Annotated in this window: 95 protein-coding genes (2 of these 95 running past the window's edge); 42 read left to right on the top strand and 53 right to left on the bottom strand. The window is 60.6% G+C overall.

Annotation, left to right across the window (positions count from 1 at the left end; translation table 11 throughout):
• The 4 genes from NKH37_RS18290 to NKH37_RS18305 all read right to left on the bottom strand — a co-directional run.
• A protein-coding gene (locus NKH37_RS18290; RefSeq protein ID WP_023720669.1) for an ABC transporter ATP-binding protein crosses the window boundary here: on the bottom strand, nucleotides 1–689 show its 5' portion. The gene continues 451 nt to the left of window position 1, outside the view; the window shows 689 of its 1140 coding nt (coding positions 1–689); its start codon is at nucleotides 687–689; its stop codon lies beyond the left edge, outside the window.
• A 61-nt stretch (nucleotides 690–750) separates the two neighbouring features.
• Entirely contained in the window at nucleotides 751–1602 is an 852-nt protein-coding gene (locus tag NKH37_RS18295) for a carbohydrate ABC transporter permease (protein ID WP_352484037.1), read from the bottom strand.
• Nucleotides 1602–2486 (bottom strand): carbohydrate ABC transporter permease, encoded by an 885-nt coding sequence (locus NKH37_RS18300; RefSeq protein ID WP_023720671.1) that lies wholly within the window; start codon nucleotides 2484–2486, stop codon nucleotides 1602–1604. The genes NKH37_RS18295 and NKH37_RS18300 overlap by 1 nt, the downstream gene beginning before the upstream one ends.
• A 70-nt stretch (nucleotides 2487–2556) precedes the next feature.
• Entirely contained in the window at nucleotides 2557–3828 is a 1272-nt protein-coding gene (locus NKH37_RS18305; RefSeq protein WP_352639427.1) for an ABC transporter substrate-binding protein, read from the bottom strand.
• Between the two features lie 258 nt (nucleotides 3829–4086).
• On the opposite strand from NKH37_RS18305, the gene NKH37_RS18310 reads away from it, so the two are divergent.
• Entirely contained in the window at nucleotides 4087–5289 is a 1203-nt protein-coding gene (locus NKH37_RS18310; RefSeq protein WP_352639425.1) for an ROK family transcriptional regulator, read from the top strand.
• A gap of 26 nt (nucleotides 5290–5315) precedes the next feature.
• On the opposite strand, the gene NKH37_RS18315 is transcribed toward NKH37_RS18310, so the two are convergent.
• The 6 genes from NKH37_RS18315 to NKH37_RS18340 all read right to left on the bottom strand — a co-directional run bounded on the left by NKH37_RS18315 (nucleotide 5316) and on the right by NKH37_RS18340 (nucleotide 14306).
• Nucleotides 5316–6686 carry an alpha-glucosidase/alpha-galactosidase gene (locus NKH37_RS18315; RefSeq protein ID WP_031211901.1) on the bottom strand — a complete coding sequence of 457 codons (1371 nt, stop codon included), beginning with the start codon at nucleotides 6684–6686 and terminating at the stop codon, nucleotides 5316–5318.
• Nucleotides 6687–6707: 21 nt separating this feature from the next.
• The gene (locus NKH37_RS18320; protein ID WP_352823290.1) at nucleotides 6708–8375 is read right to left on the bottom strand and encodes an ABC transporter ATP-binding protein; all 1668 of its coding nucleotides are present in this window, start codon (nucleotides 8373–8375) and stop codon (nucleotides 6708–6710) included.
• A 10-nt stretch (nucleotides 8376–8385) separates the two neighbouring features.
• The gene (locus NKH37_RS18325) at nucleotides 8386–9519 is read right to left on the bottom strand and encodes an ABC transporter permease (RefSeq protein ID WP_353003615.1); all 1134 of its coding nucleotides are present in this window, start codon (nucleotides 9517–9519) and stop codon (nucleotides 8386–8388) included.
• 1 nt (nucleotide 9520) lies between these two features.
• Complete coding sequence (locus tag NKH37_RS18330) at nucleotides 9521–10528, bottom strand: ABC transporter permease (RefSeq protein WP_353003616.1); 1008 nt, start codon at nucleotides 10526–10528, stop codon at nucleotides 9521–9523.
• A gap of 104 nt (nucleotides 10529–10632) precedes the next feature.
• Nucleotides 10633–12717 (bottom strand): ABC transporter substrate-binding protein, encoded by a 2085-nt coding sequence (locus tag NKH37_RS18335; RefSeq protein WP_023720678.1) that lies wholly within the window; start codon nucleotides 12715–12717, stop codon nucleotides 10633–10635.
• Nucleotides 12718–12839: 122 nt separating this feature from the next.
• The gene (locus NKH37_RS18340) at nucleotides 12840–14306 is read right to left on the bottom strand and encodes an alpha-glucosidase/alpha-galactosidase (RefSeq protein WP_352494473.1); all 1467 of its coding nucleotides are present in this window, start codon (nucleotides 14304–14306) and stop codon (nucleotides 12840–12842) included.
• Nucleotides 14307–14583: 277 nt separating this feature from the next.
• Here NKH37_RS18340 and NKH37_RS18345 point away from each other — a divergent pair, with 277 nt between their 5' ends.
• The 5 genes from NKH37_RS18345 to NKH37_RS18365 all read left to right on the top strand — a co-directional run bounded on the left by NKH37_RS18345 (nucleotide 14584) and on the right by NKH37_RS18365 (nucleotide 19672).
• Nucleotides 14584–15381 (top strand): AraC family transcriptional regulator, encoded by a 798-nt coding sequence (locus tag NKH37_RS18345; protein WP_352788221.1) that lies wholly within the window; start codon nucleotides 14584–14586, stop codon nucleotides 15379–15381.
• A gap of 498 nt (nucleotides 15382–15879) precedes the next feature.
• Nucleotides 15880–16317 (top strand): CBS domain-containing protein, encoded by a 438-nt coding sequence (locus NKH37_RS18350; RefSeq protein WP_352788220.1) that lies wholly within the window; start codon nucleotides 15880–15882, stop codon nucleotides 16315–16317.
• A gap of 113 nt (nucleotides 16318–16430) precedes the next feature.
• Nucleotides 16431–17357 (top strand): NADP-dependent oxidoreductase, encoded by a 927-nt coding sequence (locus NKH37_RS18355; protein WP_353003619.1) that lies wholly within the window; start codon nucleotides 16431–16433, stop codon nucleotides 17355–17357.
• A gap of 318 nt (nucleotides 17358–17675) precedes the next feature.
• Nucleotides 17676–19364, top strand: a complete 1689-nt coding sequence (locus NKH37_RS18360; protein WP_352788084.1) for an FAD-dependent oxidoreductase — start codon at nucleotides 17676–17678, stop codon at nucleotides 19362–19364.
• On the top strand, nucleotides 19361–19672 hold the full coding sequence (locus NKH37_RS18365) for a UBP-type zinc finger domain-containing protein (protein ID WP_036238601.1): 312 nt from the start codon (nucleotides 19361–19363) through the stop codon (nucleotides 19670–19672). Before NKH37_RS18360 ends, NKH37_RS18365 begins: the two co-directional genes overlap by 4 nt.
• Nucleotides 19673–19692: 20 nt before the next feature.
• Here the strand turns inward: NKH37_RS18365 and NKH37_RS18370 are convergent, their stop codons facing one another.
• The 3 genes from NKH37_RS18370 to NKH37_RS18380 all read right to left on the bottom strand — a co-directional run bounded on the left by NKH37_RS18370 (nucleotide 19693) and on the right by NKH37_RS18380 (nucleotide 23982).
• Entirely contained in the window at nucleotides 19693–20862 is a 1170-nt protein-coding gene (locus NKH37_RS18370; protein ID WP_353003620.1) for a GNAT family N-acetyltransferase, read from the bottom strand.
• Complete coding sequence (locus NKH37_RS18375; RefSeq protein ID WP_352494479.1) at nucleotides 20859–21854, bottom strand: sterol desaturase family protein; 996 nt, start codon at nucleotides 21852–21854, stop codon at nucleotides 20859–20861. The genes NKH37_RS18370 and NKH37_RS18375 overlap by 4 nt, the downstream gene beginning before the upstream one ends.
• 199 nt (nucleotides 21855–22053) lie before the next feature.
• Complete coding sequence (locus NKH37_RS18380) at nucleotides 22054–23982, bottom strand: heparinase II/III family protein (protein WP_353003622.1); 1929 nt, start codon at nucleotides 23980–23982, stop codon at nucleotides 22054–22056.
• A gap of 116 nt (nucleotides 23983–24098) precedes the next feature.
• On the opposite strand from NKH37_RS18380, the gene NKH37_RS18385 reads away from it, so the two are divergent.
• On the top strand, nucleotides 24099–25340 hold the full coding sequence (locus NKH37_RS18385) for a glycoside hydrolase family 5 protein (protein WP_353003625.1): 1242 nt from the start codon (nucleotides 24099–24101) through the stop codon (nucleotides 25338–25340).
• A 170-nt stretch (nucleotides 25341–25510) separates the two neighbouring features.
• A complete protein-coding gene (gene asnB / locus NKH37_RS18390) occupies nucleotides 25511–27436 on the top strand; it encodes an asparagine synthase (glutamine-hydrolyzing) (RefSeq protein ID WP_353003628.1) in 1926 nt (641 codons plus the stop codon).
• Here asnB (NKH37_RS18390) and NKH37_RS18395 read toward each other — a convergent pair.
• Nucleotides 27410–28528, bottom strand: a complete 1119-nt coding sequence (locus tag NKH37_RS18395; RefSeq protein WP_353003630.1) for a glycosyltransferase family 4 protein — start codon at nucleotides 28526–28528, stop codon at nucleotides 27410–27412. The two genes, asnB (NKH37_RS18390) and NKH37_RS18395, sit on opposite strands and share 27 nt — an antisense overlap.
• A 169-nt stretch (nucleotides 28529–28697) precedes the next feature.
• Here NKH37_RS18395 and NKH37_RS18400 point away from each other — a divergent pair, with 169 nt between their 5' ends.
• Both NKH37_RS18400 and NKH37_RS18405 read left to right on the top strand, forming a co-directional pair.
• Nucleotides 28698–30137, top strand: a complete 1440-nt coding sequence (locus NKH37_RS18400) for a lipopolysaccharide biosynthesis protein (RefSeq protein ID WP_353003631.1) — start codon at nucleotides 28698–28700, stop codon at nucleotides 30135–30137.
• 228 nt (nucleotides 30138–30365) lie between these two features.
• Nucleotides 30366–31184, top strand: a complete 819-nt coding sequence (locus NKH37_RS18405) for an isocitrate lyase/PEP mutase family protein (RefSeq protein WP_353003632.1) — start codon at nucleotides 30366–30368, stop codon at nucleotides 31182–31184.
• Between the two features lie 211 nt (nucleotides 31185–31395).
• Here the strand turns inward: NKH37_RS18405 and NKH37_RS18410 are convergent, their stop codons facing one another.
• From NKH37_RS18410 to wecB, 3 genes are read right to left on the bottom strand one after another with little or no spacing between them, the layout of a single operon-like run.
• A complete protein-coding gene (locus NKH37_RS18410) occupies nucleotides 31396–32199 on the bottom strand; it encodes a WecB/TagA/CpsF family glycosyltransferase (RefSeq protein WP_353003634.1) in 804 nt (267 codons plus the stop codon).
• A complete protein-coding gene (gene wecC / locus NKH37_RS18415) occupies nucleotides 32196–33527 on the bottom strand; it encodes a UDP-N-acetyl-D-mannosamine dehydrogenase (protein ID WP_353003637.1) in 1332 nt (443 codons plus the stop codon). The genes NKH37_RS18410 and wecC overlap by 4 nt, the downstream gene beginning before the upstream one ends.
• Complete coding sequence (wecB, locus tag NKH37_RS18420; protein ID WP_352484050.1) at nucleotides 33520–34674, bottom strand: non-hydrolyzing UDP-N-acetylglucosamine 2-epimerase; 1155 nt, start codon at nucleotides 34672–34674, stop codon at nucleotides 33520–33522. The genes wecC and wecB overlap by 8 nt, the downstream gene beginning before the upstream one ends.
• 336 nt (nucleotides 34675–35010) lie before the next feature.
• Between wecB and NKH37_RS18425 the strand changes: the two genes are divergently transcribed.
• Entirely contained in the window at nucleotides 35011–36318 is a 1308-nt protein-coding gene (locus NKH37_RS18425) for a glucosamine inositolphosphorylceramide transferase family protein (RefSeq protein ID WP_353041264.1), read from the top strand.
• A gap of 19 nt (nucleotides 36319–36337) precedes the next feature.
• Here NKH37_RS18425 and NKH37_RS18430 read toward each other — a convergent pair whose 3' ends face one another.
• Nucleotides 36338–37648, bottom strand: coding sequence for a VpsF family polysaccharide biosynthesis protein (locus NKH37_RS18430; protein ID WP_023720699.1), 1311 nt, complete (start codon nucleotides 37646–37648; stop codon nucleotides 36338–36340).
• A 155-nt stretch (nucleotides 37649–37803) separates the two neighbouring features.
• Nucleotides 37804–38871, bottom strand: coding sequence for an acyltransferase family protein (locus NKH37_RS18435; RefSeq protein ID WP_023720700.1), 1068 nt, complete (start codon nucleotides 38869–38871; stop codon nucleotides 37804–37806).
• Between the two features lie 324 nt (nucleotides 38872–39195).
• Here NKH37_RS18435 and NKH37_RS18440 point away from each other — a divergent pair, with 324 nt between their 5' ends.
• From NKH37_RS18440 to minE, 9 genes are all read left to right on the top strand, one after another.
• Complete coding sequence (locus tag NKH37_RS18440) at nucleotides 39196–40755, top strand: GumC family protein (protein WP_353003639.1); 1560 nt, start codon at nucleotides 39196–39198, stop codon at nucleotides 40753–40755.
• Nucleotides 40756–40763: 8 nt separating this feature from the next.
• Nucleotides 40764–41870, top strand: coding sequence for a glycosyltransferase (locus NKH37_RS18445; RefSeq protein WP_352494488.1), 1107 nt, complete (start codon nucleotides 40764–40766; stop codon nucleotides 41868–41870).
• A 258-nt stretch (nucleotides 41871–42128) separates the two neighbouring features.
• Complete coding sequence (locus NKH37_RS18450; RefSeq protein WP_352494544.1) at nucleotides 42129–43127, top strand: LacI family DNA-binding transcriptional regulator; 999 nt, start codon at nucleotides 42129–42131, stop codon at nucleotides 43125–43127.
• Complete coding sequence (locus NKH37_RS18455; RefSeq protein ID WP_352494489.1) at nucleotides 43124–44641, top strand: sugar ABC transporter ATP-binding protein; 1518 nt, start codon at nucleotides 43124–43126, stop codon at nucleotides 44639–44641. Before NKH37_RS18450 ends, NKH37_RS18455 begins: the two co-directional genes overlap by 4 nt.
• On the top strand, nucleotides 44641–45693 hold the full coding sequence (locus NKH37_RS18460; protein WP_352484056.1) for an ABC transporter permease: 1053 nt from the start codon (nucleotides 44641–44643) through the stop codon (nucleotides 45691–45693). Before NKH37_RS18455 ends, NKH37_RS18460 begins: the two co-directional genes overlap by 1 nt.
• Nucleotides 45694–45800: 107 nt before the next feature.
• A complete protein-coding gene (locus NKH37_RS18465) occupies nucleotides 45801–46802 on the top strand; it encodes a substrate-binding domain-containing protein (protein ID WP_031194494.1) in 1002 nt (333 codons plus the stop codon).
• A 233-nt stretch (nucleotides 46803–47035) separates the two neighbouring features.
• A complete protein-coding gene (gene minC, locus NKH37_RS18470; RefSeq protein WP_031194495.1) occupies nucleotides 47036–47755 on the top strand; it encodes a septum site-determining protein MinC in 720 nt (239 codons plus the stop codon).
• 19 nt (nucleotides 47756–47774) lie between these two features.
• Nucleotides 47775–48590, top strand: coding sequence for a septum site-determining protein MinD (gene minD, locus NKH37_RS18475; RefSeq protein ID WP_023720708.1), 816 nt, complete (start codon nucleotides 47775–47777; stop codon nucleotides 48588–48590).
• Nucleotides 48587–48859 carry a cell division topological specificity factor MinE gene (minE, locus tag NKH37_RS18480; RefSeq protein WP_023720709.1) on the top strand — a complete coding sequence of 91 codons (273 nt, stop codon included), beginning with the start codon at nucleotides 48587–48589 and terminating at the stop codon, nucleotides 48857–48859. Before minD ends, minE begins: the two co-directional genes overlap by 4 nt.
• Before the next feature lie 181 nt (nucleotides 48860–49040).
• On the opposite strand, the gene NKH37_RS18485 is transcribed toward minE, so the two are convergent.
• The 7 genes from NKH37_RS18485 to NKH37_RS18515 all read right to left on the bottom strand — a co-directional run bounded on the left by NKH37_RS18485 (nucleotide 49041) and on the right by NKH37_RS18515 (nucleotide 56002).
• Nucleotides 49041–50360 carry an ABC transporter substrate-binding protein gene (locus NKH37_RS18485; RefSeq protein ID WP_352589462.1) on the bottom strand — a complete coding sequence of 440 codons (1320 nt, stop codon included), beginning with the start codon at nucleotides 50358–50360 and terminating at the stop codon, nucleotides 49041–49043.
• 95 nt (nucleotides 50361–50455) lie between these two features.
• Nucleotides 50456–51304, bottom strand: a complete 849-nt coding sequence (locus NKH37_RS18490; RefSeq protein ID WP_352484059.1) for a carbohydrate ABC transporter permease — start codon at nucleotides 51302–51304, stop codon at nucleotides 50456–50458.
• The gene (locus NKH37_RS18495) at nucleotides 51301–52218 is read right to left on the bottom strand and encodes a carbohydrate ABC transporter permease (protein ID WP_051409714.1); all 918 of its coding nucleotides are present in this window, start codon (nucleotides 52216–52218) and stop codon (nucleotides 51301–51303) included. The genes NKH37_RS18490 and NKH37_RS18495 overlap by 4 nt, the downstream gene beginning before the upstream one ends.
• Before the next feature lie 19 nt (nucleotides 52219–52237).
• The gene (locus NKH37_RS18500) at nucleotides 52238–53329 is read right to left on the bottom strand and encodes an ABC transporter ATP-binding protein (RefSeq protein ID WP_352589459.1); all 1092 of its coding nucleotides are present in this window, start codon (nucleotides 53327–53329) and stop codon (nucleotides 52238–52240) included.
• A gap of 50 nt (nucleotides 53330–53379) precedes the next feature.
• Nucleotides 53380–54891, bottom strand: coding sequence for an arabinosylfuranosidase ArfA (arfA, locus tag NKH37_RS18505; RefSeq protein ID WP_352815154.1), 1512 nt, complete (start codon nucleotides 54889–54891; stop codon nucleotides 53380–53382).
• Between the two features lie 18 nt (nucleotides 54892–54909).
• Nucleotides 54910–55071: a hypothetical protein gene (locus NKH37_RS18510; RefSeq protein ID WP_156948152.1), complete on the bottom strand. Its 162-nt coding sequence runs from the start codon at nucleotides 55069–55071 to the stop codon at nucleotides 54910–54912.
• A 4-nt stretch (nucleotides 55072–55075) separates the two neighbouring features.
• Entirely contained in the window at nucleotides 55076–56002 is a 927-nt protein-coding gene (locus NKH37_RS18515) for an ArsR/SmtB family transcription factor (RefSeq protein WP_352494491.1), read from the bottom strand.
• Between the two features lie 247 nt (nucleotides 56003–56249).
• Here NKH37_RS18515 and NKH37_RS18520 point away from each other — a divergent pair, with 247 nt between their 5' ends.
• The 4 genes from NKH37_RS18520 to NKH37_RS18535 are packed head-to-tail and all read left to right on the top strand — an operon-like array spanning nucleotide 56250 to nucleotide 60276.
• On the top strand, nucleotides 56250–57128 hold the full coding sequence (locus NKH37_RS18520) for an ABC transporter permease (RefSeq protein WP_023718528.1): 879 nt from the start codon (nucleotides 56250–56252) through the stop codon (nucleotides 57126–57128).
• A complete protein-coding gene (locus tag NKH37_RS18525; protein ID WP_023718529.1) occupies nucleotides 57125–57946 on the top strand; it encodes an ABC transporter permease in 822 nt (273 codons plus the stop codon). Before NKH37_RS18520 ends, NKH37_RS18525 begins: the two co-directional genes overlap by 4 nt.
• Before the next feature lie 22 nt (nucleotides 57947–57968).
• Entirely contained in the window at nucleotides 57969–59111 is a 1143-nt protein-coding gene (locus NKH37_RS18530; protein WP_352484610.1) for an extracellular solute-binding protein, read from the top strand.
• Nucleotides 59104–60276: an ABC transporter ATP-binding protein gene (locus tag NKH37_RS18535; RefSeq protein WP_353003641.1), complete on the top strand. Its 1173-nt coding sequence runs from the start codon at nucleotides 59104–59106 to the stop codon at nucleotides 60274–60276. Before NKH37_RS18530 ends, NKH37_RS18535 begins: the two co-directional genes overlap by 8 nt.
• A gap of 19 nt (nucleotides 60277–60295) precedes the next feature.
• On the opposite strand, the gene NKH37_RS18540 is transcribed toward NKH37_RS18535, so the two are convergent.
• From NKH37_RS18540 to NKH37_RS18585, 10 genes are all read right to left on the bottom strand, one after another.
• Nucleotides 60296–61273 carry a branched-chain amino acid ABC transporter permease gene (locus tag NKH37_RS18540; RefSeq protein WP_352484608.1) on the bottom strand — a complete coding sequence of 326 codons (978 nt, stop codon included), beginning with the start codon at nucleotides 61271–61273 and terminating at the stop codon, nucleotides 60296–60298.
• Nucleotide 61274: 1 nt separating this feature from the next.
• On the bottom strand, nucleotides 61275–62162 hold the full coding sequence (locus NKH37_RS18545; RefSeq protein WP_031193840.1) for a branched-chain amino acid ABC transporter permease: 888 nt from the start codon (nucleotides 62160–62162) through the stop codon (nucleotides 61275–61277).
• Nucleotides 62163–62169: 7 nt separating this feature from the next.
• Complete coding sequence (locus NKH37_RS18550; RefSeq protein WP_353003642.1) at nucleotides 62170–62880, bottom strand: ABC transporter ATP-binding protein; 711 nt, start codon at nucleotides 62878–62880, stop codon at nucleotides 62170–62172.
• On the bottom strand, nucleotides 62873–63646 hold the full coding sequence (locus NKH37_RS18555; RefSeq protein WP_352494494.1) for an ABC transporter ATP-binding protein: 774 nt from the start codon (nucleotides 63644–63646) through the stop codon (nucleotides 62873–62875). Before NKH37_RS18555 ends, NKH37_RS18550 begins: the two co-directional genes overlap by 8 nt.
• Before the next feature lie 11 nt (nucleotides 63647–63657).
• Nucleotides 63658–64866 (bottom strand): ABC transporter substrate-binding protein, encoded by a 1209-nt coding sequence (locus NKH37_RS18560; protein WP_353003644.1) that lies wholly within the window; start codon nucleotides 64864–64866, stop codon nucleotides 63658–63660.
• 345 nt (nucleotides 64867–65211) lie between these two features.
• A complete protein-coding gene (locus tag NKH37_RS18565) occupies nucleotides 65212–66198 on the bottom strand; it encodes an ABC transporter ATP-binding protein (protein WP_352484602.1) in 987 nt (328 codons plus the stop codon).
• Nucleotides 66195–67217 carry an ABC transporter ATP-binding protein gene (locus NKH37_RS18570; RefSeq protein WP_352484600.1) on the bottom strand — a complete coding sequence of 341 codons (1023 nt, stop codon included), beginning with the start codon at nucleotides 67215–67217 and terminating at the stop codon, nucleotides 66195–66197. The genes NKH37_RS18565 and NKH37_RS18570 overlap by 4 nt, the downstream gene beginning before the upstream one ends.
• Nucleotides 67207–68181, bottom strand: coding sequence for an ABC transporter permease (locus tag NKH37_RS18575; RefSeq protein ID WP_352484599.1), 975 nt, complete (start codon nucleotides 68179–68181; stop codon nucleotides 67207–67209). The genes NKH37_RS18570 and NKH37_RS18575 overlap by 11 nt, the downstream gene beginning before the upstream one ends.
• Nucleotides 68181–69209 (bottom strand): ABC transporter permease, encoded by a 1029-nt coding sequence (locus NKH37_RS18580; RefSeq protein ID WP_352484598.1) that lies wholly within the window; start codon nucleotides 69207–69209, stop codon nucleotides 68181–68183. Before NKH37_RS18580 ends, NKH37_RS18575 begins: the two co-directional genes overlap by 1 nt.
• A 107-nt stretch (nucleotides 69210–69316) precedes the next feature.
• Entirely contained in the window at nucleotides 69317–70990 is a 1674-nt protein-coding gene (locus NKH37_RS18585; RefSeq protein ID WP_352484597.1) for an ABC transporter substrate-binding protein, read from the bottom strand.
• Nucleotides 70991–71291: 301 nt separating this feature from the next.
• Here NKH37_RS18585 and NKH37_RS18590 point away from each other — a divergent pair, with 301 nt between their 5' ends.
• The 9 genes from NKH37_RS18590 to NKH37_RS18630 all read left to right on the top strand — a co-directional run bounded on the left by NKH37_RS18590 (nucleotide 71292) and on the right by NKH37_RS18630 (nucleotide 81772).
• Nucleotides 71292–72017, top strand: coding sequence for a LuxR family transcriptional regulator (locus NKH37_RS18590; protein ID WP_023718543.1), 726 nt, complete (start codon nucleotides 71292–71294; stop codon nucleotides 72015–72017).
• A gap of 172 nt (nucleotides 72018–72189) precedes the next feature.
• Nucleotides 72190–73089, top strand: a complete 900-nt coding sequence (locus NKH37_RS18595; RefSeq protein WP_353003649.1) for a proline iminopeptidase-family hydrolase — start codon at nucleotides 72190–72192, stop codon at nucleotides 73087–73089.
• Nucleotides 73090–73190: 101 nt separating this feature from the next.
• Nucleotides 73191–73595 carry a hypothetical protein gene (locus NKH37_RS18600; RefSeq protein ID WP_353003650.1) on the top strand — a complete coding sequence of 135 codons (405 nt, stop codon included), beginning with the start codon at nucleotides 73191–73193 and terminating at the stop codon, nucleotides 73593–73595.
• 38 nt (nucleotides 73596–73633) lie between these two features.
• Nucleotides 73634–73882 (top strand): hypothetical protein, encoded by a 249-nt coding sequence (locus tag NKH37_RS18605; RefSeq protein ID WP_353003652.1) that lies wholly within the window; start codon nucleotides 73634–73636, stop codon nucleotides 73880–73882.
• A gap of 267 nt (nucleotides 73883–74149) precedes the next feature.
• Nucleotides 74150–76888 carry an AMP-binding protein gene (locus NKH37_RS18610; RefSeq protein WP_352494499.1) on the top strand — a complete coding sequence of 913 codons (2739 nt, stop codon included), beginning with the start codon at nucleotides 74150–74152 and terminating at the stop codon, nucleotides 76886–76888.
• Nucleotides 76885–77868, top strand: coding sequence for an NAD(+) synthase (gene nadE, locus NKH37_RS18615; RefSeq protein ID WP_353003752.1), 984 nt, complete (start codon nucleotides 76885–76887; stop codon nucleotides 77866–77868). Before NKH37_RS18610 ends, nadE begins: the two co-directional genes overlap by 4 nt.
• A 3-nt stretch (nucleotides 77869–77871) precedes the next feature.
• Nucleotides 77872–79896, top strand: a complete 2025-nt coding sequence (gene asnB, locus NKH37_RS18620; protein WP_353003656.1) for an asparagine synthase (glutamine-hydrolyzing) — start codon at nucleotides 77872–77874, stop codon at nucleotides 79894–79896.
• Nucleotides 79893–81449 carry a class I adenylate-forming enzyme family protein gene (locus tag NKH37_RS18625; protein ID WP_353041267.1) on the top strand — a complete coding sequence of 519 codons (1557 nt, stop codon included), beginning with the start codon at nucleotides 79893–79895 and terminating at the stop codon, nucleotides 81447–81449. Before asnB (NKH37_RS18620) ends, NKH37_RS18625 begins: the two co-directional genes overlap by 4 nt.
• A 56-nt stretch (nucleotides 81450–81505) precedes the next feature.
• Nucleotides 81506–81772, top strand: coding sequence for an acyl carrier protein (locus tag NKH37_RS18630; protein WP_023718550.1), 267 nt, complete (start codon nucleotides 81506–81508; stop codon nucleotides 81770–81772).
• A gap of 87 nt (nucleotides 81773–81859) precedes the next feature.
• Here NKH37_RS18630 and NKH37_RS18635 read toward each other — a convergent pair whose 3' ends face one another.
• The gene (locus tag NKH37_RS18635; RefSeq protein ID WP_023718551.1) at nucleotides 81860–82552 is read right to left on the bottom strand and encodes a N5-glutamine methyltransferase family protein; all 693 of its coding nucleotides are present in this window, start codon (nucleotides 82550–82552) and stop codon (nucleotides 81860–81862) included.
• A gap of 408 nt (nucleotides 82553–82960) precedes the next feature.
• Here NKH37_RS18635 and NKH37_RS18640 point away from each other — a divergent pair, with 408 nt between their 5' ends.
• On the top strand, nucleotides 82961–84712 hold the full coding sequence (locus NKH37_RS18640; protein ID WP_023718552.1) for a type I secretion system permease/ATPase: 1752 nt from the start codon (nucleotides 82961–82963) through the stop codon (nucleotides 84710–84712).
• Nucleotides 84713–84954: 242 nt separating this feature from the next.
• Nucleotides 84955–86253, top strand: coding sequence for an HlyD family type I secretion periplasmic adaptor subunit (locus tag NKH37_RS18645; protein WP_353003660.1), 1299 nt, complete (start codon nucleotides 84955–84957; stop codon nucleotides 86251–86253).
• A gap of 47 nt (nucleotides 86254–86300) precedes the next feature.
• Here the strand turns inward: NKH37_RS18645 and NKH37_RS18650 are convergent, their stop codons facing one another.
• The 5 genes from NKH37_RS18650 to NKH37_RS18670 form a co-directional block, all read right to left on the bottom strand.
• Nucleotides 86301–87563 carry a polysaccharide biosynthesis/export family protein gene (locus NKH37_RS18650; RefSeq protein WP_353041269.1) on the bottom strand — a complete coding sequence of 421 codons (1263 nt, stop codon included), beginning with the start codon at nucleotides 87561–87563 and terminating at the stop codon, nucleotides 86301–86303.
• Nucleotides 87564–87629: 66 nt separating this feature from the next.
• Complete coding sequence (locus NKH37_RS18655; protein ID WP_023718555.1) at nucleotides 87630–88634, bottom strand: SDR family NAD(P)-dependent oxidoreductase; 1005 nt, start codon at nucleotides 88632–88634, stop codon at nucleotides 87630–87632.
• 74 nt (nucleotides 88635–88708) lie between these two features.
• On the bottom strand, nucleotides 88709–89383 hold the full coding sequence (locus NKH37_RS18660) for a sugar transferase (RefSeq protein ID WP_031193846.1): 675 nt from the start codon (nucleotides 89381–89383) through the stop codon (nucleotides 88709–88711).
• Nucleotides 89380–90516: a DegT/DnrJ/EryC1/StrS family aminotransferase gene (locus tag NKH37_RS18665; RefSeq protein ID WP_353003661.1), complete on the bottom strand. Its 1137-nt coding sequence runs from the start codon at nucleotides 90514–90516 to the stop codon at nucleotides 89380–89382. Before NKH37_RS18665 ends, NKH37_RS18660 begins: the two co-directional genes overlap by 4 nt.
• A gap of 47 nt (nucleotides 90517–90563) precedes the next feature.
• Nucleotides 90564–91286 (bottom strand): nucleotidyltransferase family protein, encoded by a 723-nt coding sequence (locus NKH37_RS18670; RefSeq protein ID WP_031193847.1) that lies wholly within the window; start codon nucleotides 91284–91286, stop codon nucleotides 90564–90566.
• Nucleotides 91287–91797: 511 nt separating this feature from the next.
• Between NKH37_RS18670 and NKH37_RS18675 the strand changes: the two genes are divergently transcribed.
• Nucleotides 91798–92472, top strand: coding sequence for a LuxR C-terminal-related transcriptional regulator (locus NKH37_RS18675; RefSeq protein WP_352484593.1), 675 nt, complete (start codon nucleotides 91798–91800; stop codon nucleotides 92470–92472).
• A 182-nt stretch (nucleotides 92473–92654) separates the two neighbouring features.
• Here the strand turns inward: NKH37_RS18675 and NKH37_RS18680 are convergent, their stop codons facing one another.
• Nucleotides 92655–94394 (bottom strand): sensor histidine kinase, encoded by a 1740-nt coding sequence (locus NKH37_RS18680; protein WP_352484592.1) that lies wholly within the window; start codon nucleotides 94392–94394, stop codon nucleotides 92655–92657.
• 289 nt (nucleotides 94395–94683) lie between these two features.
• Between NKH37_RS18680 and NKH37_RS18685 the strand changes: the two genes are divergently transcribed.
• Both NKH37_RS18685 and NKH37_RS18690 read left to right on the top strand, forming a co-directional pair.
• Nucleotides 94684–95394 (top strand): helix-turn-helix transcriptional regulator, encoded by a 711-nt coding sequence (locus NKH37_RS18685; RefSeq protein ID WP_031193850.1) that lies wholly within the window; start codon nucleotides 94684–94686, stop codon nucleotides 95392–95394.
• Between the two features lie 305 nt (nucleotides 95395–95699).
• Entirely contained in the window at nucleotides 95700–96782 is a 1083-nt protein-coding gene (locus NKH37_RS18690; RefSeq protein ID WP_352484612.1) for an NAD-dependent epimerase, read from the top strand.
• 182 nt (nucleotides 96783–96964) lie between these two features.
• On the opposite strand, the gene NKH37_RS18695 is transcribed toward NKH37_RS18690, so the two are convergent.
• The 8 genes from NKH37_RS18695 to NKH37_RS18730 all read right to left on the bottom strand — a co-directional run bounded on the left by NKH37_RS18695 (nucleotide 96965) and on the right by NKH37_RS18730 (nucleotide 108135).
• The gene (locus tag NKH37_RS18695) at nucleotides 96965–98506 is read right to left on the bottom strand and encodes a lipopolysaccharide biosynthesis protein (protein ID WP_352639368.1); all 1542 of its coding nucleotides are present in this window, start codon (nucleotides 98504–98506) and stop codon (nucleotides 96965–96967) included.
• Entirely contained in the window at nucleotides 98503–100725 is a 2223-nt protein-coding gene (locus NKH37_RS18700; protein ID WP_352815148.1) for a GumC family protein, read from the bottom strand. The genes NKH37_RS18695 and NKH37_RS18700 overlap by 4 nt, the downstream gene beginning before the upstream one ends.
• Before the next feature lies 1 nt (nucleotide 100726).
• Complete coding sequence (gene asnB / locus NKH37_RS18705; protein WP_352639484.1) at nucleotides 100727–102724, bottom strand: asparagine synthase (glutamine-hydrolyzing); 1998 nt, start codon at nucleotides 102722–102724, stop codon at nucleotides 100727–100729.
• 4 nt (nucleotides 102725–102728) lie between these two features.
• A complete protein-coding gene (locus NKH37_RS18710) occupies nucleotides 102729–103985 on the bottom strand; it encodes an O-antigen ligase family protein (protein ID WP_023718567.1) in 1257 nt (418 codons plus the stop codon).
• Nucleotides 103982–105205, bottom strand: coding sequence for a glycosyltransferase family 4 protein (locus tag NKH37_RS18715; RefSeq protein ID WP_352484586.1), 1224 nt, complete (start codon nucleotides 105203–105205; stop codon nucleotides 103982–103984). The genes NKH37_RS18710 and NKH37_RS18715 overlap by 4 nt, the downstream gene beginning before the upstream one ends.
• A 337-nt stretch (nucleotides 105206–105542) precedes the next feature.
• Nucleotides 105543–105776: a Trm112 family protein gene (locus NKH37_RS18720; RefSeq protein WP_084642590.1), complete on the bottom strand. Its 234-nt coding sequence runs from the start codon at nucleotides 105774–105776 to the stop codon at nucleotides 105543–105545.
• Nucleotides 105777–106054: 278 nt separating this feature from the next.
• Nucleotides 106055–107335, bottom strand: coding sequence for a hypothetical protein (locus tag NKH37_RS18725; protein ID WP_502895817.1), 1281 nt, complete (start codon nucleotides 107333–107335; stop codon nucleotides 106055–106057).
• An 89-nt stretch (nucleotides 107336–107424) separates the two neighbouring features.
• On the bottom strand, nucleotides 107425–108135 hold the full coding sequence (locus NKH37_RS18730; RefSeq protein ID WP_023718570.1) for an AAA family ATPase: 711 nt from the start codon (nucleotides 108133–108135) through the stop codon (nucleotides 107425–107427).
• A gap of 493 nt (nucleotides 108136–108628) precedes the next feature.
• Here NKH37_RS18730 and NKH37_RS18735 point away from each other — a divergent pair, with 493 nt between their 5' ends.
• The 3 genes from NKH37_RS18735 (at nucleotide 108629) to NKH37_RS18745 (ending at nucleotide 113129) form a co-directional block, all read left to right on the top strand.
• The gene (locus tag NKH37_RS18735; RefSeq protein ID WP_353003666.1) at nucleotides 108629–109414 is read left to right on the top strand and encodes a class I SAM-dependent methyltransferase; all 786 of its coding nucleotides are present in this window, start codon (nucleotides 108629–108631) and stop codon (nucleotides 109412–109414) included.
• 64 nt (nucleotides 109415–109478) lie between these two features.
• Nucleotides 109479–110588: an acyltransferase family protein gene (locus NKH37_RS18740; RefSeq protein WP_352844753.1), complete on the top strand. Its 1110-nt coding sequence runs from the start codon at nucleotides 109479–109481 to the stop codon at nucleotides 110586–110588.
• A 381-nt stretch (nucleotides 110589–110969) separates the two neighbouring features.
• Nucleotides 110970–113129 (top strand): hypothetical protein, encoded by a 2160-nt coding sequence (locus NKH37_RS18745; RefSeq protein WP_353003668.1) that lies wholly within the window; start codon nucleotides 110970–110972, stop codon nucleotides 113127–113129.
• A 167-nt stretch (nucleotides 113130–113296) separates the two neighbouring features.
• On the opposite strand, the gene NKH37_RS18750 is transcribed toward NKH37_RS18745, so the two are convergent.
• Nucleotides 113297–114280, bottom strand: coding sequence for an aldo/keto reductase (locus NKH37_RS18750; protein WP_353003670.1), 984 nt, complete (start codon nucleotides 114278–114280; stop codon nucleotides 113297–113299).
• 10 nt (nucleotides 114281–114290) lie between these two features.
• Nucleotides 114291–114446, bottom strand: coding sequence for a YjiS-like domain-containing protein (locus NKH37_RS18755; protein WP_352494508.1), 156 nt, complete (start codon nucleotides 114444–114446; stop codon nucleotides 114291–114293).
• Nucleotides 114447–114681: 235 nt separating this feature from the next.
• Here NKH37_RS18755 and NKH37_RS18760 point away from each other — a divergent pair, with 235 nt between their 5' ends.
• Nucleotides 114682–115343, top strand: the 5' portion of a protein-coding gene (locus tag NKH37_RS18760; protein ID WP_353003671.1) for a LysR family transcriptional regulator. Its footprint extends 208 nt past the window's final position; the window shows 662 of its 870 coding nt (coding positions 1–662); the start codon lies at nucleotides 114682–114684; the stop codon falls past the right edge of the window.

Consider the following 115343-nt stretch of genomic DNA (forward strand, 5'->3'; position numbering starts at 1 on the left):
ACGAAGAGATTGGCCGGATTGCGGTAGAGTTCGAGCGGAGCGCCCACCTGCTCGACCGAGCCGCGATTGAGCACGACGATACGGCTCGCCATTGTCATCGCCTCGGTCTGGTCGTGCGTGACATAGACCATGGTGGCGCCGAGCCTGGCGTGCAGATCGGAAAGCTCGACGCGCATCTGCGTGCGCAGCGCTGCGTCAAGGTTGGATAGCGGTTCGTCGAACAGGAACACGTCGGGCGAGCGGGTTATGGCACGGCCAATCGCCACACGCTGACGCTGGCCGCCGGAAAGCTGTTTCGGCCGCTTGTCGAGCTGGTCGGTAATGCGAAGGATCTTGGCGGCTCGCAGCACGGCGGCATCGATCTCGGCCTTGGGGCGATGCGCCATGCGCAGGCCGAAACCCATGTTCTCGGCGACGGTCATATGCGGGTAAAGCGCATAAGACTGAAAAACCATGGCAATGCCGCGCTCACCCGGCTCGGTGGTGGTGACATCACGGTTGTTGATGAGAATTTCACCGGTCGAAACGGTTTCAAGCCCGGCAATGATCTTCAACAGCGTTGACTTGCCACAACCGGACGGCCCGACGGTGACAATGAACTCGCCCTGTTCGACGCTGAGATCAATGCCGCGCAGTGCATGATAGGTGCCATAATTCTTTTGTATCTGCCGGAGTTCAAGACTGGTCATGGAGCCCTGCTTGCAAAATCAGTTTCGAATCGGATGGGCGACGCCTTGAAGCCATGGTCGTTCATCCCTTGACCGCTCCCATGGTGAGGCCGGTGATGAAGTGCTTCTGCATAAGGAAGAACATGGCGACTGGTGGCAAAGCCACGACGATGGTTCCAGCCGAGATCAAGTTCCAGGCCGAGACCCATTCGCCGCGCAGATTGGCAAGGCCGGCGGTGACCGGTTTTACGGTATCGCTGATGGTGAGCACGACCGCCCAGAAATAATCGTTCCAGATGAAGGTGAAGAGCAGGATGGCAAGCGCCGCGAGAGCCGGCCGTACCAGTGGGACGACGACGTGTACCAATGTCTGAAACGGTGTCGCGCCCTCGGCCCTGGCTGCCTGAAACAGTTCTCCCGGCAAGGCGGCGATGAAGTTGCGCATGAACAGTGTTGCAAACCCGGTCTGGAAGGCGATGTGGAAGATGATCAGGGCCGACATCGTGTCGTAGAGGTTGAGCCGCACCATGAGATCGCGGACCGGGATCATCATGATCTGGTGCGGCAGGAAGTTTCCGCCGACGAACAGGGCGAAGACGAGCATGTTGCCGCGAAATCGGTAACGGGCGAGCACGAACCCGGCGAGCGTGCTCAAGATGAGAACGCCGATCACCGAGGGGATGGTGATCGTCAGGCTGTTGAGGAAGTAGCGGGCCATCGGCGTCTGGGTGAAGACTGCCGTGTAGTTGTCGACCAGGCCGAATTGGGTCGGCCAGCCCCACAGATTGCCGCCCATGACATCCTGCGTAGAGCGGAACGAGGTAAGAATGATGGCAAAGAGCGGCGCCAGCCAGACAATCAGGATGCCGACCACCAGCACGACATAGAGGCGACGCTGCCAAATAGCAGTTTCGGGAATCGGGCGGGGAAACATCAGCCGCCCCTTTCATCGGCGCGGATCATCCGCGTCAGGTACCAGGCGATGAAGACCGCCATGATCACGAACAGCACCGAGGCAATGGCCGCGCCATAGCCGAAGCGGTAGGAAAAGATGGACTGCTCGAACATCTGATAGGCAAGCACCTCGGACGAACCGAAGGGGCCGCCGCTGGTCATCACCGAGACCATGTCGAAGGAACGCAGTGCGCCGACGACGGTGACAGCGATGGCGATAAAGGTGACCTGTGTCAGTTGCGGCAACACGATGTGGCGCAGCATGTTCCAGCCCCTGGCGCCGTCGACCCGCCCGGCGCCGATCAGGTCCTCGCTGAGATTGTTGAGGCCGGCGAGATAGAGCACCATGCAGAAGGCGATCTGCGGCCACAACGCTGCGATCACGACGGCGAAGGTGACGAAGTTTTCATCCGACAGCACTGCCGGGGCGGTCGCGCCGAAGGTGCGGAAGATCAGGGCGAGAAGTCCGAATTCCGGCGTATAGACCCAGGTGAAGACAACGCCGACGGCAACCGAAGCCAGCACCAGCGGAATGAAGAACAGCGACTTGAGCAGGCGCATGCCGCGGATTTTCTGGCTGACGAGCAGCGCGATGGCGAGGCCGAGCGGCGGCGCCAGCATGAACATCACCAGCCAGATCAGATTGTTCTTCAGCGAAACATAGAACTGCGGGTCGGCGAACAATTCGCGGTAGTTGCCAAGGCCGATCCAGACCATCGGGCTGAAGCCGTCCCATTCGTGCAGGCTGATCCATAGGCTCTCGACCGCAGAGGCCAGAATGACGACGGAAAACAGCACAGCAGCGGGCAGGATCAGAAGTGTCGGTGTCAGCCACCAGCGATGGCGGCGCCAAAGCTTCGTCATTTTGGGAGACCTCATTCACCGGAACGCATCGGGGAGCGGGCAAGACCCCGCTCCCCTCGGCTGGGAGGCGCTAGATCTTGAAGATCCGGCGACGGGTTCCCTCGAGTCGCTGAAGAATGGCATCCCGGCGCTCCGGCTTGGCCATGAATTCCTGGAAACCGACCAGACCCGCCTGGGCCATGTCGGGATCGGTGTCGCGGTCGTAATATTGCGACGTGCCGGCCACCGTCTTGAGGCTTTCCACAGCCGCGTTGACCAGCGGGTCCTTGCTGGCTGGAAGGTCGTTGCGCGGCGGAACGTTGCCGCCAGGTTCCAGATAGGGGCCGAAATTTTCCGGCTGGTAAAAGAAGGCGAGGAACTCGCGGGCACCCGCCTTGTTCTTGGCGTTGGCCGGGATGTGGACCGAATTGACCGAGAATTCTTCGTAACGGTCGAGGGCGGCGTCAATCTTCGGGAAAGGCGCGAATGTCAGCTGCTCGAGATCCTGCTCAGGGAAAGTAGCCTTCACGAAGGCACCGAGATTCATCATGCCGGCCTTCTTCTGGGCGAGGAAGGCGCCGGCCTCCTGCCAGCCGAACGAGGTTTGATCCGGCGTGAAGAAACCCTGCCTGATCAGCTCCTCCCAGTGGTCGAAAACAGGCTTCAGCGCCGGGTCGGTATAGGCCATCTTGCCGTTCATCAAGGCGAAGTGCTTGTCGAGACCATTGATGCGCAGGTTCATCTGATCGAACCATCCGGCCGCCGGCCAGAGTTCCTTGGTGCCGATGCTGACGGGGATTAGGCCGGCGGCCTTGGATTTCTGGCCGTAAGCGAGGAATTCGTCCCAGGTCGCCGGTACCGTAAGTCCGTGCTCGGCAAAGACGTCCTTGCGATAGAACATGCCCCACATCGTGCCGCCGGTCGGCAGTCCATACTGCTTGCCGTCGACCGTGACGGCACCGGTCGTAGCACCCAGCGCGTCCTTGTATTTTTCCTTCTCGAACAGATCCGAAATGTCGTCGAACAGGCCGCGGTTGACGAAGGCACGCATGCGGTTTCCGGAGAACCAGAAGCAGACATCCGGCGCGCCGGCCACAAGGTAGTTGCGGATCGCGGTCTTGTGGGCCTCGTGATCCATGTTGTTGATCACAACTTTGGTGCCTGACTGCTTCTCGAAATCGGCCGCGATGCGCCGCAAAATCTGCAGGGCATCGGCATTGTTTTCATCTGAAATGATGGTGACTTCGCTCGACTGGCTGAGTGCCGGCATTGGAAAGCCCGTGAGCACCGCGGCGGAAACGCCACCGGCTCCCTTAAGGAAATTGCGCCGCGTCGACGGCTTTTCGATCCACTTGAACGTCATTGTCACTCCTCCCTTGTTGTTAATTCTGCCCGGCATCGCGGCCGACGCGGTCGTCCCCCTCACCGGCGCTGTGCGAACCCGACAACGCATCTCCCGGGCAAGACAACATGCTTGCCCGCTCCTTCAGAGCGCGGTGGCTGCCGGTATGAACCGGATTATTTTCGTTAACCCCGGTTCGGGTGTTGAACAGTTGGGCAAACTTACGCATATGTTTGATCGAGAGGCAATAATTAATTTACAAAATTAAGGAATAAGTCCGTGAAGCTCAAGGGTGACCCGAGCACGACCCGGGCGATGAACCGGAGACTGATCCTCAATCTCTTGCGGCAGGAGGGTCCGCGCAGCCGGGCCGACATAGCGTCCGTTACCGGCCTCAGTCCGGCGGCCGTCACCTTCGTCGTGGCGGACCTCATCGAGGATGGCCTGCTGATCGAGGGCAAGACAGTCGTGGGCTCGGCCGGGCGCCGCCCTATCCCGGTGGATATCAACTACGCAAACGGCCTCGCCATAGGTTTCAAGCTGATGGTCGGGTCGGTCGAATGCGTGGTCACCGATCTTGCGACCAATCCGCTGGGTTCCATGCGCGTCAAGCTCTCGGACAGCGATCCCGACCGTATTACAAAGGCGTTGGCCAAGGCGGTGCCGGAGCTGATTGCGATTGTCGATCGGCCCGGCGCCAAGCTTGCCGGGATCGGCGTTTCAATGCCTGGCGTCATAGACAACCAGAAGGCCGTGTGTATCCGCAGCAATCGCTATAACTGGGACAACGTTCCCCTTGGCCCGATGCTGGCCGAACGGGTGGACGTCCCCGTGTGGCTTGAGGACGACACCAATGCCTACGCCATTGCCCAGCAACTCTTCGGCCTCGGACGCCAGCACCGCAATATGGCGGTGCTGGCGATCGGCGTCGGGATCGGCTGTGCGCTCGTCTTCGAAGGCAAACTCTATCGCGGTGCGAACGGTGCTGCCGGCAAATTCGGTCACACCTCCTATGAGGAGAACGGCCGCCTTTGCGAGTGCGGAAAACGCGGCTGCCTGATGGCCTATTACGCCGAGCCGGCGATCCTGCGCACATGGCGCGAAGCCACCGGGCACGACGAAGCGGATTGCAAAGCGACCCTTATGGAAGCCTTGGCAGACCGCGAACCGCGAGCCGTCGCCATTCTCGAAGAAGCCGGACGTGGCGTCGGCCGGCATCTCGCCAATCTTGTCAACATCACCGACCCGGAGGTCATTGTTGTCGGCGGTGAAGCGGTATCGTTTGGCGACGCGCTGTTTGGCCCGATGCGGGTGATGCTCGGGCAAAACACCTTTCGACAAGCACCGCCAATGCTGCTGGACTGGGAGGACAATTCCTGGGCAAGAGGGGCGGCTGCACTGGTGACGCAGAAGCTCTTCGATTTCGAGACATCGGCCGGCAACGCCGCGCCGCTTTCAAAGCGGGCTTTATGGTCGGCATAGGCGAGTGAAATAGACAGCCCTGCGCCTCAGGCCGCCCGAACGCTGCGCGCTCCGCGCGCCCAGGCCGGCAGCCAATCGCCATGCGCAACCAGCAAATCATCGACCAGCGACCATATCTGGTCGAGGTCGAGCTCAGCCGCCGTGTGCGGGTCCATCATCGCCGCGTGATAGATGTGCTCGCGGTTCTCGGTCATCAGCGCCTGGACCGTCAGCTCCTGGACGTTGATATTGGTGCGGATTAGCGCAGTAAGCTGCACCGGCAGGTCGCCGATGAAGGTGGGTTGAATGCCGGAGGCGTCGACGAGGCACGGCACCTCGGCCGCGCAATTATATGGCAATGACGTGATGCAGCCATTGTTGCGGACATTGCCGTAGATCACCGACGGCTCGCCGGTCCAGACCGAATTCATGATCGAGGACGCATATTCCTTCGACTGCTCCACTTCGATCTTGTCAGCCGAGCGATAGGCTTCCGCTTGCCCCTTCCAGCGTTCGATCTGCTCGATGCAGCGCTTCGGATACTCGTCGAGCGGGATACCGAATTTCTCGATCAGATCTTCGCGCCCGTCCTTGATGAAATAGGGCGTGTATTCCGCGAAATGTTCGGAGCTTTCAGTGACGAAGTAACCGAGGCGCTTCAGCATCTCGTAGCGCACCTTGTTCGGGCAGCGCGGGTTCCACCCCGGCTTCGGCGCCCGCCCTTCGCTATAGGCGCGCAGCAGATCCGGATAGAGGTTGCGATAGGAGCCGTCCGGCTGGCGATGCTCGAACTTCAGGTAGAAGGCCATGTGATTGATGCCGGCCGAGCGATAGCGAATCTCCTCGTAGGGAATGTCGAGATCATGCGCCAGCTCCATTGCCGTGCCTTGCACCGAATGGCAGAGGCCGACCTGCTTGATGTCGGGGTATTTCTCCGCGATCGCCCAGGTGTTGATCGCCATCGGGTTGACATATTGCAGCATGATAGCCTGCGGGCAGACCGCGAGCATGTCTTCGCAGATCTTCCAGAGATGCGGCACGGTTCTCAAGCCTCGCATGATGCCGCCGACACCGAGCGTATCGGCGATGGTCTGGCGCAGCCCGTATTTCTTCGGAACTTCGAAATCAGTTACCGTGCAGGGCTCGTAGCCGCCGATCTGGAAGGCGACGACGACGAAATCGGCGCCCGCCAGCGCCTTGCGCTGGTCCGAATAGGTTTCGGCTTTGGCCTTTACGCCAAGCGTCGAGATCAGCTTGCCGACGACGATTGCGCTTTCCTCGAGCCGTTGCGGATTGATGTCCATCAGCGCGATCGTCGAGCCGGATAAAGCCGGACGCTGCAATATGTCGCCGACGATGTTCCTCATGAACACCGTCGAGCCAGCTCCGATGAAAGCGACCTTGGGATTTCTTGCCACAACAACCTCCGGCATAAGCAATTAGGCTACCTCGAAAGCGGCTTTGACCAGCCGTTCGGTGTAAGCGGTCTTGGGATGGGACAGGACTTCGTCGACCGGCCCCTCTTCGACGATCTTGCCGTGCTGCATGACGATGACGCGATGGCACAGCGCCCGCACGACCTTGAGGTCGTGCGAGATGAAGATGTAGCTCAGGCCCCGTTCGCGCTGCAGCTTGCGCAGCAATTCGATGATCTGCGCCTGGACCGAGAGATCCAGCGCCGATGTCGGCTCGTCGAGTACGATGAATTCCGGTTCGAGCGCGACGGCGCGGGCAATCGCAATACGCTGGCGCTGGCCGCCGGAAAACTCGTGCGGGAAGCGCGACAGGATATCGCCGGGCATGCCGGCGCTGATCAGCGCCTCGCGCACCCGCTCGATCCGATCGTTCCTGGTGGCGCCCATGCGGTTGACGACCAGCCCTTCCTCGATGATCTGGCCGATCGTCATGCGCGGGTTGAGCGACGAGAACGGGTCCTGGAAGACGACCTGCATGCGCGACCGCAACGGCCGCATCTGGGCGCGCGAACAGCCATGGATCGGCCTGCCATCGAAATAGATCTCACCGCTGTCCGTGGTGTTGAGCCTGAGCAACGCCTCGCCGAAGGTGGTCTTGCCCGATCCGGATTCGCCAACGAGACCCAGCGTCTCGTGCCGCCGAAGGGTCAGGCTGAGGCTGTCGACGGCAACGAGTTCGCGCAGGTCCGGCCTCATGAACGTGCCATGCCGCAGCATGAAGGAGACGCGCACATTCCTAGCTTCAAGAATAACGTCGGCGCCTTCCGGCAACGGATTTGCCTGGCCGCGCGGCTCGGAGGCAAGCAGGTGACAGGTGTAGGGATGCTGCGGATTGGCGAACAGCTTCTCCGTCACATTGTGCTCGCGCATCTCCCCATGCTGCATGACGTAGACATAGTCGGAGAACTGCCGCACCACGGTCAGGTCGTGCGTGATCAGGATCACCGCCATGCGCAGTTTCTTCTGCAGGTTTCGGATGAGATTGAGGATCTGCGCCTGAACCGTGACGTCGAGCGCCGTCGTCGGCTCATCGGCGATCAGCACATCGGGATCGTTGGCCAGCGCCATGGCGATCATCACACGCTGCCGCTGACCGCCGGAAAGCTGGTGCGGATACTGCTTCAGCCGCGCCTGCGGCTCAGGAATTTGCACCTGCTGCAGGAGCTCGAGCGCTCTTGCCTCGGCCTGCCTGCGGCTCATCTTGCGATGCACCCGTATCGCCTCGACGATCTGGCTGCCGATCGTGTAGATCGGGTTGAGCGAACTCATCGGCTCCTGAAAGATCATCGAAATGCGGTCGCCGCGCAGTTTGCGCCGGGCACGCTCGGAAAATTTCAGGATGTTGGCCCCGTTGTATTCGACAGTCGATTTCGGCGACACGACTGCGCGCTTCGACAACAGTCCCATGACGGTGCGCGCCGTCACCGACTTGCCCGATCCCGACTCGCCGACAATGGCGATCGTCTCGCCGCGATAGAGCTGGAACGAGATGTCCTTGACGGCTTCGATCATGCCGTGTTCGACCTTGAAATCGACGGCGATGTTGCGGGCATCAATGACCGGGTTTTCCGAACGGGCGTCATGGTCGAGCCGGACAGGCGGTGCGAAGGATTTGACGAGCGCGTGTTGCATCATGTCATGCTCAATAAGGATCGACCGCATCGCGCAGTCCATCCCCAAGCGCGTTGAACGCGAAGACGGTGACAAGCACGAAGCCGACCGGCGAAAGGATCCAGGGATAAGTGCCGATGACCGAATAGGTCGCGGTGTCTTGCAGCATCAGGCCCCAGGAGATCAGCGGCGGCTTCACCGCGAAGCCGAGAAAACCGAGGAAGGATTCGAGCAGGACCACGCTGGGGATTGCCAACGTGACCGCAACGATCACGTGGCTCATCACGTTTGGAAAAATGTGTTGCATGATGATGCGGCCATCTGTGGCGCCGACCGCCATCGCCGCACGAACGTAGTCGATCCGCGCCAGTGCCAGGGTCTTGCCGCGCACTTCGCGCGACATCTGCGCCCAGCCGAGTGCCGACATGACGACGATCACGAAGGCCAGGAAGACATTCGTCGGCGCCGTCACCGGAACCAGCGAGGTCAGCGCCAGATAAAGCGGCAATTGCGGAAACGCGAGCACCAGTTCGACGAAGCGCTGGACCCAGACGTCGAATGTGCCGCCGAAATAGCCCGACACCATGCCGACCGTCGTGCCGATCACGGTGACGATGAAGACCACGGTCAATGCGATCATCAACGAGATGCGCGAACCATAGATCGCACGAGCCAGCACATCGCGACCGAATTTGTCGGTGCCAAGGAAGTGCACCGGCTGGCCGTCGGTCGAGCCGAAGAAGTGCCGGTTCGCGGGAAGCAGGCCGAGCAGTCTGTACTCCGCTCCCTTGACGAAGAAGCCGAGCAGCCGCGGATGGTCGTAGTCCGGCCCGACGACGGGTTGGAAGGTAACCGGGTCGAGGTCTTCCGAATCCGCCAGGGCATAGACGCGTGGCTGGAAGACGAAGTTGCCGTCCTTGTCATGGAAGCTCATCACCTGCGGCGGGGCGAAGCCGACATCGGTCACCTTGGGATCCATCGGTGCGAAGAAGTCGGCAAACACCGCCAGCAGCACCAGAGACGCGACCAGGATGAGCCCGGCCATGCCGGTCCAGGACCGTTTCAGGCGGCGCCAGACGAGTGCGATGTAACTCTCATTGCCGCGCGGCTTGATCTTGGCCGGTTCCTCGGCAAGTGGCGGCAGCGAGGGCTCGAAAGCAAGCATCTCAGGACCCTGCATATTGGCGCACACGCGGATCGAGCATGACGAGCAGCATGTCGGCGATGATGTTGCCGACGATCAGCGTCGCCGACAGCACCATCATGAATGTCGCCGTGACATAGACGTCGCCGACCGCCATCGAGCCAACGATCGCCGGGCCGACGGTCGGCAGGGCAAAGATGATCGCGGTCTCGATCTCGCCGGTCAGCATATAGGGCAGCACCACGCCCTGATACATGACCAGCGGATGCAGCGCATTGGGCACCGCATGGCGCATCACGACCGCACCGCCGCTGAGGCCCTTGGCGCGAGCGGTCTCGACATATTGCGCGTTCAGCGTGTCGAGCAGATTGCCGCGCATCACCCGCATGTTGTAGGCGAGCCCGCCGAAGGTGGCGATGGCGACAACCGGCCAGACATGCCGGACGAGATCGACGAACTTCGCCCAAGACCACGGCGCCCCGCCAAATTGCGGCGAAAAGAAGCTGCCGATCTCGGAGACGTTGAACTGGAAGACCAGCAGATAGACGATGATCAGCGCCATCAGGAAGCGCGGCACCGTCATGCCGAGGAAGGAAATCGCTGACAGCGTACTGTCGATCCAGCTGTACTGCCTGGTCGCCGCCCATATGCCGAAGGTGATACCGAGGACCGAGGCCAACAGATGGCACACCAGCGCCAGGAGCAGCGTGCGCGGCAGCCGCTCGCCCACCACGTCGGCGACGGGCTTGTTGTAATACAGGCTGTAGCCGAAGTCGCCGCGGGTGACGATGCCGGCGATCCAGTTCAGGTATTGGAGCGGAACCGGCTTATCGAGGCCATGCTCCACGCTATAAGCCTTCGCCTGCGCATCGGCCTCGGCAAAGGAGGCTCCACCCTGGTTGATGAGCTGCAAGCGGATGTAGTCGGCATAGTTGCCCGGCGGGGCCTGGATGATCGCGAAGGTAACCACGCTCAAAATGGCGAGAACCGGTAATGCGGATGCTATGCGCATAAGCAGAAATCGCAGCATCGGCCGTTTCTCTCCTCGCTCGGTTTCAGTTATCCCCTTGCCGCTGGCTTTGTCCCGGCCGCGCCAGCAGCGCGGCCGGGAATTTTCAAGTCAGGGGAGGAAACTCAGTTCGTCGGACCCTTGTCGCCGGGCTTTCCGGGAAGCTGTTCGGGGAACAGTTCATATTTCTGCTGCTTGTCGACAGCGACCCAGACCCTTTCACGAATGATCGAATCTTCGGCCCAGTTGAACATGAAGATCGGCGTTCCCTGCGGGATATTGGAGAAGCGGTTGTTGATGATCAGCGCGCCAGGATATTCGGTCAGCCCGACGGTATAGACGTGTTGCGTCGAGATCTTCTGGAACTGCTTCATCAGGCTGGCGCGCTCGTCGTTGTCCTGCGCCGAGACGAACTTGTTGACGATGTCGACGAGGTCCTTCTCGAACGGCATCAGATCGACCTGGCCGTTTTCCGGAGCGCGATGGTTCCAGCTTGTGCGTGGGCCGATCGGCGCCAGTTGCTCGGTGTTCTGTACGACCGAGGTGAGCTCCTCATCATTGCGCCTGACCATCCAATCGAAACGGCCAGAATACATGGACGCGTCGCGCTGGACGCCGTTCAACCCGTTCAGGACAACGCGAAGACCTAGCCTCTCCATCTGGCCGACGACGCCCTCCGCGAGGCTCTTGTCGGTGGTGTAGTCATTGTTGACGAGCATCACGATCTCGACATTCTTTCCGCCGGCGGTGCCGGCAGGAAAATTGACGAAGCCGTCGCCGTCGCTGTCCTTCAGGCCTGCCTTGGCGAGTTCCGCCTTGGCGCCTTCGAGATCGAAGGGGTAGTAGACCGTCGACTTCCGGTCGTAGAAGCTCGTACCCGAGGAGAAGCCGCCCGGATAGATGGCGGTGAACGGACCCTTGACCAGCGAGTCGCCGAGCGCCTTGCGGTCGAGCGCCATGGTAACGCCCTTGCGGAAATCCTCGTTGCGGTTCAGCTCGCGAACCGCCTGCCCACGCTCGTCGGGATTGCCCCAGCCGTTGGCGGAGAAGTTCATCCGCAGATTATAGCCGATCAGCCGCGGACCGAAGGCAAGCCGGGCCGGCGCGTCCTTTTGCGCCGCCCGCTTCAGCGAGGCGACGAAATTCTCCGGCTGCTCCAGATTGGAGATGTCGGCCGCCCCCGACACCGCCTGAACGTCGCGGTCGGCCCAGGTCGATAATTTGTAGTGCAGTTCATTGAGATACGGCAGTTGGTTGCCCTTCTCGTCGACCTTCCAATAGTACGGATTACGGCGCATGACGATGATGTCGTCGGGGCGGTATGCCACCGGCACCCAGGCACCCATCACGGGCATGTTCATATATTCCGGCGGGAACGCGTTCTTGAACTGCTCGTAAGTGTTCTTCGAGTATTTCGGATGCTGCGGCTTGAGGATGTGCGACGGTCCGGGGCAGAACTTGCCGTAAGCCATGGCGTAGAGGTGTTGCTTCGGAAAGGCGTCCTTGAAGGTCCACTCGACGGTGTAGTCGTCGATTTTCTTCAGCGTCGTGCCGACGCCGAAGGTCTCCTGCGTGGCGCCGTTCAGCGGCGAGACATTGGGGTCGATCACCTCGTCGTCCCAGTAGAACATCACATCGTCGGCGTTGAACGGAACGCCGTCCGACCATTTCGCGCCCTCGACCAGATGCATCGTCAGCGTGTGGCCGTCCTTCGACCAGTCCCAGCCCCTGGCGAGGTTCGGCAGCGGCTCGGTGTCCTTGGCTTCGACCTGGAAAAGCGGGGCCGTTCGCGTAAGGCATTCGGAGAGGCCGATGTCGATGCCGCCCCAGCCTTGCGTCTGCCCCGCGCCGTAGTTCCAGCCCTCCGGCCGGCCGCCGATGACATGGCGCATCGTGTCACCGTAGACGCCGACGCCGTCCGGCATGTTGCCGGTCTTGAAGACCAGCGGCTCCTTCGGGAGCCGGTCCTTGACCGGCGGCAGCTTGCCTGGCTTGACGTATTTGTCGGTGACCCAATCGGGTTCGTGGTATTCTGGAAGTGCCTTGAACTCCAGGATGGAGTCGCGCGCGACATATTTGATCTTTCCCTCGGCGGGAAATTGCGCGGGCACCGGCGGCACGGTCGGCTCGGATGCATATGCGCTCAGCGCCGAGGCCGAGACGCCAAGCGCCAGCCCTGCGAGAATGCCAATGTTTCGAAAATTCCTCATCGTCTCTCCTCCCTGTTGTTCAGGAGCGCGTTGACGCCGCTCCATTTCTCCTCGAACGCTATGCAGACGGTGCGGCGCCGAAAATCCCTCCGAAACTTTACCGCAATCCGTCCCGATGAAATTCAGACGGCCTGCTTGAGAGCCGTTTTTTCCGCACGCAATTCCTCGATCGAACGGACGTCGCGCCGTGCCGCACCGGCCCATTCTCGGGTCTTGACCCTGGATTTCGAAAGCCGTTCCTTCGCGGCCGGCACCGCATCGGCATATTGCGGCAGCCAGCGGGCCTGGGCGACGACCATCTCGTCCACCATTTGCCAAACCTCTTCCGGGGTCGAAACCGCGCCGACCAGTGGGTCGTGCAGGACCGCGAGCTTCAGCAGGTCGATATCGCCGGAGATTGCCGCATGAACCGACATGCGCTGGACGTTGATCGAGGAAATGCAAGTGGCGGCGCAGCCCTCCGGCAGCGTGATGCCGGCCACCATGTTGATACCGAAGCGATCGACGAAGCCGGGCGACTCGACGATCGCATCCTGCGGCAGGTTGGCGATGATGCCATTGTTCTTGACGTTGAAATGACCGCGATAAACGCGGTTCGTCTCCAGCGCCTCGAGAATATGGCTGGCATGCTCGTTGGAGCGTTTGGCAGGATCGATCGGCCTCGCGGCGGATTCCAGAAATTGCGGGAATTCGGTTTCGAACCAGTTGCGCGTTTCGGTCGAATAACGAAGGTAGCCGCCGGTCTCGCCGTGGATCCAGTCGGACATGTCGATCCAGCGGGTGATTTCGTCCGGCCGCTTGCGGTACCAGGGCAGGTATTCGGAAAGATGGCCGTTGCTTTCAGTCGAATAGACGCCGAACCGCTTCAGGACGTCGATGCGCAGCTTTTCCTGTTGCGAATAGACCGGATGCGCCTCGAAGGCGGCAACCAGCTCGTCCTTACCGATCTTGCGGCCGTTGAGACGCAGGTCGATGAACCAGGTCTGGTGATTGATGCCGGAGCAGATGTAATCGAGTTCGGTGCGCGACTTGGCGCCGAGCACTTCGGCGATCTGGTCGGCGCCGTGCTGGACGCCGTGGCAGAGGCCGACGGTATCGACCTTGCCATATTCGATCGCCGCCCAGGTGTTCATGGCCATCGGGTTGGCGTAGTTCAGGAATTTCGCCCCAGGCTCGGCGACTTCGAGGATATCCTTGCAGAAATCGAGGATCACCGGAATGTTGCGCTGGCCGTAGAGGATGCCGCCGGCGCAAATCGTGTCGCCGACGCATTGGTCGATGCCATACTTCAGCGGAATGCGGATGTCGTCGGCATAGGCTTCGAGACCGCCGACGCGAACGCAGCTGATGACGTAGCGGGCACCCTCAAGGGCAGCACGGCGGTCGGTCGTTGCTGTAACCTTGGTCGGCAGCCTGTTGAATTCGACGACCCTGTCGAGGATCGACTTGATCATCTGGAGATTGCGCTCGCTGAGATCGGTCAGCGCGAATTCGACATCCCTGAATTCAGGAACGCACAAAATGTCGGTGAAGAGCTTCTTGGTGAAGCCGACGCTTCCCGCACCGATGATAGCGATCTTGAAACTCATCAGTCTCACCTCGACCTGATCGAATGTTAGGGCAAAGGCGGCGAAAACAGGCCTGGCCCGCCTGCCATGGCGTGCAGGCTGGACTCCGGCGCTTCCTCCCGTCCGCTCTTTGACCGCGGTTTCTTTTGCTTTTCTCGAGGGATTATGCGCCTAATTCAGCACGCGACCAGAGAAGGATTATGCTTTTAGGGGTAATTTTGTGCTGCGGAACTTGATCGACGCCGGGCCGGCGGGCAGGACGGTATCGCTGCCGCGCGGCCGCCAGCGCCTGCACACCATGCCGACAAGCACGGGCTATGAAGTGCGCGAGAACGAGGTCTACGACTGGGATGGGCGCAGGCGCGGCCAGACGCCGTTTACCGTGCTCCAGCACACGATCAGCGGCATCGGCCGATTGCGCTACGAGAACCGGAACTACCGTCTGCAAAGGGGCGATACGTTGCTGGTTCTCGTGCCGCACAACCACCGTTACTGGCTGGCCAGGGGCGAACGCTGGGAATTCTTCTGGATATCGATGAACGGCGAGGAGGCACTGCGCATTCACAAGTCGATCCTTGCCGCCGTCGGTCCGGTGCTTCGGCTGAAGCCCTCGACGATCGATCATCTCGCGGATTGCAGCGTACGCCTGATCACAGGCGCGGTCTCGCCCGGAGCCGCCTCGGCTGTCGCCTATGAAGCCGCCATGGCGCTCTACGACGATGTCTTCGGCTCGCATGCCGTCACCGACGACAAGAGCGCCATGCAACCGGTCATCGATCACATCAAGGCCAATCTCGACAGGCCGCTCCGCGTTGCCGATCTCACCGAGATCAGCGGCCTGAGCCGCGCGCATTTCTCGCGCTGCTTCGCCGAGAGTGAAGGTCTTCCGCCCGCCGAATTCGTGCTGCAGCAGCGACTGCAGCGCGCGGCGAAGTTGCTGACGAAGGCCGATTTCCTGCCGGTCAAGGAAGTCGCCATCATGTGCGGCTTCGAGGATGCCAATTATTTTTCGAAGGTCTTCCGCCGCCTCTACGGCATCAACCCGACGCAATTCCGCACCAACGGAATGTATGCCAGCCTGGGAACCGCCCGATAGATTCGCACCGCGCTTGGCGTCGGAATCGGGAACGCTTTTGCTTCCCCTTGGTTTAGGACAAGAGAGCCTGATCGCCGCTGCGACAACCCACTCTGAGCGGAGATCAGGCCACAGATGTCAGGGAGTGATCGATGGACAATCCCGATCCGAACAACCCGAGTCCACTGCCGGACAATCCCAATCCCGAGCCGGCCCGGCCGCCTGCCCCGCCGGAGTCTCCGCCGGGAGAACCTCCAGGCGTACCCCCACCCTCGCCGGATCCAATTCCAATGCCGGACCAGGAGCCAATCGGGATTCCTCCTGGCACCCCTTCCGAAATTCCTTCGGAACCGACTTTTCCCGGGCCGACCGCCTGAAGGGCGGTCGGAGTGGAGGATGGCAAGGGTGATTTGGCGGAGCGCTCGAAACGGGTCTTGCCATGGAACGTTTTGCGCTGGCGCTCATTCACCCTTCCATCACGGAATTCGGCGGCAGGGCCTGCAACCAACGGAGGTTAAAATGAAAGTTGGCAACTGCATGACAAAGGACGTCGAGATCGCCAGTCCGCAGCAAACCCTACGTGGTGCGGCAGAAATGATGGGTCGCCTCGACGCCGGCGCGATGCCGGTGGGCGAGAACGACCGGCTCGTCGGCATGATAACCGATCGCGACATCGCAATCCGCGGCGTCGCCCAAGGCAAGACACCTGACGCCAAGGTACGGGAAGTGATGAGCACCGAGGTCAGGTATTGCTTCGACGACGAAGACGCGGAGGATGTTCTGCGCAACATGGCTGATCTGAAAGTGCGCCGGTTGCCGGTGCTTAATCGGGACAAGCGCCTGGTCGGCATCGTTTCGCTGGGCGACCTCGCCACCAACAGCGAGACGGCGACAGCCGGTGAAGCGCTAAGCGGCATCTCGCAACCCGGCGGCGAGCATTCGCAAACGATACACTGACGGCGCACCGTCGACCGGCCTTGCCACGACCGAACCGCCGGCCGGATAGACGCCGGCCTGCCGGTGAAACTGTTCAGAGGCGAACTGGACCGCAAACCGACGAGGAGCAAGCCATGATTACCATGAAGGCCGTCCGTATCCACGACTTTGGTGGACCGGAGGCTCTTTCGCTGGACACGGTTCCGTTGCCTCAGCCGCATGACGACGAGGTCACGCTCAAGGTCTACGCGGCAAGCGTCAATCCCGTCGACTACAAGGTTCGCGAGGGCTCTTCGGGCGCGGATCTGCCCGTTACGCTCGGCAGTGACGTATCCGGCGTGGTGGAACTGTGCGGCACGCGGGCCCATACGCTGAAGAAGGGCGATCCGCTATATGCCATGCTCGGCAACGACCGCGGCGGCAACGCCGAATATGTTGTTGTCAAGGCAACGGAGGCGGCGGCGAAGCCGCAACGTTTAAGCCACGCCGAAGCCGCCGCCGTGCCGCTTGCGGGCCTTACCGCGTGGCAAGGTCTTTTCGATCACGGCGGCCTCAAATCCGGGCAGCGGGTTCTCATCCATGGTGGCGCCGGCGGCGTCGGTCATCTGGCGGTGCAGTTTGCACAGGTTGCGGGCGCCTTCGTCGCGACGACCGTTTCCGCGCAGGATTTCAATTTCGTCCGCGCGCTTGGCGCCGACCAGGCGGTCGACTACAAGAACCAGCGCTTCGAGGAGGTTGTCGAGGACGTCGACCTCGTCTTCGACCTGGTAGCAGGCGAAACACAGGACCGCTCGTGGGACGTGCTCAAGCCCGGCGGGACGCTCGTCTCAACGCTTTCCGAACCGTCGGCGGAGAAGGCCCGCCAGCATCGGGCTCGCGGCGTCTCCTATTTGACCAAGCCGAACGCAGCACAGCTTGCCGAAATCAGCCGCCTCATCGACGCCGGGAAGGTCAGGCCGTTCATGCAGGCAATCTATCCTCTCGAGGACGTCGCCAAAGCCGAGGAACGGCTCGAGAAGCAGCATACGCGCGGCAAGATCGTGCTTCAGGTAGCCGCCTAGCGGACGCAGGCCGTTTCTCCTGTTCAGAAGCCCGGCGGCCGAGAGTTTGACACAGGACGGCGCGCCGGGCCTGGCCGGCTTAGACAGGCGCCGGCCGAAGCAGCATGCGTCGGGTTTGCCGGAATACGCAAATCAAACAAATCAAGGAGATGCAACGGAATGTGAGGCACGTCGCGCCGGCACCGCCGCCCGGGCCGCCGTCCGTGAACTGCGAAGCGAAAGGCACAGCGTTTACCGACAGGCAGGCTGCGTTCCTGCCGGCCTGCTAGCCGCAAAAAACCGCTTCAATCTGTCGGACACCGGCGATAGGCTCGAACCATGTCTCAATCCGCCAATCCGATCTCCATTGCCCGTCGCGATCAGATGTTTCCAGCGCTGGCTGAGGCGGACCTGGACCGCATGGGCCGTTTCGGCGAAGCCGTGTCTTATGCTGCAGGCGAACAGATCGTCAAAGCCGGCGAGCTGGCGCCCGGTCTGATCGTGGTCCTGTCCGGCAAAGTGGATATAATCCAGGGCGGCAGCTTCGGCCGGCGCGAAACGATCGTCACGCACGGTGCGGGCAATTTCGTCGGCGAGCTGGCGCAGCTTTCAGCCCGGCCCTCGCTGGTGGATGTGGAGGCGGTCGAGCCGGTCGAGGCGCTCGTCATCGCCTCGCAAAGGCTGCGGGACCTGATGGTACAGGAAGCAAACCTCGGCGAGCGCATCATGCGGGCGCTGATCCTGCGCCGTGTCGGCCTGCTCGAGAGCGGCACAGCCGGACCGATCATTGTCGGACCGGTCGACAGCGGTGACGTATTGCGGCTGCAAGGTTTCCTAGCCCGCAGCGGACAGCCGCATCGGGTTCTCGATTCCGCTACCGATCCCTGCGCCAAGACGCTGATAGAACGCTTCCATGTCGATATCCACCATTTGCCGATCGTGCTCTGCCCGAACGGCAAGCTGCTGCTCAATCCCGGAGAGAACGAGCTCGCCCGCTGCATCGGCCTGGTGAGGCCGATCGACGCCGACAAGCTGTACGACGTGGCCATTGTCGGCGCCGGACCGGCCGGCCTCGCGGCGGCCGTCTATGCGGCTTCCGAAGGGCTGTCGACGATCGTGCTCGATTGCCGTGCCTTTGGTGGGCAGGCGGGCGCCTCCTCGCGCATCGAGAACTATCTCGGCTTCCCGACCGGCATTTCGGGAATGGCGCTGATGGCGCGCGCTTACAATCAGGCGCAGAAATTCGGCGTCGAAATGGTGATACCGGACGAGGCGAAGCGGCTGGGCAGTGCAAGCGACACGTCGGGCGCCCATTACACGCTCGCCGTCGGCGGCGGGGAGACCGTGCAGGCGCGGTCGGTGGTGATCGCCAGTGGAGCGCGTTATCGCCGCCTTGATATGGCAAACCTGGCGCAATTCGAGGGAACCTCCGTGCACTATTGGGCTTCGCCGATCGAAGCCCGGCTTTGCGCCGGGCAAGAGGTGGCCCTGGTCGGCGCCGGCAATTCGGCTGGCCAGGCTGCTGTTTATCTGGCGGCGCATGTGAAGAAGGTATGGCTGCTGGCGCGCGGCAGCAGCCTGGATGCGAGCATGTCGCGCTATCTGGTGGAGCGCGTCAGGGCACAGCCGAACATCGAGGTGCTGGCTGAGACCCAGATCACGGCGCTGGAAGGCGACGACGGCAATCTTGGCAATGTACGCTGGCGCAACCGCGACACGGAGACAGCACGTCCGATCCACCATCTCTTCCTGTTCATCGGCGCCGATCCGAACACCGATTGGCTGGCGCAATGCGGCTTGGCGTTGGACGCGAAGGGCTTCGTGCGCACTGGGCCGGACATTGGCCAAGCGGGTGCGCTGGAGACGAACCGCAGCGGCGTGTTCGCCATCGGCGACGTGCGCGCTGGCTCGATCAAGCGCGTCGCCGCTGCCGTCGGTGAAGGTGCCCAGGTGGTTGCGGCGCTGCATGCATATCTCGCGCAAGGCGGCAGTCTCGCCGTGGCGCCTCAACTGGCCAGGAGCGCATGATGGCGGACGAATGCAGGCATGCCGGGGACATTCGCGACGTGACGCCGAGCGCGCTCGGCTGCGAGGAATGCCTGAAGAGCGGTTCGCAGTGGGTGCATCTGCGGCTCTGCCGCACATGCGGCCATGTCGGCTGCTGCGACGACTCGCCCAACCGTCATGCCACCAAGCATTTTCGGGCAACCGGCCATCCCGTCATCGAAGGCTACGATCCGCCGGAAGGCTGGGGATGGTGCTACATCGACGAAATCTTCCTCGACCTCGGCGACCGCACTACGCCGCAAAACGGTCCAATACCGCGCTTCATTTGAGCTTTTTTGCCAGCGTCCCGCTAGTCCAAGGCTGCTTCGGCTTGGGCGGGGATATCGCGCCCCTCTGGTGGTGCCAATGAACGCTCGCGCATGTGCCTGACGGTCTGAAGGACACGATCGGCAAGGGATGCAAGCGCGCCCTGTGCCGTGCGCGTTCCGATGACGGATTCCAGCGTAACCGCCTGCGTTGAGAATTTGTGTTTGAACGACTCTGCACCACAGAGGAAATCGACCACGCTCAAGCCGTGATCGATCGACCACTGTACGTAATCCATCAACAGGATCACACCCGGCGACGCCCGGCCGAAATCCGGATCGAAGGTCGTTACGAAGGCCATCATCACGTCGTGCTGGACGAAGTTGATCGACACCGCGACCATTATGCCATTGCATTCCAGGACGAAGATATGCAGCACGCCGGCGTGCGCCAGCGCGTCGACGAGCGCGGCGAGTACCGGCACGCCCTCTTCGAACAGGTCGGACTCACGCATGCGCTCGGTCAGCCATTTCCGCTTCAAGGCCGCGAGGCGCTCCAGTACCGGTTGCAGCGGCTCGTCGGGGGCAAGCAGGCGAAATCTCACCTCTCCGGTTTCTTCCAGCGCTTTGAGGCCGCGCCGATAGTTCTGGCGCGTCTTTTTCGACTGATCCGCGAACCATGCCGCTCCGCTTTCCCATTGTCCGGCAACGCGATAGCTGACTTCCGTTCGGTGAAACGGACGAAGCCTGATGCCGCTGGAAGCTCCCGGCGTGAAAATTTTGCGGGCCGCCGCATCCGGTGAGAGACGATTGATCAGGGCAAGATCGAAGCCACCGGCATCGCAGAGTTGGCTCCATAGCTCCTGCAGCGCCGACAACGAGCAGTCCGGGGCAACGAGAATATCTCCATAGTCGGTATAGCTGCCGGCCGCCCATTCGAGAAACCGCAGCCCCCTGCGCCTGCCGATCGCCAGCGGAACGACGGCAACGAGTTTCTCGCCCTTCCACACCAGGCCGATCCGCAACGCGCGCTGGTCACGGCGTTGTACGGTACTCCACCATGCCGAAATCCAGGCATGGCTTTGAAAGATCAGCCCGTCGGTACGATGCCAAAGGTCCATCCAAGCGGCTTCGACCGCCGCCAGGCGATCCGCCGAACGGACGATTTCCAGACGCTCCGCGCCTAGGACGTCGATGGAAACAACGGTGTTCATGAAGGAGAACTGTCCTGTGGCTGCGCGACCACATTGGGCCGCCTGTGAAACAGTCGCATGACATGCCTTGTCATCTTCTTGAGCGGCAGGACGTAGAGCCCAAAGAGCGACTGATAATCGCGCACATCGCGATCGATCAGGCCAAATTTCAGGTCTTCATCAGGCTCCGGGACAAATTGCGTTCCGAACAGCCGATCCCAGAACGAAAAAAGCAGGCCGAAATTCTTGTCATAATGACGTGGGTCGATGCTGTGATGCACCTGGTGCCAGTGCGGACACAGGATGATGTTGTTCAACGGGCCGAACGAGATCTTGAGATGCGTATGGCGAACAAAATCCATCATAAGGATGTTGCGGATGACGTAGACGTTGATGCCGAAGATAGCGACCTCTACCGGATCGAGTGCAATGAGGCTCCAGATGCCGAAGCAGATGCCCGGGATGACGCCATCCCACATACGGTTCATCAGATCGTCCAGCGGATGAACCCGGTCCTTGGTGATCCCCACCATCACCTCGGCCGAATGATGCACCTTGTGCAATTCCCACAGGAACGGGAAGCGGTGCTGGGCGACGTGGTAGAGGTAGTAGGAAATATCATAGGCGACCAGCATGGTTGCGGTGAAGATGACGATCGTCATCGGTCCCGCCGGGCCGCCGAGAAGCGGCGCGTGGATGTTAAGGAGCCAGCCGATTGCCTCGCGTGTGCCGTAGCCCACCGCGACGACGAAGGTGACGCCGGCAGGAATGAGCAGGAAAGGCATCATCGCCCGTTTCGTGATCCAGAACAGGGCGTCGGCTCGCGCCGACGGGTGCAGGATGACTTCCGCCGGGAAGGCGAAGTCGAAAAAGTCCCTGAGGGACTTATGTTCGGCAGTTCGCCAGTAGGCGATCACCGCGCTGCCCAGTGCGGTGAGGAGAAGCAGGCCGAGCGTGGTCAGATTGACGTTCGAAAGCTTTTCCACAATCGCTCTGGCAAATTCGGAAAACATCGTTGCAGCGGCTCCTGGGGCGAATTGCAAAGCACGAAATCCCCGCCACACCTGCTACGCCGCCTGCAACCAGTGGCTGTTGCGGGCGCAGCGGGCAAAGCAGGCTGGATGATGCGAGACTAGCAGATCAACGGTAACGAAACCGCTAAATGTCCAAACGTAATTAATGTCGAATACGGCTGGAACTCGCCCGGCAACTCTACGTTGGCGCCGGTTTTTGCCGTTGCGGCGGGTGAATTGGGGCAAGATGGATATGGATTCCGGCTTCGCCCACTTCACCGTGCCAGGCGAGGCGTTCGGCTTGCTGCCTGGTGCCAAAACGCAGTGAAACCCAACCGCCTTGCCCCGGCATGTCACCGCCGGCGCGGATATCGAGCGCGGCATCAGGAAAGCGGATGGCCAATAGCGCCTCGTCGCCGCGCAACACCGTGACCGTGTTTTCATGCCGGTCGGTATGGAGGCCGGCGGCCAGTTGGAAGACGATCTCGGACTGATGCTTGCCGCTGAGCAGTTGGTCGGTGATGAGGATGCCATCGGCCTGGCGCGCCAAAGTGCGCTGATGCATGACGCCGAAGCGGCTTCTATACCCGTCGTGCCGGCCACACAGCCTCCAGTGCGTTCCAGGCTCGCTGTCCACCAGCGTCGCAACTGCCTTGTGCGACCAGTTGAAATTCCCAGCGATGGTGCTTTGGTTTTTACCCTCGATGTTCAGCGTGTTGTGCGCCGGCGTGGAGCGGAACCAGTCGCGCCATGCGCCTCCCGAACCGTAGAGCCAGGTGCCCGGATCGACCAGCACCGGCTCACCGTCGATGCACAGGCTGAGCGACAGCGCGTCGGCATGGCCGTGCGCCGCTATCGAGAGATAACCGAGCGGTCCATGATCGAACGTCAGTTCGACATCGCGGCCATTCATTGCTCCGCGCCAGACGGAGAGCCCACCTCGCGCGAATGTCTGCAAGCCATGCACCGCCGGTGCCGGGCCCGACGGTGCACCAAAGAAAAGCGAACGAAAGTCGTCGGGCCCCGGCGCGTTGCCCGGCGTCCCCAGTAAGCTTTGGATGGCGGCCGCGACGGATCGGATATAGTTCGGCTCGTCCCCCAGCTTCAGCACGCGGCCCTCATCGTCGTCGCCGAAGCGGGCGGCTTTCAGTGGCAGCCAGCCGACGAAATTGGCGAAGGCACCCAGACGCGCTTCGACAGCGGGCGGAAACGGCGTTCCCGCCTGGCGTGCCGCGGCGGCGCACAGCAAGATGAGTTCGGCGCTGAAGGCTGCGTAGGTCGGCGTTTGCTCGGCACCGGCGCCGTCGGCGAGTATCTGCTTGTGCGTCTCATTCAGGAGGGCGCCGTGGGCGATTTCGGATTCGGCCCCGAGCGCCAGGCCGACCAGATATTCGCCAGCCAATTCTGCGACGAGATGGTTGTTGGCGGAGGAATATCGCGATGGAAACCGCGGCAGCCAATAGGCGCTTGCCGCGAGTATCTCACCGGCTTTCCGCAGGGTCGCCGGGTCAAGCCGGTCGCCAACGAGGTCCAGGGTGACGATCAGGCTGATGGCTCGCAGCGCTACCTCGATGCCGGACGCCCAGCCAATGCCTCGGAACGGCGGATTGGCGGAATGCCAACTGCCGATTGCCACCTCGATGGCCCTCCGGGACCGATTGTCCTCGCTGAGGAGCAGGTGTGCAGCCAGTGGCGGCAATTGCTGCAGCCGGTTGATTTCCCAGACATATTTTATATCGCCAAGGTCGCCGCCATGGCGAAAATCGATGTCGAAAGTATGAGCCTCGGAGCCAGGCCAAAGCGTGCCGGTCACCGGATCAAGACGCCAAAGCTCAGCAGGAAACAAAACATCGGGCTCGCGCTTTGGCCATGTCCGCCCGAGTGCCGAAAACCGGCCCTGAAGCGTCTCTTGCGCGGCCGCCGCTATGGCTTGCCGTTGAGCGTCGGTCGCTGCCAGCACAGCGTGGCGAAATCCCGGCAGCACCGGGTGCAACTGCGGCGATGGATAGCGCTCCCACCCATCATCGCGGCGGCGCGACGCGATCCTTCGACGTTGCTCGCTCAGCCGGTGCAACACCTCGGCCGGTCCCATGCTGCGCAATCGGTTGATGTACCAGCCGATTCTCATGCACGCCCCGTCAACGTTTCGGTCCTTGTATACCATGCCGTCGAAAAGCTGCGCGCCGGCAATCTTCTTTCCCGTTCGTTGCGGGTAATATCTCCGGCGACCATGCGGAGAGAGCGATGAGAAAAGCGGTGTGTGTTGTTGCCTGGGTGCTCGCCTTGGTTATGGCGGCCGAGGCAGCGCCCATCCCTCTCAAGCGCGGCGTTGGCGTGCATGAGTGGCTCAACTGGTCGCCGGTGGAGAAAGACGGAACCTACGTTTGGCCGCCCTATCGCAGCGAAAAGGAGTGGCTTGCGGGAAGCAGGCCGTTCACCGATTGGCCGGCCGGGGAGGTGTTTGCCCACATCCGATCGATGGGCTTCGACTTCGTCCGGCTGAGCGTCGATCCCGGCCCTCTGCTTGCCAGCGAGGGCGCCAGGCGGCAGCAGGCGCTGGACATACTTGCCGCCGCCGTCGAGCGGATCACGTCGACCGGCCTCAAGGTGGTTTTCGACCTGCATGGCGTCACTCAGGTTCCGGACTACAGCATGGAGATGATCTACGGCGGCGCCGACAGCGAGGGCGTCGCCGGCTACCGCCAGATGGTTGTGGCGGTCGCCGCCATGCTGGTCAAGATAGGCACCGACAAAGTCGCCCTCGAGCCTTACAACGAGCCAGCATATTACCCTTGCGATCCAAGCGGCAGCGATGACTGGCAGCGGATCATGGCGGGGACCGTCCACGACATTCGAGCGGTCAGCAGCGAACTCACCATCGTTGCGACCGGCGCCTGCGGCGGCAGCATTGCCGGACTGGTCAACCTCAGCCCCGGCTTTGATGACCCAAACCTCTATTACAGCTTCCATATGTATGAGCCGCACAGCTTCACCCACCAGCGGCCCGACGACACAAACAGCTTTGTTTCGGGACTTCCCTGGCCTGCCGACAGCAGTACACCCGAAGTGGTGACCGAAACCCTTAGGGCGCGGATGGAAGCTGCCGGCTTGAGCACGGTCGAGCAGATGATGAACATGGCCACCGCGCGCGAAGCAGTAGCGAAATATTTCGAGCAGAACTGGGGGCAGAGCCAACTCGAGACGAGCTTTCGTCAGGCCGTCGACTGGGCTGAAGGCCATGGCATTCCAAGCCGGCGGCTCTTCATGGGCGAATTCGGCGCTATCCTCATGTCAGCGGACGGCCGCATGGGCGCCTTCGAGGCCGACCGTTCGCGCTATCTCAAGGCGGTGCGCCGAGAGGCCGAACGCTTCGCGATCCCATGGTCTGTCTGGGAGTTCTCCAATCGCTATGGGATGAGCCTCATCCGGCCCGATGGCCCGCCGGTGCCCGACCCGGAGATGCTGCAGGCACTGGGCCTGCCCTAATTGCCGTCAGTTCTCGTCGCGGATGAGCAGCCGTCAACTTCGATCCTCTCAACGCCAGGTTGGATCGAGAACGGCCTGTGGCAGTTCCCTCGCGGCTCGATCTGTTAGCCACGAAGTGTTTAATACATTTGTTGTACTGGAGTGAGGAATACGCGCGCCTAGGGGGAACAATGTGTGGAATTGCCGGGTGGATCGGCCGAAGGGCCGAGAATCCACAAGAGCGGGCCGCCAGAATGTCAAATGCATTGCGGCATCGCGGTCCCGATGCCGAAGGCATCGAGTTCTTGGACTTGAATACTGGCGAGGAACAATTGGCATTGGTCCATCGCCGCCTGGCGATTATTGACTTAGCGCCAGAGTCAAATCAGCCGATGCATATCGAGGACGGCCATCTCAGAATAATTTTCAACGGCGAAATATACAACTATATCGAGCTGCGCCAGGAACTGATCGGCCTCGGCCATCATTTTCGAACGCGCTCCGATACCGAGGTGCTGCTCAGAGCTTATGATCAGTGGCACTTGTCCATGTTCGACCGGTTGAGCGGCATGTTCGCTTTTGCGCTCTGGGATGCTCAGAGGCACGAATTGATCCTCGCCCGTGATCCGTTTGGCAAAAAGCCCCTTTACCTCATGCAAAGCGAAAAACTGCTGTCCTTTGCCTCAGAGATCAACGCGTTGTTGTCATCGCAGCCAAATGCGCAGCAACTCGATTTGGACGCTGTGCACGAGTACCTGCGCTGGCGTTACGTGCCTGGACCGCGCACGCTTTTTAAACAAATCCGCAAGCTCAACCCCGGAAGCTATGCCGTTTGGTCGCAAGGGACTGTGACGGAAACGCGCTATTATACGCCTCCAGATCAAACGGACCTGACCGAGGACATCGACCACGAAACCGCCAAGCGACGATTTCTGGAACTGCTCGACCATTCCGTCGAGATCAGAATGCGCAGCGATGCACCTTTCGGCGCCTTTCTCTCCGGAGGCCTCGACTCGTCAGCAATCGTGGCCCTGATGACCAAGCACAGCGACAAGCCCATTCGCACATTTTCGGTCGGTTTCAGCGAACCGGCCTATAGTGAACTTCCATTCGCCCGACGTGTCGCCGATCATTTCAAGACCGATCATTGCGAACTGGTCATAGAAGCGGACGACCTGATTGACCACCTGCCGAAGTTGATTCGCCATCTGGGGGCGCCCGTTTCACAAAGTTCGGACATTCCGATTTACCTGATGTCGGAGCGAGCCTCACAGGACGTCAAGATGGTGCTCACAGGTGAAGGGGCAGACGAGGTTCTCGGCGGGTATCCCAAACATCGCGCAGAGTCACTGGCTGGAATCTACCGGTCGCTCGTTCCAGCCTTGCTCCACAACAACCTCCTCGCCCCTTTGATACGTGCCATGCCTGGCGCATCGGCCAAGTTCGATACATTTGCCCGAAGCGCGGGTGAAAGGGACTTTGCCACCCGGATGATCTCCTGGTTTGGAGCCATGACAGAGCAGGAACACAGTCGCCTCATCGGTGCGCCGGCCAATTGCCGCAATGGACGCAACAACTTACCGTTTTCCTCAAGCGCGACAGCATCCCATCTTCGCCGCGCGCTATTTTTCGATCAGACATCGTGGTTGCCCGACAATCTCCTGGAACGAGGCGACCGGATGATGATGGCCGGTTCAATCGAAGGAAGAATGCCGTTCCTCGATCGCGATCTGGTTGCGTTCGTCAGCAAATTGCCCGATCGCTACAAGGTGGGTTGGCGGAAGGGCAAGCTGATCTTGCGCAGCAGCATGGCCAACATACTTCCGGAGGAAATTCTCAACCGCCGCAAGATCGGATTCAAGGTGCCCGTCGCCGAATGGTTTCGGGGGTCGATGAGGAACTACGTGCACGATCACCTTTGCTCGCCTAACTCCGTCATTCGCAGCTATTTGAGCCCGAAACAGCTTGATCAAATCGTCTCGGAACACACCACGGGTGCCGCAGACCACGAAAAGCTGATATGGGCGCTGTTGAATTTGGAGATATTCCACCGCGAATTCAGGCTTGAGGCGCCGCCGCGATCATCAGCCTCACCGCTTGACCGGTTGACGGCTTGACGCCGCCGACCGCCAGACATCGCAGATTGCGCCGACAAAGGGGGCGAGTTCAAGCCGTTCCCGATGCACGGCCATGGCACCGGCACCAAGCCTCGCCCTCAGTGCTGGGCTCTCCACGAGGCGGCCCAGCGCGTCGGTCAACGCAGTAACATCGCCTGGCGGCACCAGCAGCCCGGATTGCCCGTCGGTAATTATGTCTTCGACCGCGCCAACCGGGGTTGCCACCACCGCCAAACCGGCTGCCATGCCTTCGATCACCGACATAGGCAGGTTTTCGGCGAAGGAGGGAAGAACCAGAATATCCGCGAAAGAGAGCAGCGACGCGACATCGTCGGGTCCCACCCAACCCGGAAAGGCGATCCGGTCTGCGATCCCTAGCCCGGCCGATTTTGCCCGTGCCGCATCGATTTCGCCATCGCCGGCAATCGTGGCGCGCCAGTTCTTGACGGGGTTCATGCGGTGCAGCGCGTCCAACAATTGCGGTACGCCCTTGCGGTCGCCGATACGACCCAGGAACAGGATATGCACGTGGCCGCCGCCACCGACGTGCGCCAGCGACGGGACTTCGGTCGCATTGGGCACGATCACGATATTGCCGGCAGCGCCTGGCGCCCGGCTGGCGACGAAATCGCGCCAAAGCCTGCCCAAAACGATCACCCGATCGGCATGCTCGAACAGAGCTTTGATACGGCGGCTTATGAACCCGTGATCGTCTTTCCAGAATGTCTGATACTGCGCCCCGTGCAAATGCAGGACATAGGGTATCGACAGCAGCCGTGCGCAGGCGGCGATCACCATCTTGCGATAGGTGCTGCCGGAGACTGAGATGTTGATATGAACGACATCGGCGCGTCCAGCCAGACGCGCTTTAAGCATCCGCAAGCAAAAGCCGAGCATATAGAAGATCGAAAGTCCGACATGCCCCGAGCCACGACTGGCAAGGAAGCGCACATCGATGTCGGTGACTTCTTGCCGTTCGAACTCCTGCTTCAGCGCCCCCATGATGCGGTCGATGCCGCCCTGGCCCGAAACGCCCGACGGCGTCGCGACCAGGACATGTATTTTTCGATCGGATATGAGGCGCTGCAACATGATGGTACTCTAAATAACACAGATCGGGTAACTGCAAAGCAAACGTTCCCGATAAGGTTTACGGCAAATCTTTTAGTTCAAACTGAATCTGTTCACCCTTCGCCGTCATCGCGCTGGATTTTCCGCCAATCGGCGGCTAGTCGAAGGTGAATTTTCCAGGGACACGCCTTTGCTGCTCCGTTCCACGCTCATTTATGCTCCGGCGATCCTGCTGACACGAATTTCGGCGCTGCTCCTGCTGGTCGTCGTGACGCGTTTGATCGACCAGACCGAGTATGGCCTGCTCACTCTGGTGGTGACCGTCGGCGAAATGACCGACATTGCCGTCACCAACTGGCTACGCATTGCCTTGCTCAGGCTTGGCGGCAAGGGCGAAGTCAGCCGCGGCAGCCTGATGCTGGCCGGGCAGGTGTTGCTTGCCACCACGGCACTGGCGCTGGTCATATCGGTAGGCGCGTCGGCGGTGGTCGTGCCGGAACGCTGGGTCGAGTTCGCGATCGCGGTCTGCGGCTATCTGGTCGCCGGATCTATCAGCCGCTTCGCGTTGACGGTGCTGCAGATGCAGCAGCGCCATTCGGTCTATTCGATGCTCGAAGCACTGCGTGCCCTGCTGCAACTCGCGCTTCCGATCGGCGCCATCCTTATCTTCCAGGATAGCTTTCTGACGGTATCGCTCGGCTCGAGCCTCGGCGCCTTGATTGCCGGCATCGTGGCAGGCATCATGGCATCCCGACGCGTCGTTACCGGTCCGCCGCGTTTCACCCACAGAGACTTCTTTGCGCTCGGTGTGCCGCTGATCATCATGGCGCTGGTTGGCTTCGGGCTCAACAGCGCGGAGCGTCTGTTCCTCAAGGTCTATTACGATGCCAGCGCTGTGGCGATCTTCGCCGCAGCCTATGCGCTGGCACGCCAACCGATCGATATGGTCGCCAACGCCATCAACATGGGCGCCTTTCCCGAGGTGGTCAGCCGGTTCGACGAGGACGGGCCCGCGGCATCGGGTCGGTTGCTGTCGCAGCTGATGGCCTTGATGATGCGCCTTTGCTTGCCGATTGCAGCGATGCTGGTCGCGCTCAGCAGCGATATCACTGAGCTCATGCTGCCCTCGCAATATCACGGCCGCTTCGGCCTGCTGTTTCCGATCATTGCCTTCAGCGTGCTGTGTGCCAACCTCACGAGCTTCGTCTATGGCGTCGTGGTGCACGCGCACAAGCGGCCGTGGCTGCTGATCATCGCAAATCTCTTCGGCTCGGCGGCAACAATCGCATTGTCTCTGCTATTGATCCCTTCGATGGCGGAGATCGGCGCCGCTTTGGCGCTGGCGGGCGGCTCGGTGGTGGGCTCCATAACCTGCATCATCATCAGCGAACGGCTCACGCCGGTGCCGGTGCCGTGGCGCGACATTGGCGTTTCGGCAATCATCTCGCTCAGCACAGGGGTGGCCGCCAAGCTTGCCAGCATGGTGGCCGGCGATGTGCCGGCAATCTTCTCGCTTATCGCCGGCGGCACCGCCGGAGCTGCGGTTTTCTTCGGGCTGACCTCGCTATTCCACCCTGTGGCAGCGACGCAATTCCTCGCCCAGCTGCGGGCGCGGCTACGGATCGCGTAATTTCGCAAGCGATCTGTAAGCGGGTATTTCCGAGGCTTACAACACATGGTGTACCTTGCCGGAGACGGGCGCTTGCATACCGGACATTCAATCTCCGGGTGTTCGGGTCATGAGAGGAGGCGCCATAGTGGTCCGCACGTCGCGCTCGGCGGAAAAACGGACGATTGAAAAGCTGCAATCATCGGCATTAGTCGAACCCGGCTTTTTTTCCAAGCCTGAGGGGGCAGCGTGATTTCCCGATCCAAGAAGGTTGAACAATTTCGCGTTCTTCATAAATCCGGCTGCTTCCTGATCCCAAACCCATGGGACGTAGCCGGCGCGCGAATGATGGCTGGTCTGGGTTTTAGGGCGCTTGCGACAACATCTTCGGGTTACGCCTTCTTGAAGGGAAAGAAGGACGGAGCAAAGGAAGTCGGCCGCGACGAAAGCTTGGCATATGCCGCCGAGATCGCCGCCTCGACGACCGTGCCGGTCACTGCCGATTTGGAAGATTGTTATGAAGACACACCAGAAGGCGTGGCTGAAACCGTCCGGCTTGCCGCCGAAGCGGGATTGGCTGGACTTTCGATCGAAGATCGACAACCAAAGCCTGGCCAGCCAATACGCGATTTTGATGCTGCGGTGGCACGTGTAGCGGCGGCGGTTGCAGCTGCTCGAAAATACGACATCGTGCTCACCGCCCGCGCCGATGGGGTGGGTAAAGGCGTGTATGGTCTCGACGAGGCGATTCGCCGCCTAAAGGCCTTCGAAGCTCTTGGCGCTGAGGTGCTGTATGCGCCGGGTGTCCCGGATCTGGCGTCTCTCGAGCAGATTTGCAGCTCTGTCAGCGTGCCGGTCAATCATGTCCTCGGCCAAGGTGTTTCCGGTCTCACGTTTGAGCAGATTGCCGGGGCGGGCGTACGGCGGATAAGCGTGGGCGGGTCACTTGCGCGCGCGGCTGGCGGAGCACTAATGAAAATAATCCAGGAGATCGCAATGGGGAACTATGCGGCGTTGGCAAGCGCTCCGGCCTGGAACAGCCTTCGCGATCCTAAACCCGTAATCTAAGTCCGAAAGGGTGACGCGCCCCCGGCTGCAACATGCCGGAAGGCGGGCGCTTACCTTGATATTTGAGAGGCCATGATTCGAAGACCGGCATCTACGATCGTGACACTCAGATAACCCAATGTTAAGCGCCGTTTTCCAAGTCACGGCCTTAGTCTCGGGAGTTCGAACGTCGCTCCCACGGCCAACGCCTGTTTTATGGGTGAACGCGAACCTATAAACCGGCGTTTCGGCGCCAGCGACGCTCCCAGAACTCCCGGCACAGCAGCCCGGCATAGGCAGTGTTGGTGTGGTAGTAGCGGCGCCACAAGCGTCGCGGCTCCTGGACCACGCGGAACAGCCACTCCAGGCCGGCTGCTTGTATCAGCCTCGGCGCACGGGCAACCTTGCCGCCATAGACATCGAAACTGCCGCCCACGCCCATCACGAAGCTTGCGGCGAGTTCGTCGCGGTAGCGCTTGAGAAATCGCTCCTTACGCGGTGTCGGCATGGCCACCAGCAGGCAGTCGGCGCCCGACGCGTTGATCGCCGCGACGATCCCGGCCTCATCCTCCGGCTTGAAATAGCCGTTGCGCATCCCCGCTATGACCAGGCTCGGATGGTCCTTGGCAAGTCTCGCTACAACCGCGTCGAGAACGTTCTGTTCGGCCCCCAGCAGATAGGGCCTGAACCCACGCTTCGCGCAGAGGCTCAGCAGATTGATCATGATGTCGACGCCCGCCACCCGCTCGGGCAGCGCGACGCCACACAGACGTGCGCCCCAAAGCACGCCGATCCCGTCGACATTGACCACGTCCGCCCCTGCAACATCCTCGCGCAGTTCGGCATTCTGGCGCATGGTCACCAGCTTGGCGACATTCACGACCACATGATGCAGCGGCCGCCGCACGGTCATCGCCTCGTCGGCGATGGCCAGCGTCTCAGCCATCGTCAGCGCATGGATCGGTGCGCCAAGGAACTCCCGGCGCCGTGATGCCAACAGGGAATGCTGCGCCCAAGCCGGGTCGTGCGCGTTCATGCAGCCTGCTCCCTTGCGAGCGTCACTTGTGCGACTTCTGGTTTCTTGCCTTCGATACGGGCGTCGGGCTTGCGTGCCTTGCGCCAGGTCCATAGGCCCCTTGTATCGACGAGCTTCTTGTCCTTGAGCGCTTCGGGGTCTACCAGATTGAACTGCCGATGGTCGACCAGGAGGACGACGATATCGGACTTGTCGATGGCCGAAAGTGCGTCGGTGAACACGATGCCCCTGCCCTCGAGTTCATGCGGCAGCGCATTTGTGTTGGGTTCAGCCGCAATGATCTTCACATTGGGGTTATCGGACAGAAGCTTCACCACCTCGACGGCCGGGCTCTCGCGCAAATCGTCGATATTGGCTTTGAAGCTGAGGCCAAGACAGGCGATCGTTTGCTTGCGGGAGGGGTCGAGCAAGGCCTCGATATCCCTGACCACCGACATGGGCCGCTCGGAATTGATCCGGCGTGCGGAAGCCATCAGCCGCGTGCTGTTGGGTGCGGCGTCGATGATAAAATATGGATCGACCGCAATGCAGTGACCGCCAACGCCCGGGCTCGGCTGGAGGATGTTCACGCGAGGGTGCCGATTGGCGAGATCGATCACTTCCCAGACATTGAGCGACAGGTCCTGACACACTGCGGCAAGCTCATTGGCGAAGGCGATGTTGACGTCGCGGAACGCGTTCTCGGTAAGTTTCACCAGCTCAGCGCTTTCGGCCGTCGTCATGAACAGGTCGCCGGTGACGAAGGTTGAATAGAGTGCCGCGGTCCGTTCCGACGATTTGCGGGACAATCCGCCGATCGAGCGATCGTTATTGATCAGCTCGGTCAGCACCTTTCCCGGCAGCACGCGCTCGGGCGAATAGGCGACCAGCACATCGGCGTCTTCGCCATGCAGGACAGGAAATTTGAGGTCAGGCCGCAACTCGGCAAGCAGCCCGTTCATGATGCGTGTCGTGCCGACCGGCGATGTCGATTCCAACACAACAAGGTCTCCCCGATTCAGCACCGGGGCGATGCTTCGTGCCGCCGCCAGCACGTAGGTCACGTCCGGCCTATGGTCGTGGGTCATCGGGGTCGGCACGGCGATGATATACGCATCCGCCGGCTGCGGCGTGCTGTAGGCCTTGAGCTTGCCGTTCGCCACGACCTTCTGGATCAGGCCGTCAAGGTCCGGCTCGACGATGTGGATTTCGCCGCGATTGACTTTCTCGACGACCGCTCCGTTCACATCGACGCCAATGACGTCGAGCCCTCGGCTGGCGAAAATGGCGCAGGTCGGCAGGCCGATATAGCCCATGCCGATTACGGAAACGGTTTTGATTTCAGCCATGATGCAGCAGTTCCTCAACAATCCGGTTACTGGCCCGGCCATCGCCATATGGGTTGTGTCGTTCCGCCATGCCGCGATAGGCAGCCTGATCGTCGAGCAGGCGATTGGCGTTGAACAGGATTTTCTCGACATCGGTGCCGACGAGGCGGGCGGTGCCGGCCACGATCCCCTCGGGTCGCTCGGTATTCTCGCGCATCACCAGCACCGGCTTGCCGAGCGAAGGCGCTTCTTCCTGCACGCCGCCGCTATCGGTAAGCACCAGATAGCTCTGCTTCTGCAGATACAGGAACGGCAGATAGTCCTGCGGCTCGACCAGATGGATGTTCGGCACGCCTTCCAGCTCTGCGTTGACCACCGAGCGCACATTGGGGTTTGGATGGACAGGGTAGACGATCTGCACGTCTCCGCGCGCCGCCAATCCTTTCAACGCCGTACAGATGCGCTGGATGCCGCCGTCGAAATTCTCGCGGCGATGGCCGGTGACGAGGATCATTTTCTTCGTAGGGTCGAGGAAGGGGAAACGGGCGGCGAGCTTCGCGTTCATCAACCTGTCGGCATCGATCGCGCTTGAAAAATGCAACAGCGTGTCGATCACGGTGTTACCGGTCACGAAGATAGTGCTTTCGGCTTTTCCTTCGGCGATGAGGTTGTCGCGCGCCTGAACGGTCGGCGCAAAATGCCAGGTGGCGATGTCGCCGGCAATCTTGCGATTCAGTTCTTCAGGAAACGGCGAGTTGATGTTGTGGCTGCGCAATCCTGCTTCGACATGAGCGACCGGGATGCGCTTGTAGAAGGCAGCCAGAGCCGCGGCCATCGCCGTGGTGGTGTCGCCCTGTACCATGACGATATCGGGCTTCGCCTTGTCCAGCACCTCCGCCATGCCCAAGAGCACGCGCGAGGTCACGTCGAACAGCGACTGGCCGGGTTGCATGATGTTGAGATCGTGATGCACCGGCAGGCCGGTCAGTTCGACAACCTGGTCGACCATCTCGCGATGCTGGGCGGTGATGCATATTTCGGTGATGAAGCCTGGATGAGCAAGGGCGGCGCGCGCCACCGGAAAGCATTTGAGCGCCTCCGGCCTCGTGCCGAACACGATCAGCAGTTTCCGCCTGGACGGCAGTTTTGGACGTGAAAGGACGTTCATTGCTGATCCTGGCCGCCTGCAGCTCTCGAAACATGCCGACTATTGTCCGCAACAGCCATAATAGCGCCGGAAAACGCCTTCGTGATCTCAATTCTTAATATATGATTAACAACCAAGGCCGCGTTCTCCCGGGTTAACTCTTGTGAAAGGTCGGGCTGACAAATAGTCTATGGTAGTAGTCTTGAAAAAGAATATATTGGATTGACTAATATTTTAATCATCGGCCACGCCGACGCATCCCGGCGCTGGGAAAATGAGCTTCTGGTGCGGTTGAGCGCGGCTGGACACGTTGTCTCGAGTTGCCGCGCGCCGACGCCTGAAGCCAACGCGCGCGGGATGGATAATGTGCTGGCGCTCGAGGGCCGGCGCTTCGGCCCCTCACTGGCAAGCCGTTCCGAGCCGTTGCCGTCCGGCGATACCGGCCCCGCCGACCTTATAGTCGATCTCACCGCTACCGCCGCACGACGGGGCACGCCTGTCCTGACGCTCGAATTTTGTGGCCGCAGCAGCTTTGCCGCGGGCATGACCGAGATACTGGCGAGCGGGCGGCTACCCGAACTCACCGCCCGCTTCGACGGCGTTGCCATCGCCAGGGCGCGGCCGATGATCAGCGATCGGCTCTGGCTGTCCCGCAGCAGCAACGACCTGCTCGCCGGCGCCATCTCCCTGATTGCCCAATGTGTCGCCCGCTTTTCCACGGGCAAACTTGCGCCGATTGCCGAGAGCCCGGCGCCACCCCTGCAGAAAGGCGGATTTATCCGGCACTATCTGCCCTTTTTCGGCAGGGGATTGGTCGACCGTGCCGTGCAAAAACTGCGACGTGGCCGGCGCCCCTTCTATTGGCAGGTTGCTTACCGGCTGATCGACGGTCCAGGCGTCGCCGAAACCGGACAGCTGGATGGCAAGCCGTTCACCGTGCTTGCCGATGACGGGCAGCGATTCTACGCCGATCCGTTCGTTCTCGAACGCGACGGCCGCCACTATCTTTTTGTCGAGGAGTTCCCCTACGCCACCGGCCGCGGCGTGATTTCCGTCGCTGAACTTGGCGACGACGGCGTTTTCGGCGTGCCGAGGTTGGTGCTGGAGGAAGCGCATCACCTGTCATATCCGCAGGTGTTCGCCCACTCCGGCGAAATGTTCATGATTCCTGAAAGCGCTACGGCACGCGAACTGGTGCTCTACCGTGCCGTGCAGTTTCCGGATCGCTGGGTACGCGATACGGTGCTGATCGCGGACAGGGATTTCAACGACGCCACGCTGCTAGAATCCGACGGCCGCTTCTGGTTGCTGGGGACGGAGCGGTTCAGTCACGGCAGCGCGTCGGACACGATGACCGTCTATTCCGCCACGGCGCTGCGTGGGCCTTGGGTAGCGCATGCGCTCAATCCCGTCGCCGTCGATCACTCGGCCACTCGGCCGGGCGGCGCTTTCATCCGTCAGGGCGACGCCTTGCTGCTGCCGGTGCAAAACGGCTCGAGAGCCTATGGCGGTGGCCTGGGGTTGATGCGGCTGGATCGGCTTAATGATTTCGACGTCCGTTTTGAACTGCCCCGCCCAATCGATCCGGGGCCGGCATGGGCGCGGGCGGGTATCCACACGCTCAATCGCGCCGGCGATGTCGAGGTCGTGGATAGCGCCGGCTGACCGGATCCGAGGTCCGTGCTTAACGAGACCCGGCCGGGTTTGGGTGGGATGCAGCGGCCGAAGGCATGCTCTCGAGCTGGCCTCTATCGGGCTGCTTCCTATAGGCAAGCAGCAACACCACGATAATCGCGATTTCAGGCGATTTTGATGAGAGCGCGTTGTTCGACAGCGCAGCAAGCAGGAAGGTGATGATGCCTATCCATGCGGGCAGCGGCGCCCCGCGCAGCAGCCGAAAAACGAACCAGAATATCAGCACCGTAAAGAGCACGGCTATGGGCAGGCCGAAGAGCATGACGATGACCACCGGCGCGCTCTCGATGAACGGCAGATGCAGCTTCTCGTTGACGATCGCCAGGAGTTCGTCGCCGTTCATGCCAAACAGGATGTCTTTCCAGCTGACAAGTCCGAACACCTGGTAGATCGTCACCCGCGCCATAAAATTTTGGTCGAAAATGGTGTTGCTGAACCGGTTCAGCAGACCGCCAGCAAACAGCATCGCAACAAGCACCGCGCCGCCTGTCATAGTGAACATCAGCACGACAAATTTGGCCTGCCGCTCATACTTGAGCGACAGGCCCGGCCAAGGCACGAACAGCAGCAGAATGAGGATTTCTCCGGCAGCGAGCAGAAGCGCGGCGCGAGCGCCCGATGCAGCACAACCGACGACCAATACGAAAATCGCCACCACCCGCACCCATATGCGCCAGCGCGTCAGCGGTACGAATCCGATGACTGTGGCGCAGAGCGCGCCTAGTGACAGCGGATGGGCCGCTAGGCCGATCGGCCTGAACTGCAGTTCGTTGATGCCGTAAGGCAGGAATCGATGTTGAGTCACCGCTTCGATAGTGCCGATCACGGCGCTCAGGATGGCCATTCCAAGCACTACGTCGCCCAGCGCCCGCCGCGACTCCGCGTTTAATGCCAGCATCAACAGGCCTGTGGCGCCGGCCACCAGATAGGTATCGATGATGAACCCGGAGGAGCCCGCACGGCCGGTAATGAACAGATAAGGCACCAGCGCGAACATCAGCACCGAATAGCGCATCAACGCCTTGAATATTCCAATTTCGTCGCCCTGCAGCAGAAACGGTCGGCTGAAAAGAACGACAGCAAGCAGCAGGAAGATCGCGTAAGTGCCGAAATGCAGCTTCTCGTAGAACGAGCCTCCCTGGGCCGTATAGTCGACGACCATGTTCATCACCTGCGGCGACACCGTAAAGCGCAGCAGGAACGCGAATGCGGCGCATAGGAAAAACAGCAGCGACAACGCGTTTTGACGGCGCGCCTGGCTGGACAACAATCGTTCCGATGCGGCAGCAGGATAGCTCATGGCCCATCCAAGTGAAGGTATTCAAACGGCATTCCGGCCACGAGATCCATTCAAGAGACTGCCGAACGGATGCGGCGTGTGTGTTGTCAAAATATGCCGGGCCATGCGTTTGCCACAACCGTTAAGTTCGATGCCCGGACGTTTGCACGGTCTCCTTATTTGTTCCCCGTGGCAGCGTAAGGAAGCGATGTGGCTCTAACCTTCCTTCTGCCGTTCAGAATGAGAAGAATCGGCTTCTCGATCATCTGGTGGATCACCAGGCTGGCTATGCAGGCAGTCACGATGCTGACCACCGAGACCAGCAACACTGTTGCCGGATGGTCGTAGCCGATGGTGCGCCTGGCCAGGTAGGCTACGGCGCCGATCACGAAGATATGCGACAGGTAAAGCGCATAGGAGGCGTTGCCGAGCTCTTCGAGCAGGCTCCAGTGCTTCAGTTTCGGTTCCAGAATGAGGCCAAGGTGAAGCAGGCTGGCGGCCCACATTACCTGCCCCGCGAAGCTGATCTGGCTCATCAGCGGCGTGCCGTCATCGACGAATGCAAGCAACACGCCTGCAGCGGCCATAGGGCCGAGTAGCCAGACATGGCGTGTGTCGGAAGCAAAGCCGCCGTCCAGATAGCGCCGGCCTATCCACATGCCGACGACGAAGGCCACCGGCGAAGCGTTCAGATAGAACTGGAGAACAGGGTTGGTGGGAGCTATCAACAGCCCGGCCAGCCACATCGCAATGAAAAAGACCGTCAACACAAATGCGCGCGCGGTCACCGATAGGAATGCGAGCACCGCGAATGCGATATAGAAATAGGCCTCATAATTGAGCGTCCAGCCGAGTGACAAAATTGGGCTGACGCCATCTCGTTCGGGCGCTTGGTGGACAACGAAGAACAGCGACTGGAGATAATGGGGCCACGTAAAGACGGTCTTCTGGAAGAGACTTGGTGCAAGAGCTGCCAGAAGTGCGGCGACGCTTGTGAAAAGCCAGTAGAGGGGGATGATCCGGATCGCTCGGCGTTTCAGGAAGGTTGGAGCAGAGAAGGGACCGCTCCCCGTAATATAGACCATTATGAATCCGCTAATGACGAAGAACAGAATGACACCAAGGCGGCCCGCAGTCACGATAATCGGATTATCTATGCCGATCTGGTAGGAAAAAGCGTGCGCGAACAGAACCAACAAAGCGGCGCAGGCGCGAAGATACTGGACCGAATAGAATTTCGTCACGTTCCTCTCCTGCAATTGCAGGCGACTGACGCCATCCTGCAGGTCGCGGTCAGTGCTTCAGATGTCATTCAAAAGGCATTGCCATCTTTTCAATACAACCGCGCCGTTAAGTGCGCGTTACCGATTTCATGAAAATCACTCACCGGTTGCGGACGCAAATCGGGCGACGGCAAGAATGCGCGCCAAATTCTGGGCAACGAATCCCTTCAACGTCCGCCGGACGGAAGGGGGGATGAACGGCAAATGGGCCAGCTTGGAAAATAAGATATTAACGATGTTTCTGTAGAGCAGGCCAAGCGTAACGATTTAACAAGGGTTGTCACCATGTCTGCCGGTTCCGGCACACCCCCCATCTCCGCGACGGCTTCCAATAACAGTGCGTTCGAGCGTATCGCCAATGCGCGGCGCAGGGCGATGCTGCAACAGCACGACCCAGTCGCGGCGCGCAGCTCCGCACCGGTGACGCCGCAACCATCCGAGCCTGTCGCGACGGTGACCCTGGACAAGATCGGCGATTTCCTCGAACTCGATTTTCGACGCCTGTTCGTCTGGCTGCGGGCCGGTCTCGCCCTGGCGTTCATGCTGGCGGTAATCGGCGGCATTGTCGGCGGCGCCTATGCATTGCTGAGCAAGCAGCGTTACACCGTCACGACAGAGGTACTCATCAACCCCTCCAATTTGCAGGTTGTGGAAAACGACCTCTATTCGCAACCGGGCCAGGTCGATAGCCAGTTGCTCAGCACGCGCAGCAAGCAGCGCATCTTGACCTCGGGCAACGTGCTTTCCCGTGTGGTGGACGAACTGAATCTGACTCACGATCCAGAGTTTTTCGATCCAGACCGGAGCACACCCCCGTCTGGCGCCGTGGCAAGTGGCAGCAAGCCCGACCCGAAGCTTATCGCCTTGAAGAATCTGGCGGACCGGGTAAACGCCACCGCGGACCCAACCTCGTTTGTCACAACCCTCTCGGTATCCGCGGAAACCACCGCCAAGGCGATCCTGATCTCGCAGGCCATAGTCAAAAACTTCCAGGAAGAACTGGCCAAGGCCGAGGCTGCCGGTGCCGGCCGTGCCGCGGCTGCCCTCGACAGCCGGCTTGGCCAACTCAAGAGCGACGTGCAGGCTGCCGAAGAGAAGGTCGAGAGCTACAGGCGCAGCCACAACCTGTCCTCCAGCAACGGCCAGCTCGTCAGTTCGCAGACGATGACGCAGCTCAACGGCGAAATCGTCGATGCGCAATCGCGCGTCATCGCCGCGCAGGCAAGTTACGACGCCCTGGTTGCCTCCGGGATAAATGGGGCCAATCCCGACCCCACGGTTTCGGAAGCGCTCGCGGCGCTGCGCGACAGGTCAAACAGCCTGCGACAGCAGATCGACTCACAGTCGATGACCTTCGGTCCGCGCCACCCGACGATTGTCAGGCTGAGGACGGAGCTCGAGACCGTCAACTCGCAACTCCGAGCCGAGTTCTCCCGCACCGTCGGAACGGCAAAGTCCAGCCTGGACAAGGCCAGGGCCTCGTTGGCCTCTCTCAACGCCAGGATGAACGATCTGAAGAGCAACGTTTTCACCGACAGCGAGTCCGAAGTCGCCCTGCGTGAGCTTGAACGCGATGCGGCCTCGAAGAGAGCGGTCTATGAGAGCTTTCTGTCACGTGCGCGCCAAATCAGCGAGCGCGAGCAGATCGACACCACAAACGTACAGGTGATTTCGACCGCGGTGCCCCCGCCAGGGCGCTCATGGCCCCCGCGCACTGCCCTGGTGGCAGGCGCAGGAGCGTTCGCAGGCTTTGCCCTGGGCATGCTGCTGGCCATTGGCATGGGCATTATCCGCGACATGCGCCGGCCGCCGAACAGATCAGACCTTGCTGCCAGCCGAGCCTGAAGCAAGGCATGGCGAAGCGCATCGTTTTCCACATCGCCAGCCTGCGAGGCGGCGGCGCCGAGCGTGTCTTCGTCCTGATGGCAAATGAAATGGCGTCGCGTGGCCACGAGGTCACGCTTTTTACCTGGAACGCGCAAGGGCCTAACGCGGCGCTGCGCTCCGCCGCCGTGCATCTGGTCGACTTCGGCCTTCTCTTGCGCGGCGAGGGTTACGCCAAGTCGGCGACGCTAAAAGGCATCGTGCGAAGCGCAAATTTGTTCCGCCGCCTTGATCCTGATGCGGTCTATAGTGCCCCGGAATTCGCCAATCTGGTCATGGCGCTGTCACTCATGTTGGCCAGAAGCCGCGCAAAATTCTTTCCAAGCTTCCACGCCGCCGCCTCGCTGCCTGCGAGCGGCCTCGGCGCGAGGCTGGCGATCTGGCTTTCCGCGCTGGTTGCAGCGCGCGCGACCAAAGCCATCGCCGTTTCGGCGGGTGTCGGCCGTGACATCATCGCCCGCGGCTTCCCCGAATCCAAGGTCGTGGTCATCAGCAACCCGCTGCCGCCGGCTGAAGCACCGCAGGGGACTTCCTATGCCTGGCAGGCAAAATTGGCAGCGATGGGATATGGCCCGGTCATCGCCACCGCCGGGCGCCTGGTGCCGGTCAAGGACCACCGGACTTTGCTGCGGGCCTTCGCTGCCCTGCGCGCCGGCCGCCCTGCCCGGCTTGTCATCTTCGGCGAAGGTCCGCTGGCTGCCGAATTGCACGCCTATGCCGAAGAGACCGGCATAGGCGGGGAAGTGCTCTTTGCCGGCTACGTCAACGATCCGGCAGCCTGTTATGCCGCAGCCGATCTGTTCGTCCTTACATCCACCAGCGAAGGCTTTGGCAACGTGTTGGTCGAGGCCATGGCTGCCGGTGTCCCGGTAATCTCCACCGATGCTCCGCATGGCCCGCGCGAGATACTCGGTGACGGCCGTTTCGGCACCTTGGTGCCGGTCGGTGACGCCGCAGCCCTGGCGAAGGCGATGGCCGAGATGCTGGACCACCCCACCCCTGCTGCCGTCCTGAAAAGCCGGGCGGCGGATTTCGCAGTCGACAAGATTGGCGATCGGTACGAAGCCTTGCTCTAGTTGTCGCGCCCGGCCAACAGATCGCGGTGGCATCCAGCCGCAGCTGATGGCCGGCACGGAAGTCCTGGCTGATTTCGGCGCAAGCAAGTCACATCAAGCCAGAAAACCGGTTGCGCAAACGTTTCGATGGCGCTAGCTTTCGGAAAGTCACAACGGCCGCCCAGGCGGATTCAAAGATTGTGAGACTGGGAAACGCAAGATTCGAGGAGGAGCGTGCGTGCGCTTGCCCGTCACCACGTCGAGCGCGACAGCTCCGCGATGACGACGATCGTCGAGGTCGCTCGCAGGGCAGGCGTGTCGGTGTCGACCGTTTCACACGTCGTCAATCAAACCCGCTATGTCTCCCCGGCCACTGCCAGATCGGTGAGCGAGGCGATCGCTGCTCTCGGCTATATGCCCAACAGTGTCGCACGCTCGCTAAAGCTGGCCTCGACGAGCAGTGTCGGCCTGGCGATTTCGGCGATCTCAAACCCCTATTTCAGCGACATCATCTGCGCCGTCGAGACCGAGTGCGCGCGCCTTGGCCTCATGGTGTTCCTGTCGGATACGCAGGACGATTCCGACAAGGAACTGGCTGTCGTCCAGGCACTGCACCAGCGACGCGTCGACGGGATCATCCTGGCGCCCTCTGCCGCGCCGCAAGCTGCATTGCGATATCTCTCGGAACGGTCCCTGCCCTGCGTCTTGATCGACCGACTACCTGACGATCGCTTTGATCAGGTCGGTGTCGAGAATTTCGAGGCCATCCGCGCGCTGATCGACCACGTCGTGTCCTTCGGACATCGCCGCATCGGTTTTGTTGCCGGACAGCGGGGATTTGCCACCACGCTGGAGCGCATGAACGGATTTCGCGCGGCACTGGAGGCCAACGGCCTGGAGTTTGTGCCGGACTACGTCGTGACGGGAAACGCGACCACCGCCAGTGCGAGCACCGCCGCCCATGCGCTGTTGTCGCTGCTGGTGCCTCCGACTGCCCTGGTGACCGGCAACAATCTGTCGACGATAGGCGTGATGCGCGCGGTCCGTGAGCGAGGGCTCGCTGTCCCCAGGGACATATCGGTGGTCGGCTTCGACGATTTCGAATGGGCCGATTACTTCGAGCCGCGACTGACGCTGGTCGAACAGCCCTGCGAGGATTTGGGCCGGCAGGCAGCCGCGTTGCTGATTGAGCGGATTGGACTTCCAGATGGCCAACGACGCACGGTTCGCCTTGAGCCAACGCTGCGCCTGCGCGCATCCTGCGGAAGACCGGCATGACTTCGCCGCTTCTGACCATGAATGGCGTCGTTAAACGTTTCGGTGGCGTTCACGCTTTGCGCGGCGTCGATTTCGAACTGCGCGTGGGCGAGATCCATGCCCTGCTGGGCGAGAACGGCGCTGGCAAGTCGACATTGATGAACATCCTGTCCGGTGTGCACGCCCCTGACGAAGGAACGATCACGATCGATGGCGCACCGGTGCATTTTGCCAATCCGCGCGAAGCGCAGGCCGCCGGCATCGCCACGATCTTCCAGGAACTCGATCTCGTGCCTGGCCTCGATGTCGCGGCCAATCTTTTCCTCGGTCGCGAGTTGGTGAAGCCCGGCGGTTTTCTCGATGTCGCAAGGATGCGCGAAGAAGCCCGCACCCGGCTGACCGCCATCGAGTTGGACATCGATGTCGAACGGCCCGTCGGCGAACTGTCGATCGGGCATCGTCAGGTCGTGGCGATCGTCAAGGCACTGTCCTATGCATCGCGTGTCCTGATCATGGACGAGCCGACGGCGGCCCTGACGGTCAGCGAGGTGGACAGGCTCTTCACCATCATGCGCAAGCTCAGTGCCACCGGCGTGGGCATCATCTACATCTCGCATCGGCTTGAGGAGGTTCCCCAAGTTGCGGACCGGGTAACGGTGATGCGCGATGGCCGCGTGGCCGGGACGACAGCCCCGGACGCACCACAGGCCGAACTGGTCAGCCTTCTCGTCGGCCGGCCTCTGGAGGACCTTTACCCGAAACGCACACGCACCGCAGGTCGCCGGCTCCTTCATCTCAAGGACGCCCGTTTCCATCCCGCTCGAGCCAGCGCCGGCTGGCAGGTTCCCCAAAACGTTTCGCTCGACGTGCATGAGGGCGAAATTGTCGGCCTGGCGGGCGTCATGGGTGCCGGCCGTACCGAGTTGCTCAGCGCGCTCTATGGCACCGGCCTGGCCGGCCGTTGGGCCGGCACCGTCGAGGTCGACGATCGCCCGGTGCGCCTCGAGTCCATCAGAGCTGCGCGCAGGGCCGGCGTCGCCCTCGTCACCGACGACAGGCGAGGAAGCGGGCTGATGCTGCGTACAGCGGTCGGCCGCAACCTGGTCATGTCGGTGCTGCGACGAATCTCGCCGCGCGGCTTCATGTCGATTGCACGCGAAGCAGCCGCTGTGGCGCGCTCGTTCGGCCAATTCGACATACGACCGCGCAATGCGGCCATCCCGGTCGGCGCGCTGTCGGGCGGCAACCAGCAGAAGGTGGTGCTCGCCAAGGAGATCCTCGGCAATCCGCGGCTGCTGTTGCTGGATGAACCGACGCGTGGCGTCGACGTCGGCGCGAAGGCGGAAATCTATGCCAGGCTTCGCGATCTGGCATCGCAAGGCCTCGGCATACTCGTCGCCTCGAGCGAAATGCCTGAGCTGATTGGCCTATGCGATCGCATCGTGGTTCTTCGGGAGGGCCGCAACGTGGCGGAATTCGAGCGCGGCGTCGATGAACACACGGTGCTTGCCGCCGCAACCGGAAAGGCCTCCTGATGTCCGACACCAGCACGGCGGATACCGAACTGCCGAGCGGCAAGACAGCTCAGAAGCGGCGCGATCCGCTTGCACTCATCGTCCGCTTCCAGAGCCTGATCGGCTTGGTGGTCGTCGTGATCGGCGGCATCATCTTCTCGCCGCGCCGGCACGGACAGATACTGTTCATCGCCCCGGACAACATCGCCAACATCGTACGCGCCGTGTCCGAGACCGGCATCATCGCGATCGGCATGACCTTCGTCATCATCACTGCGGGGATCGACCTCTCGGTTGGCGCTTTGCTTGGCCTGGCCAGTGTCGTCACGGCCACGATGATGATCAATGGTGGCGTTGGCCTCGTGCCGACGATCCTTGCCGTGCTTCTTGCCGGCGTGGTCTTCGGTGCCGTTCAGGGCTCGATCTCGACGCGCTTCCGCCTTGAGCCCTTCATCGTCACCCTCGCGGGCCTTCAGGCCGCGCGCGGTCTGGCCCTGGTCGTCTCGGGCAACGAGTACATCAACATCTCCTATGGCGACGGACCCGGGCTTGCCCCTCCGGTATTTGCCATTCTGGGCGAGCGCTTGTTCAACAATGTGGTGCCGGTGGCAACCATCGTCTTCATCGCTTTTGCGGCGATCGCCACAGTGGTTCTCAACACGACCCGCTTTGGCCGCTATGTCTTTGCCGTCGGCGGCAATGAGCGGGCGGCGCGCCTCTCGGGCGTTCCGGTGTCCGCCGTCAAGATCACCGTCTATGCGATCACCGGCTTCGCGGCCGCTCTCGCCGGCATCGTCCATGCAGGGCAGTTCAACTTCGGCAGTGCCAATGACGGCGCCGGTTACGAACTTACCGCCATCGCCGCGGTCGTCATCGGCGGTACCAGCCTGTTCGGTGGAGCCGGATCGATGGTCGGCACGGTCGCCGGCACGATCATGCTCGGCGCGCTCGCCAACGTCCTGCAACTCAACAACATCACACCCGCCCTGCAATTGCTCGCGACAGCCGCGATCATCATCCTGGCGGCGGTTCTTCAGTCCCTCGTCCGTCGCCGCGAAGGTCTGGTCCGTTAAGTGGGCGACATTGGAAGACCCCTGAACGCCAGCTTACCCGGCGTCGGGAGAGTGAAGCTCAGCAAACCAACAGTCGAGCCAAGGGCATCGACAGGAAGGAAACAACCATGGTTATCAGGAGCACACGCAATAGCAGACAAAGGGCCTGGCAAACGTGTCTGCTTGCCGGGACCTTTCTCGCAGCCGCCGGAGGGGCTCAAGCTGCGGAACCATTGGTCAAGGCTTGCTCCAAGACCGGCGAATTCGTAATCGGCTTTTCTCAGGCCAACAATGCCGAGCCGTATCGCCAGCACGTCAATGACGAACTCACCGCCGCCGCCAAGGCAGTGTCCCAGTTCACCTTGCAGATCGCCGATGGCGCCGGCAGCGTGAACACCCAGACCTCACAGGTCGACAATTTCATCACCCAGAAGGTCGACCTGCTGCTGATATCGCCCTTCGAAGCATCGCCGCTGACGCCGGCGGTGAAGCGGGCCATGGAGGCCGGCATCCCCGTCATCGAGCTCGACCGCAAGACGGTTGGCGATCCGGGCAAGGACTACACGGCTTTTATTGGCGGCGACAATTACAAGATCGCCTTCGAAGCCGGCAAATATACCGCCACGAAACTGCTTCCTGACGGCGGTGAAGTTGCCGTTCTGGAAGGGCTGCCCAGTTCGACCCCTGCCGTGGAACGGCTCAACGGCTTCAAGGACGGCGTCAAGGAGAACGACAAGATCAAGGTCGTCGCCGAGCAGGCGGCGGACTGGCTGCCGGACAAGGCACAGACGGCGTTCGCAGCCATGCTTCAGGCCAATCCCGATATCAAGATGGTCTACGCCAGCAACGACATGATGGCCGCCGGAGCGCGCCTTGCCGCCAAGGGCGCCGGCAAGGAAGGGCAGATCAAGATCATCGGCACCGACGGATTGCCAGGTCCTGCCGGCGGCATCCGGGCCGTTGCCGAAGGCGAATGGGCTGCAACCTTCACTTATCCGACGGGCGCCAAGGAGGCGATCGATATGGCAAAGTCGGTTCTTCTCGATTGCGCCACATCCGTCGAGCCGACGGTCACAGTTGCAACGACGGCGATCACGCCGGAAAACGCCAAGCAGATGATGGGTAACTGACAAAAGTGCCATGGCGATTGCGGTGCGGAGGTCGAATGGCACCTCCGCACCGTCGCAACGCCTCATTTCCGCCCATCGGCCGGTCTTCGGCAACGGCGAGGGTCTCCAGGGTCCAATCAGATCGACCGTCGGTGCGCTCCGAAACAGCAAGAATGGAAGCCTCGGAAGGCCGCCATTAACTGTTCGTTAACCATGCCGGGCTAGCCTTAACCAATCAGTAAGGAGTCGCCTCTGTGACCTGCGTCGCTCCCATCCAAAACAAGTCCATACGCTTTCGAGCGCGCTCGTTTGTAGCCTTCACCCTCACCCCTGAGGCCCCGTTGGGGGAATGGCTGCAAAGCCTGGATCACTGGACCGAAAACTCTCCCGGCTTCTTTGCCGGTCGCCCGGTCGTGCTCGACCTGAATATGCTCAAGCCCGAGGCGGGCGAGATCGAAGATCTGGTCTCACAACTCGCGGAGCGCGGGATTCGCATCTACGCGATCGAGGCGGACGGCAATGTTGGTCTCGATGCTGATCTGCCGCCGCTCCTCGTTGGCGCCAAGGAGGCCACCGCTGACGCGCTTTACGTGCAGCCGGACCCAAAAGCCGCCGCTGAGGCCAAGACGGAAGAGCCGGAGGCGCCGAACTCATTGATGATCAAGGCACCGATCCGCTCCGGCCAGTCGATCTTTCACCCCGATGGCGATGTGGTCATTGTCGGCTCCGTCAGTTCCGGTTCCGAAATCATCGCCGGGGGGTCGATCCACGTCTACGGCACGCTGCGTGGGCGTGCGTTCGCCGGCGCCACGGGAAATTCTGCGGCTCGTATCTTTTGCCGGAAAAATGAAGCCGAACTTCTGGCGGTAGACGGCTGGTACCGCACCGCCGAGGAGATGGACGCCTCCTCGCGAGGAAGGCCGGTACAGGCCTTTCTCGAGGACGGCGCACTTTGCGTCGCACCGCTCAACTAACAACATTGGAGGCACAAATATGGGCAAGGTAGTGGTTGTCACATCCGGCAAAGGGGGTGTCGGCAAGACGACCTCGACGGCCGCTCTCGGCGCGGCGGTCGCGAAAACCGGCAAGCGGGTGGCCCTCGTCGACTTCGATGTCGGCCTGCGCAATCTCGATCTGATCATGGGCGCCGAGCGGCGCGTGGTTTTCGATATCGTCAACGTCATTCAGGGAACTGCCAAGCTTTCGCAGGCGCTGATCCGTGACAAGCGGCTCGACACGCTGTTCCTGCTGCCGGCCTCGCAAACGCGCGACAAGGATGCCCTCACCGAGGAAGGCGTCGCCGATGTCATCGACAAGCTGCGATCGGTTTTCGACTACGTCTTCTGCGACAGCCCCGCCGGCATAGAGCGCGGCGCGCAACTTGCCATGCGCTTTGCCGACGAGGCGGTAATCGTGACCAACCCGGAAGTGAGCTCGGTCCGCGATTCCGATCGCATTATCGGCCTGCTCGACTCCAGGACGATGAAAGCCGAGCAAGGTGAATCGATTGCCAAACACGTCCTCGTCACGCGCTATGACGCTGCCCGCGCTGCCCGCGGCGAGATGCTCAGCATTGATGACGTTCTCGAGATCCTGTCCACGCCTCTGCTGGGAATAATTCCCGAGAGCCAGGACGTGCTGCGCGCATCCAATGTGGGCGCGCCGGTTACGCTCAGCGAAAACACCAACCCCGCCGCACGCGCCTATATCGACGCGGCAAGAAGACTCGAGGGCGAGGACCTGCCGGTCGTTCTGCCTTTCGAGCGGAGGGGCCTCCTCGACCGGCTGTTGGGAAGGAGGGCAGCATGAACCTGCTCGATATCTTCAAGCGCCGCGGCAGCGCGCCCGTGGCGCGCGAGCGCTTGCAACTGCTGTTGGCTTACGAGCGTCGAAGCCGCAACCAGCCCGATCTCGTCTCCGTGTTGCGCGAGGAGATCATGGCGGTGATCGCCCGGCATGTTCAGGTCGACCAGGATTTCCTGCAGGTGAGCATGGATCACGGCGAAACGACGTCGAGATTGGAGATCGACATCCAGATCCCCAACAAGATCGCAATGCCCATGGCCGCGGCGTTCTAGCGGAATCCTCCAGTCAGGGCTCGCGTCGGCTGCTGCCGAGGTTGCGGCGCCGTGATTGGCGTGTTCGACCCGGTCGCCACGGGCAAGTCACGCAATAACCACTGCAACCACCGCCTCACCAAAACCCCGCGGCCGTTTCCAGCCGCGGGGGCGCCTTGGGAGGGCCTTTCGAAACCCGTGGTCAAATGTTGGCGAGCAATTCGTTGACGCGGCTTTCCATGTCGGCAAGGGCGGTGTCGACGTCCTTCTGGCCACTGATTGCTGCACTCATCTCTTCGCCGATAATGTCCTGGATCGCAAACTGGCGCTGTACGGCCGACGGCAGCGGCTTGCCGAGGTCGGCGACCGCAGAGATCGTGTTGCGATGCGGCAGGACCTTGAAGGCGTCCGAGGTGATGACGGCCTTGTAGGCGGGCAGGTGACCGGTGCGCGACCACTCAAAGTCGTTGTCGGCGAAGAACTTCAGGAATTTGCCGATGGCCGCGATCTGTTCGGGCGTGCGGTCTTTCTGCGACACGGCCCAGGTGTGGCCGTCGGCATATTGCGCGTGGGTGCCGCCAAACAGCTGCGGATACGGATAAACCGCATAGCCGCCCTTGTTGAGCGCCGTACCCTTGGTTTCGGACTGGGCGTTGTAATCGCCGACCACCCAGGTGCCGTTGAGGTGGACGCCACCCTCGCCGGCAAGGAAGGCATTGATCGAGCCGCCATAATCGAGGTCCTTGGTGGTGTAGCCCTTCTCGAAGATCGCCTTGTACATCTCGACGACCTTCTTGGCTTCCGGCGTATTCAACTTCACATGCTTCGGATCGGCAAAGAAATCGGAATCCTGCTGGAAAAGATAAGTGTAGAGATTGCGTGTGTAGAGCGCAGTCTCATTGGTCAGGTTCTGGACGAAATAAGGCTTGCCCGTCTTCTGCTTGAACTGTTCGGCCTGGGCGAGCAGTTCCTCGGGCGACTTTGGAAAAATCGGCGTGCCGTCGGCACTGACGAGGCCGGCTTGTTTGAAAAGATCCATGTTGACATGATAGAGCATCGTCCAGCTGTCGATCGGCAGGCCATAGATCTTGCTGTCTTTGGTGGCGCCATTGCGCGCCGCGTCGGTGAAGGCGTCGGGTGTCACGCCGACTGACTTCAAGAGATCGTCGAGCGGCATCAACAGGCCCTTCGACTGATAATCCGACAGTACGGATTCATGGATCGTGACGATGTCCGGAGCGTCGCCTGAAGCGAACTGCGCGGTCAGCTGATCGTAGCCGGGCCATTCCACGGTGGTGACGTTGACGTGGACATCGGGATTGTCGGCGTTGAACTTGTTGATCAGCGAGGTGATGATTCCGCATTCGCCAACGGCTTTGGTGGGATCGGTGTTGGTGCCGAAATCGGCATCGCAGGCGCCGAAAAAGCGCTGCACGCTCAGTTCCGTGGCCGCGAAGCTTGGATTTGCGAGCATCATTGCGCCCGCAGAGACTGCGGCAAACAGCATTTTCTTCAGTTTCATATCAGTTCCTCCTACTGAGTTTCCGCCGCTCCACCCTGGATTGGCCTTCGTGCTTCAATCGCTGCGCATTCCCCCCGGCCGTCAGGCAATCTTCGTTATCTCACCGCAGCGCCGGAGACCGCCGTGACGATGTATTTCTGGAAAAACAGGTAGACGATCAGGATCGGTGCACCGGCAAACACCGCCTGCGCCATCAGGAAGCCGATGCCTTCGGACTGAGCGAAGTTGGTCTGCGTCGAGGCCATGCCGACCGTCAGCGTGAACATGTCCTTCCTCGTTGCCGAAATCAGCGGCCAGAAATAATCGTTCCACGCGCCGAGAAAGGTAAAGATGCCGAGCGTTGCCTGCGCAGGCAGCGTGAGCGGCAGAAGCACCTTCCAGAAAATCCTGAGCCGGCTGGCGTTATCGAGCATGGCGGCTTCGTCCAACTCCTTCGGGATGGCTTTGAAATACTGGGTCATCAGGAAGACGCCGAACGGAGCCGAAAGGCCCGGCAGAATGAGCCCTTGATAGGTGTTGTGGAACTTCAGCATGCTGAAGATCTGGTGACGGGCGACGAGCACGGCCTGCTCCGGGACCGCCAGGCCGAACAGCACGATCACGAACAGCACGTCTCGGCCGGGGAAATTCAGCCGTGCAAAGCCGTAGCCGGCGAGCGACGACAGGATCAAGGTGCCGAGCGTCAATCCGCCCGAGACGATGATGCTGTTGCGCACCCAGATGAACACCGACGAGGTGCCGACCGTGTTGATGTAGTTCTTCAGCGTATAGGGCGCGTGAAACACCGAATTCGGATCTGCCATCAGCTCCGCATTGTCCTTGAGTGACAGGCCGATGACCCACAGAACCGGCGCGATCATGACGATCGAAAGCAGGAGGACCAGGGCCAATAACAAATGGTCGCCAAATGCCCGTCCCTTGATGGAAGCGGCTGGAGCGCTCATGCCTGGTCTCCCCTGCTGCGTGTCACCAGGTACTGGGCCATGGCCGCGATCAGGATGAGGATGAACAGGATTTCCGATGCAGCGGCGCCCAGGCCGAGATCCCAGCGGCGGAATGCGGTGTCGTAGATGTAGAGCACGATCGGCTTGGTCAGGTTGTTCGGACCGCCCCGCGTCATCAGCCAAGCCTGGCCGAACAGCTGGAATTGCAGCACGATCTGGATAATGATCACCAGGATGAAGGTCCGCTTGATCGACGGCAGCGTGATCGAGCGTAGCGTCTGCCAGCGATTGGCATTGTCCAGCGCCGCCGCCTCGTAGATATCCTGCGGAATCTGCTGGAGCGCCGAGAGAAAGAGCATCATCGGCAGGCCGATGCACCACCAGATGGTGGCAATGGCGATGCCGACCATCGCCAGGTTGGGATCGGAAATGAAAGCCGGCGCGGTCGCGCCGAACCATCCGTAGATCGTCGACAACAGGCCGACATTCGGAATGAAGACGATGCGCCAGATCAGCGTGACGATGGTGACCGACAGCACCGACGAGGAAAAGAACAGCGTCCGCAAAACCGCAGCAGTGCGCGTCCGGCGATTGAGGCAAAGCGCCAGGAAAAGACCGATCAGCGCCAGCGTCGGCACCGTCAGCAGCACGAAGTAGAAGGTGTTCCAGATCGATTGCAGGAAGACCTTGTCGTGATACAGCCTGACGTAATTGCCGAAACCGACAAAATTTCCGGACGAGAACGTGTCGGCCTTGTGGAAACTCAGCCACATCCCCCAGAGCAGCGGGAAGAGCAGCAGCGTCGTGAAGAAGAACAAGAATGGCGCAACGAAAATGAAGTTTCGCCATTGCGGCGCATAGATGTCGGCGGTCGGCGTTCTGGCGCCGACAGCAAGCGTCGCGGTCGGGGACATCGCCAGCCGGTCAACCATCTCAGGCCTCCCTCGCATGCCAGGCGCGGCCGGTCTCATTGAACAGATGCGATTTCTGGCCGTCGAAGGCGAGCCCGATCCTGTCGCCGACGGCGACGCGACTGTTGCCGGCATCGGAACCGACTATCTGCTGGCCATCGCCCAGCCGCGCGTAGATCAGGGTGCGTTCGCCGAGCCGCTCGAGCACATCGACCACGCCATCGGCATTGCCCTGTCCGGCGGCAACGATACGGACGTCTTCCGAACGGATGCCGAAAGTGTACTTGCCATCGGTCAATTGGCTGGAGGCGATCTCGGTCTGCACCGAGATGCCGTCCGCAAACCTGGCCGTGGCGTTCTCGCCGGATTTGTTGAGCGTCGCATCAACGAAGTTCATCGCCGGCGCACCGACGAACCCTGCGACGAATTTGGTCGCCGGACGCTCGTAGATCTCCATCGGAGTGCCGATCTGATCGATCTTGCGATTGTTCATGACGACGATGCGGTCGGCGAGCGTCATTGCCTCGACCTGGTCGTGGGTGACGAAGATCATCGTCGACTGCAGGCGCTGATGAAGCTGGGCAAGTTCGATGCGGGTGCGGGTGCGCAACGCCGCATCGAGATTGGAGAGCGGCTCGTCGAACAGGAATGCCTTCGGCTCCTTGACGATCGCACGGCCGATGGCGACGCGCTGGCGCTGACCGCCGGAGAGCTGGCCCGGCTTGCGATCGAGCAAATGCGGCATTTCGAGGATGCGGGCGGCTTCGTTGATGCGCGCCTCGATGACCTTGCCTGGAACGCCGATATTCGCAAGCCCGAAGGCCATGTTGGCGCGCACCGTCATATGCGGATAAAGCGCATAGGACTGGAACACCATGGCAATGCCGCGCTTGCCCGGCGGCAGATGATCGATGCGCTCATTGTTGATGGCAATCTCGCCGCTATCGACAGCTTCGAGACCGGCAATCATTCGAAGAAGCGTCGATTTTCCGCAACCGGACGGCCCCAGGAACACGATGAATTCGCGTGCCCTTATGGAGAGCGACAGATGATCCAGCACCGTCATGGCACCGAACTGCTTGCTCACGTTTCTGATCTCGATATCGGCCGTCACGTCGACGCTCCTCCTCAGCGCTTGCGCTTGTCTCGATGATCCGCCTGAACTCAGAGCCTCAGGCGAATGACCTGGTAGGAATAGGCCGGCAGCGACAGGCTCAGCTTGCCGCCGGCGAGTGAGGCGCCCTCACCCTTCCTTGGGCCGACATTGCCTGGGTTCTCGGCCGAATTGACGGCTTTCAGATCGGCGTGCGCCACGACCCGGTGATCGACGATTTCCGCTTCGCCGAAGCCGGTGAGGTCGACCACTGTTTCGATTGCCTCGCTCGAATGGCGGTTGACGGCGAAGAAGGTGACGTGGCCGGTCTTCGTGTCGTGCACGCCGGCAATGTCGACGTAGGCGACGTCGCCCGCAACGGTGGATTTATAGGTCGGGCTTTCCACCTTGAGATCCAGCGCATTGCCGCGGCCGTAGTTAGAAGCAAACAGATAGGGATAAAAAATCGTCTGCCGCCATGCCGGGCCATTCGGAACGGTCATGATCGGCGCGATGACGTTGACCAGTTGTGCCAGGCAGGCGATCTTGACGACATCGGAACGGCGGATGAAGGTGTTGAGGATCAGGCCGACCTGCAGCACATCCTCGAAATTATAGATGTCTTCGAGCAACGGCGGGGCGAATGGCCAGCCGTCGCTGCCGCCGAGGATTTTCTTGTCCTGCTCCTTGGAATGGTACCAGACGTTCCATTCGTCGAACGAGATGTAGACCTGCTTGTTGGAGCGCTTCTTGGCCTTGATATAGTCGATGACGCCGGCGACCGAGACAATGTAGTCGTCGAGCTTTTCGCTCATGGCGAGATAGTTCGAAGCGTCGTTGGCTTCGTTGTCGAAATACATGTGCAGCGAGATGTAGTCGACCTCGTTGTAGGTATGGTCGAGAACCGTCGCTTCCCATTCAGGGTAGGTCGGCATCTTGGCATTCGAAGAGCCGCAGACCACCAACTCGAGCGACTTGGAGAAGGCGCGCATTGCCTTGGCCGTCTCATGCGCTAAGCGGCCATACTCGTCCGCGGTCTTGTGGCCGATCTGCCAGGGGCCGTCCATTTCATTGCCGAGGCACCAGAGCTTGACGTCGAAGGGCTCCTTGCGGCCATTGGCGATGCGCTTGTCGCTCCATTTACTGCCGCCGGGATGGTTGGCGTACTCCAGAAGGTTGCGGGCTTCGTCAAGGCCGCGCGAGCCGAGATTGACGGCAAGCATCATCTCGGTGTTGGCGGAGGTGCACCAATCGGCAAATTCGTGCAGGCCGACTTCGTTGCTTTCCGACGTATGCCAGGCGAGGTCGAGCCGCACCGGGCGCTCTTCCTTGGGGCCGATGCCGTCTTCCCAATTGTAGGCGGAGACGAAATTGCCGCCGGGATAGCGGACGATCGGAACATTAAGTTCTCTGACGAGATCGATGACGTCCTGACGCATGCCATTGGCATCCGCCGTCGGATGGCCTGGCTCGTAGATGCCGGTATAAACTGCCCGCCCGAGATGCTCGATGAAGGATCCGTAGAGCCTCGGATCGATTTCCGAGACAACATAATGCGGATGTGCCGTAACGGCTGCCTTCATGCATTCCTCCCATCGATATCACAAACGATGATTTAAATCATCTTGCCCGATATCAAAGAGGAATTGGCAGCTCTTCGTCAAGCCAAAATAGCCAAAAGTAGGACAATTAGACGAAGGTTTTGGCTCAGCAGAAAGCCAGTTCATTGAAATTGCTGCATTATCTTCAGAACCCGGTTTCATGATATCAACCAGTTTTGATCCGGAGCAGGATGTCCTGATCGTAATTTCCAAAGCCCTTGCCGAAAATGTTGATCCCGCCGGGGCGCTTGGCGTCGTCCTTGACGCCGATACGGACGCGGATTGAATGATGGCTCTTCAGATCGAGTGCGGCGAGGCCGGTTTCGGAAATCCTGAGGCCGTCGACATAGGTGCCGTCATTGGCAATTCGCCAGTTCTTGAGCTTGCCGTATTGCGAACCCTTGAGTTTCCACCAGGACGGCGTGAAGACGCCGCGCTTGTCGCCGAAATCCCCCGGCGACGTCCAGGTGCCGACATCGACGCCATTGATCGTCAGCGTGATGTCCGAGGGCCAATCGGCGCTGGTGCCCGGCACTTCCGAAGACAGCTCTATCGCCACTTCGAGCTCGGTGATCTCGGCATTGGCGAGCTTGGCATTATTGGGAAACTGGTATTCGACAAAACCGCGGGTGAACCACAACAGCCCGGCTTTCATACGATCCGGATCGAGGAAAGTGTTCGGTACATCGAGCAAGCCGATGATGCCGTCCGGCGAACAAAGGCCGCAGGGCGCGGTAACCTCGAAGCCGGTGTAAAGCCCGATCGGCATCGACACTTCGATCGCGTCGTTCTTGACCGCACGATATTCGCTCTTGAACACGACGAGCACTTCTTCGGCCGTCGGATAACAGATTTTCTGGCTGCCTTTCTTCGCTTTCAGGTTCTCGGTGCGGATCAGCCCCGCATCCTCCAGCACCTGGATGTTGGTCGAGACGGTCGACTGCGGCAGCGACAGCACGGCGGCGATTTCGTTGACATTCATCGGCCCCTTCTCATGCAGCAGTTTCAGCATCGAGATACGCGCCGAGGAGGCAAGCCCCTTGAGCACGGCAATGCCTTCCTCAGGTTCAATCACCAGAAAATTGCGACTCATGAAATGCCCGGGCCCATGCCAAATCTATATCCGAAATTATCCTGTATATCGGGATATCTGATTTAATCAATGCGCAGGCGAACCCGAGCAATTTGTTAAATCCAGCAGGGCGACGGTCGCGCGGTGGCCCTGCACAGAATTTGTGCAGGAGCCATATGCAGAGTGGACACCTGAACGCCGATCGCCCAATCTAGTCCGGAGCCGAGCCCGGTGATGGCGGCTTGGACATGAAGTGGTTGGACGGGTCGTGACCAAAGGGTGGAAATTATATGATCAGCGACTGGCCTGGGTCCTCGTCGCGCCCGTGCTTTTGCTGCTTACCCTGCTTCTGCTGCTGCCGATCGCGATGATGACTGTCTACACGTTTTTCACCTTCGTTACCGCTGGGGTGGAGTCGGCGGTGCTGACCTTCGACAACTGGAAGGAATTCCTCACCGACAGCTACTATCACGGCTTTCTTTGGAAGACCGTTCGCGTCGGCGCCATCACCGCTGTGATCTGCGCGATCCTTGGCTATTTCCCCGCCTATTTCATCTGGGCCACGACTTTCAAGCACAAATGGCTGCTGCTGTTGCTGCTCATCGTGCCGTTCTGGATCAGCTTCACCATCCGGACATTCTCGTGGATCCACATTCTCGGCGAACAGGGGCTGATTAACGTCGTGCTCATCCGGCTGGGGGTCATCAACGAGCCGTTGCCGATGCTCTACACCGAGGGCGCCGTCATCATGGGGCTGCTGCATTTTCTGCTGCCCTACATGATCCTGAACGTCTATGTCAGCCTGGAGGGCATCGACCGCACCTTGATCGCCGCCGCCCGCTCGATGGGCTGCACCAGCGCACAGGCGTTCCGCGAAGTGACCCTGCCGCTGTCGATTCCGGGGCTGGGCGCCGGACTGTTGCTCTGCTTCGTGCTGGCGGCCGGCTCCTATGTGACGCCGCAATTGCTCGGGGGAAGCCGCGACGCGCTGTTCGGCAACCTGATCTACGACACCATCATGGGGCAGCTCAACTGGCCGATGGGCGCCACGCTTTCCATCGTCCTGTTCGTTCTGCTCGGTGCGGCCGCGGCCGCCTACAGCCGCTATATGGGCCTGTCGCAGATCATGAAGGGTCTCAGTGCATGAGAGCGGAGCATCCCGATCGCGAAGGCAGATGGGCGTGGCGGCTAACCGGCGCGATCACGGTGTGCGTCTATGTCTTCATGTTCGCGCCGATCCTCGCCACGGTCGTGCTTTCCTTCAACGCCTCGATGTTTGGCGGCTTTCCCCTCACCGGCTTCAGCCTGCGCTGGTACGAGAAGCTGCTCACCAACGGGCCGGTCCTCGATGCCTTCCGGACATCGATGTGGATTGCCCTGGTGACGGCAACGGTGACGACGCTGCTCGGCATCATGGCGGCATTGGCGCTGGTGCGCTTCGAGTTCCGTGGCAAGCAGGCGATCAACACGCTTGTCATTCTTCCCGCGCTGGTCCCCGAGACGATACTGGGCGTCGGCCTGCTGGTCATGATCAAAGCCGTCGACCAACCGCGCAGCATGACGCTTCTGGTGCTCGGCCACATTCTGCTCACGCTCCCCTACGTGGTGCTGATCGTTCAGGCGCGCATGGTCGGCATTAAACGTTCCTATGAGGAGGCGGCACTGTCGCTCGGGGCGCCGCGTGTGTCGACATTCCGCGAGATCACGCTGCCGCTGCTCATTCCCGCAGTGCTTGCCAGCGTGCTGCTCGCCTTCACCATCTCGTTCGACAACACCTCGGCCAGCCTGTTCTGGCGACCGGCGGGCGTCGAGACCATGCCGACGCAAATCCTCTCGATGCTGAAGATCTCGATCAGCCCCGAGGTGAACGCGCTGGGCACTGTCATGATCCTTTTGACGGTCGGCATTCCCTTGGCTGGTGGGCTCATCCTGCAAAGCCTCACCTGGTTCAAGGCAGGCAAGTGAAAATGAAAATGGGAGAATGAAAATGAAACTGACAACCACCAAACGACTGGAACGGCTCAACGAACGCTATGCCAATGGCGACATCAGCCGGCGATCATTCCTGACGCTGACGGCCGCCGCTGCCGCCGCCACCGGGCTTTCCATGCCCTGGATGGGACGCGCGCTGGCCGCGGTTTCGGAAGTGCGCTTCGACGGATGGGGCGGCGTGGTGCAGGAGGCGATCGATAAGTACGCGTTCCAGCCCTACACCGCCAAGTCCAAGGTCAAGGTCGTCCAGGGCACCTTTGGCGACGAGAACGAGATCATCACCAAGATCAAGACGTCGAAGCCGGGCGACTTCCAGATCGTCCATTCTTCCGGCGTCAACTACTACATCAAATACGTCAATGGCGGCTTCAACTCGGAGATCAACGAGGCGAACATTCCGAACATGGCGAATGTGCTGACCGCCATGATCGAGCCGTTCCGCAAGATCACGCCGAAGCTGTCGGCAGTGCCATATGATTACGGCACCACCGGCATCGCCTACAACAACAAGGTCATCTCGCCGGAGGAAGCCAAGGAAAAGGGCGCCAACCTGCTTACCGACAAGAAATATGCCGGCAAGGTCGGCGGCTACGCCGATATGACGACGCGCGTCTGGTATGCGGCGCTGCAGACGAAACAGGACCCCAACAACATCCAGGACATGGATGCGGTCTGGGCCAAGGTTCGCGAGACCCGCGACCTGGCCAAGAAGTTCTGGAGTTCCGGCGCGGAACTGATGGACCTCCTGTCGCGCAACGAAATCGTCGTTACCGATGCCTGGTCCGGACGCGTCGCCGCCCTGCAGCAGCAGGGCCAGCCGATCGGCTATCTCGACCCCGCCGGCTCATACGCATGGATGGAGGACATGCTGGTGCTCAAGGGATCGCCGATGGCCGAATGCGAGGAACTGATCAACTTCATGCTGGATCCGGCCACGTCGATCGCTGTCGCCGAAGGCCAGAATTATCCACCCTCGCTTGATCCGACCAAGGTGAAGCTGACCGACAAGATCGCAGCGCTTCCGGCCTTCGACCCGACCGGATCGATGAAGTCGCTGACCTTCGCCGATCCGCTCTACTGGGCGAAGAACGAAGACGCCTGGACCAAGCAATGGGACAGGGTGTCGAAAGGTGCATGACGATAACAGCCACGATCAGCCCCGGCCGGCATCGGCCGGGGCTGATCGCGACCCGCTCGCTCGGGGCGAAAGCCAGCCGACAGGAAAGCCTGCGGTCGAGTTTCGCGACATCGATATTTTCTACGGCAAGTTCGCCGCCGTGCGCGATTTTTCACTGGCGATCCGCAAGGGCAGTTTCGTCACCTTGCTGGGGCCGTCCGGATGCGGCAAGACCACGATCCTGCGATCGATCGCCGGCCTGGTGGATATCACCAGCGGGCAGATCTCGATCGGCGGAAAGCGCGTCGACGACATCCCGATCTACAAGCGCAACATCGGCCTGGTGTTCCAGAACTACGCGCTCTTTCCACACAAGAACGTCTTCGACAACGTCGCATTCGGGCTGAAATACCGGAACGTGCCGAAACCGGAAATCGTGCGCCGGGTCAAGAAGGCGCTGGATATGGTGCGGCTGCCCGGCAGTGAGACAAAGCTGCCGTCACAGCTCTCGGGCGGCCAGCAGCAACGCATCGCACTGGCCCGCGCCATCGTCTTCGAACCGGAAGTGCTGCTGCTAGACGAGCCCTTGTCGGCGCTCGACGCCAATATGCGCGAGGACATGCGCGTCGAGATCAAGAAAATCCAGCGGGAGACGGGCATCACCGCCATCTTTGTGACGCACGACCAGGAAGAAGCCTTGTCGATGTCCGACCGCATCGTCGTGATGAACGCCGGCCTGATCGAGCAGATCGGTTCCCCGGCGCAGGTCTACGACCAGCCGGCCACCGCATTCGTCGCCAATTTCCTGGGTAAGGCCAACATGCTGCCCGGCAGCGTGACGGCGATGGACGGCAACATGGCAACGATCGCGCTGGCCAGCGGCCATGTCGTAAAGGCGGCCGCACCGAAGGCGCTCACGGCCGGCAGCGCGATCACCGTCGTCGTTCGCCCGCAGAAGCTTACCGCCGGCACCGCCGGTGCTGCCAACAGGCTGTCGGGACGAATAGTCTCGACCTCCTATCTCGGCGGCAATGCGGTCTACGAGATCGACATCGGCGCTGGCACGCCGTTGCGCGCCAACACGCTGATCGACGGCCAGCCGCTGCGTGAAGGCGAAACGGTCGATGTCTGCTTCGACCCGCTGGGTTGCGTGCTTCTCGACGCGCAAGGCGTACGTATCGCGTAGCGACGAGGCGCTGAGCCGTTCAGTCTTTCGCGTCACCCCTTGGCCCGAGAAACCGCGCATAGACCTCACCGACAATACCGCGCCGGAAAACCAGCACGCAGACCATGAAGGTCAGGCCGGTGGCGATGGTCACCGGAAAATTCGAGGTAGCGAGCGTGTTTTCCAGGCCGACGACCAGACTGGCGCCGATGATCGGCCCGACCATGGTGCCGATGCCGCCGAGGAGCGTCATCAGGATCACCTCGCCCGACATCTGCCAGGTGACGTCGGTGAGCGTGGCAAACTGAAAAACGATCGCCTTGAGCGCGCCCGCCAGCCCGGCCAATGTTGCCGACATGACGAAAGCCGCCAGCTTGTAGTTGGCGACGGAATAGCCAAGCGAAATTGCCCGGCTCTCGTTTTCGCGGATGGAACGCAGGATCATGCCGAAAGGCGAGTTGATGATGCGCCAGATGGCGAACACGCCGATCAGGAAGACCGCCAGAACGAAATAGTAGATGTTCATCGAGACGTTCAGGTCGAGCATTCCAAACAGCCTGCCGCGCGGCACGCCCTGGATGCCGTCCTCACCTCCGGTGAACGGCGCCTGCACGCAGAAGAAGAAGAACATCTGCGACAGCGCCAGCGTGATCATGGCGAAATAGATGCCTTGCCGGCGGATGGCAAAGAAGCCCATCACAAGGCCAAGCAGCGCGGCACCCAGGACGCCGAGCAGGATGCCCGCTTCCGGCGGCCAGCCCCAGACCTTGACCGCATATGCGCTGAAGTAGGCTGCCCCGCCGAAGAACGTCGCATGGCCGAAGGACAACAACCCGGTGTAGCCGAGCAGAAGGTTGAACGCGCAGGCAAACAGCGCAAAGCACAGCATTTTCATCAGGAAGATCGGATAGACGAAGAAAGGCGCCACCAGCAGCGCTAGGATGCCGAGCCCCACCAGCGTCCATTCAAGCCATACTGAACTTTTGGCGCGCGTCCCGCGAAGTGAGAGTTCGGCCATCTCAGACGTCCCTTCCGAAAAGACCGGCGGGCCGGACCAGAAGCACGATCGCCATGATGACGAAGACCACCAGATTGGAGGCTTCGGGATAGAAAACCTTGGTCAGGCCTTCGGCGAGCCCAAGCATGTAACCGGTAACGATCGCCCCGAGGATCGATCCCATGCCGCCGACCACGACAACGGCGAACACGACGATGATGAGGTCAGATCCCATCAGCGGGCTTACCTGATAGATCGGCGCGGCGAGAACGCCGGCGAGACCGGCAAGAGCGCAGCCGAGGCCGTAGGTAAGGGTCAGCAGCAACGGCACGTTGACGCCGAAAGCCTGGACCAGGCGGGGGTTCTCCGTTGCCGCGCGCAGATAGGAGCCCAGCTTGGTCTTCTCGATCAGCACCCAGGTGCCGAAACAGACGATCATCGAGGCGACCACCACCCAGCCGCGGTAATTTGGCAGGAACATGAAGCCGAGATTGGTGCCGCCGGACAGCAGCGGCGGCACGGAATAAGGACTTCCCGATACCCCATAGTAGTACCGGAACACGCCTTCGAGCACGAGCGCGAGGCCAAAGGTGAAAAGTAGACCGTAAAGCGGGTCGATATCGTAAAGCCGCGACAGCGCCAGGCGCTCGACCACGACACCGAAGCCGCCGACGATCAGCGGCGACAGGATCAGAGCCGGCCAATAGCCGATGCCGAACCGGGTGAGCAGCAGATAGCCGATGAAGGCGCCGAGCATATAGAGCGCGCCGTGAGCGAAATTGATGACGCGCAACAGGCCGAATATGACAGCCAGGCCGAGGCTCAACATGGCGTAGAAAGAGCCGTTGATGAGGCCGACCAGCAATTGGCCGAGGAATGCCTGAACGGGTATTCCGAAGATCATCGTCATGGCGCCATCATACACCCAGCACTTCATGCAGCAGCGTCATGCGATCAGGCAGTTCGCCGACCGGAAAGCCCGCCACTACCTTGCCGTGCTCCATCAGATAGAAACGATCGGTGACACGGCTGGCAAAGCGGAAATTCTGCTCGACCAGCAGGATTGTCATGCCGCGCTTTTTCATCGTCGCCAGCAGATCGCCGATGCGCTGCACGATAACGGGAGCCAGTCCCTCGGTCGGTTCATCGAGAAGCAGCATTTTCACGCCGGTCCGCAGCATGCGCGCGATCGCCAGCATCTGCTGTTCGCCGCCCGACAGCCTGGTGCCGGGGCTGTTGCGGCGCTCCTTCAGATTGGGGAAGAGATCGAATATTTCCTCCACGCTCATGCCGCCCTCGGCTACGATCGGCGGCAGGACCAGATTCTCGTCCACCGTCAGCGTCGCGAAGATACCGCGTTCCTCCGGCACCAGGCCAAGGCCTTGATGCGCCGTCCGGTGCAGTGGCAGGCGCATCAGATCCTTGCCGTCGAAAGCGATCTGGCCGGTCCGCTGGCGGATCAGCCCGATGATGGCGCGCAATGTCGTGGTCTTGCCGACGCCGTTGCGGCCCAGCAATGTCACCGTTTCACCTGGAAAGACCTCCAGATCGACGCCGTGAAGCGCGTGGCTTTCGCCATACCAGGCGTTGAGGCCGCGGACTGCAAGAAGAGGCGCGGCGTCACTCATCGGCGGTGCCCATATAGGCGATCCTCACCCGTTCGTCGCGACTGACCGTGGCATAGTCGCCGGCGGCAAGGATTTCGCCGCGCTGCATGACGGTTATCCAGTCGCAAAGATCGGCTACAACAGTCAGATTGTGCTCGACCATCAGCACGGCGCGATCCCTGGCGACCGAGCGGATGATATCTGAAACCGTGCGCACATCCTCATGCCCCATGCCGGCCATCGGCTCGTCGAGCAGCAGCACTTTCGGATCGAGGGCCAGCGTCGTGGCGATCTCGAGCACGCGTTTCCTGCCATAGGAGAGATCGGCGGCGGGCCTGTTCTTGGCATCGTCGAGGCCGACAGACCGCAAAAGCTCCTCGGCGCGCGGCGTCAATCGATCGAGCGCTGCCAGCGAGCGCCAGAACTGAACGCTGAGCCCGCCCGGCCGCTGCAATGCAACGCGCACATTGTCGAGCACGCTGAGATGCGGAAACACCGCCGATATCTGGAACGAGCGCACCAGGCCCATCCGCGCGACCTTGGCCGGCGACGTGCGGGTGATGTCGTGGCCGAGCAGTTCGATCCTGCCGCTCGTCGGCGGCAGGAACTTGGTAAGCAGGTTGAAGACGGTGGTCTTGCCGGCGCCGTTGGGCCCGATCAGCGCGTGGATGTTGCCATGGTAGAGGTCGAGATCGACATTCCTGACCGCGACGAAACCGGCGAAGTCGCGCCGCAGGCCCCGGGCGGAAAGCACCACTCGCGGCCCATTCGGTTCGGGCGGCGCCATCGGCCCGCCAATCACTCGCTGGCCGTAGGACAGCCGCTTTCCTTGGGGCTCAGGAACGCCTCGTTACCGGGGATCGTGGCAAGGGGTTTGTAATAGTCCCATTCCTTGGTGCTCTCGCTCGGCGACTTGACCTGATAAAGATACATATCGTGGACCATGTTGCCGTCGGACTGCACTTTGCCGTTCGCCGTAAAGACGTCGTTCACCGGCATCGAATGCAATTCCTTGGCGACGGCTTCAGTCGCGTCGGTGCCGGCCTTGTCGATCGCCTTCAGATACTGCGTCACTGCCGAGTAGGTGGCGACCTGGATCATGTTCGGCATGCGGTTGGTGCGCTTGAAAAACTGCTGGGCGAACTCGCGGCTCTTGTCATCGCGATCCCAGTAGAAGCCTTCGGTCAGCACCACGCCTTGCGCTGCCTCGAGGCCGAGCCCATGCACCTCGGCCAGCGTGAACAGAAGCGCTGCAAGCCGCTGACCGCCCTGCACGACACCGAACTCGGCCGCCTGCTTGATCGAGTTGGAGGTGTCGAGGCCGGCGTTCGCCAGCCCGATGACCTTGGCGCCCGACGATTGCGCCTGCAGCAGGAAGGATGAATAATCGGTCGAGCCGAGCGGGTAGCGCACCTCGCCAACCACCTTGCCGCCATGGCTCTCGACGAACTTGGCGGTCTGCTCCTTGAGCGAATAGCCGAATGCATAATCGACGGTGACGAAGAACCAGCTGTCGCCGCCTTGCTGGACAAGAGCGCCACCGGTTCCTACCGCCTGCGAATGCGTGTCATAGGCCCAGTGGAAGCCATAGGGCGAGCATTGTTTGCCGGTCAGTTCGGTGGTCGCGGCGCCGGTGACGATGTCGATTTTCTTCTTTTCCTTGGAAATCCCCTGGACGGCCAGCGCCACCGAGGAGGTGGTCAGTTCCATGATGGAATCGACCTGTTCGGTATCATACCACTGCCGCGCAATGTTGGAGGCGATGTCCGGCTTGTTCTGGTGGTCGGCGCTGACGATCTCGATCGGCGCGCCTTGTACCTTGCCGCCGAAATCCTCCACCGCCATCTTGGCGGCATCGACCGACCACTTGCCGCCGAAATCGGCATAGACGCCCGACTGGTCGTTGAGAATGCCGATCTTGACCTTGCCGTCAGAAATCTCGGCGGCTGCGGCAGGCATCGCAGTCGCTGCAAGAAGCGCGGCCGAGGCCAGGTACGATATCTTCATTGGTGACTTCCTCCCTTATGGTCGACAACCGAGCAACATGTCCGCGGCTGCCTGCTGCGGCACGAAGAGTGGCCTCCCATATTCCGTCCTCTCCGGCGGAAAATCGCAGCGCTGTAGGGCCGGCTATGCCCGTCCCTCAAATCGTAGCATCGCGCGGCAACGCGAGAACAGTTACTTTAGTATTAGGCTCGCGGTGCCCATGCCGCGCACGTCGAAGCGCAACATAGGGCCGGATCGTGCAGGGTCCAGATGGCGTCTGATCTCTCTGAAGCCGACGTGCCGTGATGAAATCCCGGCCCGAGCGGTCGTGATCAGATGATGCAGCTGAACGAGAAACGTGTGTTCTCAACCACCGGCTGGATGATGGCATGCAAGCAGGCGGCCATCGCCGATGCTTTGAAGAAGCGGACGCTCGCTGCGGCAGAGGGAGGTGGCGGCTGGGCAGCGGGTGTGGAACCGGCATCCCGAAGGTGGGTTCATCGGGCTGGGCAGGTCGCCCTTGAGTACCAACCGCCCGCGCCGCGCCCGGTCGATGCTGGGTATCGGAACGGCGGAACGCAGCGCCGCGGTGTAATGGTGTCTGGGCGCCGCAAAGACCTCGTCGGTCGGCCCACTCTCCACGATCGATCCCAGATACATGACCGCCACACGGCTCGAGATCTGACGCACCACGGAAAGGTCGTGGGCGATGAACACATAGGTCAGGTTGAACTCCTCGCGCAGATCGGCGAGCAGGTTGACGATCTGCGCCTGGATCGACACGTCGAGCGCCGAGACCGGCTCGTCGGCCACGATCAGCCGTGGCCGCAGCGCCAGCGCGCGGGCGATGCCGATACGCTGGCGCTGGCCGCCGGAGAATTCGTGCGGATAGCGCGATGCGTGCTGGGGCGACAAGTCGACCCGGCGCAGAAGGTCGGCCACGCGGTCCGCCATTTCCGATGCCGAGAGGCGTTCATGGATACGGAATGGATCGGCCAGCAGATCGCCGACCCGCCGGCGCGGATTGAGCGAAGCGCTGGGATCCTGAAAGACCATCTGCATCTGCCGCCGCAACGGACGAAGCTGGCGCTGGGAGGCATCGCTGATGTCGCGGCCCTCGAATTCCAGCGACCCCGAGCTGATTTCGGTCAGACGCACCAGACACCGGCCAAGCGTGGATTTGCCGCAACCGGACTCGCCGACGATGCCGAGCGTTTCCCGGGGCCAGATGTCGAGAGACACCTTATCGACCGCATGTACGGTCCGGCGCTGTGCCGGGAAGATCGAGCGGCCGACGCTATAACGTTTCGACAGATCGCCGGCGCGAAGCAGCGGGCGCGGCACGGCATTCATCGTTGCATCTCCACGCCGCCAGCCTTCTGGACAGCGAATTGTCTGCGCGTGGCCTCCGACAACACGCAGGCGGCACGATGGCTCTCGCCTTGCATGATCGGCAGCTGGACCAGACAGGCGTCGTGGCGAAAGGCACACCGGGGGCCGAAGGCGCAGCCTTTCGGCAGGTTGGAGAGCGAGGGCGGAATCCCGGGGATAGCGGCAAGCCGGGCCGGACGTGGTCCCTCCATCGGCGGGATCGAGCCGAACAAGCCCCATGTGTAGGGATGCAGCGGCGCCCGGAACACGCTGCTCTTGCTGCCCTCCTCGACAAAGCGTCCGCCATACATCACCAGCACCCGGTCCGCGACTTCGGCAACGACGCCAAGATCGTGCGTGACCAGGATCACCGCCGAGCCGAACTGGTCGCGCAATCGTCCGATCAGCTCGAGGATCTGCGCCTGCACGGTAACATCGAGGGCTGTGGTCGGTTCATCCGCGACGAGCAGCGCCGGGTTGCAGGAGAGTGCCATGGCAATCACCGCACGCTGGCGCATGCCGCCGGAAAGCTGGTGCGGGTAGCTGTCGACGACCCGATCCGGATTTGCGATGCCGACCGCATCCAGCAATTGCACGGCCCGCGCCCGCGCGGCTTTCGCCGACGCTTTTTCATGCGCGCGCACCTGCTCGCCGATCTGGTTGCCGATCGTATGCACAGGAGTGAGCGCCGACATCGGATCCTGGAAGATCATCGCGATCTGGCGGCCGCGAATGGCATCGAGCGCACGCCGGCTGAGCCCGATCAGCTCCTGTCCCATGAAACGGATGGAACCGGAGACGATAGCGTTGGGGCTGTCGATCAGCCCCATGATGGCGAGCAAGGTCTGGCTTTTGCCCGAACCGGATTCGCCGACCACCCCGATGATCTCGCGCTGCTCGACGGCAAACGAGACGCCTCCCACCGCCCGCACCAGGCCCTCGTCGCTGCGGAAGGAGACGGTGAGGTCCTTGACCACCAGAAGAGGAGCATCAGCCGACATTGCGTGCCCTCGGGTCGATGATGACGAAGACGACGTCGACGACGAAGTTTGCCATCACCACGAAGAAGGCGGCGTAGATCACCGTGGCCAGGATCATCGGCAGATCGAGGGTCTGCAGTGCCTCATAGGTCAGTTTCCCGACACCCTGCAATCCGAAGACCACTTCGGTCAACAGTGCGCCGCCGCCGACCAGGGCACCAAAATCGAGGCCGAACATGGTAACGAACGCGACCAGCGAGGTCCTGAGGCCATGATGCAGCAACACCCGGCGCTCGCCGATCCCCTTGGCCCGGGCGGTGCGGATGAAATCCTCCTGCATCATCTCGATCAGGCTTGCGCGCAGCACCCGTCCATAGAGGCCGACATAGAGGGTTGCCAGCGTGAACCACGGAATGACGAGCGCCTTGAACCAGCCCCAGGGATTCTCGGTCAGGGGGATGTAGCCGAGCGGAGGAACCCAGGAAAACAGCCAGCTGTCATGCCAGCGGCTTTGTGTCAGCAGGTTGGCGACCTCGCCCAGCCAGAAGACCGGGATCGACACGCCGACCAGGCTCAGGATCATCAGCGCGCGATCAACGAATGTACCGCGCGTTGCGCCTGCGATCACCCCGACAATCAGTCCACCCAGCACCCACAGCACTGCCGCGCCGCCGACCAGCGACAGCGTCACCGGAATGGCGCTTATCACGGTCGGGATGACGCGCTGCCCGCGATTGACGAAGGAGGTGAGATCACGGCTGACAAAAAGCCGGTTCATCATCAGCCCATATTGCACAGGCAATGGCCGGTCGAGACCGAAATCGTGGCGCACCTGGATCAACGTCTCTTGCGAAGCATTGCGGCCGGCAATGCGCGCCGACGGATCGGCGCCCGGCGTCGCAAAGAAAATCAGGAAAGCAACGACACTTATGCCGAACATGACCAGCACCATCTGGCCAAGCCGGAAGCCGAGCGCGGCAACCACTAGACGCCCCTCGGCGAGGATTTCGGATCGAGCGCGTCGCGTACGCCGTCGCCCAGAATGTTGAGGGCCAGGACCGTGATGACGATGGCCAGCCCCGGCGCCAGTGCAACGACCGGCCGCGAATAGAGCAGGCCCTGGCCGTCCTGGATGATGGTGCCCCAGCTGGCATCCGGCGGCTGCACGCCGATCGACAGGAACGACAGCGAGGATTCCGTCATCATGTTGAGCGCCAGGATCAACGGCACGAAAACGATGATCCGGGTCACCACATTGGGCATGATGTCGCGCAAAAGGATGCGCCAGGGCGACGCGCCCAGGCCGATCGCAGCGGTCACGAATTCGGCATGCATCAAGGTCAGGACATGGCCACGGATCGGCCGCGCCACATAGGGCACATAGACGATGCCGATGATGAAGACCGGTAGCCACAGGCTGCCGGAGCGGATTTCGAATGGACCGATCTGGATACTCTGCGCAATCAGCACGATCGACAGCGAGATCGCCAGCAGGAAAATCGGGAAGGCCCAGAGCACGTCGAGAATGCGCGACAGGCCGATGTCGACGATGCCACCGAAGAACCCGGAGACGACCCCCAGAAACGTCGCGAGGACGAGGCACAGCGCGGCTGCAGCACCCGAGATCAACAGCGAATCCCGTCCGCCGTAAAGCAGCCGCGCCGCGACGTCGCGGCCCTGGTTGTCGGCTCCGAGCAGGTAGGGACCGATGCGCCACGTCGGCCCGATCGGCGTCATGCCGAGGCCAAGGCCTTCTGTGGAGGGCTGCAGCACCGGCTGGGTCACCCCATCGACGACGACCTCGCCATTGAGATTGGTCACAAATGGATCGGTGCCGGAGACGTACCGCGCATAAAGCGGCGCCGCGAGCGAGGCGATCACGACGACGACGAGCACGGCGAATGCCGATATTGCCGAACGATCGCCTTTCAGCTTGCGCCATGCCGTGCGCCACGGGCCATCGGTGGCCCGGCGAACCGAGATGGCGGGCTGATCCGCAATGACATTGACCATGAACAGGATTGCCTAGGAAAAATCTCGGCCTGAAAGATGCGCTGATCCGCCGGAAAAGGAAATGCGACGGAGAGCCGGCGGCGCTCCGTCGCATTGGCTCCGGGAGGTTATTCCACCCAAGACTGGCTGACGATCCAGTAGAATTGTGGGCTGAAGGTGAAGTTCTTCAGCCTGGACGAGATGACATCGACCCGCTTCGGCGTGAACAGGACGGCGACCGGCGCCTTGTCCGTCACCGCCTTGTCGATGGCGGTCCAGAGTGTCGCGCCCTTGGCCGGATCGGCGATGGTGGCTGCCTCTGCCTCGTCCATCGATGCGTCGATCGACTTGTCGCAGAACCCCGAAATATTGACCGAGGCGTCGGAACCTGGCGTAAACGAGGCACAGCTGAACAAGACCTGCAGGAAATTCGATGGCGCCGGGTAATCCTGGAACCATTGCGAGATCGAAATCTGCACCTTGTTGTTGGTGTTCTGGATGTAGGTGAACTGGATGTTCTGCGAAATCGGCTTGACCGATGTCTTGTAGCCAAGCTGGTTGAGCACGTCCTGCAGATAGACGCCGATCGCCTTGGAGACAGTGGTGTCCTCGGTGATGATCGTCACCTCCTGACCTGCGGTTCCCGATTCAGCAACCAATTGCTTGGCCTTATCCATATCCGGCGCGGACCACTTCTCACCCGGATTGGCGGTGAACGGGCAATAGGCTGCGAATGACGGGAAGCCCGGCGGCAGGATCTGACAGGCCGGCTGCGCCAGATTGCTGCCGCCGAAAAGCTTGACGATCGCGGCGCGGTCGATGGCGAAGTTCACCGCCTGGCGAACGCGGATGTCGTTGAACGGCGCCAGATTGGTGTTCATCGGCGCATACCACATCGCCGTCAGCGGGTGAACCGTGACCTGCTTGGCATATTTGGTGCCGAGTTCGGCGAGACGGTCGGACGGCGGCGGATCGAACATCCAGTCCGCCTGGCCATTCTCGACCGCCGTCACCGCCGCCTCGTCGGTAAGGCCGAATTCATAGTCGATCTCGTCCGGATATCCGGCCGGCTGCGCTTCCTTGCTCCATTCCTTGAAGTGAGGGTTGCGCACAATCTTCATCAGCTTGTTGGGGTCGTAGCTGGCGATCATATAGGGTCCGGTGCCCGGAATCGGATCGGTGCCGACGTCCTTGAGCGGCGCGCTCGCCGGCAGGATCGACGCGTGTGGAACGGCAAGCTTCTGCAGGAACTCGGCATCCGGCTGGACCAAGTTGAAGGTAATGGTTCCGGCCGCATCATCGACAGACAGGCCACCTTTGAGGGAGCATGTCGCGGGCGCCTTCAAGCATGCATCCGCGCCGATGATGCCTTTGTAGAAGGTCCCGGCCGTCGGCCCGCTGATCTTGAAGATGCGCTGGAACGAAGCGACCACGTCTTTGGTCGTGACGTCCGAGCCATCGGCGAACTTGATGCCCTTGCGCAGCTTGAAGACATAGGTCTTGCCGCCGTTCTCGACCTGCGGGAGGCTTTCCGCCAGGTCCGCGACGACCTCGAACCCGGTCTTGTCTCCGGCCTTCCTGTAGGTCACCAGGCCATCGTAGAGGACATAATTGATCTGGAAATACTGCAGCGTGTAATTGATGTGCGGATCGGCGGTGCCTGCCGCGGCATTGGCCAGCAATCGGAGCGTGCCGCCTGGCTTGCCCTCGGCGGCCAAGGCACCGCTTGCCGGCGACATCATCGTCACGCCGAGCAGAGCCAGCCCGGGTATCAACGCTGCAAATGCTTTTTGGGGTCGCATATTTGTTCCCTCATGGAGGCGTGTCGGCTTTTGCCGCGCTGAATCCGGTCGATCGACCACCGCGCGGCTGAAAACAGTCCTGGGTTTGCGAACGGCGTTCGCTACTTCGCCCAATCGCAAAAGACTACGGCGAGCGAAGCCGGACGGGATAGCTATTAAGATAGATAGGGTCGGACAGGCTTATTCCCGCCTATTTGTTGAGCAGTCGCCCGACATGGCTATTTGACAAGCAATCATCAGCGGGTAAGCTTGCCGGATGCAAAGCCTTCCAGGCGATCTAGAGAGCCGGTTCCGAACTGGAATGAGCATCGACGCTGCCATGGCGATGGCGACGGAGGTGCTGGAGCCCATCGGTTTCACCGCATTCATCTACGACTATACGCCGGTGCCGGTCAGTCACAAGGGCGAGCTTATCACGCCCTCGCTGATGGCTCTGCGCAACGTGCCGCGCGACATGCAGGATCTCTGGTGCAAGGGCGGATATTATCAGCTCGACCCGGTGCAGGAGGCCGCGCTCGCGGTATCGAGACCGTTTCTCTGGTCGCACAACGGCGTTCAGAGCAACGTCATGCAGCGTGTGCTTCAGTCCAAGCACGATCCTGTGGTCAGCTATCTGCTTGACACGAGGATGACCTGCGGCGTCACCGTACCCATTCGCCTTGCCGGCGGCGATCTCGCCACCTTCACCGCTATCCGTGCCGATCCGGAGGCCGGGTTCGAGGCCGAAGCCAGACCCTTCATCGCCGAGATCGGCGATCTGGGTCATCTGCTGCATGATTCCGTCTATGCCGGTTTCGATGCTGGAATCCGCACCTGCCAACATGTCCATCTGACGTCGCGCGAACGCCAGTGCCTGCGCCTGGCCGCTGCCGGACTGACGGCCAAGCAGGTCGCGCGTGAGATTGGCCGCGCGGTGCCTACCGCAACGCTGCACCTCAACGCGGCGACGCGAAAGCTTGGCGCGCGCAACCGCTTCCATGCCATCGCGCTCGCCGCCCATTACCGGCTGCTTGAACCGGAGCATTGAGGCTCTCGACCTGCGGGCGATCGGCCTTGCCTCGGGCAAACTCATAACCGGCAAACCTATAAATAGTGCTAGCTGTAAATGCGCCGGGCCGCTTAGTACCGTCGGCCGCAAAACAAGGCTTGGGAGGGTCCACACTTCGGCTCCTGCCGCGCCATGATGCGGAGCTTTGATTGTGACGGCGCATGCGATCACCGAAGGATTTAGCCAATACCAGGGCTATCGCACCTGGTACCGAGTGACCGGAGACCTCACCTCGGGCAAGCTGCCCCTGATCGTCGCTCATGGTGGACCGGGCTGCACGCACGACTATGTGGATTCATTCAAGGAGCTTGCCGAAACCGGACGAGCCGTCATCCACTACGACCAGATCGGCAATGGCAAATCGACCCATCTGCCGGATAAGGGCGGTGACTTCTGGACCGTCGATTTCTTCCTGGGCGAACTCGATGCGCTGCTCGCCCATCTCGGCATTGCCAGCCGCTACGCCCTGCTGGGCCAATCCTGGGGCGGCATACTTTCGGCCGAGCACGCGGTGCGCCGCCCGGAGGGGCTCAAGGCATTGATCCTGGCCAATTCGCTGGCCTCGATGGTGCTGTGGGTGGAAGGAGCCCGGCAATTGCGCGCCGGGCTGCCAGTCGATGTACAAAGCGCGCTCGACCGGCACGAAGCGGCAGGAACCACCGATCATCCGGAATATGTTGCGGCGACGAAGGCTTTCTACGACCGCCATGTCTGTCGCGTCGTTCCGATGCCGCCAGAGGTCGCCCGGACATTTGCGGCAATCGAGGAAGATCCGACCGTCTATCACACCATGAATGGTCCCAATGAGTTCCACGTCATCGGCACGATGCGGAACTGGACCATCGTCGACCGCCTGCATCAGATCGAGGCGCCGACCCTGGTTTTCCGCGGCTTCTACGACGAAGCGACCGAGGCCTGCGTCCAGCCCTTTCTCGATCGTATTCCCCACGTCGAAGGTTTGGTCTTCCCGAATTCCAGCCACATGCCGCATGTCGAGGAAAAGCACGACTGCCTCGCCGCCGTCGGGCGCTTCCTGGCCAAATACGACTGACGTTCCAGCAGCACGCCCTTCAGCCTGCGGTGGCCGAAGACGAGTGACAGTCCGCTCTCGGCGAGGTCGGCGAGCAACTCCTCGTTGCCGCCGCCGGTGCCATGACGATGCCGTCGATGCGGCGCTCCAGCACCCGGTCGATCTCGCGCGCTTCGCGTGCCGTGTTTCTCCTCGGTGTTGAACAGCAGAATATTATAGCGCTCGGCGCGCTGGTGGGCTGCGTCCCCAGTCCGCGTACGAACTCGGCGAAAAAGGGGTTGGTGACGTCCGAAATCGGCGCGGCGATGGTGCCGGTCTGGGCGGCGCGCAGGCTGCGCGCTCAGCCATCCGGCCGATATCTCAGCCCGCTGAGCTGTCTTGAGCTTCTTTTGGTCTCGACGCTCAGGGCGCGCGAACCGTTGCCGACAGGCGAGACCATCGCGGCCGACGCCGAGTGCGAAGGTGCCTGCAGGTATGGACGTGTCCACCCCAAGTTTCGCCAAGCACGTTGCAACCGAATCTATTAGCCGGCGTTAAAGTGCGGGTGGTTTAGCGGGAGGCTTTCATGCAGACGTATCTCGTCGAGCGTATGGACGGCGACGATGTGATCTCGGTGCGCGTCGTCAACGCGCCGAGTCCGTTCAAGGCTGCGGCCATGGTGACCGATGGACATATTACCTTCCGAAAGTGGGAAAAAGACTGGATCCGCGTGACTGACGAAAATCGGGGACAGATCTATGCATATTGTTTTGTCGCCGGCAGCTACTCCGATACTGAACCATTGCCGGTATCGTCCGGGAGAACCACAGAATAGGCAATGTGCCTGAATAGCGGCGATTCCGTCTTCGATCCCACCTTGGCAGATGTGTAACAGGCGTTGCCAACTTGGCACGAACGCCAGTGCTCGCTGCGTCAAGCGCACCACGCGAGCCCGGCATGATTGGCTCTGCCGGCGGCTTGCGAAACAGGCGAAGTGACTAACCAAGCGTCCTTGGGCGAAGATCGGGGCATCATCAGAATGATCGATGAAAAGATTGGGGCGGGAGGCGATAAGTGATCCTAATCTTAGCGTGGGCAACTCATGTCTTCGGCATATTTGGGATCAGAAGTCGCGGATCAGGATCTAGCGGTGGATTGTCAGACAACGACCTCCAATAAATGGTCAAGTGTTCCACAATACGCACTGGATCAGGGTGGTCCGGTACTGCGCCCATTTCAAGGATTGGGCACCGATTTTACCAACGTTGCCGTATTCGATCACCTGAGAAATATGGTCCGCCAGTACCCCGACAAGCTCGCAATCAGCGACGGCGCCAATCGTCTGACTTATTCCCAGCTTCTCCGGTCAGTTGAGACGCTGTCCTACCAGATCGCTGCCGCCGTCCCAGACGGACAGGCGATAGGGATTCTTCAGGCCAACTCGGCCTGGTATCCCATCGCCATCCTGGCAAGCATGACGGCTGGGCGACTTTCGGTGCCACTCAACGCGCGAGATCCCAGCTCGCGGATCCTGGAAATCGTGGCGGGGGCGCGGCTCTCGGCCATCCTGGGCGAGGGCAATGTCCGACCCGCCGGTTTGCCTCACCAAGTCAGTTGGATCGATGTGCCCACCAGTGCGGCCTCGCAATCGGTACAAGTGCCTCAGCCTTACCCCGTCTCGGTCGATGCGCCCGCCATCGTGCTTTATACGTCAGGGAGCACAGGCCGCCCCAAAGGCATCGTTAACAGCCAGCGCAGCTTGCTGTGCCGGGTCCAGCAATATGTCGATGCATGCCACATCAACTCGGATGATGTTTTCCTGCCATTGACCGGACCCGCCACAATCGCCGGGTACCGGGAGATTCTTGCAGCCCTTCTCACCGGGGCCACTTTGCATCTGGTCGAAGTCGAAGCGGTCGGCTTGCGCGCCGTTCAGCGCCTAGTGCGATCCGAAGGCGTGACAATCACCTATCTGGTGCCGGCGCTGCTTCGCGCGCTCATGGCCGACGGACCTGCTGAAGCGTTCCATTCGCTTAGAGTCGCCCGGATCGGTGGCGAGAAGGTGCCCTGGACCGACATCGCACTGCTGCGCAAGGCCGTCTCCGATACGTGCCTCATCCAGATCGGTTACTCGTCAACCGAGACCACCGGCTCACAATGGTTCTTGCCGCGAGACTGGCCGGAGCATGGAGATTCGGTTCCAGTTGGTTGGCTGCTGCCTGGAATCACCTTCGCAATTGTCGACGAAGCGGGCCGCTGCGTTCAATCGGGCCGCAGCGGAGAGCTTCTGATCAGGAGCCCGTATGTCTTGCTTGGCCATTGGGAGGACGGGGCGGTTATGCCGGCGACATCAGATCCGGACGATCCAGGCCTTCGGATTTTCGCGACAGGTGACCTCGTCCGACTTGATAATCAAGGCTTACTGCACATCGTCGGTCGCAAGGGACGGCAGGTAAAGATCAACGGTCGACGCGTCGAGCCAGCCGAACTCGAACGGGTGCTGCGTTGCGCGCCTGCTGTTGCGGATGCCGTGGCAATCGTGACTGCGGCCAATGAGCTTGTCGCCTTTGCCGTTCCTCGGCGCTCGGCCGAAGCGAGCTTTTCGGACGAGCTTCGCCAGCTTGTGAGGACCAATCTGCCACCGCCGCTGCGTCCCTTGCGGTTACACACGATCGCCGAGATCCCGCGTCTGCCAAGCGGCAAGGTGGACATCTCGACACTTGCAGAGATGGATCTTTCAGCCAGAGGGACGGCAGCGACGGCGCGTCCGCTCGAGCCGCGAGGCAAGCTGACGGCGCAGCAGATCGTCCAGCGGGCGTGGACCAGCATCCTCAATACGCGCGTAGCGGCGGGACGCTGGGATGACGCCGGAGGAGACTCGCTGAAGCTGCTGCACTGCGTCATGGAAATCGAAAGCGCCATCGGGCAGGAACTCGGCCTTGAGGCGTTCACCGTTGGAATGAGCCTGGACGAGATGGTCAAGGCGGTCGCGTCTGCACAGGCAGGCGACCAAAGCGCGCGCGCCCAGAAGCATGATCCTCCAATTCTTTTTCTGTTCCCGGGATCCGTCGGCTACGGCCCGAGCCTTGCTGCCTTTGCAGCAGCGATGGGCAAGATCACCCGCGTTGCCCCGATCAGGTACCCAGCCCTGACCATGATCCTGCGCGGGCAAAACAGCCTCTCCGACATGGCCGATGCCGCCGTCGAGCAGATCCGCCGCGCTCAACCCGCGGGTCATATACGACTTCTCGGTCATTCGCTCGGCGGTGCTGTCGCTTTCGAAGTTGCGGCGCGGCTGCTGGCCGCGGGGCGGACCGTAAGGTTCCTTGGCATTCTCGACACCAGTCTCGTCGGCGAGCGAAGCGCTCGCTGGGAGACGTTTACGCGCACATTCAATCGAATCCGAACCAACCGCGTATCCGCTTATCGGATGGCTTGCCGGGCCCTCGCGAAAGTCGCCGTGGCAATGCGGCGCGAGGCGCAACTGGTCCGGTTTCTCGATCGTTTCGCTCAGGGACAGTTCAACGCGACGAGTTTTAGAACCAAACTGGAACTGCAAGAGGTTTTGCGCGCGCGAGCCTTCTTCCAGTGGGTGGCCGAGCCAAAGCCGGCGCTGCCGATCACAGGCACCCTGTTCCGCTGTGCTCGACCCGGAATGCCTCTGGCCATCGGCTGGGATCGCGCTTTCGGACATCTGGACGTGATTCCGATCGTCGGCAGCCACATCGATCTGGTCGTAGAGCCTCACCTCGCCACCAACCGCCCCCTTATCGAGAAAGCGGTGGCGCAAACCTATTCGCCAACCGAGTCTCGCAAACTGGAGTACAAGCTATCGACCTGATCTCAACATTCAGCAAGGACGCGCTTGTGCTCGACGCTGCTGCGGAGGTCGATCGCATCGTCCAGATCCTGCGCCAGCAGGTCCTTGGCACGCTGCGACGTCGAGGCGCGGTTGTCGGCCTCTCAGGCGGCATCGACAGCTCCGTCGTCGCGGCGTTGTGTGTTCGCGCCTTTGGGAAAGACAAGGTCCTCGGAATATTCATGCCGGAGCGCCACTCCTCCGGTGACTCGCTAAGCCTTGGCCGCACTGTCGCCGCACAGCTTGGCATCGATGCGATCCTGGAGGACATAACACCGGCCCTCGAAGCGATTGGCGCCTATTGTCGGCAGACCGAGGCAATCCAGACTGTCGTCCCCGACTATGGGGACGGCTGGAAATGCAAGCTGGTGCTGGCCTCAGTTCTCGAGAGCAATGGTCTCAACATCACGCGCCTCACGGTTCAGGACCCTGAGGGCAGGACCGACACGGTGCGTCTGCCGTCGGCAGCCTATCTGCAGATCGTCGCCGCAACCAATTACAAGCAGCGCCTGCGCAAGATGACCGAGTACTATCATGCCGACCGCCTCAACTATGCGGTAGCGGGCACGCCGAACCGCCTGGAATACGACCAGGGCTTCTTCGTCAAGCAGGGCGACGGAATCGCCGACCTGATGCCAATCGTTCACCTCTACAAGACCCAGGTCTATCAGTTGGCCGAATATCTTGGGGTGGACGAAGAGGTCCGACGCAGACCGCCCACCACGGACACCTTCTCGATGGCGCAGAGCCAGGAGGAGTTCTACTTCGCACTGCCTTATTATCTGATGGATCTGTGCCTCTACGGGTTAAACCACGGGATCGCTAACGAAGACGTCGCTGAGGCCACCGGTCTCACAGTGGCGCAGGTTCAGAAAGTTTTCAAGGATATCGACAGCAAACGACGCGCCGCACGCTATCTTCACGCGCGGCCGTTGGTGTCCTCTTCAATGGGCGAGGGCTAGGCGATGTGCGGCATCGCCGGAATTGTGTCGCTGAGCGCCGCCGCGGCGCCCCCTTCCCGTGGTGCGCTGATGCGCATGGTAGGCACACTGGCGCATCGCGGCCCGGACGAGCGCGGTCTTTACCGGGACAAACGTGCGGGATTGGCGCATGCCCGTCTGTCCGTCATCGATCTCGCCAGTGGCCAGCAGCCACTCGCCGGCGCGGGCGACACAATGTGGATCGTCTTTAACGGCGAAATCTTCAATTACATCGAGCTGCGGCAAGACCTGGTCGCGCTCGGTTATCGCTTCCGCACACGCAGCGACACGGAAGTCATCGTCCATGCCTATCATGCCTGGGGCGAGGCCGCCTTCGAGCGGATGAATGGGCAATGGGCAGTCGCCATATGGGACTCCGTGGCGGGTCGACTCGTCTTGTCGCGGGATCGGTTCGGCATCTGTCCGCTGCATTTTTGCGAGCACGGCGGACGGCTTTACTTCGCCAGCGAGGTGAAGGCCATTTTCGCGGCCGATGCGGATATACCCCGCGCCTTCGATCCAGCCGGCATCGATCAGACTTTCACGCTCTGGACTGTCGTGCCGCCACAAGGCGTGTTTGGAGGAGTAAGCGAACTCACTCCAGGGCACATTCGCATTTATGACAGTGGCATCGTTCGCGAGCGGGCTTTTTGGAAGCCAAGCTATCCAGAGGTTGACGGAGGACCCGGCGATGACGAATTCGCCGGTTCACTTGATGACGCGGTGGAGGAAGTGCGCGGCGCCCTGGAAGCCGCTACGGCGCTCAGGATAGTACGCGCCGACGTGCCGGTCGGCTGCTATTTGTCCGGCGGGCTCGACAGCTCGCTGGTCGCCGCGCTTGGAAGACGCTTCGCCGGCGGGCGCTTCCAGACTTTCTCCCTGCGTTTTGCCGACGCCGAGTATGACGAGACTCATTTCCAGCGCCTGGTTGCCGGCGTCGCGGGAAGCGAGCACCATGAGGTGGTTGTTTCGCGCAGCGATATCGCTGGCATCTTCCCTGAGGTGATCTACCACACCGAGCGGCCAATCCTCAGGACCGCGCCGGCGCCGCTGTTCCTGCTATCGAGACTGGTGCGTCAGCATGGCATCAAGGTCGTGCTGACCGGCGAAGGGGCCGACGAAATGTTCGCCGGCTACGATCTGTTCCGCGAGGGCAAGGTCCGCCGTTTCTGGGGACGCCAGCCCGCCTCGACGCGACGCTCCCGGCTGCTGGAGCGCCTCTATCCCTATCTCAGCCGCTCGCCGGTGCAACAGCAGGCGATGGCACGCCAGTTCTTCGGGCGCGACATCCACGCCCATGACGCGCCTGGTTTTGCGCATGGCACGCGCTGGCGTACCACGAGCGCTATCAAGCGGCTGTTTTCGGCAGACATGCGGGCCCAAACGGAGCGCCGCAACGCCGTGTCCGAGCTGCTTGCCCGCCTGCCGGCGGAGTTTTCGCGATGGGGCTCCCTTGCGCAGGACCAGCATATCGAGATCCAGACGCTGATGTCGGGATACCTGCTTTCATCGCAAGGGGACAGGATGCTCTTGGCCCATTCCGTCGAGGGGCGCTTCCCATTCCTCGATCATGAACTCGTGAGGCTCGCGAATTCGCTTCCGGCCGCCTATAAGCTGCGCGTGCTCGATGAAAAGCATGTTCTGAAGCGTGTGGCGCAACCGATTGTGCCGTCGGAAATCGTCACTCGCAAGAAGCAGCCCTACCGGGCCCCCAACGCGCTTTGCTTCGTCGCCGATGGCGCTCCGGCCTATATTCGCGAAGCACTTTCGGAGGCGGCGCTGCGCGAGGCAAACGTCTTCGATCCTAAGTCGGTTGCCCGTCTCCTGAGCAAGTGCCAGGCCAGCGCCGGCGGCGCCGACCTGTCCAACTCCGACAATATGGCGCTGGTCGGGGTGCTGTCGACGCAGCTTCTTCATGAGCAATTTATCGCGAGCCGACCAAGTGGAGCTCGCACGCTCAAGCTCAGCGTCGATATCGACCGCGAGCATCGCGCAGAGGTGCTCGCATGATGCATGGCGCCGTACCGCTCCTGCACGACTATCTCATCCACTCTGCCAGCCGGCTCGGCGGGAAGGTGGCCCTGGTGTGCGGTAATCAACGTGTCACCTACGGCGATCTCGATATGCGCTCGAACGCCATAGCGCATCATTTGAGCCAGGCCGGAATCGCGCGCGGCGATCGGGTGGTGATCTTCGCCGACAACACTGTCGAGGCCGTCATCGCTTTCTGGGCCGTGCTCAAGGCCAACGCCGTGGTGTGCATCGTCAATCCACTCACCAAAAGCGACAAGCTTGGTTATCTGCTCAACGATTGCCGCCCGACGGCACTGATCACCGACAACCACCTGCATTCGATTTTCAGGGAGCCGGCGCGGAATTGCCCATCGTTGCGCTGCATGATCGTCTCCGGGCCGATCGAACGCGACGACCTGCAAGAACTGCCGCATGCTGTGCGCTGGGAAACTGCGGTCGCGGCAGCCCGCAGCACGCCGCCCGCGCGCCGCTGCATCGATATCGATCTTGCTGCAATCATTTATACGTCCGGCTCGACGGGCGAGCCCAAGGGCGTGATGCTGACGCACCGAAACATGGTTGCCGCGTGCGCCTCGATTTCCTCATACCTGGCGCTTGCTGAAGACGAGGTGATCCTCAACGTCCTGCCGCTCGCCTTCGACTACGGCCTGTACCAGATGATCATGGCATTCGGCGCGGGCGCCCGGCTGGTGCTTGAACGCTCGTTCGCCTTCCCCGCGCAGATCCTTGGGCTGATCAAGCAAGAAAGGGTGACGGGCTTTCCCGGCGTACCGACCATCTTCGCCGCACTCGGGGAGCTCAAGTCTCTCAGGGATCAGGATTTTTCGAGTATTCGCTATGTCACGAACACTGCGGCCGCTCTGCAGCTCAAGCACATTCTCCTGCTTCAGGAGCTATTTTCTCGTGCCCGTATCTATTCGATGTACGGCCTTACCGAATGCAAGCGCTGTACCTACCTGCCGCCGGAGGATCTCGAGCGAAAGCCGTTGAGCGTCGGGATCGCCATCCCCAATACGGAAATGTGGATTGTCGACGAGCATGACAGGCGGGTCGGCCACGGTGTCGTTGGCCAGCTCGTCATCCGCGGAGCGACGGTGATGAAGGGTTACTGGGGCAAGCCGGAGGCGACGGCCAGGAAGCTCAAGCCCGGACCGCTGCCGGGCGAGCAGGTCCTGTACACCGGCGATTACTGCCGGATGGACGCCGAGGGCTACCTCTACTTTGTCGGTCGCGGCGACGAGATCATAAAATCGCGGGGCGAGAAGATAGCGCCGAAGGAGGTGGAAAACGTGTTGATGGAGATTGCGGGCGTACGGGAAGCCGCGGTCATCGGCGTTCCGGACGAGTTGCTTGGACAAGCAGTGAAGGCATTTGTCGTGATGGAGCAAGGAAGCATGATCGGTGAAAAGCAGTTGCAGAAAGAGTGCCAGAGACGACTGGAAAACTTCATGGTTCCAAAGTCGATCGTCATCGTACCCAGTCTGCCGATGACCGACACGGGCAAACTCAAAAAAACCGCCCTGTCATGAGTCGGTATCAGGGCGAAGTTGATCAGCATTCATTTTTTGTACCGGAGGCGAAATCAATGTTGTCTACCAAGGATAGAACCGATACCTGCAGCGATCAAATTCGCGCTTTCCTGGCGTCGAATTTCTATATAGCCGATCCAGAGAGCCTGGAGAGCGACACCTCGCTTCTCGACCAAGGCATCGTGGACTCGACGGGGGTGCTCGAGGTTATCGGCTTCATCGAGGAGACCTTCGGCATCACGGTCGAAGACAGCGAGCTGCTGCCCGAGAATCTCGATTCCATCGAGGGAATTGCGCAATATGTCATGCGCAAGAGAAACTGATTTGCCGACATCTCGCGCAACTCTGTTTCAAGTCCCCGACCGTTTCCGGTTGCGACAGCGCGTCTAGGCCTGTCGCGACGGCGGTGCTTACGCCTGCGCCTTCGTATGCCCCACAACCACCCTGCCCTCGCCGGCCTGGTTGGTGACTGCCCGGATACTCTCATAAGCCTTGGAACGCTCGAGCAAACTCATGACCTGCCGGTCCTGGCCAAGCCCAACCTCGAAAAGCAGGATGCCTCCGCGCCGCAAATAACGCGGCGCGTCCTTGAGCACTCGCATATGGATGCTCAGACCGTAGGGTCCGGCTGCGAACGCTTCACGCGGCTCGAGCTCGACCAAATGCGAACGATCGCCCTCGAGCCGTTTTTCCGAAATATAGGGCGGGTTGCAAACGATCACGTCGATCGTGCCGTCAAGCTCCAAGCCGGAGAAGGCGCCGAACAAGTCGCCCTGAAGCACCGTTACCCGCTCCTCCATATCAAGATGGGTGACGTTGCGGCGCGCGACCTCCACGCATCCGTCGGTAAGATCGCTTGCCCACACGCGCGCGGTGGGAGCGTGGTGCGCGATGGCGCACGCCAGATTGCCCGCCCCACAGCACATGTCGACAACGCGAGGCACCGGCAAGTTCAGTTGGCTCAGAACATCGAGAGCGGCGTTGCCGAGCAGTTCCGTTTCCGGCCGAGGAACAAGCGCACCGGGCGAGACCAGCAGCTGCAATCCCATGAAGGTGCTGCGGCCCCTGCCGTAGGCGTCGGCAACATTGATCTCTTCGCTCACGACACTCGCCTCCCCGTTTTAGCCGGCGTTGGTGGCCGACAATTGCGTTCCGATGAAGTGTATCTCAAAACCGTTTAACTCTCGATCGACAAAATCAAAACCCATCCGTCCCCAGACGCTTCGACGCCTTGATGCTACAAAGATGACCATAAGCTTCTGCGCTGTGTCATGATTAGGAATATCTCCTTACCAGACCCGGTTATCCCCAGCCTGGCGAGCCAGTTGCCGAATTCTCAGCCTGGCGTCACGATTTTGCTACATTTTAATCAAAGAAGGCACATATGTAAGCAATTCGTAATGTTCCAGCAGCGAAGGGCGGAGCTGCTGCTTCCCGGAAGGTTAAAGTTTGTCCCTCATCGAAAGAACCGACGAGATTGCGCGGCAATTTCGCGTCAAAGAGCGCATATCATGAAGTCAACCAAAGGGCGCTCGCTCGATCTACGATCCGCGATGTTCGGCTGTGTGCACGGCCTCGTTGGCGTAGGCGTTTTCTCCGCATTGATAAATATCCTCGCCTTGACCGGCTCCGTCTACATGCTCCAGGTCTACGATCGCGTGCTGCCTTCGCAGAGCGTGCCGACTCTTGTCGGATTTACAGTCGGGATGCTGGGACTTTACGCGGCCTACGGGCTCCTCGATTTCGTGAGGCTTCGCCTGTTGGTCCGCATCGGCAGCCGCCTGCATAGAAATCTGCAGCAAAAGGCGTTCGCAGCCTCGCTTTCCCTGCCCCTCGTTGCCGGGCCGGATGCGAACCGGGTACATCCGCTTCGTGATCTGGACCAGCTACGTGGCTTTCTTTCCGGACTGGGGCCGACAGTCTTATTCGACGCTCCCTGGATACCATTTTATATGGTGGTCATCTATCTGCTGCACCCTGCGCTTGGCGTGCTGGCAACGCTCGGCGCATGCGCCGTTGTGCTTTTGACGGTGGCTGCGGAGATCATCGGCCGCAAACCTGCGGCTCGTGCGTCTGAAACACTCGTTGCGCAGCGGCTTCTGGCCGATTCCGGCCGCCGCAACGCAGAGGTTGTTCAGGCTATGGGCCTGTCCGCCCCGCTTAGCCGGCGCTGGAACGAGGTCAGTCATCTTTATCTGAAGAACCAGGAACGGCTCTCCGACGTCGTTGGCGCAGCGAGCTCACTGTCGAAGACGCTCCGAATGGCCTTGCAATCATGCGTGCTGGGGCTTGGTGCCTACCTCGTGATCGGGGGCGAGGCCTCGCCGGGTGTGATCATAGCGTCGTCCATATTGCTGGGCCGCTCACTGGCGCCGGTCGATGTGGCGATCGCAAATTGGAGAGGGTTTCTGGCAACCCGCAAAAGCTATTCCGAGCTGGCGGCAGCGCTGGATGCTTTTGATAGCCAGCAAGAGCCAATGGAACTGCCACGCCCAAAGGCGGAGCTTGCGGTCGAGGAATTGACGGTCGCGCCACCAAGTCTGCAGAAGCCAACAATCTTCAATGTAAGCTTCCGCTTGGCGAGGGGCGCAGGGTTGGCGGTCGTCGGCCCGAGCGGCTCCGGCAAGACCACGCTCGTGCGCGCTTTGGTCGGGGCATGGAAGCCGCTTCGAGGAACGGTAAGATTGGACGGCGCCTCGCTCGATCAGTGGAATTCAGAGCTGCTCGGCATTCATATTGGCTACCTGCCGCAGGACGTTGAGCTGTTCGACGGCACGATCGCCGACAACATTTCAAGGTTCGGCGGCAAAAGCGACGCAAGGGGCGTGTTGGCAGCTGCCAAAGCTGCGGGCGTGGACAAGATGATCATGCGTCTTCCGCAGGGTTTTCAAACACGCATCGGAGAAGGCGGCGCAGCCCTGTCGGCTGGGCAGAGGCAGCTCGTCGGACTTGCCAGGGCACTTTACGGTGATCCATTCCTCGTCGTTCTTGACGAACCAAATTCCAATCTGGATGCAGACGGCGATGCTGCTTTGGCCGGCGCGATCCTGGCAGTGCGTCAGCGCGGCGGTATCGTGATCGTCGTTGCGCATCGCCCCTCCGCTCTCGTCAACATCGATCAGGTACTCGTCCTGTCGAACGGGATGCTCCATTCGTTCGGTTCGCGCGAAGACGTTCTGGCAAATGTGATCCGGCCCTTCCCGCGTCCGGACAAGCCAAACATTGTCGTTCCGCTGCAGCACGGTGCAAGCGGGCATGCGTGAGGTATTGCTTAGTGTCTAACGTGACCATGTCGTCATATGCTGCGGTCGCTGGCGAAGGCCAGCCGACCGGGGCGAAGCCAGAGCCGGATGGCATTCGAGCCAATTTACCCTGGGGCAATCTGCTCCGGAGCCTGGCAGAACATTCTCGTTCCGCTGCACAGAGGTGCAGCCGGGCATATGTGAGGTATCGCTCTACTGTTACCGTGTCGCCATACGCCGCGCCCGGTGGCGAAAGCCGTTCGTTGGAAACGAAGCCGGATCCGGATGGCATCCGGGCCAATCTGCTCTTGGGCTTGGCAACCAGCTTGCTGTTGATCTTTGGCGGAGGGCTGTGGTTGGGATTGACCAAGATTGCCGGCGCGGTGATTGCGCCTGCAACTGTGGTGGTCGAAAGCAACATAAAAAAAGTCCAGCATCAAACCGGCGGCACCATCGGCGGAATCTTCGCGCAGGACGGCGATCACGTGAAGGCCGGCGACGTGTTGGTCAGGCTGGACAACACATTGACCCGAGCAAACCTGCAGATAATCACCGAGGACCTCAATCGAGCCACCATTCGTCTGGCCCGGCTGGAAGCCGAGCGCCAGGGTCTGCCGGAAATGCAGATCCCGCCTGGCCTTCGGGTTCAAATGGGTGACCCGCAAGTGGCGGCGCTTGTCAGTGGCGAACGTGCCTTGTTCGAAAGCCGTGCTGCGGCGCTGGCTGGCCAGAAGGCACAATTGCAAAGCCGCGCGAAGCAGCTGGAACGTCAGATCGATGGCCTCAAATCGCAGCAGTCTGCGACGGATGAGTCTCTGGATCTGCTGACCAAGAACCTTGCTGACGTTGAATCTCTCTACGCAAAGAAGTTGGTCTCCAAGGAGAGGTTGAGCACTGTCAGCCTGGAGAAGACCCGGACTCGCGGCGAATCGGGACGCCTTGTCGCAGCGATAGCGGAGGTACAAGCTCACATCAGTGAAACGGACCTGCAGGTGCTTCAGCTCGACGAACAAATGCGGAGCGACGTGACCAACGAACTTCGCGAAACGGAAGCCAAGCAGACCGAACTCAGTGAGCGCAAGGTGGTGGCCGACGACGAGCTCGGCAGGACAGACATTCGCGCCCCGCAATCAGGCACGGTACAAGAATCCTCGGTCCACACCGTCGGAGGCGTGATTGGCGCCGGAGAGGTGCTCATGATGATTGTGCCCGATTCCGACAACCTTGTCGTAGACGCTTCCATTCCTCCGTCGCGCATTGATGAGATCCATCCCGGACAGCAGGTGTCGATCCGCTTTCCGGCGTTCGACGCCGGCACTACACCGGCTTGCGAAGGCTCGGTCAACCGCGTCTCCGCAGATCTGATCAAGGATCAGCAACGTCAGCTTTCCTATTTTTCGGCGCGCATCGATGTCGAGAACGAAGCGACCTGCCTGACAGGAGAGAAAATCCTCAAACCGGGCATGCCCGCCGAAGTCCATATAAGAACCGACGAGCGCAGTGTCTGGTCCTACTTGATGAAACCTCTTACCGACCAATTTTCCAGAGCTTTCAGGCAGTAAGCGGCTGCCAACCCAGTGGCGGCCGCTTGGCTCGAGGCGCAGCCGATCTATCGGATCGCCGCGCTCTCGAGAGCGCTGCTGAACCTTACCTCGATCGTGTCTCCCGGCATGACCTCGGTGTCTTCTTGGGCCGGCTGTTTCCGCCATTCTTCGCCGACCCTGCGAACGATCGTGACCTCGGCTTGGATCGTCTCACCGGCAACCGGCAACGGCAGGGCGGCAGCTCCCGTGGGCTGCAACTTCTGGCTGGCGGCGCGACGTCTTGCATTGATGTCGGCAAGACGCACATTGGTATCTTTCAACTCAGTCAGCAGACCTATCCTTCTTTGGTTGTCATTGCGTTCGTGCTGTCTGGCAAAATCAGCCTGCTGACGTCGTGCTCTCATAAGTTCAACCGACGTTTCGAGTGCCCGGCTGGAAGAGAGTACCAAAGCGCGCCGGACGTCGGCGAGCCGGTTATTGGTGAGATTTCCGGACTCAAACGCTTTCCTTACGCGCGCCAGCTCGTCTTCGTCCGCCTTCACGCCATCCGCTTCGGCCTGCTCGCGTTTGAGCAAGGTCTCGGTTTGTGCAGCGGCATCCTTGCCACTTTTATCGAGAAAGCTCTGCTCTTGCTGGAAGTTGTCCAACGAGAGCTTCAGCCCTTCTGCTTCGGCCTGGGCGATCGCCGATGCAAAAACTGCCGGCAAGGGCGATCCTTGTGGTGGCTGCATGTCGAAGCTCGATTTGCCCTGAAGTTCGGCGCGAATGCGGGCGCTGTGATAGTAGTCTCTCGTGTATTCCCCCCAAAGCGATTCGTAATCGCGCCGCAGATCCACCGGATCGGGGCCAACCTGGTTTGCCCGGGACCGCAAAAGGCTGAAACCACCTGACACGGCAATCGCCTGCCGCACGGTCATCAGCGGCCGGTAGGCCTGCTGTCCGGGAGTGAGCACATCCCCTGTCACATAGATCGGCCGATATTCTGCGACCACGGCGGTCACGTCTGTCGGCTTGATGACGATCATTTGCTCCCGCCCGTCAGGCAGACGATGGTGGAATATCTTGGTTGGCAGGATCGTCTGCATGCGTGTTTGCAGTTCGGCCGGGCTTAGGCCGCCCACCGAAACCATCCCGACTTCGGGAAGCGCGATCGTGCCGTCCATCTGGACCACGGCACGTTGCGTTCGCTCCGGGATGGAGGCAATTCCTATCTCGACGGTGTCGCCGGCGGAAAGTCGATAGGCGACCTGCGCTTCCGCTGCAGCGGCCGTATCCATGGCAGCCAGCATGCCGAGCACGACAAGAAGGATTCGGTTAACAAGGACCATTGGTGACAATCTTCTTCTGGTTCGAATCCAGCGACAACGGCGGAGCCAATCCACCCAGGCGAAAGCTCATGTCATGTAACCCATCTCATGGCGCACCCGCCCTTCGCTGAGGCGTCCCTGCCACCATCCGATGGTCCGCTCCAACCCTTCGCGCAGGCTGGTCTGGGCGCGCCATCCAGTCTTGCTTTCGAGGAGCGAAGAATCAGCCAGCAAGGCACGCACCTCTGAATTCTGCGGCCGCAGGCGGCGCTCGTCGCGATGAATTGGTTTCTTGCAGCCACTCAACTCGACCACCAGATCCAATATGTCCGAGATCGTCACGGCGCGCTGGCTTCCGGCATTGTAGGCATGGCCAAATTCGAGCTCGGCCGAACCTGCGGTCAAAAACGCCGCCGCAGTGTCTTCCACGAAAGTAAGATCGCGGATCGGGCTGGTGTCTCCCACCATGATCGCCGAGCATTTCTTGTCGAGAGCCTGACGTATGATGGTCGGTACGATGGCCCGCTCGCTCTGGCGTGGGCCATACGTATTGAAGGGCCGCATGATGACCACGGGGACGTCGAACGATCTGGCGTACGACTCCGCCATCATGTCCGCACCGATCTTGGATGCCGAATATGGTGACTGTCCCTGCAACGGGTGTGATTCGCTGATGGGCATTGTCAGCGCGGTGCCATAAACCTCGCTTGTCGAGGTGTGCACCACCCGCTCCGTCTCCCATTGCCGCGCCGCTTCGAGGACGTTGACCGTGCCCAGGATGTTGGTTTCTACATAGGACTGGGCCGCGGCATACGAATATGGGATCGCGATCAGTGCGGCGAGATGAAACACCACCGCCTGGCCACGCACGATCCGGTTAAGGAACGCGCTGTCACGAACATCACCGCGGATGAGGTTCAGCTGGCTTCGAATGGTGTCCGGCAAATCGTCCAGCCAGCCGTGGCTGTCGAACGAATTGTAGAGAGCCAGCGCAGTGACGTCCGCGCCGCTACGGACGAGTGCTTCGGTGAGATGCGACCCGATGAACCCATCGGCACCGGTAACCAGAACTTTCCTGCCCTTGTATGCCATGACCCAAGCGTTCCCCCTATGACGTGAGGCACTGACTTTGCAAATCCACGAGAGCGCGGGTATTCCACCTGCTCTCACGTTCCGATCGGCGGCGGCGAAACGACGCCAAGCACCGCCAGCAAGCCGCGCACCATCCAGACGACATCAGAGACGATCGTGCGCTGCGGATAATAGGAAAGGTCGAGCCTGGCCTTGGCAGGAAACAGAACCTGGCGGTAGAACAATAGCGGGTCCACGGATCGCGGATAAAAATGCGCTTCATTCCGGAAGAGAACCTGGGCCGGACCCAACAAGCCTGGCTTGTATTGTAAAATGTCCTCAAAGCCCCCACGAAAACAATCGGCAAAGGCAAGGCTCTCCGGGCGTGGACCGATGATTGCCATCTCGCCTCTGAAGACATTCCATAGCTGCGGCAGCTCGTCGAATTTGGTGGCGGCGAGGAACCGCCCGATTGGCGTCATGCGGCTGTCATCGGCCATGGTCAGCGCCAGGCCACCGGGATCGCATCGCACTCTGAATTTGCGGAATTTGTACATGCGGAATGGGCGAGCACCGGCCCCGACGCGGGTCTGCGTAAAGAAGATTGGCCGACCGCCTTCCAGCAGCAGCGCCAGGGCAATCAGCAGCATCAGCGGAGCGAAGACGATCGCCGCGGCTGCAGCAATGACGAGATCGATTGCTCGTCTCACAGCCCCATGGGCGGCGCTCGAGACGTTAGGCCGGTGAATGGCTAGGTCCAGGGCATTCATGCGGCTGTTCCTGTCTGAGCGCAGTTATTGACCGCCGCGGCAAGAGCGACCACTACCGTTTCGACCAAAGGTGCGGTGATCTGCGGATGCAGCGGTACAGTGAGTTCGCGCTGGGCGAAATCTTCCGTGCGCGGTAACTGAGTACCGGGAATGAGCTCACGATAGAGCGTCATCTGGTGCACCGGCGGGTAGTGGATAGTGGTTTGTATCCCTTGCGCGCGCAGTGCGTCGATGACGTCTTGCCTGTCGGCGTAACGCGGCAAAAGGATAGGCATGATGTGGTAGGCCGACGTCCGCGGCTCGTGGAACGGGATGGTCACGGCCGGGCAATGCTTCGCGATGAGACGGCGATACAGCATCACTAGGATACGCCTGATCTCATTCCACTCCTGCAGATTTTGCAGCTGGACCAATCCGATCGCAGCCCGCAATTCATCCATGCGATAATTGAATCCGAGCATGGTGACATCATACTGCGGGGTGCGGCTGTTCAGCCTTTGACGTGTCCCGGTGGTCATCCCATGTCCACGCGCCTGGCGGATCGTCTCGAGCAGACCGGCATCCCTGGCAATCACCGCCCCGCCTTCCGCCGTGGTCATGTTCTTGTTGCCGTAGAAGCTGAAGGCGGCCGCGGCACCAAATGTCCCCACCTCCTTCAGGCCGGGCGCATGCGCCGCGTCCTCGACGATATGCAGCCCACGGGCACGGGCGAACTTCTGCCATTGTTCCCGATCGGCGAGGTAGCCGGCGAAATGGACGAGAATGACTGCCTTGGTGCGGGCCGTGCATTTCGCTTCGGCTTCCGCGATGGACATCAGCGGCACATCGACCGACTCGATGTCGACGAAAACGGGGGTCGCACCAACATAGAGGACCGCATTTGCGGTCGCCACGAAAGTCAAGGATGGGACCAGCACCTCGTCGCCCGGGCCGATACCAAGTGCGTGCAAAATGAGATGAAGCGCTGCGGTACAAGAACTGACCGCGACGCAATCCTCCGCACCATGCACGTCGGCAAAGGCTTGTTCGAAGGCTCGTACCTGCTCCCCCATGGTCAGCCAGCCGCTGTCGATGACCTTGGTCAAAGCAGTCTTCTCCGGCACACCCAAGATCGGGGCACTGACCAAGAGCATCACAACCTCCTAGACTGATAACTGTGGGAACCGCGCTGGTGACTTCATCATGCAGCCGTCGCAGTGACCTCGATCGAGGCCGACTGGTCTTCCCAGGAAATGGTCTGTGCGTTCTGAAAGTCGTCGACGCGCCCGATATCGAGCCAGAGACCTTCATGCTTGTACACGTGCACGGTTGTGCCGTTCTGCATCATCTGGAGCATCAGGTCGTCGAACCCAAAGGGTATGCCGGACGGGATGAACTGCAGAACGTCTGGATTCATGCAGTAAATCCCCATGCTGACCAGATGCGACAGCGTCGGTTTCTCGCGAAAGGTCTGCACGGTATTGTCGACTTCGTCGATGACGCCGAAATCCATCTTGATCAGGCGACAGGCTGTTGCGATCGTCACTGGATCGGTGTGCTTACGGTGCGCTGCTACAAATCGACTGAGGCTTAGATCCGTAAGGACATCGCCATTGAGAACGATGAATGGCTCCGTCAGTTCGTCCCTGATCAAAGACAATGGCCCGATGGTGCCCAGCGGCTCCATCTCCTGCGTGTATCGAATTTTCAGGTTCCACTGCGAGCCATCTCCACACACGGTGCGGATCAAGTGGCCGAGATACCCGGTTGTAATATAGACTTCCTGAATACCGTTGCGTCGCAACCATTTCAGAAGCATCTCGAGAACCGGCCGTGCGCCAATCGGCATGAGCGGCTTCGGCAAGATCGAAGTGAAGGGGCGGAGGCGTGTTCCCATTCCACCACATTGAATCACCGCTTTCATCCTGGTCCTCCCTTGTTCATTCGGCCTGAACGCCATCGTCACGGGCCGGTTATCCTACCCTGGTCAGCACCCGGGAAACGCGTTCTTGTCCCCTCAGAAGAACCGGTGAGATTTCCCGTAGAAGACCGGTGAGATTTCCCCACCGATCCCTGATCCGGACATTGCATCTGGATGGTATGTGGCCGTCGGGGTGGATGTCGTCGTGCATTCGAATGGTAACAATTCAGCCGTTTTGCTGTTCTATACCTACAGACCTATGGCAGTGCTGAACGACCAGCCGGTCTGTCAGCTTTCCAAGAGGTCAGAACACATGTTCGACGACGTTCGGCGGGTTTCGCTCACAAGGGGCAAAAAAAGAGGAGCGTTTCCCGTCATTTAAGATTATATTAGAAATCTGGCGTTTGCGGCGTTGGGGTGCCGCGGCGTCGGCTGGATGAATCGACGAGTGAATGGCTACGACTTTCAGGCCCATCACCGTTCAATCCATTCAGATACGCGTTGGGGTAGTTCAATGTATCGAATCGTCATCGCCGACGATCACGGCTTGTATCGTCGTGGCTTGCGATTGGCACTGACCGCAGGCATTCCAGGTGTGGAGATATTTGAAGCGTCTTGTTTCGACGCGGTGCTCAGTTTGCTGGCAGAGCAATCGTTCGTGGATCTTGCGATCCTGGACCTGAATATGCCGGGCCTGTTCAATCAGGAGGTGCTCGGCGGGATCCTGTCCGCCTATCCGGACACGCGATTTGCGATCGTTTCCGGAAACGATTCACGCTCGGAAATACTCACGGCTCTTTCGATCGGGCTTCACGGCTACATCGTAAAGTCGCAGACGGACGAAGAGGTCGTTTTGGCTGTCAATGAAATCCTCTCCGGCCGCATCTATGTTCCTGCACTTCTGTCACGCCCGGGTGCAACGCAAACAACCCACGCGCATACACACTCCGAGAAAGGCCCACAGCGACGTACCACAGGCCTCAACCTTGGCAGGCTGACCTCGAGGCAAAAGGAAGTCCTCAAGCTGATGGCGGAAGGCTATTCAAACAAGGAAATTGCTCGCGACCTGGAAATCGCAGAGGCGACCACGAAAATCCACGCTGCTGCGGTCCTGCGTGAGTTGGGGGTACGCAATCGGACAGAAGCTGCGGTTATGCTGAAGACATGGCTTTCGAGACATGCCAGCTAGAGCGCCGCGCGTCCTTTTGGACATGCAAACGGCGCCCAAGGTTTCATGCATATACTGCATATACCGAAACTGCGCTGCGGCCTTTGGCCAACGACATCCCTGGAAAAGAACCTAAGCGCATCTCCAAGGCCATTCAGCGCGACGCGTCTTTTAGGTATCTGCTTTTCGATCGGAGCACTGCACTAGGATCCGATTTCCTTGCGTGACAGCCGCAGCGAATACCGCAACCCGTGGTCAGTCATTTCCAGTTTGGGAGAGTGACCGACAAGCGGCGCTCCATCTACTCCGATTATCATGGAACCGAAGCCATGACGGACTACGCTCGAGGTCCGCCGCCGTCCCGATTCCACCCACTCGAACACGATCTCACTGCCTGTGTCTTCAGGTGCAAATGTCCAGCTTACGTCGATCCGGCCTTTTGGATCGCCAAGCGCTCCATATTTCATGGAATTGGTGGCAAGCTCGTGGACGATCATTGCAAAACTCTCGGCGGCCCCTCCCGACATCACCACGGAAGGACCGCTGACCGATATGGCGCGTGTTCCCATATATGGTTGCAACTCTTGAGCAACGAGATCGTTTAGCGCCCCCGATACGCTGCCGTTGCGTGAAAGAAGCAGATGGGTTGCCTCGAGCGCGCGTATCCGGTCGATCAGCATTTCCTTGTATTTGGCAACATTGTTTCCAGGAACATCGACCATTTTCACGAGCGCCGTGATCACCGCGAAAACGTTGCCGAACCTGTGGCGTTGTTCGAGCATAATGCGCTCCCGCTTCTTTGCCGCGGCGCGCAGCAGCGTGGTTTGTCGTCTCTCGCTCAGGTCGGCAGCCACTCCAAGCCGCTGTCCTCCATCACCCTGTCTTTCCTCCCTTCCGCGCAGGGCAACCCAGCGGATATGCCCGTCGGGTCGGCGGACGCGTATCTCAACATCGTAATTCATGACCGATGATGCGGACTTGCTCGATGCCGCCAGCTTTGGCCAGTCCGCCGGATGAACGACAGCTGATAGTTCCTCCAAACTGCGGCTATTGGCCTGGGCCAAGCCGAGAACGTCCCAGAACGTGTCCGAGCCTGTGACTGTCCCGTCTTTAAGGTCGATCCGCCACGTGGCCAAGCGTCCAGCAGACAGAGCGAGGTCTAGCCATTCCTTCTGAGCCCGAAGCGCTTCGTGAACAGCTCGTCGTTCCGAAATATCGTCGACCACCACGAAGATGCTCTCCGAGAGTCCCCCCTCGGGCACGGACGAAGAAAGCGTTAGCCTGGCCCAGAATGCCGTACCGTCCTTTCTTAAAAGACGGACCTCCGAAACGAACGAAGCAATGTCGTTGCCTAGGCTCGCCAACAATTGCGCCAAGGTGTCCCGGTCGTTCGGGTGGGCGAGCGTATCGAGCTGCAATTGGGCAAGCTCCTCCTCCTTGTACCCGGTCATCTCACAAAGGCGTCTGTTGGATTGCAGCAACTCACCTTTCTCGTTGGTGTTCGCGAATCCCATGGCAGCACGTTCGAAGGCCCAACGATAGCGGCTTTCGGTCGCCTCGACGGCAGCGAGCCTGGCCTCCGCGACTTCTAGCAGCTCACGCAAGTCCTGCCGCAGGCGATGGAACGTCATGGCAATCACCCCACCCGAAACCAGAAGCAGGATTGCGCGTGCCCAATCGCCATTTGAAATCTGATCGTATCCTCGCGCCCAAAGGCCGACCGCCACCATCAGAATGGTCGCAGCGAGCGCAGGCACACGATCTTCGAGATAAGCGATAATAATAATAGCCGGAACAAATTCCAGAAAACTGGCGCCTTGCCCAATATAGGCTGACGATTTTATTTCAAATATCAGCGTGGCAGCTAGTACGGATGCAGAGGCAATATGAGTTAGCAATCTGCCCGACGGGTTCGAATTCGACCTGCGCGACTGCGAGCTCATGGACACAGACTACAACCTTCTGACTAGCCCGTCGAGACTAGAGCAAAAAACGTACAGCTTAGTACCACTGCCGGATTGCCATACCGCTATCATAGCGCGCATTTTATCGGATGCAGCAGGGGCTATGAGCTGCCTTAGAACTGTCAGATCATATTGAGTTTTCAAGGTGGTGATGAACACGTTATCCGTCAGCGCATAGAAGACTAGAATCCATCTAAACATAAAAGATTATCCGAATCCCGAATACTTATTTTCGGGCCTGTGTGAAACTTTGGGTTAGGGGTAGAAAATGAATCTGATCGATAGACATGTTGATGCTTCTTCGGGCGGTAGGTACATTGCTACGAGGACCAAGTACGATTTTGACGCGCGGAATACGCGACCCTCTTCTGGTCACCTTCCCGATCGCGCATCGGATCCATTGGACGCAAGGCTCGGGGAACCAAAAGGCCGCAGTCTGGAATCCATAACCGGCGTGCTTGATCGCATTGGCTGTGGCTATCTCGTGCTGAATCGCGAAAGAAAAGTAGTCGAGTGGAACGCAGCCGCCCAAACCACGCTTGAGCGCCAGGGCGAAGCGGCTGACACGGCGAGCGGGCTTACGGCCGCCCTAAGGCGGCTGATCGCGAATGTTCCGGGCCAATTCCTGCCGGGCTCGTTATCCTGGGTGGTAATCCGCAGCAGGGGCGACCGGCCGGTGATACTGAACGAGAACGGAGTTATTGCTCCCGACGGAACGAGCATCGTGGCGTTGCTGGACCGGGACAACAGGTCGGGGCCAAATCCTCGCACGTTGCAAAGAATGTTTGGCTTGACGAGCGCAGAAACGCACCTCGCCTTGCGTTTGGCTCAGGGCGACGCACCTTTGGAGATCGCTCGCAGCTGGCGTCTCAGCCGCACCACGATCCGTTCCCAGCTTGCCTCGCTGTTCGCCAAGACCGAAACGAAACGCCAGGCGGAACTGGTGGCCCTTCTTGGGCGTATTTCGGTCCTGCCATAAGGGCCCGCCACTTAAATGCAATCGCCGGACGTCGGCGTCCGCCCGGGATCCAGACGACGCAATTTGGAGTGTCATGATTTGGCAGGTCGTGCATCGCGTTGCGCGGTTCGTGGCACCGACGTTGCCTGAACTCCACCAGGTTCGATGCGCTGACGTAAATATCGGAAGCTGGAATCTCGGACCGGCAATTCGGTACTGTCGAATGGAATTCGAAAGGCGACAAGTTGGACAACGATCTATGCAGCGAGTCTGTCCTTGCCGCAACGGAGAAGGTGGAAATCGCCCGATCGCGTTCGGATCAAGCGGTGAAGAGACTTGCACGGACAGGACCGATCGTCGTCACCGGCGCAGCAGGTTTCATTGGTTTTCACGTGGCCTCGCGGCTTTTGCGTCTGGGTGTCAAAGTCGTGGGCGTCGACAATTTCACACCCTATTACGATCTGCGGCTCAAGGAAGCGCGGTTTGCACGCCTCTGTAGCGAGGCGGAGTTCACGCCGATACGAATGGATCTGGCGGATGCCGCGCGCGTTCAGTTGCTGTTTTCAAACGTTCGCCCCTCACACTTTGTCCATCTCGCGGCTCAGGCCGGCGTGCGTCATTCAATTGTTGACCCGCACGCCTACGTGCAATCGAACATAGTGGGGTTTCTAAACGTCCTTGAGGGCTGCCGGCATTACGGCGTCAGTCATCTCGTCTACGCCTCCTCGAGCTCCGTCTACGGCTTAAATCGAACCATACCGTTTTCCGAGCACCACGGCGCCGATCATCCCGTCAGCTTCTACGCCGCCACCAAGCGTTCGAATGAATTCATGGCGCATTCCTACAGCCATTTGTTCGACCTGCCCGTGACGGGACTGCGCTTCTTTACCGTTTATGGCCCCTGGGGCAGGCCCGACATGGCAGTCTATTTGTTCACGCGCGCGATCATCGAGGGCAAGCCAATCGAAGTAGCCAATGCCGGCCGCGTCTGGCGAGACTTCACCTATATCGACGATATCGCTGAGGGCGTGGTTCGGGCACTCGCTGCACCGCCGCGGCCCGATCCGAATTGGGACCCTTGCACCGCCGACCCTGCTACAAGTTCCGCGCCGTGTCGCGTCTACAATATCGGCAACGACCGGCCCGAGGAAATCAACCGGCTGATTTCGATCATCGAGACCGCCCTTGACAGCCGGGCGCTTCGCGTGGATGTGCCGTTGCCGCCTGGCGACGTTCTGGAGACGCGCGCCGACGTCAGCGATCTCCGCAAGGCCGTCGGCTTCGCCCCGGCGACACCGCTTGAGGACGGAGTGCAACGCTTTGTCGAATGGTACCGGGACTTTCATGGAACGGATGCCGCGGTCAGCATACGGCAACAAACGTCGGTGAATGATGAGGCCACAGTGTAGGCCGCGCCTTGTCGGGCAACGATCTGCCACTCGGCAAATTTGAGATTTCGCATTTTTTTCGGACAGAGAATAAAGCGAGTGTCGGCCCCAAAGCCGCCCCCGCCAGCCTCTATCCGACACAATCTTGGACTCGAAATTCCTGAACGCTGATGCCGTCGAGTATCGGGCGCGATAACATCAGATCAGCGCAGGAACCAATGAGGCGGCTGGCCTTCGACTGCGCGCGTTCTGAGCGACGCCAGCGCAAAGATCAGCCCAGGGATAATTTTCAGCCGTTTGCTGATATAAATCGACATCGCCACATTCCAAATCGCCAACGCAAGCGCGAGGCCCACTGCGGCGCCCGGCGCGCCGTAGAGCGCAATTCCTGCGGCACAGCCCATGATGCTGGCCGCGGCGCCGGCGATCATGGTTGCGGCTGCCGCCCATTCGTTTCCAGTCATCATCAAGAGGAGCATCTGGGGTCCGCATAGCGCGACAAAGACATATCCGAGAATGAGTATCCGCGCGACGGGTGCCGCTGTACTGAAATCTCCGCCGAACCAGCTCAACAGAGGTTCAATAATCGCAAGCATCGGGATGGCCATCGCTATGGCGCCGCCAGAGGAAAGTAGGGCGGCCCGTGAAAACAGCTGCTGCAGAGCCATCCGATCGCCTCGGGCATGAAGGGCGGCCGCTGTCGGCGCAAACATCGTCGAGACAGCGACCAGGGAAAGGCTCACAAGCAATGCGACGTTCAATCCCAAGGCGAAAATGCCCGCTTCGCGAATGTGATGCGTCCAGCCCAGCACCATGACCCCGGCCCGGCTGATGAAAACATCGAGCCCGGCCATGAGCATCATTGGCGGAACCGCGGACCACCATTCCCGCGACTCGTCGCCTGGCTGAACCTGCCGCAAGCCGGGCGGCTGAAATTTTGCCGCCATGATGAACACCAGGCCGACCGTGATGGCTGAACTTGCCAGCACCGCCTGCATCACCAGGGGTGCGTTGGGGGTCCATGATCCGGATAAGACCGCCATTCCCAGCAACGTCAACAATAGGCCGTCGCGCACGATGCGTTCCGGCATGAGGGCCGAGACACCGCCGCCGAAAGCACGAACAAGTGTTGCGCCCAACGCGTAGGCGGTGACCAAAGGCACTGCTGCCATGCCTAGCAGCTGGCTGGTTTGAAGCTCCTTGTGAGAAGAATCCGAAAAGAACAAGACCAAGGCGGCGCCAATGATGCCGAATAGTGTCGCTGCCGCCAGCGACCTTTGCAGAGCAAACCTGATTACCCCGTGTACCAGGTCAAGCCGCCCTTTGGCACTGTAGGCGGAGACGAAACGCAGCAAGGATACATGGAACCCAAGCGTTGCAAGATAGGCAAGCACCGAGGTCCAGGCCAGAACATAGGAGTAGATGCCATAGCTGGTGGAGCCAACGATGCGCGCAATCAATAACTGCGCCAAGCTGGTCAAGCCCGCACCCCCGATATAGACCAAAAGAGCGAAGATGCTGGCATAGCCGAGACCCCGGCCCGTGTCCTCCTCGTGCGGCAAAACCATATTTGCTGGAGCAACGGAGGCCGCAGGGAAGCGGGCGAGCTTCGGATCGCTGCAATCGTCGATGTCTCTTGCGCCGGCGGGCCCAGCTCCGGTCTGCGAACTCTTCGATATTATCTTCCGCTCGACAGACTGACTGCCGCGACGGTCGTTACGCGGAAGCCCGCATGTGACACTCATGATGTTCTCTCGAGCAAGAGATCTGCGCTGTCCCCAAACCGATAGCCAGCGTGTTTCTGTAGATTGACGTGCGTGAGAACGCTGCCTACGGGGACCTGAGCCGTCTCGTCCTCCGTCAGCAGCTGCAGAACACCGCGCGCGATGCTGCGACGCGTTCTGCCCCAGCGAACGGCGAACAGAACCGCGTCAGCCCAGCCCGTCAGTAGCCTGGCCTCAGGTCCTCCAAGTCCCAGCGGTCCATTTATAATGACGACGCTGTAGATTGAGCGCAGCTCATCTGTGACCAGGGATCCGTCGATCATGGACAGCTGCGGCAGCAGATCCTCTGATGGTGCCAGCGCCATGAAGTCGATTCCAATTTCAGGCATTCCCGTGACCGCGTCGTGCAGGGGACAACGGTCGTTCATATAGTCTCCAAAGGATTTATGCGGCCGGAGCGCGCCGAATTCGTTCAGGAACTCGTTCGTGAGGCGGGCCCCCGTGCTGTCAAGATCGAGAAAAAGCACTCGTCCCCCAAGTCGGGTAGCTGCCAACGCCAAGCTCCATGCAAGCTCGGTCTTGCCATCATGCCGGATACTGGACGTTACGAGGATGACGTGCGAAGCGCGGCCCCTCGCCTTGTTGAGTGTCACGGTGACGAGGAGGGAAGTGATGGCTCGGCTGTAGCTGGACTTTCGTTGGCCAAGAACCAGCTGCTGAAGTCGTTTCGCGTGTATTGTGGGCGCTTCCGGTATCAGCCCCAGGCATGGGACCCTGAGCGCGGCTTCAGCTTCGGCCTCGCCGCACAAGGTCTGATTGAGGCGGCTGCGGACCATCACGAAGATCCCGCCAATGAGACCAAACACGATCATGCCGGGCGGAATAAGGAAGATGGGCGGCAGGGTTTTTGGATTCGTCGGCGGCCACGCCGCTGAAAGGATCGAGACTCCGGGCAAGGGGGTTGCGATACGCTGCACCAGATCCTGTTGTTGCGTGAGTAGCTGGTTGTATCGCTGCGTCAAGATGCTGACCTGCGGCTCGAGCGCACGCAAGCCGGAAAGCCGGCCGGCTGTGTCGGCCACCACCGCATCAAGCACATTCTTGCGCCCCTCCAGAGCCGCAATCTGGGCACGGTAGATGTTCGCCTCCGCAGCAATGCGATCAGTGCCTTGTTCGATCTCGCGGTTGATTGCAGTACTCAGGCCCGCATCCGCATTGTCGTTGGCTTGGCGAGCCGCCATGTCGGCCAGTACCGGTGACCCGATCGCTTCGGCGAGCGTCGCGACCGATGCTCCTTCCTTTCGCAAAGCCTCGATGTGTTGAAGGCGAGATTCCGTTGCGGAGAGATCCGCCTTCGACAAAGATATCTGCTGGCTGAGCTCGGCTGTCTCCTTGGCAGCGTTGTCCGCCGCACCTTGATCGACCGCGCCATGGCTCAGCCGATACTTTTCCAGGCGGTCGGTTGCTTTCGCCAAGTCGCTTTGTACGACCGGTAGGCTAGCGACGATCGAGGCGAGTTCCAGTCTGTCTGACGCCCTGCGCTTCTGTGCGAGATCGTCGATGTATACTTGGACGAACGTATTGGCCACAAGGGCGGCTCGCGCCGGATCGTTGTCGGTGAAGCCGACCGTGATCACTCTTGATCGCAGTTCCTGTCCAACCCTCATGCCCTTCCGTAATGCCTTGAGTTCGTCTTCATCGGCGGCCGCCGGCTTGCCCTGCGGCCAAATGCTTTCCAGCAGACCGGCTGCGAAGGTGCGTATGTTCTGCAAGTCGCCGCCGGCCGGAGCGGGGCGTGAATTTCCGGTTACGACATCCCCTTGCTCAGCAATGTTACCAACCTCCGTCTTGCGCAGGGCTGCCACCACGCGACGCAGATGCCCCTGCGAAGAGAGCATGGTTAAGTGGTCATCAATGCTCGCATCCAGCATCTCCTGCGCAGAATCTGCGCCTCCGGGAGCCGCATTCCTGCCAGGAGCATCGACAATCACCTGTGCGGTCGACTCGAACAGGACGGGACGCGCAAAACCCGCAAGCCCAGCCAACACACCGCCCAAAATCACCATTGCAAGCAGGAACCATTTTCTCCTCGCGACGGTAATAAGGAGTTGATGGAAGGGGGTCTGCGCGTCGATCTGTTCGCGCAGGAATGGCCTCATGCGCGGGTTGATCTCGCGCGTCGGCACGTGCATTTCAGTGGCGCGCGGAAGGTGAATGCGGCTGACTATGGAACCTTCCATCTTATACTCCTGTCAGTTCGAGCACTGTAGACATGCCCGTTGCCGGCCCTGGGGGCCGCCCGGCCTCGTTGCGCCAGGCCTGGAACATCAATGCGGGCCACAAATCACGAGAATGGTCCTGTCTTCCGTCAAGGTGGTCGCGCCAGCACATCGCGACCTTCGCAAAGTCGAAGATCCCATCTCCGGAGAGGCGCATATCGGCGACCAGATCGCTGGCCCAGTCGCGCAACGGGCCTCTCAGCCAGACCGCTATGGGAACATCGAAACCCTGCTTCGGCCGGTCGATCAGCCGTTGCGGAAGATAGCGGCTCAGCAACTGACGAAGTATCCACTTGCCTTTGCCATTGCGAACCTTCGCATGTGCGGGCAGCCGCCAAGCGAATTCGACAACCCGATGGTCGAGAAGCGGGCACCGGCCCTCGAGGCTGTTGGCCATGCTGGCACGGTCCAACTTCACCAGTATATCGTCGGGCAGGTAGCCGGCCATGTCGTCGTACAAGAGACGGGACAGCAGGCCATCAAGCCGGGGTGACTCTTGAATTGATGTGGACGGCTTGTGGAGTGTGAGGCTCTCGGTCGATACTCCGGTCAGCCGTTGATACAATTCGTCCTCATCTGCTGCGGCGAGCAGCCGAGCGAGGCGGTGCAGCCGATCGCTCCGCAGCGCGAGCCGTGCACTCGCCGAAAGCGGCAGCTTGCTGACGAGATCGTAGCGCGCCGCACGGGCCAGCAATTCGACCCCTGCAGCAAGCGTGTGACGCAGCGGCGACGGCAGCGCATGCTGTCGTTTCAACCGCGCCGCCATGAAGTGGCGGGCGTAACCGGCGAAGCATTCATCGCCACCGTCGCCTGACAGGGCCACGGTAACATGCTGGCGGGCGAGCCGCGCCACCAGCAAAGTTGGTATCTGCGATTCGTCGGCGAACGGCTCGTCCCAGATCTGCGGCAATTCTGGAATGACCTCGCGCGCAGCGGCGGCCGAAAGGTGTAGTTCAGTATGATTGGTGCCCAGATGCCGCGCAACCTCCGCGGCGTGGGGAGCCTCATCAAACCCGCCTTCTCCGAAAGCAATCGTGAATGTGCGCACCGGCTTCGGCGACTGAGCCTGCATCAGCGCCACAACGGCGGAGCTGTCGATGCCACCAGACAGAAAGGCACCCAGCGGCACATCGGCTACCATGCGTTCCCGAACGGCAAGTCGCAGCAGGTCGTCGAGTTCGTCGGTCAGTTCTTCGTCGGTGCCGGCGATTGGATTCAGTCGACCGTTCGCGGCGACTTCAGGCAGCGACCACCAGTGTCGGACGCGTTGCGAAAGGGATGCGGCACTGCGCGCCTCGGCAAAATCTGCCGCCGTCACAGACAGAACCGAGCTAGGAGGTAACTTGAATACGCCTTGCCAGATGCAACTGTTACCCGGCACCCATCCCTTCGAAAGCATCGTCGCAGCCGCGTCGAGATCGAGCTCCTGACAGAACCCTGGAAAACGATTGATCGCCTTCAACTCGGAGGCAAAAACAAGCGCATCGCGTGTTGCAGCAACATAGAGCGGCTTTTTGCCCATTCGGTCGCGGGCGAGATGGAGGGTCCTGGTCTTCAGATCCCACAATCCAAATGCGAACATGCCAGCGAGGCGCGTCAGTGCGGTGTCGAGACCCCAACTCTCGATTGCGCACAGCATGACTTCGGTATCGCTGGCGCCACGGAACCGATGGCCAGCGCCTTCAAGTTCGCGGCGCAGATCGCGGAAATTGTAGATCTCGCCGTTGAACGTAATGGCATATCGGCCACTTGCCGAATGCATTGGTTGGCGTCCCGCCTCCGATAGATCGACGATAGCCAAACGCCTGTGGCCGAAGGCGATGCCGGCTTCACGGTTGACCCAGAAGCCTTCACCATCAGGCCCGCGATGACGAAGGCCCGTCGTCATCTGCCCTATGGCCGTGAGCGGCCTGGCACTGGCTGCATCGGGTGCAAGGAGAATTCCGGCAATCCCACACATGCCATCACCTCCGGTCGCTCGAGGTTGCCGAAACCGTTTGCGGCGTTCCGGCAACAAGGCAAATGGTCAGCGCAAACCACACGATTGGATGGCGGATGATCAGATGTGGCATCCCGAAGATAACGATCGACACGACGAGCACGAACAGGGCATCGAGCTTTGCACGCCATGCGCATAAAGCCGCCGCGCCGACAATCCAGGCCAGGGCTAGGACCGCAATCAAACCACCTTGAGTGTATAGATCGAGAATCGTGTTGTGAGCCTCGAAAGGCCGGGGCAGAAACTGGCTGTAGGAAATGGGCGGGCGCTCCAGATGCGGCCCAGGACCAAGGCCCAGGGATCCTGACGTCAGGCCCTTGCCCAATGCATCTCCCCAGAGATGGAGGCGAAGTGCGGCGGTTTCGGCGGTTGCGTCGCCGCCCTTGTCCTTGGTGAGACTTAAGGCGAACTGTTCGACGCTGCCCGCTTCCGTGAGAATGTAGGGCGTCATCGACAAGGCCAACGGAAGGAAGCCAATCATCAACAGGAGGGTAACTTGCCGGGAAAAGCTGGCCTTGCCGTCACCGGTTGCGAGCCATGTCCGAACCCGCAGCCCAAGAAATATCAAGCAGGCCAGGACCGTCGTGTACAGATAGGTATCACTCTTCGTCAGCCTTCCGATATAGATGGTCAGGATAAGGCTGCTGAGCCCGGCCAATCTCGCCCACGGATTGCTTGTGGTCGTCGCAAGATGCAAGGCGAATGGGCCAAAGAGTGCACAATAGAGCGCGAGCTGGTTCGGGTTCTCGGACCAGCCGCGGAAGCGATCCCAGTACCACGGATCGACGCCGGATTGGTGGATCCAACCCCATCCAAGTGCCAGCTGAACAATAAAGCCTGCATTCGCGATCGCGACCACCCACCAGGCAGTACTGCGCAGATGACGATCAGCCTCGGGCTCCGCGGCGGCTAGGCAGGTGACGCAGATCAGCAGCAGGTAGGCTATCATATCGTGCATCACCACCGACAGGTACAGCACCGTGGTCAGATAGCCGACGATGGTGCCAATCCCCAGAGCAAGCGTCATGATCAGCCAGAAGCCCGCGACACGGATCAGGGCGGGCCTGACTACCAAATGACCGCCGGCGAGCACCCGGCCGATCGACAGCATGATCCAAAGCGCGAGAAACAGCTCGCCATAGCCGAGTGGCACTCCCGGAATGGTGAGCTGCGCCGCATAGGACATCGCAACGCCGCAGGCCAGCAACGCGTCGCGGATCATCGGCGCGCTCCACCCAATGCGCGGTTTGCAGCAGCCTCTTCAAGCAACGCGGGCGACGCCGGTCGAGCGAAGCCGCCATGGGATTTGGCGCTAAGGACATTGTCGTAGAGATCGCAATATTGCTCGACCACCCAGGGCAGCGAGAACTGCGTCCGGACCAGCTCGACAGAGCGAGCGCCCATGGTCCTTCCTTTCCGGCGGTCGGACAAGAGGTCTATAATTCGAGATGCAAGGCTGTTCGGATCGTGCGGTGGGACGAGATGGCCGTTCCATCCGTCTTCGACCACCTCATTGCAGCCAGGCATCCTTGAGGCGACGATAGGCAATCCTGCAAGCCCTGCCTCCAGCAGGACGCGCGGAATCCCTTCGCGATATTGTGTCGGAAAGGCGAACAGATCGGCCATGCCAAGCAGGGCAGGAACGTCGCGTCGTGGGCCCAAGGCGATGACATGGGGCGCATGTCGATCAATCTCCGCCTTGTCCACCGCAAATGGGCCCTCGGATTCCAATGGCCCGACAAGCACGAAACGGGCATCGGGCCTTTCAGCCAAAATGCGAGGGACTGCCTTGAGGAGTGTCGGGATGCCTTTCTGGCGAGTTAGCCGGCCGACAAAAATTACGATCTCGGCGGATTGGAGCCCAAGCTCCTCGCGCATTTTCATCGCCGACGGGGCAAGATGCCTTGCCATGGCGAACGCATCGACGTCGATTCCAGAACTGCGGATCACTCGTCCGCTGCCACGTATGATCAGTCGGTAGCGTTCAAAGAATGACTGATCGTCCCGATTTTGGAACACCGTAGCGGCCGTCCATAAGGACGAAAGCCATTGCAGTCCGCAAAAGATTGGGCGCAGGGCCAGGGCGCGCGGTTCCAGGGACGAGAACGTCCAGCCCAGACCGTTGATTGTGCGCACGACTGGAACGCTCCCGCGCACCGCAAGTGGCGTCACCAGGTTGGGCTTGGTGTCGAAGCTTTGGATAATATCCGGCCGGAGTTCCGCCATCAGCTTTCGAATGGTTTTGATGGCGGCCCATTCCCCGCTGCTGCTGGAAAAGCGGTCGAAACCGTAGCTGCGATGCGGAATGCCATGCCGCAGGAATGCGGCTTCACCGCCGCTCGAAACCGCAGTAACCTGGAATCCCTTCTCTCGCAGCGACATCAGGAAGGGGATTCGCAGGGCGTGATCCTCGCCTCCAACACACACGAGGTGCGGATTCATCCTGCGTCTCCTGACCGTTCGCCGTAGCCCGATCGCGCGAAGTGGCCGGCCGTTGAATTTGCTTTCATAGTGTTGGTTTCGTTACCCATCACGCCCAAGATCACGGTAGGGGCAGGCCTTGCCACTGTCCTCGTCTGTTTGAATGACACACACCGTGTCCCGGAAACGGATCGCCGTGCCCAGCCGGTTCAGGTAGCCGCGCGTTGCATCAAAAAGGTCGGCACTGCCCAGATGCCCGAGCACGGAGTGGTCCGTTGACAAACGGCTCGCGCTCCGCGGCACTTTCCTGTCTTGGTGCTGGTTGCCGTCGGAATGCCGCCTAATTTGCGCGGCTAGCTCATCCTCTGGATGCGCGAAGTTTGACCACGCGGGAGATGATCGCCCGTGCCTCCGATGCTAGCAGGATCGGAATGCCGTCGCGTACCGGGTAGGCAAGTCCTGCGCTCTTCGATACGAGTTCGTCGCGATCCCCATCCCAGGCAAGTGAGCCTTTGGTCACTGGGCATACTAACCGTTTCAACAACTCAGGATTGAAAGAGGCATTCTCTTCGGCTCGCCTATCCGCATCCATCTGCTATTCCTTTCTCGGCTCCGACGCGAGCGTCTTTCGCACAAAAGCCATCACCCGACGTTCGAGTCATTTCTGTAAATCGTAGAGTTCCGGCAAGTGTCATAAGCCTTGCAAACTGCACTTTCACGGTAGGTGCAGGCTTGGCCACCTGTCGTCGTCTGTTTGAATGAATTGACATTGAACGGAGCTGCGTGGCGGCGAAGTTGGAGGTGAGGTGTTGAACGCACAATGGGTAAGCACGATCGGAGACAACCGTGATAGGTGACCGGAAGGTTTCGTTATTGAAGACCGCTCGCGGTTAATGCTCTCGAGCCAGTGTTTGACCGTTCCGGCCAGTCAATACGGGCGACGAAATCGTAAACCGGACCGCCGGGTACTCCCCAATTGCTTGACCAGACCACCTGTGAACCGTCTGGGGACGGCGAGGCGTGGGTCTCACTCCAGTAGTCGAATGGAGCGTTCTTCGTCTGCACAATACGTCGAACCTCTCCGCTGCCGTCGATGCGCAGCGCGATGACTTCCCGCGCATACGGCGCCCAATTCGGATATTTCGATACTTCGTCCGGGTCGCCGGAATAGCTAAGGAACACCCAACCCGGCCTGTCCAGTGACCTGAGCGATGCATGCTGTGCTTCGCCATATCTCATCAGCGAGGTGACTTTCCCATCTGACAGCCTTCGCTTGATCACCTGGAATATGTCCGGATCGGATTTACTGATCCCCACATAGATTTCGCTGCCGTCGGCATCGACCGTCATGTCCCCATGGCCAGGCCGATGATGCTCGGTCCATTTTTGGCGCAGAACGCCGTCAACCGAAAAGATGAACGTCTGTTCAGTTTCGTCTTTTAGGTACTGAATGCATAAGATGTTGACGCCTAGCGGCGAAATTGAGCAGGCGCTGTTGGTCCCGACAAGCTGTGCGAGATCGATTTCCGGAAACTTCCGCCGCTGTTTGAGATCGTAGGCAAAGACGACCGCTTTGCCGTCCCCGCGAACCGCGCGCACGGCTATACGGCTGCCGTCACGGCTCGGATTCCCTTTATAAGGGCCGAACTGGAGATCGCTACTGTCAGTCGAAACAAACAGGACCTCCTCATGATTGGTGCGTGGCGCCCACGTCGAGATTTTCCGACCACCGACGCAGATCATCAGGTCGGGATCGCGAGGGTGCCATTCGCATTCGATCGATCGAACACGGCGAAAAAGCGGAGCGTAGGTGCGCCCATCCAGGAAGCATAAGCCGCCGCAGCCGTTGCTGATGACAAGAAGGCTCTGATCCGAATTCCAGGCCTGAGCGCTCGAATAGCGGTGGCTGCAATATTTGCTCCCGCATGCGATGCCGGCGCCGAGGATTCCGGGTTTGGTTATTCGCGTGAAAGTTGTGCCAAATGCCGCATCCTTCGCCGCGTGCAGGTAATCCGGCAGGTCCATAGCCACTGGCGCGATGAACTTTGTCGATGCGACGTCCTCTCCACTCACCGCCCCGTGCATATATATGGACGTCGCGCTGGCAGCTAGCGTCAACGCCAAGACAGTTTGGTAGCAAAAAAAGCGCATGTCATGTCAACTCACGCGGTTCCGTCTCAATAGTTCGATTTCCGTTTCTATTGGATACCTTCTTCTCGACGCTTCAAAACCGTATCTCTCTAAGCTTCAACCCTTTTAAATTTCGCCCGCGCCGCGCCAAACTTGTCGATTACTCCACGCGCTATTATTTCGGTGGCGGCAGCGAGCCCGTCTGAATCTAAGCTTTCAACGCAAGTTGTCGGTACCGGGAACGATCCAAGTTGTTCCTCGATAAGATTAACGTGGTCGATATGATCAAGACTGCTCTGCAGATCAACTTCGAGGAACTTCTGAATGATGCCGAGATTACGCCGGCGTTCCCTCAACCGCGCCTCTAGAATCTCTCGTGGCGCCTGCAATCGGACAAGCAGGTCCGGTTTGGGTAGAAGCTCTAGGGCGCACGACACCCTTTCACGATCCGTTATGCCGCTGAACAAAACCAGCGAGCACACGAATTGCACCATACCCTGGTCAAAAATTGAGATCGTGTCCTTGGACGCTATTGCCGCGCGCCAGGCTTGTAGAAGAGCTTCAAGATGCCAGTTCAGACGAGCCGCCCACAGCTCATTCTTGGGTGGAAGGATCTTAAGCACTTCTGCACCGAGAGAACGCTGTCCAATCCACTTTGAATGCAAGCCGGAAACTAGTTTGAAGGCGGCTCTTCTAACCGGGTGTCGACGGTCGCCGGTCTGCAAAACAACAGAGTAGCCCTGAGCTCGCAGAACGTGCACCAGCTCGCACGCCAACGTCGTCTTACCAGCACCGGACGGCCCAAATAGCTCCAAGATCATCTTTCAATCCAGACTGAGGGAAGCCTTCCGGCAGTGATGTTATGTCCATTTGCTGAAGCGAACGCCCATCTCTTCCCGGGATGTCTAGCCGACGAGCCAGGAATTCGCGCCATCCGTATGAATGACGGTGTGGTCACGTTAGGATATCGACGAAGGCCATAATCGTGAATGGAAGGAGTGCGTTTCGGTCACTATCCTTCCCGATTGCCCTTCCATCCGTTTGCCGTTCCGTCCCGACAGGGCTGTGCAGTAGCCCTATGCCCCAGCGCACCTCCACGGGGGCTCAGTAGTCATAAGTTCGGCATGTCTCATCCGTTCGGGGGATGCGAGACACCCAGCCTTCTGGAAACCTTACCTCTGCGATGGACCCATCCAGAACTGATCTTTTGCCGCCTCTATCGCCAATAGAACAGCTTGGTGGGGCATCCAATGAATATGTTGGACAAAAAAATCTTCGATTCCATCTCAGGAGAAATCGTATGAAAGCGGGCAGATGAGCGAGGACCTCAAGTCATATCCGTCAGCAGGGGCTACAGCCGCTATGCCTACTAGTTACGACGCCGAAGTCGCGGCCGCGGCCTATGATCTCCCAACAAAGCAGAGATATCAGGATCCCAGCTTTGCGAGCTGGTACCTGGACGGATATGCAGGCCGCTTGAAGCTGTCTACAATTGCATCCTACGTCATTGCGCGACGGGAGCAGCGCTGCATCGCCAAGGCGCTGGCGAGGTGCAGCCCGCCTCCATCTCAGGTGCTCGATATCCCATGCGGAACCGGGAAGCTGGCTGGCGTGCTGGGCCGGCATGATTGTCAGGTGCTGGCTGCAGACATTTCAATGGAAATGATGGCCCTGGCTAAGTCAGCATATGAAGGTCAGTCCGGATTTCGGGGATTCATCCGATGTGACGTGACGCAACTGCCGTTCGCTGACGAAAGCTTTGACACGGTGGTCTGTCTTCGCCTCATCCATCTTATCCCGCCACATCTCAGGCGCGACATTATCATGGAGCTCGCGCGCGTTGCCAGCCGCCGTCTGATCGTATCCTACGGCGTTGGCACCCGCCTCCAGAGAATGCGACTAAGGCTGCGGAAGATAATCACCGGAAGGCTGTCGGCGCCTCATCCCGTCAATCTTAACGTTGCACGACAGGATTTCGCAGAGGCGGGGCTCGAGCTGGTACGCTCTTTCAGCGTCCTCCGGTTCCTGTCCTGCGAGCAGCTGTTCGTACTTGAGAAGGTAAAGGCGTGGCCTGCCGCCGGTTTGCAGCCTTCGCGTTAGCACTGGCATTGCGGATCAAGCCGCTGATGGGTGTCAAAAGCTGAAACGGCGACGGGAGGTGGCTGTGGAACCGGCAGGCAAAGCCATTCCGGCGCGCATGGCATCACTCGACCTGCTGCGCTTGGCCGCAGCCCTCGCGGTCGTGCTCTATCATTATCTTTTTGGCGGCGCGATCGCCGGAAGTCTCGATGTGGAATATCCTGCCGCAGCACCTTACGCCATCTATGGCTATCTCGGCGTCAATCTGTTTTTCCTGATCAGCGGTTTCGTCATCGCGTGGTCGGCCGAAGGTCGAACCTGGCAGGAATTCGCGGTCGCCCGCTTCGCCCGGCTTTATCCCGGATTCCTCGTCTGCATGACCGCAACTTTTGTTGTTCTCGTCGTCGCCAAAGACCAGCGTTTTCCGACCGATATTGCGACCTATGTAGCCAATCTCTCTATGTTCGCCCGCCTCTTCGGCAGACCATCCATGGATGGGGCCTACTGGTCGATCATGCTCGAGATCCTGTTCTACGGCTGGGTTGCAGTGCTGATTTTTGCGGGTGCCTTTCAGCGCTGGAAAATACCTATCGCTGCCATCTGGCTCGCAATTTCGGCAAGCAACGAGTTCTTCTTTGAGAACACGGTGATACGCATTCTCTTTATTACAAACTATGCGCCTTTGTTTGCCGCCGGCATCCTCGCGGAAGACATCGTTGCAAGGGGCCGTTCGCCGGCTGCGTTCCTGCTTCTTGCCGTCGCATTCCTGGTGTCTTGCCAGACCATAATCTTCTCTCACAACTGGATGCATGAGCACTTTGGCGCTGCCATTTCGTATCCAGCTCTCCTCGCCGCCAATATAGTGATCTACGGAGTCTTCTCTGGCGCGATACTGCTCCGCTCGGTGATTGCTCCATCCAAGGTTGTCATGATGCTCGGAGGATTGACTTATCCGCTGTATCTTTTGCATCAGTATATTGGCTACATCTCGCTTAACGCGCTGGCGCCGCATGTCGGAAAGAACGCCGCATTCTTCGTTGTCTTTGCCGGGACTCTTCTTGCCTCTTTTCTCGTCTGGCGCTTCATCGAGACGCCGGTACGCAAGCCGCTCGTTCGCGCTCTGGTGTCTGGGATATATCGCCTTGCACCAGCCTCGCAGCCAATCCGGCCAACCTCGTCCGCACGAACATCGTGATCAGAGGCGCTCGGCGGGTGTCCCAGAAAGATTCGCGTTAATCGCGAAACACCGGGGTATCCGGGCTTGGCACGCTGTACGGCACACTGGATGTGTCCCGCTTCCGGTTTCATTGACGGCTCAGCCGATTCCCTAGCACCCCGCATGACGAGGCTTCAAGAGCAGCGAAGCGCACTCCAAATAGCGCACGCCAGGTCCGGCACATGGCGCAAGACTCTCTTGCGACCTGGCACCGCATCGAAGGGCTTATCGGGGAGAAGGTCGCACTGTGTGTATCAACTTACGATCAAAGTTTCTCTCACGGGGTGCCGGTATGTGATTTGGCGCTAATATACGCAGTCTGTAGGTAGGGCGCTGTCGAAACAGAAAAAGGAATATTGGATGACAACTCTGCATTACACGTCAGGTGGATCGGGCACGGAAATTGCACAAGCCGGATTCAATCTGGCTGACGTTTCATCCGTTGACCAACTCAATGCGCTGCCGGACGGTATGAAAGGCATGGTCTATCTGAACGAAACCGACGGAGTAACCTCCTCCTTTGTCGACAAGGTCACGCCCTTCATCGGTAATCCAAAGCTGTTCGGATTCTTCCTGGTTGACGAGCCGGATCCCACCGGCCAATGGGGTACCTACGCCTCTGCCGCAAATCTGAAGGCAGAATCCGACTGGATTCATTCCAATGTGCCGGATGCCAAGACCTATATCACAATGATGAGCCTGGGGACGTCGGCGAATCCAGATTTTTCGAACACCTACAATCCCGCCAGTACGGGTATCGATTACTACGGCGTGGATGTTTATCCTGTCCGCACGGATGGCGCGGTCGACTACAACATGATCGACAAATTCGTCGCCGCCGCTCAGGCATCGGGCATCCCGACGAGCCAGATCATTCCAGGCTACCAGACGTTTGGAGGTGGCGACTATAACACCGACATGGGTGGCAAATATGTCGTGCCCACCGCCACCCAGATGGAAACCATGATGGACCACTGGGCCAAGCTGGTTCCGTCACCCGCCTTCGACTACGCATACGCCTGGGGTTCGCAGCGAGGCGACACAGCGTTGGAGAGCTCTTCGGAACTGCAGGCCGTTTTCCGGGAACACAATCTCAGCACTGGAGGGACTGCTCCTGCCGAAGCCGCGGCTACTGATCCCAGTTCTACGGCGAGCATCCCTTCCGAAGCCACTGCCAGCGATGGCACCTCGACTGTCACCTCCCCTCCCGAAGCCACCGCCGGCGACAGCACCTCGACTGCCATCGCCCCTTCCGAAGCCACCACCGGCGATAGCGCCTCGACTGCCACGGCCCCGTCCGAGGCCACCCCCAGCGATAGCGCCTCAACTGCCACGGCCCCGTCCGAGGCCACCCCCAGCGACAGCGCCTCAACTGCCACGGCCCCGTCCGAGGCCACCCCCAGCGATGGCGCCTCAACTGCCCCTGCCGAGGCCACCACCGGCGATAGCGCCTCGATTGCCACGGCCCCGTCCGAGGCCACCCCCAGCGACAGCACCTCGACTGCCACCGCCCCTTCCGGGGCCACCCCCAGCGACAGCACCTCGGCTGCCACCGCCCCTTCCGGGGCCATCACCGGCGATAGCAGCTCGACTGCGACTGCCCCTGCCGAGACCACTACCGGCGATAGCAATCATAGCAAGACCGCGCTTTCGCACCTCCTCGCTGGCAATAGCAGTTCGACCGACACCGCCGCCTCCACAAGCGATGGTAGTGATAGCAAGACCGCGCTTTCGCATCTCCTCGCCGGCAATGGCCGTTCGACTGATACCGCCGCTTCCAGCGCCACCACAAGCGATGGCAGTCATGGCAAGACCGCGCTTTCGCACCTCCTCGCCAGCGACGGCAGTTCGACGGCGGCCGCCGCTTCCGGCGCCACCACAAGCGATGGCAGTGATAGCAAGACCGCGCTTTCGCATCTCCTCGCCGGCAATGGCAGTTCGACCGATACCGCCGCTTCCGGCGCCACCATCAGCGATGGCAGTCATGGCAAGACCGCGCTTTCGCACCTCCTCGCCAGCGACGGCAGTTCGACTGACACCACCCACGATAATGCCGGCGACAAGGTAAGCGAGGGCAGCAGCGTTGACCGCATATTGGCTGCGTTGAACCATTCTCTTTCGGCCGGCTCGGAGCTTCTCCCGACCAACGACCCGTCCGACACAACGGCAACCAGCCTGGTTCGCCACGGGTTCGCGCAGACAGTCCAGCCCGATGAAAATGTCGGCGCCCAGGCAAAAAATGGCGCCGCCGAGATCATGTCCGGCCACGGAGGCAACGACGCCTTCGACTTCAGCAAGCTCCAGGACAAGCTCCACCTCGATCAACCCGCTCTTACCGAGCTTAAGTCGGGCGGGCTTTCATTGCATGCTTCCTCTGCTGATACGGCCGCCGATGATGGTTCCCACCACATCATCTTTGACAGTACAACCGGATCGCTCTCTATCGACAGCGATGAAGTCGGCGGCGCAGCTCAAGCGCAGCTCGCTACCCATTTCCCGTGGCAGCATCAGTCTTTGTGATCTGAAAACCCGGAGCGGCGGACCTTCAAATGGAGTCGGGTCCGCCGCTCCGTCTTTGTTCAATTGCGCCACGGAAGCTTGGCCAAGGGAAGATAAGATACCGGCGGACATCGGAGAGATCGAAGTTGGTCGGCATCATCACCAATGCGAATTTCGGATTCGCAACACTAAGCGGTCTCGGCAATTTTCAGCACGGCGTCGATCTCGGCCATCACCGCTGCCGGCAGCGGCCCTCTTTCCAGCGCACCGAGATTGTCCGCGACCTGCTCGGGCCGCGTGAAGCCGGGAACCGGCAAGGCGATTGCCGACTTGGCGAGGATCCAGCCGAGCGCACCCTGCGCAAGCGTGCGTCCGCCCGAGGTGAGCAGGTCGCGGATTGCCGAGAGCCTTGACAGATACTGCGGGTTGGCGGCGCCATCCCTGAAAAACACCATCCAATCGGCATTCCCGCCGCGCACGTCATCGGTGGGCAGCCTCATGGCCGGCGTGTATTTGCCGGTGAGCAGTCCCATTGCCAGCGGCAGCCGGCTGAACGAGACGAGGTTCTCGCGCGCCGCAACGGCCATCAGCTCGTTCGCCGGGGTAAACACATTGAAGTCGTTCTCTACGGCGACGAAACCCTCGCGCGGCGCGTAGGCTGCAAGCCGTTCGCAGTGATCGGTGCTCCAGCCGAAGCCGCCAATCTTGCCCTCCTGGCGCAACAGGCCGAGCGTATCGAACACCTCGCCGGCGCGTTCGATCGGATATTCGTTGATGTGTAGCAGCACGACGTCGACAAAATCGCGCTGCAGGCGCTGCTGCGAATTGTCGATCGATGTCCGGATCGCCGCGGCAGAGGCATCCTCGGGAGCGATCTTGCGCGTTTCGGGATCGCCGAAATAGCCGACCTTGGTGACGATGACGGCTTCGTCCCTGCCCTTCAACGCCCGCCCGAGGATTAGTTCGGCATTGCCGGCGCCATAGGCGGCAGCCGTGTCGAACACCCGCGCGCCGATGTCATAGGCCATCGCCAGCGCGGCTTGCGACCTGATATCGTCGACCTCGCCATAGATTGTCGCCGTATCGCGCCAGCGCGCGGCGCCACCCGCCGCCCAGGTGCCGATCCCGATGCGCGGCACCGATCGGCCATCCCAAAGCTCCATCATCTCCATGCCCGTTTCCTCAACGGCGCAGGCTGGCGTGGCGGGCACGCTCGCGGATCTCATCGCGGGAAATGCCGGCATCCACCAGTGTGCTGTCCGGGGCCTGCCTCAAGCTCGCAAGCGTCTGGCGATAGGCAATCCAGCGGGTGAAACGGTATCGAAGTTCATACAACATGGTCGTCTCCTTTGGCACGCAGAATGCCCGCGCGCCTGGGTTGATCGAAAGCGCAAAGCATCTGCGCGAATCGCATGCGCGATCGAAAAGATGGCGCTCGCTTCTTGGCCAGCCGAGGCGCTCATCACTGTCCCGTAAGGCAAGATTATCCAACGCCTCCAATGCCTGCATACTTGCGCGTGATGCCCGCTTCGCGCTACAGCCACGGTCGCAAGGAGTTTTTCGTTTCTGCAAAATGGATATCGGCTGGGACGATCTCAGGTTGTTTCTCGACGTTGCGCGGCTGGGCGGCTTGAGCGCAGCGACGGGAACCACGCGCCTCAGCGCAGCCACCCTTGGACGACGCGTCACCGCGCTCGAAAAGCAGATTGGCGAACCGCTGTTCGTGCGCCAGCAGACCGGCTACCGGCTGACCCCGGTCGGGGAAGAACTGCTGCGGCGCGCCGAAGACGTGGAGGCAGCAATGCAGTCGCTGACCCGCTGGCGCGAGGGAAACCTGCCCGACCGTATTGTCCGCATCTCGGCCGGGCCGTGGACCTCGGCCTTCGTTTCCGCCCATATCGGCGAGATCTGGACGGTCGATGATGGCATAAGGGTGGAGTTCGTCACCACCACCGACCGGGTCGACATCGGCCGCCGTGCCGCCGACATCGGCATCCGCAGCGAGCGCCCGACCGAGCAGTGGCTGGCCGGCCGTCTGAGCGGCAAGGTCGCCCACGCCATTTATTCCGGACGCCGCCTGATCAACGGCATCGCCGCCGGATTGTTCGTCGGCGTCACCGGCGAAGGGGCAAACATTGCCTCGGCGCGCTGGCTGCAAGCCCACCACGGCGACCGCATCGCCGTTCGCGGCAACAACACCCATTCGGTGCGCGAACTGGTAGCCGCCGGCGCCGG

This window comes from Mesorhizobium sp. M1217, from assembly GCF_040318275.1.
Classification (GTDB): Bacteria; Pseudomonadota; Alphaproteobacteria; order Rhizobiales; family Rhizobiaceae; genus Mesorhizobium.

What these genes read in the sequence shown, in the direction of transcription:
- NKH37_RS18325 (WP_353003615.1), bottom strand. Translation starts at nt 9,519, where the DNA reads ATGCTTGCTTTCGAGCCCTCGCTGCCGCCACTTGCCGAGGAACCGGCC.
- NKH37_RS18585 (WP_352484597.1), bottom strand. Translation starts at nt 70,990, where the DNA reads ATGCGACCCCAAAAAGCATTTGCAGCGTTGATACCCGGGCTGGCTCTG.
- NKH37_RS18515 (WP_352494491.1), bottom strand. Translation starts at nt 56,002, where the DNA reads ATGAGTCGCAATTTTCTGGTGATTGAACCTGAGGAAGGCATTGCCGTG.
- NKH37_RS18460 (WP_352484056.1), top strand. Translation starts at nt 44,641, where the DNA reads ATGTCCGACACCAGCACGGCGGATACCGAACTGCCGAGCGGCAAGACA.
- NKH37_RS18305 (WP_352639427.1), bottom strand. Translation starts at nt 3,828, where the DNA reads ATGACGTTCAAGTGGATCGAAAAGCCGTCGACGCGGCGCAATTTCCTT.
- NKH37_RS18360 (WP_352788084.1), top strand. Translation starts at nt 17,676, where the DNA reads ATGTCTCAATCCGCCAATCCGATCTCCATTGCCCGTCGCGATCAGATG.
- NKH37_RS18630 (WP_023718550.1), top strand. Translation starts at nt 81,506, where the DNA reads ATGTTGTCTACCAAGGATAGAACCGATACCTGCAGCGATCAAATTCGC.
- asnB (WP_353003628.1), top strand. Translation starts at nt 25,511, where the DNA reads ATGTGTGGAATTGCCGGGTGGATCGGCCGAAGGGCCGAGAATCCACAA.
- NKH37_RS18550 (WP_353003642.1), bottom strand. Translation starts at nt 62,880, where the DNA reads ATGAGTGACGCCGCGCCTCTTCTTGCAGTCCGCGGCCTCAACGCCTGG.
- NKH37_RS18425 (WP_353041264.1), top strand. Translation starts at nt 35,011, where the DNA reads ATGGATAATGTGCTGGCGCTCGAGGGCCGGCGCTTCGGCCCCTCACTG.
- NKH37_RS18485 (WP_352589462.1), bottom strand. Translation starts at nt 50,360, where the DNA reads ATGAAACTGAAGAAAATGCTGTTTGCCGCAGTCTCTGCGGGCGCAATG.
- NKH37_RS18465 (WP_031194494.1), top strand. Translation starts at nt 45,801, where the DNA reads ATGGTTATCAGGAGCACACGCAATAGCAGACAAAGGGCCTGGCAAACG.
- NKH37_RS18455 (WP_352494489.1), top strand. Translation starts at nt 43,124, where the DNA reads ATGACTTCGCCGCTTCTGACCATGAATGGCGTCGTTAAACGTTTCGGT.
- NKH37_RS18660 (WP_031193846.1), bottom strand. Translation starts at nt 89,383, where the DNA reads ATGAATGCCCTGGACCTAGCCATTCACCGGCCTAACGTCTCGAGCGCC.
- NKH37_RS18755 (WP_352494508.1), bottom strand. Translation starts at nt 114,446, where the DNA reads ATGTTGTATGAACTTCGATACCGTTTCACCCGCTGGATTGCCTATCGC.
- NKH37_RS18625 (WP_353041267.1), top strand. Translation starts at nt 79,893, where the DNA reads ATGATGCATGGCGCCGTACCGCTCCTGCACGACTATCTCATCCACTCT.
- NKH37_RS18695 (WP_352639368.1), bottom strand. Translation starts at nt 98,506, where the DNA reads ATGAGTGTCACATGCGGGCTTCCGCGTAACGACCGTCGCGGCAGTCAG.
- NKH37_RS18530 (WP_352484610.1), top strand. Translation starts at nt 57,969, where the DNA reads ATGAAACTGACAACCACCAAACGACTGGAACGGCTCAACGAACGCTAT.
- asnB (WP_352639484.1), bottom strand. Translation starts at nt 102,724, where the DNA reads ATGTGTGGGATTGCCGGAATTCTCCTTGCACCCGATGCAGCCAGTGCC.
- NKH37_RS18540 (WP_352484608.1), bottom strand. Translation starts at nt 61,273, where the DNA reads ATGGCCGAACTCTCACTTCGCGGGACGCGCGCCAAAAGTTCAGTATGG.
- NKH37_RS18545 (WP_031193840.1), bottom strand. Translation starts at nt 62,162, where the DNA reads ATGACGATGATCTTCGGAATACCCGTTCAGGCATTCCTCGGCCAATTG.
- NKH37_RS18665 (WP_353003661.1), bottom strand. Translation starts at nt 90,516, where the DNA reads ATGCTCTTGGTCAGTGCCCCGATCTTGGGTGTGCCGGAGAAGACTGCT.
- NKH37_RS18565 (WP_352484602.1), bottom strand. Translation starts at nt 66,198, where the DNA reads ATGAATGCCGTGCCGCGCCCGCTGCTTCGCGCCGGCGATCTGTCGAAA.
- NKH37_RS18365 (WP_036238601.1), top strand. Translation starts at nt 19,361, where the DNA reads ATGATGGCGGACGAATGCAGGCATGCCGGGGACATTCGCGACGTGACG.
- NKH37_RS18750 (WP_353003670.1), bottom strand. Translation starts at nt 114,280, where the DNA reads ATGGAGATGATGGAGCTTTGGGATGGCCGATCGGTGCCGCGCATCGGG.
- NKH37_RS18345 (WP_352788221.1), top strand. Translation starts at nt 14,584, where the DNA reads ATGCCGACAAGCACGGGCTATGAAGTGCGCGAGAACGAGGTCTACGAC.
- NKH37_RS18570 (WP_352484600.1), bottom strand. Translation starts at nt 67,217, where the DNA reads ATGTCGGCTGATGCTCCTCTTCTGGTGGTCAAGGACCTCACCGTCTCC.
- NKH37_RS18430 (WP_023720699.1), bottom strand. Translation starts at nt 37,648, where the DNA reads ATGAGCTATCCTGCTGCCGCATCGGAACGATTGTTGTCCAGCCAGGCG.
- NKH37_RS18610 (WP_352494499.1), top strand. Translation starts at nt 74,150, where the DNA reads ATGTCTTCGGCATATTTGGGATCAGAAGTCGCGGATCAGGATCTAGCG.
- NKH37_RS18300 (WP_023720671.1), bottom strand. Translation starts at nt 2,486, where the DNA reads ATGACGAAGCTTTGGCGCCGCCATCGCTGGTGGCTGACACCGACACTT.
- NKH37_RS18670 (WP_031193847.1), bottom strand. Translation starts at nt 91,286, where the DNA reads ATGAAAGCGGTGATTCAATGTGGTGGAATGGGAACACGCCTCCGCCCC.
- NKH37_RS18590 (WP_023718543.1), top strand. Translation starts at nt 71,292, where the DNA reads ATGAGCATCGACGCTGCCATGGCGATGGCGACGGAGGTGCTGGAGCCC.
- NKH37_RS18685 (WP_031193850.1), top strand. Translation starts at nt 94,684, where the DNA reads ATGAATCTGATCGATAGACATGTTGATGCTTCTTCGGGCGGTAGGTAC.
- NKH37_RS18445 (WP_352494488.1), top strand. Translation starts at nt 40,764, where the DNA reads ATGGCGAAGCGCATCGTTTTCCACATCGCCAGCCTGCGAGGCGGCGGC.
- NKH37_RS18745 (WP_353003668.1), top strand. Translation starts at nt 110,970, where the DNA reads ATGACAACTCTGCATTACACGTCAGGTGGATCGGGCACGGAAATTGCA.
- NKH37_RS18525 (WP_023718529.1), top strand. Translation starts at nt 57,125, where the DNA reads ATGAGAGCGGAGCATCCCGATCGCGAAGGCAGATGGGCGTGGCGGCTA.
- minD (WP_023720708.1), top strand. Translation starts at nt 47,775, where the DNA reads ATGGGCAAGGTAGTGGTTGTCACATCCGGCAAAGGGGGTGTCGGCAAG.
- NKH37_RS18720 (WP_084642590.1), bottom strand. Translation starts at nt 105,776, where the DNA reads ATGGATGCGGATAGGCGAGCCGAAGAGAATGCCTCTTTCAATCCTGAG.
- NKH37_RS18490 (WP_352484059.1), bottom strand. Translation starts at nt 51,304, where the DNA reads ATGAGCGCTCCAGCCGCTTCCATCAAGGGACGGGCATTTGGCGACCAT.
- NKH37_RS18450 (WP_352494544.1), top strand. Translation starts at nt 42,129, where the DNA reads ATGACGACGATCGTCGAGGTCGCTCGCAGGGCAGGCGTGTCGGTGTCG.
- NKH37_RS18710 (WP_023718567.1), bottom strand. Translation starts at nt 103,985, where the DNA reads ATGATCCGCGACGCGTTGCTGGCCTGCGGCGTTGCGATGTCCTATGCG.
- NKH37_RS18375 (WP_352494479.1), bottom strand. Translation starts at nt 21,854, where the DNA reads ATGTTTTCCGAATTTGCCAGAGCGATTGTGGAAAAGCTTTCGAACGTC.
- NKH37_RS18370 (WP_353003620.1), bottom strand. Translation starts at nt 20,862, where the DNA reads ATGAACACCGTTGTTTCCATCGACGTCCTAGGCGCGGAGCGTCTGGAA.
- NKH37_RS18340 (WP_352494473.1), bottom strand. Translation starts at nt 14,306, where the DNA reads ATGAGTTTCAAGATCGCTATCATCGGTGCGGGAAGCGTCGGCTTCACC.
- NKH37_RS18580 (WP_352484598.1), bottom strand. Translation starts at nt 69,209, where the DNA reads ATGGTCAATGTCATTGCGGATCAGCCCGCCATCTCGGTTCGCCGGGCC.
- NKH37_RS18680 (WP_352484592.1), bottom strand. Translation starts at nt 94,394, where the DNA reads ATGAGCTCGCAGTCGCGCAGGTCGAATTCGAACCCGTCGGGCAGATTG.
- NKH37_RS18335 (WP_023720678.1), bottom strand. Translation starts at nt 12,717, where the DNA reads ATGAGGAATTTTCGAAACATTGGCATTCTCGCAGGGCTGGCGCTTGGC.
- NKH37_RS18600 (WP_353003650.1), top strand. Translation starts at nt 73,191, where the DNA reads ATGACGATGCCGTCGATGCGGCGCTCCAGCACCCGGTCGATCTCGCGC.
- NKH37_RS18350 (WP_352788220.1), top strand. Translation starts at nt 15,880, where the DNA reads ATGAAAGTTGGCAACTGCATGACAAAGGACGTCGAGATCGCCAGTCCG.
- NKH37_RS18655 (WP_023718555.1), bottom strand. Translation starts at nt 88,634, where the DNA reads ATGGCATACAAGGGCAGGAAAGTTCTGGTTACCGGTGCCGATGGGTTC.
- asnB (WP_353003656.1), top strand. Translation starts at nt 77,872, where the DNA reads ATGTGCGGCATCGCCGGAATTGTGTCGCTGAGCGCCGCCGCGGCGCCC.
- NKH37_RS18410 (WP_353003634.1), bottom strand. Translation starts at nt 32,199, where the DNA reads ATGAACGCGCACGACCCGGCTTGGGCGCAGCATTCCCTGTTGGCATCA.
- wecB (WP_352484050.1), bottom strand. Translation starts at nt 34,674, where the DNA reads ATGAACGTCCTTTCACGTCCAAAACTGCCGTCCAGGCGGAAACTGCTG.
- NKH37_RS18440 (WP_353003639.1), top strand. Translation starts at nt 39,196, where the DNA reads ATGTCTGCCGGTTCCGGCACACCCCCCATCTCCGCGACGGCTTCCAAT.
- NKH37_RS18725 (WP_502895817.1), bottom strand. Translation starts at nt 107,335, where the DNA reads ATGCGCTTTTTTTGCTACCAAACTGTCTTGGCGTTGACGCTAGCTGCC.
- NKH37_RS18605 (WP_353003652.1), top strand. Translation starts at nt 73,634, where the DNA reads ATGCAGACGTATCTCGTCGAGCGTATGGACGGCGACGATGTGATCTCG.
- wecC (WP_353003637.1), bottom strand. Translation starts at nt 33,527, where the DNA reads ATGGCTGAAATCAAAACCGTTTCCGTAATCGGCATGGGCTATATCGGC.
- NKH37_RS18380 (WP_353003622.1), bottom strand. Translation starts at nt 23,982, where the DNA reads ATGAGAATCGGCTGGTACATCAACCGATTGCGCAGCATGGGACCGGCC.
- NKH37_RS18320 (WP_352823290.1), bottom strand. Translation starts at nt 8,375, where the DNA reads ATGCAACACGCGCTCGTCAAATCCTTCGCACCGCCTGTCCGGCTCGAC.
- minE (WP_023720709.1), top strand. Translation starts at nt 48,587, where the DNA reads ATGAACCTGCTCGATATCTTCAAGCGCCGCGGCAGCGCGCCCGTGGCG.
- NKH37_RS18735 (WP_353003666.1), top strand. Translation starts at nt 108,629, where the DNA reads ATGAGCGAGGACCTCAAGTCATATCCGTCAGCAGGGGCTACAGCCGCT.
- NKH37_RS18675 (WP_352484593.1), top strand. Translation starts at nt 91,798, where the DNA reads ATGTATCGAATCGTCATCGCCGACGATCACGGCTTGTATCGTCGTGGC.
- NKH37_RS18640 (WP_023718552.1), top strand. Translation starts at nt 82,961, where the DNA reads ATGAAGTCAACCAAAGGGCGCTCGCTCGATCTACGATCCGCGATGTTC.
- NKH37_RS18650 (WP_353041269.1), bottom strand. Translation starts at nt 87,563, where the DNA reads ATGGTCCTTGTTAACCGAATCCTTCTTGTCGTGCTCGGCATGCTGGCT.
- NKH37_RS18510 (WP_156948152.1), bottom strand. Translation starts at nt 55,071, where the DNA reads ATGAAACCGGGTTCTGAAGATAATGCAGCAATTTCAATGAACTGGCTT.
- NKH37_RS18560 (WP_353003644.1), bottom strand. Translation starts at nt 64,866, where the DNA reads ATGAAGATATCGTACCTGGCCTCGGCCGCGCTTCTTGCAGCGACTGCG.
- NKH37_RS18700 (WP_352815148.1), bottom strand. Translation starts at nt 100,725, where the DNA reads ATGGAAGGTTCCATAGTCAGCCGCATTCACCTTCCGCGCGCCACTGAA.
- NKH37_RS18295 (WP_352484037.1), bottom strand. Translation starts at nt 1,602, where the DNA reads ATGTTTCCCCGCCCGATTCCCGAAACTGCTATTTGGCAGCGTCGCCTC.
- NKH37_RS18555 (WP_352494494.1), bottom strand. Translation starts at nt 63,646, where the DNA reads ATGGCGCCGCCCGAACCGAATGGGCCGCGAGTGGTGCTTTCCGCCCGG.
- NKH37_RS18395 (WP_353003630.1), bottom strand. Translation starts at nt 28,528, where the DNA reads ATGTTGCAGCGCCTCATATCCGATCGAAAAATACATGTCCTGGTCGCG.
- NKH37_RS18385 (WP_353003625.1), top strand. Translation starts at nt 24,099, where the DNA reads ATGAGAAAAGCGGTGTGTGTTGTTGCCTGGGTGCTCGCCTTGGTTATG.
- NKH37_RS18715 (WP_352484586.1), bottom strand. Translation starts at nt 105,205, where the DNA reads ATGAATCCGCACCTCGTGTGTGTTGGAGGCGAGGATCACGCCCTGCGA.
- NKH37_RS18730 (WP_023718570.1), bottom strand. Translation starts at nt 108,135, where the DNA reads ATGATCTTGGAGCTATTTGGGCCGTCCGGTGCTGGTAAGACGACGTTG.
- NKH37_RS18355 (WP_353003619.1), top strand. Translation starts at nt 16,431, where the DNA reads ATGATTACCATGAAGGCCGTCCGTATCCACGACTTTGGTGGACCGGAG.
- arfA (WP_352815154.1), bottom strand. Translation starts at nt 54,891, where the DNA reads ATGAAGGCAGCCGTTACGGCACATCCGCATTATGTTGTCTCGGAAATC.
- NKH37_RS18495 (WP_051409714.1), bottom strand. Translation starts at nt 52,218, where the DNA reads ATGTCCCCGACCGCGACGCTTGCTGTCGGCGCCAGAACGCCGACCGCC.
- NKH37_RS18330 (WP_353003616.1), bottom strand. Translation starts at nt 10,528, where the DNA reads ATGCTGCGATTTCTGCTTATGCGCATAGCATCCGCATTACCGGTTCTC.